The 111,355-nt window shown below is 68.4% G+C and carries 106 protein-coding genes and 2 pseudogenes; 50 read left to right on the top strand and 58 right to left on the bottom strand.

Annotated features, from left to right (window positions below; all coding sequences use genetic code 11):
* Positions 1–195: 195 nt before the first annotated feature.
* The 3 genes and pseudogenes from EGT29_RS00530 to EGT29_RS00520 all read left to right on the top strand — a co-directional run.
* Positions 196–1,452 (top strand): annotated as a pseudogene (locus tag EGT29_RS00530) (malic enzyme-like NAD(P)-binding protein); the annotation flags it as partial.
* A gap of 191 nt (positions 1,453–1,643) precedes the next feature.
* Positions 1,644–2,609, top strand: coding sequence for a D-2-hydroxyacid dehydrogenase (locus tag EGT29_RS00525; protein ID WP_124687191.1), 966 nt, complete (start codon positions 1,644–1,646; stop codon positions 2,607–2,609).
* A gap of 103 nt (positions 2,610–2,712) precedes the next feature.
* Positions 2,713–3,756, top strand: a complete 1,044-nt coding sequence (locus tag EGT29_RS00520) for an Rpn family recombination-promoting nuclease/putative transposase (protein ID WP_124687190.1) — start codon at positions 2,713–2,715, stop codon at positions 3,754–3,756.
* Positions 3,757–3,769: 13 nt separating this feature from the next.
* Here the strand turns inward: EGT29_RS00520 and queC are convergent, their stop codons facing one another.
* The 3 genes from queC to EGT29_RS00510 form a co-directional block, all read right to left on the bottom strand.
* Positions 3,770–4,480: a 7-cyano-7-deazaguanine synthase QueC gene (gene queC / locus EGT29_RS00515; protein WP_124687189.1), complete on the bottom strand. Its 711-nt coding sequence runs from the start codon at positions 4,478–4,480 to the stop codon at positions 3,770–3,772.
* A complete protein-coding gene (locus EGT29_RS28565) occupies positions 4,480–4,641 on the bottom strand; it encodes a DUF6726 family protein (protein WP_192901781.1) in 162 nt (53 codons plus the stop codon). Before EGT29_RS28565 ends, queC begins: the two co-directional genes overlap by 1 nt.
* Positions 4,642–4,739: 98 nt before the next feature.
* Positions 4,740–5,972, bottom strand: coding sequence for an MFS transporter (locus tag EGT29_RS00510; protein WP_124687188.1), 1,233 nt, complete (start codon positions 5,970–5,972; stop codon positions 4,740–4,742).
* Between the two features lie 107 nt (positions 5,973–6,079).
* Between EGT29_RS00510 and EGT29_RS00505 the strand changes: the two genes are divergently transcribed.
* Positions 6,080–6,859, top strand: coding sequence for a helix-turn-helix domain-containing protein (locus EGT29_RS00505; RefSeq protein ID WP_124687187.1), 780 nt, complete (start codon positions 6,080–6,082; stop codon positions 6,857–6,859).
* 13 nt (positions 6,860–6,872) lie between these two features.
* Here EGT29_RS00505 and EGT29_RS00500 read toward each other — a convergent pair whose 3' ends face one another.
* From EGT29_RS00500 to EGT29_RS00490, 3 genes are read right to left on the bottom strand one after another with little or no spacing between them, the layout of a single operon-like run.
* Positions 6,873–7,604 carry an alpha/beta fold hydrolase gene (locus tag EGT29_RS00500; RefSeq protein WP_124687186.1) on the bottom strand — a complete coding sequence of 244 codons (732 nt, stop codon included), beginning with the start codon at positions 7,602–7,604 and terminating at the stop codon, positions 6,873–6,875.
* 2 nt (positions 7,605–7,606) lie between these two features.
* On the bottom strand, positions 7,607–8,587 hold the full coding sequence (locus EGT29_RS00495) for a tripartite tricarboxylate transporter substrate binding protein (protein ID WP_238160250.1): 981 nt from the start codon (positions 8,585–8,587) through the stop codon (positions 7,607–7,609).
* Between the two features lie 48 nt (positions 8,588–8,635).
* Complete coding sequence (locus EGT29_RS00490) at positions 8,636–9,529, bottom strand: MBL fold metallo-hydrolase (RefSeq protein WP_124687185.1); 894 nt, start codon at positions 9,527–9,529, stop codon at positions 8,636–8,638.
* A gap of 102 nt (positions 9,530–9,631) precedes the next feature.
* Between EGT29_RS00490 and EGT29_RS00485 the strand changes: the two genes are divergently transcribed.
* The 4 genes from EGT29_RS00485 to EGT29_RS00470 all read left to right on the top strand — a co-directional run bounded on the left by EGT29_RS00485 (position 9,632) and on the right by EGT29_RS00470 (position 12,932).
* On the top strand, positions 9,632–10,600 hold the full coding sequence (locus EGT29_RS00485) for a LysR substrate-binding domain-containing protein (protein ID WP_124687184.1): 969 nt from the start codon (positions 9,632–9,634) through the stop codon (positions 10,598–10,600).
* Between the two features lie 137 nt (positions 10,601–10,737).
* Positions 10,738–11,547 carry a class III extradiol ring-cleavage dioxygenase gene (locus EGT29_RS00480; RefSeq protein WP_124687183.1) on the top strand — a complete coding sequence of 270 codons (810 nt, stop codon included), beginning with the start codon at positions 10,738–10,740 and terminating at the stop codon, positions 11,545–11,547.
* 88 nt (positions 11,548–11,635) lie between these two features.
* Entirely contained in the window at positions 11,636–12,043 is a 408-nt protein-coding gene (locus EGT29_RS00475) for a DoxX family protein (protein ID WP_124687182.1), read from the top strand.
* A 4-nt stretch (positions 12,044–12,047) separates the two neighbouring features.
* Positions 12,048–12,932 (top strand): LysR family transcriptional regulator, encoded by an 885-nt coding sequence (locus EGT29_RS00470; RefSeq protein WP_124687181.1) that lies wholly within the window; start codon positions 12,048–12,050, stop codon positions 12,930–12,932.
* On the opposite strand, the gene EGT29_RS00465 is transcribed toward EGT29_RS00470, so the two are convergent.
* From EGT29_RS00465 to EGT29_RS00450, 4 genes are read right to left on the bottom strand one after another with little or no spacing between them, the layout of a single operon-like run.
* On the bottom strand, positions 12,929–14,041 hold the full coding sequence (locus EGT29_RS00465) for an alcohol dehydrogenase catalytic domain-containing protein (protein WP_124687180.1): 1,113 nt from the start codon (positions 14,039–14,041) through the stop codon (positions 12,929–12,931). The two genes, EGT29_RS00470 and EGT29_RS00465, sit on opposite strands and share 4 nt — an antisense overlap.
* Positions 14,042–14,058: 17 nt before the next feature.
* Positions 14,059–15,042: a hypothetical protein gene (locus EGT29_RS00460; RefSeq protein WP_124687179.1), complete on the bottom strand. Its 984-nt coding sequence runs from the start codon at positions 15,040–15,042 to the stop codon at positions 14,059–14,061.
* Between the two features lie 28 nt (positions 15,043–15,070).
* Positions 15,071–16,039 carry a TAXI family TRAP transporter solute-binding subunit gene (locus EGT29_RS00455; RefSeq protein WP_124687178.1) on the bottom strand — a complete coding sequence of 323 codons (969 nt, stop codon included), beginning with the start codon at positions 16,037–16,039 and terminating at the stop codon, positions 15,071–15,073.
* Positions 16,040–16,049: 10 nt separating this feature from the next.
* Entirely contained in the window at positions 16,050–17,063 is a 1,014-nt protein-coding gene (locus tag EGT29_RS00450) for a tripartite tricarboxylate transporter substrate binding protein (protein ID WP_124687177.1), read from the bottom strand.
* A 204-nt stretch (positions 17,064–17,267) separates the two neighbouring features.
* On the opposite strand from EGT29_RS00450, the gene EGT29_RS00445 reads away from it, so the two are divergent.
* Entirely contained in the window at positions 17,268–19,103 is a 1,836-nt protein-coding gene (locus EGT29_RS00445; RefSeq protein ID WP_238160249.1) for an ABC transporter ATP-binding protein/permease, read from the top strand.
* Positions 19,104–19,112: 9 nt separating this feature from the next.
* Here the strand turns inward: EGT29_RS00445 and EGT29_RS00440 are convergent, their stop codons facing one another.
* Together EGT29_RS00440 and EGT29_RS00435 are read right to left on the bottom strand one after the other, a co-directional pair.
* Positions 19,113–19,772, bottom strand: coding sequence for a bifunctional 4-hydroxy-2-oxoglutarate aldolase/2-dehydro-3-deoxy-phosphogluconate aldolase (locus EGT29_RS00440; RefSeq protein ID WP_124687176.1), 660 nt, complete (start codon positions 19,770–19,772; stop codon positions 19,113–19,115).
* A gap of 93 nt (positions 19,773–19,865) precedes the next feature.
* Positions 19,866–21,071: an MFS transporter gene (locus tag EGT29_RS00435; protein WP_124687175.1), complete on the bottom strand. Its 1,206-nt coding sequence runs from the start codon at positions 21,069–21,071 to the stop codon at positions 19,866–19,868.
* A 97-nt stretch (positions 21,072–21,168) separates the two neighbouring features.
* On the opposite strand from EGT29_RS00435, the gene EGT29_RS00430 reads away from it, so the two are divergent.
* The gene (locus EGT29_RS00430) at positions 21,169–21,465 is read left to right on the top strand and encodes an acylphosphatase (RefSeq protein ID WP_124687174.1); all 297 of its coding nucleotides are present in this window, start codon (positions 21,169–21,171) and stop codon (positions 21,463–21,465) included.
* On the opposite strand, the gene EGT29_RS00425 is transcribed toward EGT29_RS00430, so the two are convergent.
* The 4 genes from EGT29_RS00425 to EGT29_RS00410 all read right to left on the bottom strand — a co-directional run bounded on the left by EGT29_RS00425 (position 21,466) and on the right by EGT29_RS00410 (position 26,862).
* A complete protein-coding gene (locus EGT29_RS00425; protein WP_124687173.1) occupies positions 21,466–22,938 on the bottom strand; it encodes an aldehyde dehydrogenase family protein in 1,473 nt (490 codons plus the stop codon). It abuts the gene before it with no gap.
* Positions 22,939–22,965: 27 nt separating this feature from the next.
* The gene (locus EGT29_RS00420; RefSeq protein WP_124687172.1) at positions 22,966–24,756 is read right to left on the bottom strand and encodes a thiamine pyrophosphate-binding protein; all 1,791 of its coding nucleotides are present in this window, start codon (positions 24,754–24,756) and stop codon (positions 22,966–22,968) included.
* A gap of 36 nt (positions 24,757–24,792) precedes the next feature.
* A complete protein-coding gene (locus EGT29_RS00415) occupies positions 24,793–25,764 on the bottom strand; it encodes a tripartite tricarboxylate transporter substrate binding protein (protein WP_238160248.1) in 972 nt (323 codons plus the stop codon).
* A gap of 303 nt (positions 25,765–26,067) precedes the next feature.
* Positions 26,068–26,862: an enoyl-CoA hydratase-related protein gene (locus EGT29_RS00410; protein ID WP_124687170.1), complete on the bottom strand. Its 795-nt coding sequence runs from the start codon at positions 26,860–26,862 to the stop codon at positions 26,068–26,070.
* 189 nt (positions 26,863–27,051) lie between these two features.
* On the opposite strand from EGT29_RS00410, the gene EGT29_RS00405 reads away from it, so the two are divergent.
* From EGT29_RS00405 to EGT29_RS00390, 5 genes are all read left to right on the top strand, one after another.
* Entirely contained in the window at positions 27,052–27,885 is an 834-nt protein-coding gene (locus tag EGT29_RS00405) for a DUF3014 domain-containing protein (RefSeq protein ID WP_124687169.1), read from the top strand.
* 263 nt (positions 27,886–28,148) lie between these two features.
* Positions 28,149–28,652, top strand: a complete 504-nt coding sequence (locus EGT29_RS00400; protein ID WP_124687168.1) for a (2Fe-2S)-binding protein — start codon at positions 28,149–28,151, stop codon at positions 28,650–28,652.
* Complete coding sequence (locus EGT29_RS28675) at positions 28,649–30,922, top strand: molybdopterin cofactor-binding domain-containing protein (protein ID WP_238160247.1); 2,274 nt, start codon at positions 28,649–28,651, stop codon at positions 30,920–30,922. The genes EGT29_RS00400 and EGT29_RS28675 overlap by 4 nt, the downstream gene beginning before the upstream one ends.
* Complete coding sequence (locus EGT29_RS28670) at positions 30,922–32,253, top strand: cytochrome c (RefSeq protein WP_238160246.1); 1,332 nt, start codon at positions 30,922–30,924, stop codon at positions 32,251–32,253. Before EGT29_RS28675 ends, EGT29_RS28670 begins: the two co-directional genes overlap by 1 nt.
* A 244-nt stretch (positions 32,254–32,497) precedes the next feature.
* Positions 32,498–32,812 (top strand): DNA-binding protein, encoded by a 315-nt coding sequence (locus EGT29_RS00390; RefSeq protein WP_124687167.1) that lies wholly within the window; start codon positions 32,498–32,500, stop codon positions 32,810–32,812.
* 7 nt (positions 32,813–32,819) lie between these two features.
* Here the strand turns inward: EGT29_RS00390 and EGT29_RS00385 are convergent, their stop codons facing one another.
* The 9 genes from EGT29_RS00385 to EGT29_RS00345 all read right to left on the bottom strand — a co-directional run bounded on the left by EGT29_RS00385 (position 32,820) and on the right by EGT29_RS00345 (position 41,099).
* Positions 32,820–33,911: an aromatic ring-hydroxylating dioxygenase subunit alpha gene (locus EGT29_RS00385; RefSeq protein ID WP_124687166.1), complete on the bottom strand. Its 1,092-nt coding sequence runs from the start codon at positions 33,909–33,911 to the stop codon at positions 32,820–32,822.
* Between the two features lie 198 nt (positions 33,912–34,109).
* A complete protein-coding gene (locus tag EGT29_RS00380) occupies positions 34,110–35,096 on the bottom strand; it encodes a tripartite tricarboxylate transporter substrate binding protein (protein ID WP_161567637.1) in 987 nt (328 codons plus the stop codon).
* A 45-nt stretch (positions 35,097–35,141) separates the two neighbouring features.
* Positions 35,142–35,711: an NADPH-dependent FMN reductase gene (locus tag EGT29_RS00375; protein WP_124687164.1), complete on the bottom strand. Its 570-nt coding sequence runs from the start codon at positions 35,709–35,711 to the stop codon at positions 35,142–35,144.
* Between the two features lie 35 nt (positions 35,712–35,746).
* Positions 35,747–36,268, bottom strand: a complete 522-nt coding sequence (locus EGT29_RS00370; protein WP_124687163.1) for a DinB family protein — start codon at positions 36,266–36,268, stop codon at positions 35,747–35,749.
* A 20-nt stretch (positions 36,269–36,288) separates the two neighbouring features.
* Positions 36,289–37,353 (bottom strand): ABC transporter substrate-binding protein, encoded by a 1,065-nt coding sequence (locus tag EGT29_RS00365; RefSeq protein ID WP_161567636.1) that lies wholly within the window; start codon positions 37,351–37,353, stop codon positions 36,289–36,291.
* 31 nt (positions 37,354–37,384) lie between these two features.
* A complete protein-coding gene (locus tag EGT29_RS00360; protein WP_161567635.1) occupies positions 37,385–37,996 on the bottom strand; it encodes a nuclear transport factor 2 family protein in 612 nt (203 codons plus the stop codon).
* A gap of 10 nt (positions 37,997–38,006) precedes the next feature.
* Positions 38,007–39,212: an FAD-dependent monooxygenase gene (locus EGT29_RS00355; protein ID WP_124687160.1), complete on the bottom strand. Its 1,206-nt coding sequence runs from the start codon at positions 39,210–39,212 to the stop codon at positions 38,007–38,009.
* Entirely contained in the window at positions 39,209–39,418 is a 210-nt protein-coding gene (locus EGT29_RS00350; RefSeq protein ID WP_124687159.1) for a DUF2783 domain-containing protein, read from the bottom strand. Before EGT29_RS00350 ends, EGT29_RS00355 begins: the two co-directional genes overlap by 4 nt.
* Complete coding sequence (locus EGT29_RS00345; RefSeq protein ID WP_124687158.1) at positions 39,408–41,099, bottom strand: FAD-dependent oxidoreductase; 1,692 nt, start codon at positions 41,097–41,099, stop codon at positions 39,408–39,410. The genes EGT29_RS00350 and EGT29_RS00345 overlap by 11 nt, the downstream gene beginning before the upstream one ends.
* Positions 41,100–41,324: 225 nt before the next feature.
* Here EGT29_RS00345 and EGT29_RS00340 point away from each other — a divergent pair, with 225 nt between their 5' ends.
* The 4 genes from EGT29_RS00340 to EGT29_RS00325 all read left to right on the top strand — a co-directional run bounded on the left by EGT29_RS00340 (position 41,325) and on the right by EGT29_RS00325 (position 45,119).
* Positions 41,325–41,840, top strand: coding sequence for a MarR family winged helix-turn-helix transcriptional regulator (locus tag EGT29_RS00340; RefSeq protein WP_124687157.1), 516 nt, complete (start codon positions 41,325–41,327; stop codon positions 41,838–41,840).
* Between the two features lie 110 nt (positions 41,841–41,950).
* Positions 41,951–42,916 (top strand): tripartite tricarboxylate transporter substrate binding protein, encoded by a 966-nt coding sequence (locus tag EGT29_RS00335; RefSeq protein ID WP_124687156.1) that lies wholly within the window; start codon positions 41,951–41,953, stop codon positions 42,914–42,916.
* Positions 42,917–42,918: 2 nt separating this feature from the next.
* Positions 42,919–43,542 (top strand): 2-hydroxychromene-2-carboxylate isomerase, encoded by a 624-nt coding sequence (locus EGT29_RS00330; RefSeq protein ID WP_124687155.1) that lies wholly within the window; start codon positions 42,919–42,921, stop codon positions 43,540–43,542.
* Complete coding sequence (locus EGT29_RS00325; RefSeq protein ID WP_161567634.1) at positions 43,539–45,119, top strand: class I adenylate-forming enzyme family protein; 1,581 nt, start codon at positions 43,539–43,541, stop codon at positions 45,117–45,119. The genes EGT29_RS00330 and EGT29_RS00325 overlap by 4 nt, the downstream gene beginning before the upstream one ends.
* On the opposite strand, the gene EGT29_RS00320 is transcribed toward EGT29_RS00325, so the two are convergent.
* From EGT29_RS00320 to EGT29_RS00295, 6 genes and pseudogenes are all read right to left on the bottom strand, one after another.
* A complete protein-coding gene (locus tag EGT29_RS00320) occupies positions 45,082–46,143 on the bottom strand; it encodes a CaiB/BaiF CoA-transferase family protein (RefSeq protein WP_124687153.1) in 1,062 nt (353 codons plus the stop codon). The genes EGT29_RS00325 and EGT29_RS00320 overlap by 38 nt on opposite strands.
* A gap of 2 nt (positions 46,144–46,145) precedes the next feature.
* Positions 46,146–46,580: a PaaI family thioesterase gene (locus EGT29_RS00315; RefSeq protein ID WP_238160245.1), complete on the bottom strand. Its 435-nt coding sequence runs from the start codon at positions 46,578–46,580 to the stop codon at positions 46,146–46,148.
* Positions 46,577–47,774, bottom strand: a pseudogene (locus EGT29_RS00310) (M20 aminoacylase family protein). Before EGT29_RS00310 ends, EGT29_RS00315 begins: the two are co-directional and overlap by 4 nt.
* An 11-nt stretch (positions 47,775–47,785) precedes the next feature.
* A complete protein-coding gene (locus tag EGT29_RS00305; RefSeq protein WP_161567633.1) occupies positions 47,786–48,655 on the bottom strand; it encodes a VOC family protein in 870 nt (289 codons plus the stop codon).
* A 27-nt stretch (positions 48,656–48,682) separates the two neighbouring features.
* Positions 48,683–50,479 (bottom strand): AMP-binding protein, encoded by a 1,797-nt coding sequence (locus EGT29_RS00300; RefSeq protein WP_124687151.1) that lies wholly within the window; start codon positions 50,477–50,479, stop codon positions 48,683–48,685.
* 10 nt (positions 50,480–50,489) lie between these two features.
* Positions 50,490–51,497: a zinc-binding dehydrogenase gene (locus tag EGT29_RS00295; RefSeq protein ID WP_124687150.1), complete on the bottom strand. Its 1,008-nt coding sequence runs from the start codon at positions 51,495–51,497 to the stop codon at positions 50,490–50,492.
* A gap of 127 nt (positions 51,498–51,624) precedes the next feature.
* On the opposite strand from EGT29_RS00295, the gene EGT29_RS00290 reads away from it, so the two are divergent.
* The 6 genes from EGT29_RS00290 to EGT29_RS00265 are packed head-to-tail and all read left to right on the top strand — an operon-like array spanning position 51,625 to position 56,422.
* Positions 51,625–52,617, top strand: coding sequence for an ABC transporter substrate-binding protein (locus tag EGT29_RS00290; protein WP_124687149.1), 993 nt, complete (start codon positions 51,625–51,627; stop codon positions 52,615–52,617).
* On the top strand, positions 52,614–53,390 hold the full coding sequence (locus tag EGT29_RS00285; RefSeq protein ID WP_124687148.1) for an ABC transporter ATP-binding protein: 777 nt from the start codon (positions 52,614–52,616) through the stop codon (positions 53,388–53,390). Before EGT29_RS00290 ends, EGT29_RS00285 begins: the two co-directional genes overlap by 4 nt.
* Positions 53,391–53,393: 3 nt before the next feature.
* The gene (locus EGT29_RS00280; RefSeq protein WP_124687147.1) at positions 53,394–54,293 is read left to right on the top strand and encodes an ABC transporter permease; all 900 of its coding nucleotides are present in this window, start codon (positions 53,394–53,396) and stop codon (positions 54,291–54,293) included.
* 2 nt (positions 54,294–54,295) lie between these two features.
* A complete protein-coding gene (locus EGT29_RS00275) occupies positions 54,296–55,006 on the top strand; it encodes an aspartate/glutamate racemase family protein (RefSeq protein WP_124687146.1) in 711 nt (236 codons plus the stop codon).
* Between the two features lie 30 nt (positions 55,007–55,036).
* Positions 55,037–55,861 (top strand): IclR family transcriptional regulator, encoded by an 825-nt coding sequence (locus EGT29_RS00270; protein WP_124687145.1) that lies wholly within the window; start codon positions 55,037–55,039, stop codon positions 55,859–55,861.
* A gap of 3 nt (positions 55,862–55,864) precedes the next feature.
* The gene (locus EGT29_RS00265) at positions 55,865–56,422 is read left to right on the top strand and encodes a GNAT family N-acetyltransferase (RefSeq protein WP_124687144.1); all 558 of its coding nucleotides are present in this window, start codon (positions 55,865–55,867) and stop codon (positions 56,420–56,422) included.
* On the opposite strand, the gene EGT29_RS00260 is transcribed toward EGT29_RS00265, so the two are convergent.
* A complete protein-coding gene (locus EGT29_RS00260; protein WP_124687143.1) occupies positions 56,419–56,757 on the bottom strand; it encodes a tRNA-binding protein in 339 nt (112 codons plus the stop codon). The two genes, EGT29_RS00265 and EGT29_RS00260, sit on opposite strands and share 4 nt — an antisense overlap.
* A 68-nt stretch (positions 56,758–56,825) precedes the next feature.
* Between EGT29_RS00260 and EGT29_RS00255 the strand changes: the two genes are divergently transcribed.
* Entirely contained in the window at positions 56,826–57,611 is a 786-nt protein-coding gene (locus tag EGT29_RS00255; protein ID WP_124687142.1) for a class I SAM-dependent methyltransferase, read from the top strand.
* Between the two features lie 14 nt (positions 57,612–57,625).
* Here the strand turns inward: EGT29_RS00255 and EGT29_RS00250 are convergent, their stop codons facing one another.
* The 5 genes from EGT29_RS00250 to EGT29_RS00230 form a co-directional block, all read right to left on the bottom strand.
* Entirely contained in the window at positions 57,626–58,933 is a 1,308-nt protein-coding gene (locus EGT29_RS00250) for an MFS transporter (RefSeq protein WP_124687141.1), read from the bottom strand.
* A 71-nt stretch (positions 58,934–59,004) separates the two neighbouring features.
* Positions 59,005–60,282 carry a M24 family metallopeptidase gene (locus tag EGT29_RS00245; protein WP_161567632.1) on the bottom strand — a complete coding sequence of 426 codons (1,278 nt, stop codon included), beginning with the start codon at positions 60,280–60,282 and terminating at the stop codon, positions 59,005–59,007.
* A gap of 38 nt (positions 60,283–60,320) precedes the next feature.
* Positions 60,321–61,424: an alcohol dehydrogenase catalytic domain-containing protein gene (locus EGT29_RS00240; RefSeq protein WP_124687139.1), complete on the bottom strand. Its 1,104-nt coding sequence runs from the start codon at positions 61,422–61,424 to the stop codon at positions 60,321–60,323.
* A gap of 29 nt (positions 61,425–61,453) precedes the next feature.
* Complete coding sequence (locus tag EGT29_RS00235; protein WP_124687138.1) at positions 61,454–62,434, bottom strand: hypothetical protein; 981 nt, start codon at positions 62,432–62,434, stop codon at positions 61,454–61,456.
* A gap of 255 nt (positions 62,435–62,689) precedes the next feature.
* Positions 62,690–63,940: a LysR family transcriptional regulator gene (locus tag EGT29_RS00230; protein ID WP_124687137.1), complete on the bottom strand. Its 1,251-nt coding sequence runs from the start codon at positions 63,938–63,940 to the stop codon at positions 62,690–62,692.
* A gap of 282 nt (positions 63,941–64,222) precedes the next feature.
* Between EGT29_RS00230 and EGT29_RS00225 the strand changes: the two genes are divergently transcribed.
* Positions 64,223–65,227, top strand: a complete 1,005-nt coding sequence (locus EGT29_RS00225) for a tripartite tricarboxylate transporter substrate binding protein (RefSeq protein WP_161567631.1) — start codon at positions 64,223–64,225, stop codon at positions 65,225–65,227.
* 146 nt (positions 65,228–65,373) lie between these two features.
* Entirely contained in the window at positions 65,374–66,414 is a 1,041-nt protein-coding gene (locus EGT29_RS00220) for a porin (RefSeq protein WP_124687135.1), read from the top strand.
* A gap of 3 nt (positions 66,415–66,417) precedes the next feature.
* Here the strand turns inward: EGT29_RS00220 and EGT29_RS00215 are convergent, their stop codons facing one another.
* From EGT29_RS00215 to EGT29_RS00200, 4 genes are all read right to left on the bottom strand, one after another.
* Entirely contained in the window at positions 66,418–67,413 is a 996-nt protein-coding gene (locus EGT29_RS00215; protein WP_124687134.1) for a tripartite tricarboxylate transporter substrate binding protein, read from the bottom strand.
* Between the two features lie 61 nt (positions 67,414–67,474).
* The gene (locus EGT29_RS00210; protein ID WP_124687133.1) at positions 67,475–68,473 is read right to left on the bottom strand and encodes a 2Fe-2S iron-sulfur cluster-binding protein; all 999 of its coding nucleotides are present in this window, start codon (positions 68,471–68,473) and stop codon (positions 67,475–67,477) included.
* Between the two features lie 11 nt (positions 68,474–68,484).
* Positions 68,485–68,982: an aromatic-ring-hydroxylating dioxygenase subunit beta gene (locus EGT29_RS00205; RefSeq protein WP_161567630.1), complete on the bottom strand. Its 498-nt coding sequence runs from the start codon at positions 68,980–68,982 to the stop codon at positions 68,485–68,487.
* Positions 68,982–70,325 (bottom strand): Rieske 2Fe-2S domain-containing protein, encoded by a 1,344-nt coding sequence (locus EGT29_RS00200; protein WP_124687131.1) that lies wholly within the window; start codon positions 70,323–70,325, stop codon positions 68,982–68,984. The genes EGT29_RS00205 and EGT29_RS00200 overlap by 1 nt, the downstream gene beginning before the upstream one ends.
* A gap of 102 nt (positions 70,326–70,427) precedes the next feature.
* On the opposite strand from EGT29_RS00200, the gene EGT29_RS00195 reads away from it, so the two are divergent.
* Positions 70,428–71,405, top strand: coding sequence for a LysR family transcriptional regulator (locus EGT29_RS00195; protein WP_124687130.1), 978 nt, complete (start codon positions 70,428–70,430; stop codon positions 71,403–71,405).
* On the opposite strand, the gene EGT29_RS00190 is transcribed toward EGT29_RS00195, so the two are convergent.
* The 3 genes from EGT29_RS00190 to EGT29_RS00180 are packed head-to-tail and all read right to left on the bottom strand — an operon-like array spanning position 71,394 to position 75,144.
* Positions 71,394–73,616, bottom strand: coding sequence for a xanthine dehydrogenase family protein molybdopterin-binding subunit (locus tag EGT29_RS00190; protein WP_124687129.1), 2,223 nt, complete (start codon positions 73,614–73,616; stop codon positions 71,394–71,396). The two genes, EGT29_RS00195 and EGT29_RS00190, sit on opposite strands and share 12 nt — an antisense overlap.
* Positions 73,617–73,628: 12 nt before the next feature.
* Entirely contained in the window at positions 73,629–74,630 is a 1,002-nt protein-coding gene (locus tag EGT29_RS00185; RefSeq protein WP_124687128.1) for a xanthine dehydrogenase family protein subunit M, read from the bottom strand.
* A 10-nt stretch (positions 74,631–74,640) separates the two neighbouring features.
* Positions 74,641–75,144, bottom strand: coding sequence for a (2Fe-2S)-binding protein (locus EGT29_RS00180; protein WP_202865575.1), 504 nt, complete (start codon positions 75,142–75,144; stop codon positions 74,641–74,643).
* Positions 75,145–75,342: 198 nt separating this feature from the next.
* On the opposite strand from EGT29_RS00180, the gene EGT29_RS00175 reads away from it, so the two are divergent.
* The 8 genes from EGT29_RS00175 (at position 75,343) to EGT29_RS00140 (ending at position 82,223) form a co-directional block, all read left to right on the top strand.
* On the top strand, positions 75,343–76,314 hold the full coding sequence (locus EGT29_RS00175; protein ID WP_124687126.1) for a dipeptidase: 972 nt from the start codon (positions 75,343–75,345) through the stop codon (positions 76,312–76,314).
* A gap of 16 nt (positions 76,315–76,330) precedes the next feature.
* Positions 76,331–77,095, top strand: coding sequence for an RraA family protein (locus EGT29_RS00170; protein WP_124687125.1), 765 nt, complete (start codon positions 76,331–76,333; stop codon positions 77,093–77,095).
* Entirely contained in the window at positions 77,092–77,457 is a 366-nt protein-coding gene (locus EGT29_RS00165; protein ID WP_124687124.1) for an NIPSNAP family protein, read from the top strand. Before EGT29_RS00170 ends, EGT29_RS00165 begins: the two co-directional genes overlap by 4 nt.
* Positions 77,458–77,501: 44 nt before the next feature.
* Positions 77,502–78,479, top strand: a complete 978-nt coding sequence (locus tag EGT29_RS00160) for a tripartite tricarboxylate transporter substrate binding protein (RefSeq protein ID WP_124687123.1) — start codon at positions 77,502–77,504, stop codon at positions 78,477–78,479.
* Positions 78,480–78,508: 29 nt separating this feature from the next.
* Positions 78,509–79,300 (top strand): IclR family transcriptional regulator, encoded by a 792-nt coding sequence (locus EGT29_RS00155; RefSeq protein ID WP_161567629.1) that lies wholly within the window; start codon positions 78,509–78,511, stop codon positions 79,298–79,300.
* Positions 79,301–79,316: 16 nt separating this feature from the next.
* Positions 79,317–80,060: an IclR family transcriptional regulator gene (locus EGT29_RS00150; RefSeq protein WP_124687121.1), complete on the top strand. Its 744-nt coding sequence runs from the start codon at positions 79,317–79,319 to the stop codon at positions 80,058–80,060.
* A gap of 188 nt (positions 80,061–80,248) precedes the next feature.
* Positions 80,249–81,187, top strand: a complete 939-nt coding sequence (locus EGT29_RS00145) for an ABC transporter substrate-binding protein (protein WP_161567628.1) — start codon at positions 80,249–80,251, stop codon at positions 81,185–81,187.
* Positions 81,188–81,254: 67 nt separating this feature from the next.
* The gene (locus tag EGT29_RS00140; RefSeq protein ID WP_161567627.1) at positions 81,255–82,223 is read left to right on the top strand and encodes a tripartite tricarboxylate transporter substrate binding protein; all 969 of its coding nucleotides are present in this window, start codon (positions 81,255–81,257) and stop codon (positions 82,221–82,223) included.
* 7 nt (positions 82,224–82,230) lie between these two features.
* On the opposite strand, the gene EGT29_RS00135 is transcribed toward EGT29_RS00140, so the two are convergent.
* Both EGT29_RS00135 and EGT29_RS00130 read right to left on the bottom strand, forming a co-directional pair.
* Entirely contained in the window at positions 82,231–82,965 is a 735-nt protein-coding gene (locus EGT29_RS00135; protein WP_124687118.1) for an ABC transporter substrate-binding protein, read from the bottom strand.
* A gap of 60 nt (positions 82,966–83,025) precedes the next feature.
* Positions 83,026–83,910 carry a LysR family transcriptional regulator gene (locus EGT29_RS00130; protein WP_124687117.1) on the bottom strand — a complete coding sequence of 295 codons (885 nt, stop codon included), beginning with the start codon at positions 83,908–83,910 and terminating at the stop codon, positions 83,026–83,028.
* A gap of 111 nt (positions 83,911–84,021) precedes the next feature.
* Here EGT29_RS00130 and EGT29_RS00125 point away from each other — a divergent pair, with 111 nt between their 5' ends.
* Complete coding sequence (locus tag EGT29_RS00125; protein WP_124687116.1) at positions 84,022–85,029, top strand: tripartite tricarboxylate transporter substrate binding protein; 1,008 nt, start codon at positions 84,022–84,024, stop codon at positions 85,027–85,029.
* Positions 85,026–86,618 carry a sulfatase gene (locus EGT29_RS00120; RefSeq protein ID WP_124687115.1) on the top strand — a complete coding sequence of 531 codons (1,593 nt, stop codon included), beginning with the start codon at positions 85,026–85,028 and terminating at the stop codon, positions 86,616–86,618. Before EGT29_RS00125 ends, EGT29_RS00120 begins: the two co-directional genes overlap by 4 nt.
* A 27-nt stretch (positions 86,619–86,645) precedes the next feature.
* Here EGT29_RS00120 and EGT29_RS00115 read toward each other — a convergent pair whose 3' ends face one another.
* A complete protein-coding gene (locus EGT29_RS00115) occupies positions 86,646–87,302 on the bottom strand; it encodes a GntR family transcriptional regulator (protein WP_124687114.1) in 657 nt (218 codons plus the stop codon).
* 328 nt (positions 87,303–87,630) lie between these two features.
* Between EGT29_RS00115 and EGT29_RS00110 the strand changes: the two genes are divergently transcribed.
* The 3 genes from EGT29_RS00110 to EGT29_RS00100 all read left to right on the top strand — a co-directional run bounded on the left by EGT29_RS00110 (position 87,631) and on the right by EGT29_RS00100 (position 90,356).
* The gene (locus tag EGT29_RS00110) at positions 87,631–88,557 is read left to right on the top strand and encodes a fumarylacetoacetate hydrolase family protein (RefSeq protein ID WP_238160244.1); all 927 of its coding nucleotides are present in this window, start codon (positions 87,631–87,633) and stop codon (positions 88,555–88,557) included.
* A 14-nt stretch (positions 88,558–88,571) separates the two neighbouring features.
* Complete coding sequence (locus EGT29_RS00105; protein ID WP_255465716.1) at positions 88,572–89,159, top strand: VOC family protein; 588 nt, start codon at positions 88,572–88,574, stop codon at positions 89,157–89,159.
* 207 nt (positions 89,160–89,366) lie between these two features.
* Positions 89,367–90,356 (top strand): tripartite tricarboxylate transporter substrate binding protein, encoded by a 990-nt coding sequence (locus tag EGT29_RS00100; RefSeq protein WP_124687112.1) that lies wholly within the window; start codon positions 89,367–89,369, stop codon positions 90,354–90,356.
* Between the two features lie 32 nt (positions 90,357–90,388).
* Here the strand turns inward: EGT29_RS00100 and EGT29_RS00095 are convergent, their stop codons facing one another.
* Positions 90,389–91,411 carry a tripartite tricarboxylate transporter substrate binding protein gene (locus EGT29_RS00095; protein WP_124687111.1) on the bottom strand — a complete coding sequence of 341 codons (1,023 nt, stop codon included), beginning with the start codon at positions 91,409–91,411 and terminating at the stop codon, positions 90,389–90,391.
* 96 nt (positions 91,412–91,507) lie between these two features.
* Entirely contained in the window at positions 91,508–92,422 is a 915-nt protein-coding gene (gene gcvA, locus EGT29_RS00090) for a transcriptional regulator GcvA (protein ID WP_124687110.1), read from the bottom strand.
* 154 nt (positions 92,423–92,576) lie between these two features.
* On the opposite strand from gcvA, the gene EGT29_RS00085 reads away from it, so the two are divergent.
* The 5 genes from EGT29_RS00085 to EGT29_RS00065 all read left to right on the top strand — a co-directional run bounded on the left by EGT29_RS00085 (position 92,577) and on the right by EGT29_RS00065 (position 97,749).
* Positions 92,577–93,371 carry a class II aldolase/adducin family protein gene (locus EGT29_RS00085; RefSeq protein WP_124687109.1) on the top strand — a complete coding sequence of 265 codons (795 nt, stop codon included), beginning with the start codon at positions 92,577–92,579 and terminating at the stop codon, positions 93,369–93,371.
* A gap of 10 nt (positions 93,372–93,381) precedes the next feature.
* Positions 93,382–94,599 (top strand): NADP-dependent isocitrate dehydrogenase, encoded by a 1,218-nt coding sequence (locus tag EGT29_RS00080; protein WP_124687108.1) that lies wholly within the window; start codon positions 93,382–93,384, stop codon positions 94,597–94,599.
* 132 nt (positions 94,600–94,731) lie between these two features.
* Complete coding sequence (locus EGT29_RS00075) at positions 94,732–95,517, top strand: enoyl-CoA hydratase/isomerase family protein (RefSeq protein ID WP_161567626.1); 786 nt, start codon at positions 94,732–94,734, stop codon at positions 95,515–95,517.
* A 12-nt stretch (positions 95,518–95,529) separates the two neighbouring features.
* The gene (locus EGT29_RS00070) at positions 95,530–96,729 is read left to right on the top strand and encodes a CaiB/BaiF CoA-transferase family protein (RefSeq protein WP_124687106.1); all 1,200 of its coding nucleotides are present in this window, start codon (positions 95,530–95,532) and stop codon (positions 96,727–96,729) included.
* 51 nt (positions 96,730–96,780) lie between these two features.
* On the top strand, positions 96,781–97,749 hold the full coding sequence (locus EGT29_RS00065) for a tripartite tricarboxylate transporter substrate binding protein (protein ID WP_124687105.1): 969 nt from the start codon (positions 96,781–96,783) through the stop codon (positions 97,747–97,749).
* Positions 97,750–97,783: 34 nt separating this feature from the next.
* Here EGT29_RS00065 and EGT29_RS00060 read toward each other — a convergent pair whose 3' ends face one another.
* Positions 97,784–98,557: an IclR family transcriptional regulator gene (locus EGT29_RS00060; RefSeq protein WP_124687104.1), complete on the bottom strand. Its 774-nt coding sequence runs from the start codon at positions 98,555–98,557 to the stop codon at positions 97,784–97,786.
* Positions 98,558–98,610: 53 nt separating this feature from the next.
* On the opposite strand from EGT29_RS00060, the gene EGT29_RS00055 reads away from it, so the two are divergent.
* Both EGT29_RS00055 and EGT29_RS00050 read left to right on the top strand, forming a co-directional pair.
* On the top strand, positions 98,611–99,540 hold the full coding sequence (locus tag EGT29_RS00055) for a fumarylacetoacetate hydrolase family protein (protein WP_124687103.1): 930 nt from the start codon (positions 98,611–98,613) through the stop codon (positions 99,538–99,540).
* A gap of 31 nt (positions 99,541–99,571) precedes the next feature.
* Positions 99,572–99,847 (top strand): DUF2164 domain-containing protein, encoded by a 276-nt coding sequence (locus EGT29_RS00050; protein WP_124687102.1) that lies wholly within the window; start codon positions 99,572–99,574, stop codon positions 99,845–99,847.
* 10 nt (positions 99,848–99,857) lie between these two features.
* On the opposite strand, the gene EGT29_RS00045 is transcribed toward EGT29_RS00050, so the two are convergent.
* From EGT29_RS00045 to EGT29_RS00035, 3 genes are all read right to left on the bottom strand, one after another.
* Positions 99,858–100,109 carry a hypothetical protein gene (locus EGT29_RS00045; RefSeq protein WP_124687101.1) on the bottom strand — a complete coding sequence of 84 codons (252 nt, stop codon included), beginning with the start codon at positions 100,107–100,109 and terminating at the stop codon, positions 99,858–99,860.
* A 96-nt stretch (positions 100,110–100,205) separates the two neighbouring features.
* Positions 100,206–101,651 carry a sulfatase-like hydrolase/transferase gene (locus tag EGT29_RS00040; RefSeq protein WP_124687100.1) on the bottom strand — a complete coding sequence of 482 codons (1,446 nt, stop codon included), beginning with the start codon at positions 101,649–101,651 and terminating at the stop codon, positions 100,206–100,208.
* A 1-nt stretch (position 101,652) separates the two neighbouring features.
* The gene (locus EGT29_RS00035; protein WP_238160243.1) at positions 101,653–102,645 is read right to left on the bottom strand and encodes a tripartite tricarboxylate transporter substrate binding protein; all 993 of its coding nucleotides are present in this window, start codon (positions 102,643–102,645) and stop codon (positions 101,653–101,655) included.
* Between the two features lie 133 nt (positions 102,646–102,778).
* Here EGT29_RS00035 and EGT29_RS00030 point away from each other — a divergent pair, with 133 nt between their 5' ends.
* Positions 102,779–103,714 (top strand): LysR family transcriptional regulator, encoded by a 936-nt coding sequence (locus EGT29_RS00030; protein WP_124687099.1) that lies wholly within the window; start codon positions 102,779–102,781, stop codon positions 103,712–103,714.
* A gap of 105 nt (positions 103,715–103,819) precedes the next feature.
* On the opposite strand, the gene EGT29_RS00025 is transcribed toward EGT29_RS00030, so the two are convergent.
* The 5 genes from EGT29_RS00025 to dnaA form a co-directional block, all read right to left on the bottom strand.
* Positions 103,820–104,317 (bottom strand): DUF4411 family protein, encoded by a 498-nt coding sequence (locus EGT29_RS00025; RefSeq protein ID WP_124687098.1) that lies wholly within the window; start codon positions 104,315–104,317, stop codon positions 103,820–103,822.
* The gene (locus tag EGT29_RS00020) at positions 104,317–105,438 is read right to left on the bottom strand and encodes an ImmA/IrrE family metallo-endopeptidase (protein ID WP_238160242.1); all 1,122 of its coding nucleotides are present in this window, start codon (positions 105,436–105,438) and stop codon (positions 104,317–104,319) included. Before EGT29_RS00020 ends, EGT29_RS00025 begins: the two co-directional genes overlap by 1 nt.
* Before the next feature lie 280 nt (positions 105,439–105,718).
* A complete protein-coding gene (gyrB, locus tag EGT29_RS00015; RefSeq protein ID WP_124692151.1) occupies positions 105,719–108,169 on the bottom strand; it encodes a DNA topoisomerase (ATP-hydrolyzing) subunit B in 2,451 nt (816 codons plus the stop codon).
* 268 nt (positions 108,170–108,437) lie between these two features.
* A complete protein-coding gene (dnaN, locus tag EGT29_RS00010; RefSeq protein ID WP_087839045.1) occupies positions 108,438–109,544 on the bottom strand; it encodes a DNA polymerase III subunit beta in 1,107 nt (368 codons plus the stop codon).
* Positions 109,545–109,785: 241 nt separating this feature from the next.
* Positions 109,786–111,306, bottom strand: a complete 1,521-nt coding sequence (gene dnaA / locus EGT29_RS00005; RefSeq protein ID WP_124687096.1) for a chromosomal replication initiator protein DnaA — start codon at positions 111,304–111,306, stop codon at positions 109,786–109,788.
* Positions 111,307–111,355: the final 49 nt, after the last annotated feature.

Genomic DNA, 111,355 nt, shown 5'->3' with positions numbered 1-111,355 from the left:
CCCCCCACAAGACCCTGCCGCGCGATGCTGCGTCGCATGATCGTTGCGATGCGCATCGACCCTTGCCACGCCCTGCCCGTGCGGCCGCGAATGCACCGCCCCAGGCGGCCCGGCGGGCCAGGCCAAGCGCCGTGCCGTGCTCAACCGGGCATACAATGTTCGTTCACGTGCCGCTACTGTTCTACATATAAAACAATGGATTCTTCGCTTACCGATCAGGCGCTCGCCTATCATCAGTTCCCCATCGCCGGAAAGATCTCCGTCGTCCCCACCAAGCCCCTCGACAACCAGCACGACCTGTCGCTGGCCTATTCCCCCGGCGTCGCCGCCGCGTGCGAAGCCATCGCCAACGACCAGCAGGCCACGCGCTACTACACGTCGCGCTCGAACCTGGTGGCGGTCATCTCCAACGGCACCGCCGTGCTCGGTCTGGGCAACATCGGCCCGTACGCCGCCAAGCCCGTCATGGAAGGCAAGGCCTGCCTGTTCCAGAAGTTCGCGGGCATCAACGTCTTCGACATCGAACTGGCCGAGACGGACCCCGACAAGCTGGTCGACGCCATCGCGATGATGGAGCCCACGTTCGGCGGCATCAATCTCGAGGACATCAAGGCGCCCGAGTGCTTCTACATTGAGCGCAAACTGACCGAGCGCATGTCGATCCCGGTCTTCCATGACGACCAGCACGGCACGGCCATCGTCGCCTCCGCCGGCATCGTCAACGGCCTGAAGCTGGCCGAGAAGTCCCTGGACCAGGTCAAGCTGGTCTGCTCGGGCGCCGGCGCCGCGGCCATCGCGTGCCTGGACCTGCTGGTGCGCCAGGGGCTGAAGAAGGAAAACATCCTGCTGGTGGACTCCAAGGGCGTGGTCTACGAAGGCCGCGACGCGTCGATGGAATTCAACAAGTCGCGCTATGCCTCCACCAGCGCCGCGCGCACGCTGGCCGACGCGGTCAAGGACGCCGACGTCTTCCTGGGATGCTCCGCCGCCGGATTGCTGACGCCGGAAATGGTCTCGACCATGGCGCTGCGCCCCCTGATCCTGGCGCTGGCCAATCCCGAACCCGAGATCCGTCCGGAAGTGGCCCGCGCCGTCCGCTCGGACTGCCTGATCGCGACGGGACGTTCGGACTACCCGAACCAGGTCAACAACGTCCTTTGCTTTCCCTTCCTGTTCCGCGGCGCGCTGGACGTGGAGGCCATGCGCATCACCGACGAAATGAAGCTCGCCTGCGTGAACGCCATCGCCAATCTCGCGCAGCAGCCCATCCCGCCCGAAGTCGCCAAGGCCTATCCCAACCACAAGCTGGAGTTCGGCCCGGACTACTTCATCCCCACGCCGTTCGACCCCCGCCTGATCAGCGAAGTCGCGTCCGCCGTCGCGCTGGCCGCGATGGATTCGGGCGTCGCGCGCCGTCCCATCGGCGACATCGACGCCTATCGCCAGTCGCTGCTGAAGTAGTCTTCCCACACGCTGGCGCAGGAGCGGAACGGCAATTTGCCTTCCGCCCTGGCGGCGTGCGGATCATCACCTGCTGGATACCCATCCAGGGCACAGCGGATCCGGCTCTGCCGGTCCGCCAGTGCCGCCCCCTTGGGGGCGCGCGAAGCGCGTAGGGGGGATCCATCCATTGAGGGCTTCTCATGTCGTCGTTCACGCACAAGATCGTCTTCCTGGACCGGGCCAGCCTGCAGGCCACCATCCGGCCACCCGCCTTCTCTCACACCTGGGTCGATCACGAGATTTCCTCGCGCGATGAGGTCGTGGCGCGATTGAAGGATGCGTCCATCGCCGTCACCAACAAGGTGCCGCTGCGCCGCGCCGAACTGGACCAGTTGCCGGGGCTGAAGATGATCGCCGTGGCCGCGACCGGCACGGACATCATCGACCTGGCCGCCTGCCAGGAACGCGGCATCGTCGTATCGAACATCCGCAACTACGCCACGGCCTCGCTGCCCGAACACACCTTCGCGCTCATCCTGGCGCTGCGGCGCAACCTGCGCGCCTATGCCGCCGACGTCGAAGCCGGCAAGTGGCAACGGTCGCAGCAGTTCTGTTTCCTCGACTACCCCATACGCGACCTGGCCGGCAGCCGGCTGGGCATCGTCGGCTACGGCGCGCTGGGACGATCGGTAGCCGCGCTGGGCCGCGCCTTCGGCATGGAGATCTGCGTCGCCAGCCGCTCGCCGGTGGACGAGCCGGGCATCGTGAACCTGCCCCTGCCGGAACTGCTGCGCACCGCGGACGTCGTCACGCTGCACCTGCCGCTCAGCGCCGCGACGCGCAACATGATCGGCCGCGCCGAACTGGCTTCCATGAAGCCCACCGCACTGCTCATCAACACCGCCCGCGGCGGGCTGGTGGACGAGGCGGCGCTGGCCGAGGCCCTGCGCGCCGGCACCATCGCCGGCGCCGGCTTCGACGTGGCCGATGGTGAACCGCCCACCGACGCCAATCCGCTGCTGCACGTCGGGCAACCGAATTTCATCCTGACCCCGCACGTGGCCTGGGCCAGCCAGGAAGCCATGCAGACGCTGGCCGACCAGCTGGTGGACAACCTGGAAGCCTTCGTCGCGGGCAAGCCGCGCAACGTGGTCCTGCCGAAGTAGAACTCGCGCATACGCGCAATTCCTCATGGACGATCCGTGGCCATGGATCGTCCATGAGAACGGAACGGGGCTAGGGTAGAGGGGTCTCTGTCAAGGATCTCTCATGCAGCCCACCGTCGGCTTCGTCCCGTCCTCCGCCCCCAGGCCCGCCTTCACGCTGTCGGAGCCGGAGCAGCCGCTTTCGGCAGATTCCTCCCGACGGGCGCCGCCCCCTCTCCTCGACCTGCGCAACGATCTGGTCTTCAAGCTGCTGTTCACGCGCGCGCCGCATCTGCTGGCCGACCTGATCAACGCCGTGCGCCACGACGAGACTCCCATCGTCGTCGAACGCATTCTCAACCCCCAGCTCGATGCCAGCGATCTGGACGGCAAGACCATCGTGCTGGATCTGCACGCGCGCGACGCGACCGGCCAGCTCTACAACATCGAGATGCAGGTGCGGCGCTACGAGCGCTGGCCGGCCCGCAGCGCCTACTACCTGGCCCGCACGCTGTCCGAGCAGATCCAGCGGGGCCAGGACTATGAACTGCTCAAGCCGGCGATCGCCATCCATTTCCTGGCGCACGATCTGTTCGACGATCCCGGGCAGGCGGACTGGCGTTTCGAATTGCGCGACCGGCGCCAGCCCACGATACGACTGGGCAAGGAACTCCAACTGCATATAATCGAACTACCCAAGGCGGAGCGCCTGGGGTGCCTGCCGGCGGCGCTGTCGGCCTGGGTCGCGTGTTTCCAGCACGGATGGGAGGAAGCCAGCATGAAGGACATCACCCACGAACCGGTGCGCGAAGCGGTCGGCAGGCTGAAGGTCCTGACCATGGACGAAGATGCGCGCTGGCGCGCGTATGCCCGCGAGAAGGCGATCGCCGACGATGCGGCGGCGCTGGCCTACGCGACTCGGACAGGGTTGGAACAGGGTCTCACGCGAGGACTTGAACAAGGTCTCGAACAAGGTCTCGAACAAGGACTTGAACAAGGCCGCCGGCAAGGCGAGTCCGCCCTGCTCGAACGCCTCCTGGCCCGCCGCTTCGGCCCCCTGCCCGATGCCACGATCCAGCGCCTGCGCGACGCGTCGAGCCTCGACTTGGAAACCTGGTCCGCCAACCTGCTGGATGCCGCCACCTTGGCCGAGGTCTTCGGCGAATAATCCGCAAGCGGCGCTACACGCTGCCCGGCACCTGCCGCCAGCGCGCATGCCCCGCCGCCCGCAGCTCGCAGGCGGGGCAGGTCCCGCATCCGTAACCCCAGTCGAATCGCTTGCTGCGATCGCCCAGGTAGCAGGTATGGCTGTGCTCGGCCACGACCTCGACCAGCGCGTCGCCGCCCAGGTCCTGGGCCAGTTGCCAGGTCTGAGCCTTGTCCAGCCACATCAGCGGCGTCTCGAAGGTGAAGCGCTGCCCCATGCCCAGCGACACCGCGACCTGCAAGGCCTTGACGGTATCGTCGCGGCAATCGGGATAGCCGGAGAAATCGGTTTCGCACATGCCGCCGACCACGACCTCCAGCCCGCGGCGATAGGCCAGCGCCGCGGCCATGGTCAGGAAGACCAGGTTGCGCCCCGGGACGAAAGTGTTGGGCAGTCCGGCGTCCGTCAGCCTGATCTCGGTGTCGCGCGTAAGCGCGGTATCGCTCAGCGCGCCCAGCACCGACAGGTCGATGGCGTGGTCCTCGCCCAGCCGGGGCGACCAGTCCGGGAAGCGGGCATGGACTTCGCGCAGCACGTTGCGGCGGGCATCGAGTTCCACGCGATGGCGCTGGCCGTAGTCGAAGCCCACGGTCTCGACCCGCGCATAGCGGTCCAGGGCCCAGGCCAGGCAGGTCGTGGAGTCCTGGCCGCCGGAGAACAGGACGAGGGCCTTGCGTGCGTCCATCAATCGATGACCGCCGCGCAGGCGTCGGTGGGCGCCGCGGCAATGTCGCCCACCACGGGAACGATCTTGAGGCCGGCGGAGGCGATGCGGCAAGGCGCGGCCACCACGCCGCAGCCGTTCAGCGCGGTGGCGAAGACGAAGGCAAGCAGAAGACTTTTCATGTAGCCCTGGCAGGAGAATCGTGCGTGTCGCCACCAGGGTAGCACCATCGGATGGCGTGTCATGCACCGGGAGCCCACGGCTCCCGGCAGGCGGCCCGTCAGGCCTTGGCCAGGACCGGCTTGGCGCGTGGCCGGCCCAGGTCCGGCAGGAAGGCGGTCAACAGGCCCAGCAGCGGCAGGAACGAGCACAGGTGGTAGACGTATTCGATGCTGGTCACATCGGCCACCTTGCCCAGCACCGCGGCCCCCAGGCCGCCCATGCCGAACGCGAAGCCGAAGAACAGGCCCGATACGGTACCCACCTTGCCCGGCATCAGCTCCTGCGCGAACACCAGGATCGCGGAGAAGGCCGACGCCAGGATCAGGCCGATGACGAAACTCAGGATGCCGGTCCACGCCAGGTCCACGTAGGGCAGCACCAGCGCGAAGGGCGCCACGCCCAGGATGGAACCCCAGATCACCTTCTTGCGGCCGATGCGGTCGCCGATGGGGCCACCCAGTATCGTGCCCAGCGCGACCGCGATCAGGAAGGCGAACAGGTGCATCTGCGCGGCCTGCACCGAGACGTCAAAGCGGTCCATCAGGTAGAAGGTGTAGTAGCTCGTGAAGCTCGCCATGTAGAAATACTTGGAGAACAGCAACGTCAGCAGGATGGCCATCGAACCCGTGACGGTGCCGCGGCTGAGCGTGGGCGCGGGCGCCGCCGGCCGGGCCTTGCGCGGACCGGACAGGTGCTGCCGCTTGTACCAGGCGCCCACCTGGTAGAGCACGACCATGGCCAGCAGCGCGGCCAGCGCGAACCACGCCAGGCTGTCCTGGCCGCGCGGGATGATGAACCAGGCAGCCAGCAGCGGACCCATGGCGCTGCCGGCATTGCCGCCCACCTGGAAGATGGACTGCGCCAGGCCGTGGCGGCCGCCCGACACCAGGCGCGCGACGCGCGACGACTCGGGATGGAAGATGGACGACCCGGTGCCCAGCAGCGCCGCGGCCACCAGCAGCATGGCGTAGTTGGGCGCGAAGGCCAGCAGCACGATGCCGGCCATGCTGCACGCCATGCCCATGGGCAGCGAATAGGGCTTGGGATTACGGTCGGTGTACAAACCGACCAGCGGCTGCAGCAGCGACGCGGTCAACTGATAGAGCAGCGTGATCAGGCCGATCTGCGTGAACGACAGCGAGAACTCGCTTTTCAGGAGCGGATACACCGCCAGGATCAGCGACTGCAGCATGTCGTTCAGGAAATGCGAGAAGCTGATCGCGCCCAGTATCTTGAAGCCGGTGCGTTCAGCCTGGGCGGGCGGAACTTGGGCAGGGTTGACGCTTTGCATGGGGTCTCTGGATATGCCCGATGGGCTCAGGGTTTTTACGTATTTTCGTAAGCGTACCTGTCCAGATTGCGCCTGTCTTGCGAAAATAAGGCACACGCCTTCTAGAAATGGACAAAAACTCTCCTTTTCCCGACTACCACGACTACGACCGCCGCGAGCGGCCGGTCACGGCCATGGCCAAGGACTTCCCGCCGGACTACCGCACCGGTCCGCACCAGCATCCGTCGGGCCAACTGGTCTACGCGCTGTATGGCGTGGTGGTCGCGCATACCGAGATGGGCCGGTGGGTCGTACCGCCCACCCGGGCCCTGTGGATGCCGCCTTCGGTGCGCCACGAACTGCGCATGGTGGGAGCGGTACGGATGCGCACGGCCTACATCCATGCGGAGGCCTCCCGGCAATTGCCGCCCCATTGCTCGGTCATGGCGATCTCGCCGCTGCTGCGCGAGCTGATCCTGGCGGCGATCGACATCCACGGCCCCTACGACGAGCACACCCGCGACGGCCGGGTGATGCGGCTGCTGCTGGACGAGCTGCGGCAACTGCCCACGCTGCCGCTGCGCCTGCCCCGTCCCGCCGAGCCGCGCCTGCAGGCGGTGTGCGAGGCCATCGTCGCCGCCCCCGACGACAAGACCACCGCCCAGGGCTGGGCGCACCGCCTGGGCGTGGACGCCAAGACCGTGCACCGTCTTTTCGTGCGCGAAACCGGCATGACCTTCGGCCAATGGCGCCAGCAGGCGCGGCTGCTGGCCGCGCTGGAGCGCCTGGCCGAGGGCGCGAAGATCCTGGACGTGGCGCTGGAGCTGGGCTATGCCAGCCCCAGCGCGTTCTCGACCATGTTCAGGCGGCAGTTCGGCGTGGCGCCCAGCGCCTTCTTCGACCAGTAGCCGGCGTCTCCGGTCAGGGCTGGTCCAGGAAATCCGCCACGACGGCGTTGAACCAGTCCTCGCGCTCGAGGTGCGCCGCGTGGCCGCAGCCCGGCAGCACGCACAGGCTGGCGCCCGGAATGGCCTGGCGCAGCGCCAGGCCGGCATCGGGCGGATGCGTATGGTCATGCTCGCCCAGGATGACCAGCACCCGCGCCGTCACGCCGTCCAGCCCGCCGGTGAAATCCGCCCGCTGCATGGCTTCGATCGCGGCGATGCCCGCCAACTCCGACATGCGCGCGCCGTCCTCGGCACAGAGGGCATGATGCGGGTCGTCCTCGCCACGCGCGAACCACGCCGCCGCCACGCGGCGCACGCAGGACGCCACGCCGTCCTCGCGCAGCCGGGCGATGGTGCGCTCGGCCGGCTCGAAGCGGCGGCGCGGATCGATGCGCAGTCCCGCGCCGTACAGCACCGCGCGGCGCACGCGCGCCGGATGCGCGCGCAGCAATTCCTGCACGATGAAGCCGGCCATCGAATGCCCCAGCACGTCGAACCGCGCGAGGCCCTGCGCATCGGCCTGCCGCAGGGCCTCGGCGGCGAAGCCCGCCAGGTCGGAGCAGGGCGGCTCGCCGCCGCGCGCGCCGAACCCCGGCCAGTCGAAGGCCACGCAGCGGCGGTCCGCCAGCGCTGCCATGGTCGGCCGCCAGATGGCCGACGAAGCGCCGAAGCCGTGCAGCAACAGCAAGGGCGTGCCGCGCGCCATCGTCAGTTGTCCAGCATCACGCCGGACTTGCGCACGATATCCTGCCAGCGCCGCGCCTCGCCGCGCAGTTCGGCCTCGAATTCGGCGGGCGAGCCCTTGCCCGGCACGAAGCCGCCCTGGGCGTAGGCCTCGCGCACCTGGGGCATGGCCAGCACCTCGTTCAGCGCCTGCGACAGGGTCGCGATAACCGCCGGATCGGTGCCCTTGGGCGCCGCCAGGCCCCACCAGTTGCTGAGCACGACGTCGGGCATGCCGGCCTCGGACGCGGTGGGCACCTCCTTCAAGCCCGGATAGCGGGTCGGCGAAGCGACGGCCAGCGCGCGCACGCGCCCTTGCGGCATGTACGAGGCGGCGATGCTGTAGCCGCCGATGTAGAGCTGGATCTCGTTGGCCAGCAGGGCCTGCACGCCCAGCGACGACCCGCGGTACGGAATGTGGGTCATGTTCGCGTGCATCGCCTCGCTCAGCATGTAGGCCGACAGATGGGGCGTGGTGCCGGCCCCCGGCGAACCGTAGTTCAGCTTGCCCGCGTGCTGCCTGGCGTACCGCGCGAAGGCGGCGTAGTCCTGCGCCGGCACCGCCGCGCTGATGTAGATGAAGGCGGGCACGTCGGCCAGCTTGCCCACCATCGCCAGGTCCTCCAGCGGATCGAAGCCCAGCTTGCGATACAGGAACTGGTTGATGACGAAGTTGTTGGTCGCCCCCAGCACCAGCGTGTAGCCATCGGGCTTGGCGCGCACCACGTCCTGCACGCCGATGTTGCCGCCCGCCCCGGTACGGTAGTCGATGACCAGGGGCTGGCCCAGCCGCTTCTCCAGCAGCGGCTGCACCTGGCGGATGGCGATGTCGCCCGCTGCTCCGGGTGCGTAGGGCAGCACGAGGCGTATGGGCCGGTCGGGATAGCCGGCTCGTGCGCCGGCGGCAAGGCAACAGAGGAGGCCGGCGGCGAACAGCGCGGCACGGCGGCTAACGGTATCGGTCACGGCATGCCCTCCTGGAAAGATGCGCCGGATGCCGCCGGCGCGGCGGCGCTACAGGTCGATGCGCATCAGGTCGTGCGCCAGGCGCAGCGGACCGTCGTAGTTCTTGCGTATGTCGGCCACGATCTCGTCCATCAGGTGCGGCCCCATCAACTCCACCGGCAGGTGCTTGGCGGCGGCGCGCCGAAGCACCGGGCTGGTGGAATCGAAGTGGCCGAAGTGCGTGGCCACCAGGCTCTTCACGTTGGCCCGGCGGGCGATCTTGCCCAGGTCCGTGGGGCTGGTGTGGGAATAGGTGCCCACCCCGGTCTTGGCACGGTGGGCGATGAAGGACTCGGGGAAGGTGCACTCGTGGATCAGCAGGTCGGCGTCCTGGGCCAGCCGCACCATGGCGTCGCAGGGAGCGGTGTCGCCGCTGAAGGCGATGACCTTGCCCTCGGCCTCGACCCGCACCCCGAAGCATTCGCAGATGTCGCGCGGGATGTGCTCGACCCAGTCCACCGAAATCTTCACCTTGTCGTCCTCGAACACCACGCCCGGCTGGACCTCGCGCACCTCGGGCCGCGCCGCCTCGATGTTCTGCTGGCGCACGGGATAGGCGCTGCGGGCGCGGAAATCGGCCTGGAACGCACCATGCTCGAACAGGTGGTCGACGAAATGCCGCGTACCCTTGGGGCCCAGCACCAAGGGCGCGCCGGTCTTGTTCAGCATCCAGCTGGAGATGACGAAATAGGGGTAGTCGCAGATGTGGTCGTGGTGCAGGTGGGTCAGGAAGACGAATCCCACCTTGGCCGGGTCCACGTTGGCGCGCACCATCTGCCGCGTGGCGCCCTCGCCGCAATCGAACAGGTAGTGCCGGTCTTCGTCCAGCGTCAGCAGGATGGCCGACTGGCCTCGGTCGGGGTCGGGCAAGGCGGCGCCGGTGCCCAGCATCGTGATCTTCATCGGGGTCTCGCGGATAGGGGAAAAACGGGCCCAGTGTAGGCACGCAGTGACTACCAATGCATAAATTCTTAGAATCAAGTGAAAACCAACAGGAATCACACTGTGGACACCGCCTACCGCATCCCTACCGTCCGCCAGATCCGTTCCAGGCTGCGGCTGCGCCACCTGGACCTGCTCGAGGCGCTGCACGCCACCGGCAGCGTGCACAAGGCCGCCGCGCGCCTGGGCATGACCCAGCCCGCCGCCAGCAAGCTGCTGGTGGAACTGGAAGCAGCCTTCGGCGTGCCGCTGTTCGTGCGCTCGCGCCGCGGCATCTCGCCCACGCCCTATGGCGAGACGCTGGTGCAGAAGGCCGGCGTACTGCTGGCGGACCTGGACGGGGCCCGCAACGAGATCGAGGCGCTGACCCGGGGCGCCACCGGCCGGGTGCGCGCCGGCGTGCTGCAGGTGGTGCTGCCGGTGCTGGTGCCGCGCGCGCTGGCGCGCATGCACGAGGCCCACGCAGGCATCACCGTGATGATCCAGGAAGGCACCAACGACCTGCTGCTGGCGGCGCTGGCGCGGGGCGAGCTGGACTGCATCATCGGACGCCTGATGCAGGGCGCCTCGCAGGCCATGTTCCGCACCGAAGTGCTGTACGACGAACCCATCTACGTCGTGGCGCGGGTGGGACATCCGCTCGCGCGCTCGAACCGCGTGACGCCGGCCACGCTGGCCCGGCAATCCTGGATCCTGCCCCCGCCCGATGCGCCGCTGCGCCAGCGCATCGACGCCTATTTCGCCGAACAAGGCCTCACGCTGGGCGTGCCGCTGGCCGAATCCGTCTCGCTGCTGGCCAACGAGGTCCTGCTGCGCAATACCGACGTGCTGGCCGCCATGCCCCGCGGCGTCGCCCGGCACTATGCCCGGCTGGGGATACTGACCATCTTGAACTTCCGGCCGTCGTGGGCCTTGCCTTCGGTGGGGGTCGTGCTACGCTCGGACGTGGCGCCTTCGCCCGCGCTGGAATTCTTCCTGCGGGCGGTCCGGGAAGAAGCCGCCGGAATGCGCCAGCAAGCGGAACAGGAGTAAAGGCTGGGGCCTGAAATCCCCTCGTCCCGCACTGACGATCATCAACAAACAGGAAACAAACCCTTCCGTTCTATACGATTGATTGCCTGACAGCACGCGCCTATATTGCCGACAAAGGCCACGCCACAGGAGCCGCCATGTCCGCCTCGAGCGCCCACCGTCTGCCCACGTTCTTCATCCCCCATGGAGGAGGCCCCTGCTTCTTCATGGACTGGCCCGGCGATCCCCGCATGTGGGACCGCATGGCCGCTTTCCTGAAGGGGCTCGCCGCGTCGGCGGGCCCCCGTCCCAAAGCGGTGCTGGTGATTTCCGGCCACTGGGAAGAGGACGACTTCACCGTCAATGCCAGTCCCAACCCGCCGCTGCTGTTCGACTACTACGGCTTTCCCGAACACACCTACCAGCTGCAATACCCGGCGCCCGGTTCGCCCGCGCTGGCCGGCCGCGTGCGCGAGCTGCTGGGGCAGGCGGGCATCGCTTGCGGCTCGAACACCGAGCGGGGGCTGGACCACGGCGTGTTCGTGCCGTTCAAGCTGATCTTTCCCGATGCCGACGTTCCCGTCGTCCAGCTGTCGATGAAGACGGGCCTGGATCCCGAGGCCCACCTGGCGGCCGGACGCGCGCTCGCGCCGTTGCGCGACGAAGGCGTGCTGATCGTGGGCAGCGGCATGAGCTTCCACAACATGCGGGGCTTCGCGCCGGCGTTCAAGCCGGCCTCGCAGCGCTTCGACGACTGGCTGGCCGACACCGTGGCGCTGCCTCGCGAGGCCCGCGAACAGGCGCTGGCGAACTGGACGTCGGCACCCGACGCGCGCGTCGCGCAGCCCCGGCCCGATCACCTGCTGCCGCTGATGGTGGCGGCGGGCGCGGCCGGCAACGACCCCGGCAGCCGCATCTTCCAGGATGAAGTCATGAACGTAGTCGTCTCCGCCACCCGCTTTGGGTAAGGAAACCCATCCCCCCTACGCCCTACGGGCGCCCTGGATCTGGACACAGTCTTTTTCACCCGCGTGTCACTCTTGAAGGAAATAGCCAATGCAGACCTCCACCAACGACACCCTCGCCATCTGGGCCCCCCGCGCGCAAGCCGTCATGCGCATCGTCATCGCCTACGTGTTCCTGCAGCACGGCACGGCCAAGTTCTTCGACATTCCGTCGCTGGGCATGCAAGGCATCCAGCTGTTCTCGCTGATGGGCCTGGCCGGCGTGCTGGAAATCGGCGGCGGCCTGCTGATGATCCTGGGCCTGTTCACCCGGCCGGTGGCGTTCATCCTGTGCGGCTTCACGGCCGTGGCCTACTTCATGGCGCATGCGCCCAAGGCCTTCCTGAGCCCGCTGCAGAACGGCGGCGAACCGGCGGTGCTGTACTGCTTCGTGTTCCTGTTCTTCGCCGTGGCCGGCGCAGGCGCCTTCAGCATCGACACATCGCGCGGCAAGGCTTGAACGCTTGGACACGCTGGTCAGCATGAAGGTGTTCCGCCTCGTGGTCGAGGCGGGCAGCTTCGCGCGGGCGGCCGGGCAGCTGGGCATCTCGCCGGCCATGGCCAGCAAGCACCTGGCCCACCTGGAACGCAGCCTGGGCGCCCGCCTGCTCAACCGCACCAGCCGGCACGTCAGCCCGACCGAGGCGGGGCAGGTCTATTTCGAGCAGTGCTGCGAAGCGCTGGACCTGCTGGACAACGCCGAGGCCACGCTGCAGGACAGCCATGCCGAGCCGCGCGGCCAGTTGAAGATCACCGCGCCGGTCTGGTGTGCCAACGGCCGCTTCGCCGGCATGCTGGCGTGCTACCGCGAGCGCTACCCGCGCGTGGTCATCGACCTGCGCCTGAGCAACTACAAGGTGGACCTGGCCGAGGAAGGCTTCGACCTGGCCCTGCGCGCCACCGCCGCGCAGAACGCGCCCTCGCTGATCGTGCGACCGCTGTGCGAAGTCCGCTTCGTGCTGGCGGCCTCGCGCGACTACGTCGACCGGCACGGCCCCTTCGAGTCGCCGGCCCAGTTGGCCGACCGGCCGGCCGTCCTGCCCGCCTACATCAAGCGGCCCGAGGAAATCCCGCTGCAGGGGCCCGCGGGGCCGGCGACGCTGCGCGTGCCCGCGGCGCTGAAGACGGACGACTCGTCCCTGGCGCGCCACAGCCTGCTGGCGGGCATCGGTCCCGGCTACCTGCCGGAATGGCTGATCGCCGGCGACCTGGACAGCGGCGCGCTGGTGCGCCTGCTGCCGCAGTACCGGCCGCCTTCCGTGACCCTGTACGCCGCCTATACCAGCCGCAAATTCATGGTGCCCAAGGTGCGGACCTTCATCGACTTTTTCAGCGAGGCCTTCGGCTAGTCGGCCCCCTGCGGGTGCACCACGGCCATCCAGATCGGTTCGCTGCGATCGAGCATGACCTGCAGGGCCCGGTTCACCTCGGCCAGCGGGAAGTGGTGGGTGATCAGCGCATCGGCGTTCAGCCGGCCCGACGCCAGCAGCTCCAGGACGGCGTCGGTGTCCGAGCGCGTGCAGGCCCGGGTGCCGACGATCTTCCAGCACATCTGCATGGCCTCGGCCACCGTCATCGACAGCGGCGTGGCGTTGCCGCCCATGTGCACCAGCGTGCCGCCCAGGGCCAATGCGCGCAGCGCCTGCATCGTGCCCGGGCCGCCGGGGAAATAGTCCAGCACGGCATCGGCGCCTCCCGGCAGCAGCTCGCGCAGCCGGCGGGTCAGGCCCTGACTGCCGGCCCAGTCGGGCGCCAGTTCGTCCAGCGCGACCAGCTCCACCGGCAGGTCGCCCGCCAGCGGCCGCAGCGCCTCCAGGCGTTCGCGCGACCGCGCCACCAGCACCAGGCGCCGCGCGCCGTAGAACCTGGCAAGCAGGATGCTGGCCGTTCCCATGGTGCCGGTGGCGGCGGTAATGACCAGGCGCCCCGGCTCGGGGATGGCCGCGCACTTGAGCGCGCGCACGGCGTTGGCCAGGTCGTGCACCTTGGCGCCGACGTCGAAGTTGACGTTGTCGGGAAGGGGATCGACCAGCCAGTCCGGGGCACGCGCGTACTCGGCCAGCCCGCCGTCGTGATAACGCGCGTAGAGCTCCAGCTTGCCGGTGCCGAACGCGGCGTGCCCGATCATGGCGGTCTCGGCGCACAGTTGCTGGCGGTCGGTGCGGCAATAGACGCAGTCGCCGCAGGACAGCATGGGATGCACCCGCACCCGCCGGCCGACCAGCGAGGCGTCGGCCTCGCGTCCCGCCGCGACGACCACGCCCGCGATCTCGTGGCCGGGCGTGGAAGGCAGGTGCTTGAAGCGGCCGCGTTCGAGCAGCTTCATCATGCCGGGCGCGATGCCGGCGGAGGCGACCTTGATCAGCACGTCGCGCGCGCCAGGCTCGGGCACCGGCACCCGCTCCAGCCGCAATTCGGCCGCGCCCTGGTGGGCCCGCGCGGCAATCATGTCGCTCATGTTCCTGTCCTCGTGTGTCATGTCGGTTTGCCGGCGCGCAGCCCGTCGATGTCCGACGGCGCCATTCTCTCGGCCTGGCGGGCGCCCTGCGCCACCTGCGGAATGGGTTGGGTCGAGACCAGCGACAGGTGCGTGCTGGGCCCCGCATGGATGCTGGCGAACGCCACCGCGCGGGGAATGCGGACGAAGTCGCCGGGCGCCAGGTGCAGCACGCCGCGCTGGGTCACCAGCGTGCGCGTGCCCGAGACCTGGTACTGGATCTCCTCGGCGTTGCGCAGCCGGCGATAGACGTGTCCGGTCGACGCGGCGGCGACCGTGGCCCCGATCATGGCCGTGGGGCCGCGATACAGCCACTCGACGCCCGAACCGATGCGCAAGACCTCCAGCCGCTCCTGCGTGTCGTCGGCATGGGCCAGCAGCAGCCGTTCGTCGATGGGCGACAGCGCCACGTCCTGGCCCGGCCCGGCCACGCCCTCGGTGACGAGTTCGTTCAGGGGCGCCGGCGACCAGCCCGGAAACGGCGGGACCCTGGCCTCGGAACGCCGGTCCACCGTGCCCAGGCGCTCGACCGGCCCGGGCACGTAGAACAAGAGATGGATGTCGCGGCGGCCGTAGTTGTCGTGGGCCACGCCGTCGGGCAATCGCGCGAACTCGCCCGGCGCCACGTCCACGCTGCCCAGTTCGGTCATGATCGTGCGATCGCCGCAGACCTGGAACGAGATCTCGTCCACGCCGCAATTGCGGTGGTAGAACGGCTGGCGGGCGTTCATCGTCTGCCACTCTATCCGCATGGCCGCGCTCTCGTAGACGCCGCGCGGCGGCACGAAAGGCTGGTCCACGTACTCGGCGGAAAAATGCACCGCCTCGACGGGCGGATACGCGCGGGGAGGGCGGCCGCCGCCCGGCAGGGGCTCGGCCAGCAGCAGTTCCTCGCGACGGCGCAACACGCGGGGCGGCGCGTCGAAGGGAAATGCCTCCAGGTGTTCACGGACTTCGGGCACGGCGGTCTCCTTGGCGGGCGGGGCGGGCTCAGCCCAGCAGTCCCGCCTCGCGGTAGTAGCGTTGCGCGCCCGCATGCAGCGCGATGGACGGCCGGGCCATCCTGGCGGGATCGATGGGATAGGACAGCGGACTGCGCTGCGGCGGCAGGTGGCGGTACTGGCGCTCGATGGCCTCGCGCGTCTCCACCAGGCACCAGGTCAGGAGATACGCCACCTCCTCGTCCATGTCGTCGCGCACCAGCACCAGGAAGTCCGAGAAGTCCAGGGCTTGCAGCGGCGTCTCGAGGTTCTTCCAGTAGCCCGCGGGCAGCGGGTTGGCCGGAAAGCCGTGGTCGGCGTGCAACCGGGCCAGGGCGGAAGGCTCCGCGGACAGCGGCACCGCCTGTCCGGATTCCACGATCCGCGCCCACCAGGGCGTCATGATCGCCTCCTGCAGCACGCCATCCACCTCGCCCGCCTCCATGCGCGCCAGGCTGTCGCGGGGATTGGTGTCCTCGACGTAGGACCCACCCCAGGCCGCCAGCGTGGCCTCGTCGATGCCGTGGGCCGCCATGAACAGGCGGCTTACGTGGCCGATGAAATTGGTGCCGTCGTTGCGTGAGGTGGCGATGCGCAGAGCCGGCCGGCGGCCGCGCAACTCCTCGAACGAACGGATACCCAGGTCGGGGCGCAGCGCCAGCACCATGCGGTCGTTCTGCGGCAGCACCGCGAGCGAGCGCAGGTTGGGCGCGGCGCGCCCCTGGAAGATGGACTGGCCCGTCAGCGCCGCCGGCATCAGCATCGCCGGCGTCACCAGACACAGGTCCACCTCGCCTTCCTGCACCAGGTCGATCGCCTCGATGCCGCCGGCGCGTATGCTCCATATGGCCACGCGGCTGCGCGGTCCGGCGCGCTTGCAGAACTCCTCGCACAGCCAGGAGCAGATGCGGTGGAAGTTCGCCTGGCCCCAGTCGCCGACGAAGCGCAGGTGGTACGAGCGGGAAAGTGCGGGTTGCATGAAGGAACTCCTATTCGACCTTGACGTGGGCGTCCTGGATCACCTTCGCCCAGAATGCGTTCTGCTCGCGCACCAGCGCCGCGAAGGCCTGCTGGTTGCTGTCCACCGGCTCGAAGCCGAGTTCCAGCAGGCGGCTGCGAATCTCGGGACGCGCCAGCACCTTGTGCACCGTAGCGGCCATCTTCGCCGTCAGCGCGGCGGGCGTGCCGGCCGGCACCAGCAGGCCGCCGAAGCCGACCACCTCGAAACCGCCGTAGCCCGACTCCTTCATGGTCGGAATGTCGGGACTGATGGGCGAGCGGGCCGATCCGGTGCTGGCGAGCACGCGCAGGGTGCCCGCCTGTACGTGCGGCAGCAGGTCGGAGTAGGACGCGAACACGCTGGAGATGCGGCCCGCCGCCACGTCCATGACTGCCGGCGGCATGCCGGTGTAGGGCACGTGCAGCATGTCGATGCCGGCCTGCTGCATCAGGATGACCGTGTTCAGGTGCGGGGTGGAGCCCTGGCCCGGACTGGAGAACGACAACTGTGACCCGGGCCGGGCCGCGTAGGCGACGAACTCCTTGACGGTCTTGACCGGCAGCCCCGCGTTCACGCCCAGCCACAACTGCGCGGTGAAAAGCTGGGCGACCGGCGCGAAGCTCGCCACCGGGTCGTAGCCGGCCGAACGCAGCAGGTGCGGCGCCTGCACGTAGGGCGTGGTACCCAGCAGCATGGTGCGGCCGTCGGGCGGCGCCTTGGCCACATAGGCGGCGCCGATGACGCCGGAGGCGCCCGCGCGGTTGTCCACGACCACCGGCACGCCCCATTCCTTGGACAGCGGCTCGGCAACCAGCCGCGCGGCGTTGTCGAACGAGCTGCCTGCGCGGCCGGACACCACGATGGTGACGCGGCCGCCATCGAACGGGTCGGCCGCCGCGGGCGCCGCGCCCGCGAACAGTACCGCGCAAGCCAGGACCGGCAGGCAGGCCAGCGCGCGGCTTGCGCGCCGGCGCGCGCGAAGGTTCGAAATGCCTGATTCCATGATTGTCTCCCCTTTTTCCCGGGTGGTTTGTGGTGCGAATACTGTGATCCGGGCGGGCGGCGGTCAACCCTAATTCTCGCCGGCTGAGACGACTGAAGTCGGCCGCCGCCGACGCCGCCATGCCGGCGCGCGCCCCCCGGGGTAAACGAGCCTGGATATCCGAACAGGCGTATCGTTGCCAACATTGCTTCCTGGAAACACGCTTTGAACACACCCGCTCCTGCGCGCCGCCCCGGCGGCGGCCTGGCCACCCTGCGCACCCTGCTTCCCTATCTGTGGCCGGCCCACGCCCCCCGGCTGCGCCTGCGCATCGTGGCCGCCCTGGCGCTGCTGATCGCCGCCAAGGTCGCCAACGTCTACGTCCCCATTTTCTACAAGTCGGCGGTGGACGCCCTGGGCGGCACGGCCGCGGCCGTGCTGGCCATCCCGGTGGGCATGATCCTGGCCTACGGCGGCGCCCGCGTCCTGTCGCTGGTGTTCTCCGAACTGCGCGACGCGGTGTTCGCGCGCGTGGCGCAGAACGCCATCCGCGTCGTCGGCCTGCAGGTGTTCCGCCACCTGCACGGACTGGCGCTGCGCTTTCACCTGGCCCGCCAGACCGGCGGGCTGACGCGCTCCATCGAGCGCGGCACGCGGGCGATCAGCACGCTGCTGTCCTACATGCTGTTCAACGTGCTGCCCACGCTGTTCGAGATCGGGCTGGTCACGGTCATCCTGTGGCACATGTTCGATGCGTGGTTCGCGCTGGCGACCCTGGTCACGGTGGTGCTGTACATCGCCTACACGCTGCTCGTCACGGAATGGCGCACGAAGTTCCGGCGCCAGATGAACGAGACCGACTCCGAAGCCAACACCAAGGCCATCGACAGCCTGCTCAACTACGAGACCGTGAAGTACTTCGGCAACGAGGAACACGAGGCGCGGCGCTACGACCACGCGCTGGGGCGCTACGAGCGCGCGGCGGTCAAGAGCCAGGTCAGCCTGTCGCTGCTGAACATCGGCCAGGCCGCGATCATCTCGGTCGGCCTGACCGTGGTGATGTGGATGGCAGCGCGCGGCATCGTCGCCGGCCGCCTCAGCATCGGCGATTTCGTGCTGGTCAACGCCTACCTGCTCCAGCTCTACCAGCCGCTGAATTTCTTCGGCTTCGTCTATCGCGAGATCAAGCAATCGCTGATCGACATGGACCGCATGTTCGAGCTGCTGTCCGAAGACCGCGAGATCGCCGACGAACCCGGCGCGCCCGACCTGCGCGTGGACGGCGCCACGGTCGAGTTCCGCCACGTGGTGTTCGGCTACGATCCGCGGCGCCTGATCCTGAAGGACGTCAGCTTCACCATCGCGGCGGGCCGGACGGTGGCCGTGGTGGGTTCGTCGGGCGCGGGCAAGTCCACCCTGAGCCGGCTGCTGTTCCGCTTCTACGACGTCAGCGGCGGCGCCATCCTGATCGACGGCCAGGACATCCGCAAGATCAGCCAATCCAGCCTGCGCGCGGCGATCGGCATCGTGCCGCAGGACACCGTGCTGTTCAACGACACCATCTACTACAACATCGCCTACGGGCGCCCGGGCGCGACCCAGGCCGAGATCGAGGAAGCGGCGCGCCTGGCCCACATCCACGACTTCATCCTGGCCATGCCCGACGGCTACCAGACCGTGGTGGGCGAACGCGGACTGAAGCTTTCCGGCGGCGAGAAGCAGCGCGTGGCCATCGCCCGCACCATCCTGAAGCGGCCGGCGGTGCTGGTGTTCGACGAGGCCACCAGCGCGCTGGACACGCATACCGAACGCGAGATCCAGGGCAACCTGCGCGAGGTCAGCCGCGGCCGTACCACGCTGACCATCGCCCACCGCCTGTCCACCATCATCGACGCCGACGAGATCATCGTGCTGGACGGCGGCCGGGTGGTGGAGCGCGGCCGCCACCATCAGTTGCTGACGCTGGACGGCGCCTACGCGGCCATGTGGCGGCGGCAGCAGGAAAGCACCGCGGGCGGCGACGAGCTCAAGCCCTACCAGGCCGCGGAGCAAGCCACCTGAACGCTTCGGTCAGGCGGCCGCGGCGTCCTTGAGCGTGGCCTGGAGCGAGGCCACCAGCGCCTCGGTGTCGCGCGCGGCAAGCCGCCCCTTGTCGAACAGGTTGCTGCCCATGCCCACGATGTCGGCACCCGCGCGGTAGTAGGCCGCCATGTTGTCGCGCGTCACGCCTCCGGTCGGGCAGAACAGCGTATCGGGGAAGACCGCCTTGACCGCCGCCAGGTGGCCCGGGCCGCCGGTATCGGCGGGAAAGATCTTCACCACGTCGGCGCCGGCCGCCTTGGCCGCGATGATCTCGGTGGGGGTGAACGCGCCCAGCATGCTCAAGGCGCCCGCCGCGCCCGCCAGTTCCACCAGCGCCGGCACGACGCCCGGCGCGACCAGGAAATCGGCGCCCGCTTCCAGGGCCGAGCGGGCCTGCTCGGCATCCAGCACGGTACCCACGCCTATCAGCACGTCCGTGTGGCCGGCCCGTTCGGCCTCGGCCCGCAACGACCGCAGGACTTCCAGCACGCCGGGAATGGTCCAGGTCAGCTCGATGCCCCGGCAGCCGGCGCGCAACGCCACCAGGGCGGCGTAAAGGGCGGTGTCGGCGTCCTGGTAGCGCAAGACGGGGATCAGCCGCGCGGCCCGCAGCACGGCCCAGCGCTGCTGGGGGATGGAATCGGCCATGTTCGTCGTCCGGGAAGAGTCCGACCACAGGCTAGCATGGCGCGCGGAGCCCGCCTGTAAGGGGCGGCAACACGCGCTGCTGGCCGGCAGGCCCTAGCGGGTGGACGGCGAGGCGGCCGTGGACGCGCGCGGCCGCATGGCCCAGGCCGCCGCGGCGGCCAGCGCGGCCACCGTGCCGCCGATCGACACGCCATGCCAGCCGGCATGCGCGTAAAGCCAGGCCGATGCCAGCGAACCCAGCGAGCCGCCGATGAAGTAGCTCGTCATGTAGGCCGCCGTCAGGCGGCCGCGCGCCTCGGGGCGGATGCGATAGATGGCGTTCTGGTTGCTGATGTGCGCCGCCTGCGCGCCCAGGTCCATCAGGATCACGCCCACCACCAGCAGCGCCACGGAATACTGGCCAAGCACGATGGGCAGCCACGACACCAGCAGCACCGCCAGGCCGAAGCGCGTGGCCGTCTCGCCCTTGCCACGGTCGGCCAGCCGTCCCACCCGCGCGGCGGCCAGGGCGCCGGCCGCGCCCGCCAGGCCGAACAGCCCGATGGTGAAGGTGGAATAGCCGAACGGCGGCGCGGACAGCAGGAAGGCCAGTGAAGTCCAGAACATGGCGAAACTGGCGAAGGTCAGGGCGCCGAGCAGGGCACGGGTGCGCAGCACCGGCTCCTGGGCGAACAGCGCGGCGATCGATGCGATCAACCGGGGGTACGGCATGCCGGCCGCCTGCGCCGGGTGGTGCGGCAGCGAACGGCGCAGGATGAAGGCCAGCGCCGCCATCAGGACCGCGGCGATCCCGTAGACCAGGCGCCAGTTGCCCAGCGCCGCCACCAGCCCCGCGAAGGTGCGCGCCAGCAGGATGCCCAGCAGCAGGCCGCTCATCAGCGTGCCGACGACCTTGCCGCGTTCGTCGGGTGAAGCCAGCGTGGCGCCGAAGGGCACCAGCACCTGGGCGACCACCGAGAACAGCCCGGCCACGGTGGTGCCGGCCAGCAGGACCGGCAGGTTGCCGGCCAGCGCGCTGGCGCACAGCCCGCCGGCGGCCAGCAGCGTCATCACGAAGATCAGGTTGCGCCGGTCGAGCAGGTCGCCCAGCGGGACCAGCAGGAACAATCCCACCGCATAGCTGACCTGGGCCGCCGTCACGATGGAGCCGGCTTCGGGCACGGACAGGCCGAGGTCGCCGGCGATGACATGCAGCAGGGGCTGGGCGTAATAGTTGGCCGCCACGGTCAGGCCGGTGGCGATGGACATCAGCCAGACAAGGCCGGGACTCAGGGAAGGGGAAGAAGCGGATGCGGTCATGACGACATTATTCCGCACGATGCCTCATCGGATCCAACGCCGGCGGGCACGTTTTCCGCTGGTAGACTCGTTTCCACAACCATTTTCGAACCGACCCATGCAAGAACTCGACAGCACCGCGCCTCTGGAAACCGTACTCGTCCGCGTGACCGGCAGAGTCCAGGGTGTCGGTTTTCGCCTCGCCACGGTCCGGCGCGCCCACCTGGTGGGCGTGGGCGGCTGGGTGCGCAACAACGAAGACGGTTCGGTCGAAGCGCTCGTGCAAGGCACTCCCGACCAGGTCGACCAGATGCTCGAATGGATGCGCCAGGGCCCGCCGCAGGCGCGCGTGGACGATCTCGCGAGCGAACGCCAGTTCATCGACCGGCGGTTCGCGCGCTTCGAACAGCAGTGATCAGCCCAGCTTGATGTTCACGTTCTTGGTATAGGTGAACTCCAGCAGTTCGGCGAAGCATTCCTCGCGGCCGATGCCCGATTGCTTGACGCCGCCGAAGGGCGCGCCCAGGAAGTGCTGGCTGGTGTTGTTGATCCACACGTAGCCCGTCGTCATGCGCCGGGCGGCGCGGTGCGCCGTGTCCAGGTCGCGGGTCCAGATCGATCCCGTCAGCCCGAAGTCCACGTCGTTCACCTGTTCGAACAGCGCATCCTCGTCGCGCCACTTGAACACCGACAGGATGGGGCCGAAGACTTCCTCGCGCGCCAGGCGCATGTGCGGCTGCACGTCGGCGAACACCGTCGGCTCGAAGAAGAACCCTCGCGCCAGCGCCGGATCGGCGGGCCGCTTGCCGCCGCTCACCAGCCGCGCCCCTTCCTCCAGCGCCGAGGCGACGAAACCCTCGACCTTCTGCAATTGCGCCCGGCTGACCAGCGCCCCCATGGTGGTGGCCGGGTCGATGGGAATGCCGGGCTTGTGGCGCTCGGGCAGCAGGCGCGCCACGGCTTCCAGCACGCGGTCGTGGATGGATTCGTGCAGGAAGACGCGGCTGGTGGAACCGCAGCTCTGGCCCGACCAGGTGAAGTTCATGCCGCCGATGATGCCCTGCACCAGCTTGTCCAGATCGGCATCGGGATAGGCGATCAGCGCGTTCTTGCCGCCCAGCTCCAGCAGCACGGGCTTGAGGTCGCGCGCCGCCGTCTCCATGACGGCCTTGCCGGTCGGCACGCCACCGATCAGCGTGACCTTGCGCACCAGCGGATGCCGCGACATGGCGTCCCCGCATTCGCGGCCGCCGCACAGGAAGTTCACCACGCCCGGCGGGAAGATGTCGCCCACCAGCTCGGCCAGCCGGATGATGGACAGCGGCGCCTGGTCGGGCGCCTTGACCACCACCGTGTTGCCCGCGGCCAGCGGCGCGGCGATGCGCAGCGCCGCGAACATCAGCGGATGGTTGTAGGCGACGATGCGCGCGATCACGCCCATGGGTTCGCGCACGGTGTAGTTCAGGTTGCCGTCGCCCATGGGGATCGTCTCGCCCTTGACCTCGGCCGCCAGGCCGGCGAAGTACTCCAGGCCGTCGGCGGCGAAGCCGGCATCGTTCAGCAAGGCGGAGACGGGGTTCCCGTTGTTCAGCGAATCGAGCTGCGCCAGCGGCAGCGCGTGTTCGCGCAGGACCGCGGCGGCGCGGCGCAGGTAGTCGGCCCGCCGCGCCGGCGGCAGGCTGGCCCAGGCCGGAAAGGCGGCCTGCGCGGCGCGCACGGCGGCGTCCACGTCGTCCGCGCCCGCCACCGGGGCCTGGGTGATGGCTTCGTCGTAGGCGGGGTTGATGGTGTCGGCATACAGGCCGGACGCCGGTTCGTGCCAGGCGCCGCCGTAGTACAGGCTGCGCCGGGTGGGAAGGATGCCCGGGGGGATCTCATGAGCACGCATGGAAGACTCTCTTGAAGATGGCAAGGACTAGTGGCTGGAACGGGTCAGGCCCGCGGTCATGGCGGGGTTGTAGCCGGGCTGGACGATGGCATCGACGACCACGATGCCGCCCTGCCTGACCGCCGCGACGGCCTCGGCCAGGACGCGCTCGAGTTCGTCCGCGCGCCGGACCGGTCCGATGCCGGTCAGCCCCTGCGCCCGGGCGATCGCGGCCAGGTCGGGGGCGGGCTCGTCGATGCGCTGGCCGACCCAGCGGTTCTCGACCGGCCGCCCGCGCTGGCGCGCCACGCGCTCCTGGTGGATCTCGTCATTGAAGAACGAATGGTTGTTGCAGACGATCATCAGCATGGGAATGCCGGCATGGGCGGCGGTCCACAGCGCGTTGACGCCCATCATGTAGTCGCCGTCGCCGATCAGCGCCACCGGCAGGCGATCGCCGCCCTTGAGCGCCAACGCCGATCCGATCGCCATGCCGGGACCGGAGCCCACACCGCCGCCGCCGTCGTAGCCGACGAAATCCAGCGGATGCCGGAAATCCCAGAACTCGCCGCTCCAGCTGAGCGGCAGGCGCGTCAGGCACGTCGGCGCATCGCCCAGCACCTTGCGCAGCACGGCGGCCACCGTGGGCACGGTCATGGGCGCGGCCGGGTCCCCGGGTATCGCAGGACCCGGCACCGGCACCTTCGCCGGCGCCGGCTCACGGCGCGGCGTCACGTGTTCGTTCAGCAGCGCGACCGCGGGTTCGGGTTCGGACAGCAGGAACAGATCCACCGGCGGCAGGCCCTGGTGGTCCATGCTCCAGCCGTTGTGGCTGTAGTGGTCCACCGATACCTGGATGACGCGGCTGCCCACCGGATCGGCGCCCCACGCCTGCTTGAGCGTGCCGGCCAGGTCCAGCCAGTCCAGGCTCAGCACCACGTCGGCCTCGCGCAGCACCTTCTGCGCCTCGGGATGCAGGAACATGCCGCTGGGCGCGGCGTGCAGCGGATGGTCGGTGGGAAAGGCGGCGCCCACCTTCAGGTCGGTCAGCACCTGCGCTTGCAGGGTCTGGGCCAGGCGCACGCGCGCGGCCCAGCCTTCCTCGGACCGCGACACCCGCCCGGCCAGGATGACCGGGCGCTTCGCCCGCGACAGCCATTCCGCCGCCTGCCGCGCCAGCTCGTCCGCGGGACGCGCCGGCGGCGGCGGCAGGTAGCGGGCGGGATCGGGCAGGGGGATGTCCTCGTCGCAGCGCGCCTCCTGCACCGCCGCATCCAGGCAGACATAGACCGGGCCGTGCGGCGCCGTGGTCGCGATCTGGCGGGCGCGCAGCAGGGCTTCCAGCGCGGCGGGCACCGACGCGGGCTGGGCATCCCACTTGACGAAGTGGCGCACCAGCGCGCCCTGGTCCTGCGCGGTATGGATCCAGTCTATCCACGGCCGCCGCTTGGCCGCATCCACCGGCCCGGTCGCGCCCAGAATGATCACCGGCGCGCGGTCCACCCAGGCATCGTAGATGGCCATGGATCCGTGCATCAGGCCCACGTTCGCATGCAGCGCCGCGCCCAGCGGCTTGCCGGTCACCTTGGCATAGCCGTGCGCGATGGCGACCGCGTGTTCTTCGTGCAGGACCACGATCATCTGCGGTTGGCGGTTGCCCAGGTGGTTGACCAGGCTGTCGTGCAGGCCGCGATAGCTCGACCCCGGATTCAGGATCAGATAGGGAATGTCCAGCTCGCGCAGCAGGTCGGCGATCCTGTCGCTTCCCCATGCCACGCCGTCGTGTTCCCACGGCTGCGGTTCATCGCGTCGCACCAGCGATTCGGTCGAGGACTTCATGGTGATTCCTGTGTATGAATGAGGCGAAGAAAAGATTCAATCGACGCGGATGTTGGCGCGCTTGATGACCTCGGCCCAGCGCTTGCGGTCGTCGCGCATCATCCGGTCCAGCTCGGCCGGCGTGCTGGTGGCGGCCTGTATGCCCTGCTCGGCCAGCTTGGCCTGCACCGCCGGCATCTTCAGCGCGCGGTTCAGCTCGGTGTTCAGCTTCTGCACGATCTCGGGCGGCGTGCCGGCGGGCGCGATCAGCCCGATCCAGATGTCGCTCGCGAAGTTCGGCACTTTCTCGGCAATGGTCGGCACCTCGGGCAGCGTCTGCAGCCGCTGCGCGCCCGTCACGCCCAGCGCCTTGAGGCGGCCGTTCTGGATATAGGGCAGCGCGGAATTGATGGGGCAGAACATGACGTCCACCGTGCCCGCCAGCACGTCCACCAGGGCCGGGTTCGAGCCCTTGTAGGGAACGTGGGTCATCTGCGTGGAGGTCAGCGACTGGAATATCTCGGCCGACATGTGCTGCGGGCTGCCCGAACCGGCTGACGCATAGGTCAGCTTGCCCGGCTCGGCCTTGGCCATGGCCACCAGTTCGTCGATGGAGCCGGCCTTCGACGAACTGGGCACGACCAGCGTCATCGGCAGCGTGGCCATCAGGCCGATTCCCATCAGATCCTTCTGCACGTCGAAGGGCAGCTTGGGATACAGCGCGGGATTGACCGCCACGGTCTGGTTGGGCGCGATCCCCAGCGTATAGCCATCGGGCCTGGCCTTGGCCACCTGGTCGGTGCCGATGTTGCCGGCGGCGCCCGGCTTGTTCTCCACCACGAAGGGCTGGCCCAGCGTCTTCGACATTTCCTCGCCCAGCACGCGCGCCAGCACGTCGTTCGATCCGCCCGGCGGCAGCGGCACGATGATGCGTATGGGCTTGCTGGGATAGTCCTGGGCGGACGCGGCCATGGCCGCGCAACAACCGATGAGCGCCGCGGCAAATGCCGCGCGATAGGAATGCTTCATCATGTCTCCTCGCTGTGGGTCCGCGTCGCTCGACCCGACAGGCGTCACGCAGCGGGCCGTTTCGTTGGCGGGGCCATGATAGGGACTCGCATCCGGGCGTTCAATCTTGAATATTGAATCAATTCACTCAACCTTGAATACCGATTCAATGTTCGAAAACGAGGCGACGCGCGCGAGCCGACGCGGACGACGGCGGGGGTCGTCACGGGCTGAGACAAAAGAAGAGGGGAAGAAAAGATGACCGGCGCGCCGGCCGGGAAAGAAAGCCGCCGCGACCAGGACCGGCCACGGCGGCAGCCGGGCTCAGCGTCCCTTGAACACCGGCGCGCGCTTCTCGATGAAGGCGCGCATGCCTTCCTTCTGGTCCTGGCTGTCGAACAGCCGCTCGAAGGCGCGGCGCTCGATCGCCAGCCCGGCTTCCAGGCTGGCGTCCGCGCCCAGCCGCACGGCGTCGCGGATGGCGCGCACCGCCAGCGGCGGCATGGCGCAGATCTGGCGCGCGATGGCCAGGGCGCGTTCGAGCGAGGTACTGTCGGGCACGAGTTCGCTGACCATGTTGGAGTGATAGGCCGTCCGGGCCGGGATGCGGTCGCCCGTGAGCGACCACAACAGCGTCTTGTACTTGCCCGCCGCGCGCAGCAGCCGCTGCGTGCCGCCGCCGCCCGGAATGATGCCCACCTTGATCTCGGGCTGGCCGAAGCTCGCGCCCTCGGCCGCGATGATGATGTCGCAGGCCAGCGCCAGCTCGCATCCGCCACCCAGCGCGAAGCCCTCGACCGCCGCGATGACCGGCTTGCCCAGCCCGCGCAGCACGTGGAACACCTGGTCGCCGCCCTGCAGCGCATGGTCCGTGGGCTGCATGGTGGACATCTCGACGATGTCCGAGCCGGCGACGAAATAGCCGCCGGCGCCGGTCAGCACGATGCAGCCGATGGCCGGATCCTGTTCGAACTCGCGCAGGCAGCGCACCAGCGTGGCCTTGACCTCGGCATTCAGGGCGTTCTTCCGCTCGGGACGGTCGATGACGATGACACCGACGTTGTCGTGACGCTCTTGGCGCACCGGCGCCTTGTTCTGTTGGGCTTGACTGTCAGACATGGGGAATCCAGTGGAGTGGGGAAAGGCGATTGCGGGCTGCGATCTTCGAGGATACACAAAAACGGCGGCGTGCCTCCCGTGCCTTTTCCGCACGCGGCGATGCCGATGCGGCAAAAGCCCCGCGTCTGCCTGTGAACCGCCCCGCGCGGCTGGTACAGTGTTTCCGGATCCAACCGACATAGGCACGCCATGAACCGACTGTCTTCCCTCGTCGTGGTGCTGGCCCTGGCAGCCATCGGCACCGGCCTGTATCTGTGGCTGCGGCCGCAGCCCGAGCCGCCGGCGCCCGTCGTGGAGTCTCCCCCGGCGGTCGCGGAAAGCGCCGAACCGCCCGCGCCGCCGCCGCCCGAACCGGAAATCCAGCACCCCATAGAACCGCCCGCCCCCGCCGCCGCCGAGACGGCCGAACCTCCGGCCGCGCCCGACATCACCGTGGCCATGACCGGCCTGCTGGGCCGGGATGCGGTGCTGTCCTTCTTCAACCTGGACCACTTCATCCAGCGCACGGTGGCGACAGTGGACAACCTGGCCCGCCCGCACGCCCCCCCGAGGGTCTGGCCGGTCAACCCCACCCAGGGCCGCTTCACCGTCGACGGCTCGGCGCCCGGCGAACGCATCGCCGCCGCCAACTACCAGCGCTACCGGCCCTTCGTGGCGGCCATCACCGCCGTCAGCACCGAGAAGGCCGCGGCGCTCTACAAGCAGCTCTATCCCCAGTTCCAGAAGGCCTACGAAGACCTGGGCTACCCGCGCGGCTACTTCAACGACCGCCTGGTGGCCGTGATCGACACGCTGCTGGCCACGCCCGATCCGGCCGAGCCCGTGGCCGTGAACCTGCCCGAGGTGAAAGGCCCCAAGGAACTCCAGCGCCCCTGGGTGAGTTACCAGTTCTCCGACCCCGCCCTGGAGACGCTGACGTCGGGCCAGAAGATCCTGCTGCGCATGGGACCGGACAACCGGCGCGCGCTCAAGGCCAAGCTGGCGGATTTCCGGCGCCAGGTCACGCAGTCGATGTCGCGCTGACGGGCCTCCCGGATATCCCCCGCCAACGGATATTCGTCCCCCTTGCCAACATCAGTTACCGGCTGCTCGGTTTGCATTTGCATCACCATTGGTGTAAACCCTAGGTCTTTTCCCAAGGCGCCGCCACGCATGGCGGCCCTTCCGGCGGCAACAAGTCGACACATCTGCGTGTCCTCGCCGCCCCACGGCCCAGCTAGGGTAATGGTGGCACCGCTCTCCAGGCGGAAGCCGGCCGGTTGAACGCCTCCATACAGGAAACGAACATGGCATCGCTAAAACTCCAGGTAAACGGGGCGGAACGCTCCGTCGAAGCCGACAAAGACACCCCGCTGCTCTACATCCTGCGCAACGACCTGGCCTTGAACGGGCCGAAATTCGGCTGCGGGCTGGGCGAGTGCGGCGCCTGTACGGTGCTGATCGACGGCAAGGCCGCGCGCTCCTGCCTGATCCCGGCGGGCAGCGTGGAAAGCCGGCCCATCGTCACACTGGAAGGCCTGGCCAAGGGCGACGTCCTCGATCCCGTGCAGCAGGCGTTCATCGACGAGAACGCGGCGCAATGCGGCTATTGCATCAACGGCATGATCATGGCCGCGCGGGCGCTGCTGGACCGCAATCCGCGCCCCACCGAAAACGAGATCAAGCAGGCGCTGGCCTATAACCTGTGCCGCTGCGGCACCCACATCGAGATCATCAGGGCGGTGCAGCGCGCCGCCGAACTCCAGGGCAAGGCCGCGCCCAGGACCGCCATGGCGGAGGGCGCGCAATGAATACCCCCATGCACGCCCCGCGCCTCTCGCGCCGACAGTTCCTGGCCGCCACCGGCAGCCTGGCCGTCACCTTCACCTTCCCCGCCCTGGTCAAGCGCGGCATGGCCGCGGCCGGTCCGGCCACCGATGCCGGCTCGCAACTGGTGGACAAGAACCTCGTCTCGGCCTACGTGCAGCTGATGGCCGACGGCACCGTCCGCGCCTGCAACGGCCACGTGGACCTGGGCACCGGCATCCGCACCGCGTTCACGCAGATCGTGGCCGAGGAGCTGGACGTCGACATGAGCCAGGTCACCATGGTGCTGGGCGATACCGACGTGACGCCCAACCAGGGGCCCACCATCGCCAGCAACTCCGTGCAGGCCTCCGCCGTCCCCATGCGCAAGGCCGCGGCGCAGATCCGCCAGCATCTGCTGGAAGAAGCGGCGCGCCGCCACGACGTGCCCGTCTCGTCGCTGGTCACCCGCGACGGCCAGGTGCTGCGCGCCAGCGGCGAGCGGCTCGCGTCCTACGGCGAACTGGTCGGCAACGACACGCAATCGGTGCCGCTGGCGGCCGACGTGCAACTCAAGCCGGTCTCGGCCTACACCGTCGTCGGCCGCCCCGTGCCGCGCCTGGACATCCCCGCCAAGGTCACCGGCAAGCTCACCTACGTCCACGACATGCGGGTGCCGGGCATGCTGCACGCGCGCCTCGTGCGCCCGCCCTACCTGGGCCGCGACTCGGGCGGCATGGTGGCCGCCAGCCTGGAGTCGGTGGACGAGTCCTCGGTAGCCAAGGTGAGGTCGCTGGTGAAGATCGTGGTCATCAAGGACTTCGTGGCGGTCGTCGCGCGGCGCGAGGAAGACGCCATCCTGGCCTCGCGCCTGCTCAAGGTGAAATGGAAGGCGCCGCCGGCGCTGGGCTCCATGGCCTCGCTGACCGACGCGCTGGCCTCCCAACCCTCCAAGCAGCGCCCGTTGAGCAAGAAGGGCGATACGGACAAGGCCCTGGCGGCGGCCAGGCATACGGTGAAGGCCACTTATGTGTGGCCCTACCAGATGCACGGCTCCATCGGCCCCTCGTGCGGGCTGGCCGACTGGAAGGACCAGAAGCTGACCGTCTGGAGCGGCAGCCAGAACCCCCACAACCTGCACAGCGACATCGCCAGGATGCTCGACATTCCCGAAGACCGCATCCGCGTGGTGCGGATGGAGGCCTCGGGCTGCTACGGCCGCAACTGCGCCGACGACGCGTCCGCCGACGCCGCGGTACTGGCGCGCGAACTGGGCCAGCCCGTGCGCGTGCAATACATGCGCGAGGAAGAACACGCCTGGGAACCCAAGGGCACGGCCCAGACCATGGACGTGCATGGCGGCGTCGCCGGCCCCGACTCGCTGGCCTATCGCTTCGGCACCCGCTACCCCTCGAACGGCGCGCCGCTGCTGGCCTCGCTGCTGATGGGCAAGGAAAAGGCCGAGGCCACGGTGTTCGAGATGGGCGACCGCACCGCCATCCCGCAATACCGCGCCTCGGACCTCGACATCGTGGCGCTGGACATGGCCCCCATCGTGCGCGCCTCGTGGATGCGCGGCGTGGCCGCGCTGCCCAACGTCTTCGCCCACGAATCCTTCATGGACGAGCTCGCGGCCAAGGAAGGCGCCGATCCGGTCGAGTTCCGCCTGCGTTTCATGGAGGACCCTCGTCCCATCGCGCTGCTCAAGGCCGTGGCCGCGAAGGCCGGCTGGCAGCCGCGCAAGGCGCCGGCCGAACGCCCCACCAAGGGCGTCGTCAAGGGCCGCGGCGTCTCCCAGCACCAGTACGTGCACGGCACCTTCCCCGGCGTGGGCGCCTCGTGGTGCGCCTGGGTGGCCGACGTCGAGGTCGACCTGGATACCGGCAAGGTCCGCGTGACCCGCGTCGTGGCCGGCCAGGACTGCGGCCTGATGATCAATCCCGACGGCGTGCGCCACCAGGTCCAGGGCAACGTCATCCAGACCGTCAGCCGCACGCTCAAGGAAAGCGTGAGCTTCGACCAGAACGGCGTCTCCAGCCTGGAATGGGGCGCCTATCCCATCCTCAAGTTCACCGACCTGCCCGAGGTCGACGTGGTGCTGATGCCCCCCGACGGCAATCCGCCATTGGGATCGGGCGAATCAGCATCCGTTCCCGGGCCCGCCGCCATCGCCAACGCGATCTTCGACGCCACCGGCCTGCGCCTGCGTGAAGCGCCGTTCACCCCTGAACGCGTGCGCGCGGCCCTCGCCGCCGCCAACAAGGAGGCCAAATAATGAGCCGCGCAGCCAAGTGGTCGCTGACCATCGTCATCCTGCTGGTCGTCGTGGCGGCCGGCGTCGCCCTGTTCGCGCATGAACCCGAGATCCCGACCGCGTCGATCGACCCCAAGCAGTTCCCCGAGGAACAAGTCCGGCGCGGCCAGGAAGTCGCCTCCGCCAGCATGTGCGTCGTCTGCCACACCGCCCCGGGCGGGGCGGTCAACGCGGGCGGGTTCCACATGGAGACGCCTTTCGGCGTCATCGTCTCGACCAACATCACGCCCGACGCCGAGACCGGCATAGGCGGATGGTCGTTCGAGGCCTTCGAACGCGCCATGCGGCGCGGCGTCGCCCGCGACGGCACGCACCTCTATCCGGCCTTCCCGTACACCTCGTTCACCAAGATGACCGACGAGGACATGCGGGACCTGTACGCCTACATGATGAGCCAGCCGCCGGTGCGCAACGAACCGCAGGCCACCCGCCTGCCGTTCCCGTTCAACCAGCGCGTGCTGATGGCCGGGTGGAACCTGCTGTTCCTGGATCGCGACCCGGTCGCCAAGGTGGCCTCGGAATCCGAAGCGTGGAACCGCGGCCAGTACCTCGCGGTCGCGCTGGGCCACTGCAGCGCCTGCCACACGCCCCGCAACGCGCTGGGCGCCGAGGAAGGCGGCAAGTCCTACCTGGGCGGCGGCAGCGCCGAAGGCTGGATCGCGCCCGCGCTCAACGCCTCGTCCAAGGCGCCGATCGCATGGACCGAGCAGGCCCTGTTCGACTACCTGCGCTCGGGCTATTCCGACCAGCATGGCGCGGCCGGCGCGTCCATGACGCCGGTGGTGCGCGTGGGCACCTCGCAGATCGCCGAAGCCGACACCCGCGCGCTGGCCACCTACATCGCCAGCCAGATGGCCGGCGCCGCGCAGCAGGGCAAGTCCGGCCCCACGCCGCAGCAGCGCGAGGCGGCGGCGCAAGCCGCGGTGGCCACCACCGGCACGCTGGGCGCCCGCATCTACGCCAACGCCTGCGCGGCCTGCCACCACCCCGGCCCCGGCGGTCCCGACCTGTTCGGCACCCAGCCGCCGCTATGGCTGGCCACTTCGCTGAACCTGGACCAGCCCGACAACGTGATCCGCTACGTCCTGAACGGCACCCAGCACGACGCCGGCAACCCGCGCGGCGGCCACATGCCCGGCTATGCGTATGCGCTGAACGATGCGCAGGTCACGGCCGTGGTGCAGTTCATGCGCGAGTCCTTCACCGGCCAGCCGGCCTGGAGCGGCGTGCAGGACGCGGTGAAACGGATCCGGGGCGAGTATCCGCTGGCGTTGCAGGGCAGGGGGGAATAACGGCGACAGGGCGCCAAGGCGCCCATGCGCAAGCCAGCCAGAAAGGGTGGCCTCGAATCGAGGCCACCCTTTTTTTGAGGGGCAAGGCTGAAAAGCTCCTACTACGTATTTCGTGACGCAGTCATACCAGGGACTATCGGACAAGGAACGTTCATTCCTATCGACTGAAAATTCGTCTATAAACGAAAATATCGCGTATCGGCAGCGGTTGACTGCTGGCAGGACTGGAAACGACGAGGCAACCATGAAAAGCAGGCCCCATGACGACGCAATGGCGGAGCTGTACCGCAGCGACCCGGCGCTGGCATTGGAAGTCATCAACGACATCCTGAAAGATGGCGACCAGGCCGAGCTGCTGATCGTGCTGCGCCAGCTCGCACAGGCGTTCGGAGGCGTGCAGGCCGTGGCCCGCCAGGCACGGCTGAATCCGACGCAGCTCTATCGCACGCTCTCGCCCACGGGCAACCCCGCCTTGAGCAGCGTGACGGCCATACTGAAGGCAATGGGATTGCGGCTGGCGGTACAGCCGCTGCCCTTGGCGGAGCAAACGTCCGCCTGATTACCCTTCAACCCGCCGCGGCGGCCTGCGCCGTTGCCGCTTCGGCGGACGCGGCGATGCGACTGGCCCGTTCGGCGGCTTCCGCGGCCAGCAGGCGGTCCAGCACGACGCGCGACTGCACGCCGCCGGCATCGATGTTGAGCTTCAGGATCTTGCGGCCCGGGTTCTCGGACAGGTTGCGCTGCTGCGCTTCCAGCATGTCGAGGTCCTCGCCGAAGATCTTGCCCTGGCCTTCGCGGATGGTGGCCGTGAGCTGTTCGTCGTTGGGCTTGAAGTTGCGCGCCATGCCCCAGAAGTACCAGATCGAGGTCTCGGTCTCGGGGGTGATGAAGTCGACCACGATGCTGGAGGCCTTGGACTCGGCCGGCGCGTCGTAGCCGCCCTTGCCGGCATGCGCCACGCCCACTTCGATCAGCACGTGGCTGGGGGGTGTGAAGCGGCAGATCTGCCAGCGGTCGCACGGCACGTCGTCGGCCAGGCCGTTGCCGCGCAGCGCGGCGGCCCAGAACGGGGGCGGCTTGATGTTTTCCATGTGGCGGCTGGTCACGACCTCGTCGCCGATGGTCTTGGTGGACGGCGCCGATTCCTCGATCTCGGCCTGGCCGATGCTGCTGGCATGGACGTAGGTCTCATGGGTCAGGTCCATGAGGTTGTCGATCATGAGGCGGTAGTCGCAATGGATGTGGTACAGCCCGCCGCCATAGGCCCAGTCGGGGCTTTCGGCCCATTCCAGGTGATGGATCTTGGCGGGATCGGCCAGTTCGGCGTCGCCCGGCCATACCCAGATGAAGCCGTAGCGTTCCACGGCCGGGTAGCTGCGGATGCTGGGGAAGGCGCGCACGCGCTGCCCGGTCATGCCGGCGCAGGTACCGTCCGGGTTCATGCGCAGGCCGTGGTAGCCGCACACCAGTTCGCCCTTGTCGATGAAACCGAGCGACAGCGGTGCGCCGCGGTGGGGACAGAAGTCTTCCAGCGCGGACACCTTGCCGTCCTGGCCCCGGTAGAAGACCATGCGTTCGCCGCAGATCTGGCGACCGAGCGGCTTTTCGGCGATTTCATCGGGGGTACAGGCGACGTACCAGGTGTTCTTCAGAAACATGGTCTTCCTCCAGGAGCCCGGCCCGTGGCAGCGGCTGGGCGCATGCGAGGAACGGAGCATCATCAAATCTGTATACAGGTTGATTTTGCTCCGGAATCAAAACGATGGAAATAGCGGGAAAACCCTAGGATTTTTGCACTATAACTTCAGTAATGTCCTTCCCTTGTGGAAAATCTGTATACAGGACTGCACAACCCGCTACTGCTCCAGCGTAATGCCTCGCTTGCGGATCACGTCTCCCCAGCGCTTCAGGTCGCTGGCGGTCAAGGCCGCCATCTCGGCCTTTCCGCCCTCCAGCGGTTCGACGCCGATCTCGCGCAGGCGCGTCTGGACGTCGGAGCTCTTCACGATGGCCTGCAGGGCGGCCGACAATTTGTCCACGGTCGCCGCGGGCGTGCCCGCCGGCACGACCACGCCCTGCCAGGCATAGGCCACGATGTCGCCCGCCCCGGCCTCGGCCAGCGTCGGGATGTCCGGCAGCGAGGGCAGGCGGGCCGCCTCGGCCACGCCCAGCGCGCGCAGCTTGCCCGCCTGGACCTGCCGCATGCCGGTGGGCACGCCTATGAAAGAGACGCCGATGTGGCCGCCCAGCAGGTCCTGGGTCAGCGGCGCGGTGCCCTTGTAGGGTACGTGCAGCAGCGGCGCGCCGGTCATTTCCTTGAACAGTTCGCCGGCCAGGTGCTGCGGACTGCCCAGGCCGGGTGAGGCGTAGCCCATGGATCCGGCCGCGGCCTTGGCCAGGCGCACCAGCGACGCGACCGAGTCCGCCGGCACCACCTGCGGATTGACCACCAGCAGCAGAGGAAACTTGCCGTACAGGGCCACGGGCGCGAAGTCGCGCGACGGGTCGTAGGGCAGCTTCTTGTAGAGCAGGGGGTTGAAGACGACCGTGCCGTTGTCGACCGAGAACAGCGTATAGCCGTCCGGAGCGGACTTGGCCGCCGTTTCCGCCGCGACGATGGTGGCCGCGCCGGGGTGGTTCTCGACAATGACGGGCTGCCCCAGCTTCTCGGCCAGCCGGGCCGCCAGGATCCGCACCGCGTTGTCGCTCCCCCCGCCGGCCGGATAGCCGACGATCCACCGCAAGGGCTTGGCCGGGAATCCCTGTGCATGAACGCCGGGGGCGGCCAGGCCCAGCATCGCAATGCCCCCGATCTGCAGCAACCGCTTCATCAATCTGAACATCGCCATTCTCCGGTAGGAACGCTATGTCTGAACGCGGGACGGGCCCTAGGCCCGCCCGCGCCGCACGAACTGCACGAACTTCTCCAGGGCCGCCATCTGCCGGCCCAGGATTTCGCGGGTGGGGGCGTCGGTCAGCGCGCCGGCCGCATCGAACTTGGCCGGCGCCATCCCGATGAAGATCTCGGGCTTGTTCAGCACCAGGGCATCCAGGAAGACCATGATCTTGCGCAGGTCGTACTGCGAGCGCGCGCCGCCCAGCGGCCCCTGGGTGGCGCTGAGGATGGCGACCGGCTTGCCGGCGAAGGGCTGGTCGTCGCCCCGCGAGATCCAGTCGATCGCGTTCTTCAGGACGCCGGACACCGAGAAGTTGTATTCCGGGCTGGCGATCAGCACGGCATCGGCGCCGCGCACGGCCTCCCGAGCCTTCCGGACCGCCGCGGGCATGCCCGCGGCCAGGACGTCGGCGTCGAACATGGGGAAGTCCCGGATGTCGAGCACCGACAATTCCATGCCCGGCGGCATGAGGCTGCCGGCCGCCTCCAGGGCCAGCCGGTTGTAGGAGGCTTTGCGCAGGCTGCCGCACAGGCCCGCGATGCGTAGGGAAGAAGTCGTCATGGGTCAGGACCGCCAATGAATGAAAGAAAAGGGCATCAGGCCATGATGGCCGGGTTGAACTCGAAGAACTCGGGCCCGACCACGTCGCTCTGCCGCAGGTAGATGTCGATGTTGCCCACGTGAAAGGCGCGGTGGGCGTACATGCCCCACAGCAGCCCCATGCCGGACCATTCGCGGCCGACGAAGTGCACCTTCCGGCCGAGGTCCGCGGGCGTATAGCGGCCCAGCGCCTCGAGGTTTTCCTCGTGCAGGGCGAGCGCCGTCGCGCGCAGGTCCCCATCTTCGAAACGGGCCGCTGCGGCGGGATCGCTGGGCAGGGGAATGACGCCGCCCGGCTCGCACACCGGAATGGCGCGCACCCAGTTGCGCTCGGCCAGCACCGTATGGATCAGCAGGCTGCGCACGGTGATGCGCGACACCCGCGTGCCGAAGCGCGTGCTGGCGTTCTCGATCGGGGCCCAGTCCATCTTGCCGGCATCCATGCGCGCCACCCAGTCGTCGGAGTAGCGGACCAGTCGGTCGAACAGGGTCAGGAAGCGGGTGAATTCCTCGGGCATGGCGGTCTCCTTTCTTGTGTTCACAGGGGCACGGCCGCTTCGCCGGCCAGTATTTCCCGGGCGCGCCGCAGCGGGCCGTGGTCGACGAAATCCTCGAAGGCGATCGGCGCGGCCAGGAAACCGTGCCGCAGCAAGTGGTCGTGCTGCACCCGCAGCGCCTCCACCCACTCGGGCCGCAGGTCGACCTCGAGCTGGCGATGCACGTCTTGCGGAAAGGCCGCGTCCACGAGTTCCTCGGGCAGGCCGGTATCGGCGGCGATGATGCGCTTGGCCTCGCGTTCGTTGGCCGCCGCCCAGGCTGCCGCGCGCAGGACCGCGGCCAGGCAGCGCGCCACCAGTTCCGGCTGCTCGGCCAGCAGGTCCTCGCTCACGGTCAGGGCCAGCGGCGCATCGTTGTTCACGCGGCCGGCCAGGTCGGGACTGGAGGCTGCATCGGCAATGGCGACCGCACCGGTGAATCCCATGACCACGGCGGCGATCGCGCCCTGGCTGTACAGCGCGTCCACCTCGCCCCGGACCAGGGCGAAGGCTTCCTCGCGCTGGTGGCCCAGCATGCAATGCGCGCCCCAGAGAGTGGCCGTCTGGGCGGTGGAGGCCGTCGCCCCATCCATGAACGTCCGGTTGGTCGAGACCGGGGTCATTGCCACGTCGTCCATGGTCATGCCCTCGAGCGCCAGCGCGAGCTCGGTGCCGCGCAGCGACGAGGCCTTCCAGAAATCGATGGAATCGCCCGCGCGTATCGGCAGCGAGACCTTCCTGCCGGCCAGTTCCCGCACCGACGCGATGCCGCTGTCCGGCATGACCAGCATGGGCTTGATGCTGTCGTTCCACGACAGGCCGATCAGCTTGACCCGGCCCCCGCGCGAGCGGGTCACCAGCGGCGGACCGTTGCCGCCGTGGCGAAAGGAGTTGGGCTGGGAATGATGGAAATGCGACTGCCTGACCTGATTGTCGGTGCTCGATGCGAGCGACCGCGCCACGATGCCGTCGCGCGCCAGCTCGGCATCGAGCAAGCCCCGCTCGACGGCGACGCCGAACGCCGTCGGCACCGGGCAGCGGGTGTACCAGAGAGTGGAAGGATTCATCGTGCGGGACTCACCGTTCAATAAAGAATGTTCACTGGCCATCGCGCCGCTCCAGCCATGCCCAGGCGTCGCGCCGCAATTGCCGCTCGGCCTCGCTGCCGCCTACCACCGTGGAGGCGGGCACGTCGCGGCCCTTCCTGCGTTGCCGCAGGCGCATGAAGGCCAGCCCGGCATCCGGGGCGGCCAGGTCGACCTCGCGCAGCCACGCCGGCGCCTCGCCCTGCGCCGGATCGAGGCGATCCTTGTCGAAGATCGCGGTCCAGTGCAGGATGCCCCACCTGCCATTGCGCCGTTCCACCTGGTCGAGGAAACGGCAGCAGCCCGTGTAGTCGAACAGTTGCCCGTCGATGTATTCGCGGATCAGGATGGCCATGTCGGATTCCAGCAGGGCCCGGTCGCCGCGCGGGTCCACGCGGCAGTTCCCGACCCAGTGCTTGCCGTGTTCGCCGGGCTTGCGCGCCGCGTCGCTGGCCGCCAGCAGCGGCACCAGGTCAGCGACCTTGCCGTTGAACCACGAGATGCTGGCCGTCGCCTCCGGATGGAAGCAGCCGGCCATGCCGGCGAAATCGCCTTGGTCGCGATGGAAGGCCCATCGCTGCCGCAGGCTTCGTATGGCGAGGTCGTCGGCGGCGGAAGAAGACATGGCGGCGCTCCTAGGCGAAAGGCTGTTCGATGGCGTCGTAGCCATAGACCCAGTCGTAGCGGTCCTCGACGCGGTGCGGCTCCCACTCGCGCTGGATGTGGTTGCGCGCGCTGCCGGCCTCGGCCAGCACGGGCGCGTGGACGCGCGTGATCTGGGCCGCCGACTCGTTCACGATCCTCGTGGTCCGCTCGACCCGCATGCGCTCGTACGAAGCCAGCGCGGCGGGGATGTCGCCAGGCGTGCGCCGCAGGCAGCGGCCCAGCACCATGGCGTCTTCCAGCGCCATGTTGGCGCCCTGGGCCATGAACGGCAGCGTGCTGTGGCAGGCGTCGCCCAGCAGGGCCACGTGCCCCCGCACCCACACGGGCAGGGTGTCGCGCACGATCAGGGCCCACTTGTAGGGCACCTCGATGCGTTCGATCATGGCGATCACGTCCTCGTGCCAACCCTGGAAATCCCCCAGGCATTCTTCGATCGTGCCGCGCGCGTTCCACGATTCGACCGTCCAATCCGCCCGGTCCACCATGCCGATGAAGTTCAGCATCCGCCCCTTGCGGATCGGATAGGTCAGCACGTGCGCGGTCGGGCCCAGCCACGACACGCCGCCCGTGCGGTTGATCGACGCCGGCAGGCGGTCCGCCTCGATCAGGCCGCGCCAGGCCATGCAGCCGGTGAAGCGCGGCCGGTCGGCGCCGAACAGCGACTGGCGCACCTTGGAGTGGACGCCATCGGCGCCGATCAGCGCGTCGGCGCGGACAGTCCGGCCCGAGGCCAGGCGCATCTCGGCGCCACCGTCCGCCGTCTCCAGCGAGGCGAAGGCGGCGTTCAGGTGGATGGCGTCGCGCTTTTCCTTGCGCACGGCGTCCAGCAGCAGCGCATGCAGGTCCGCGCGGTGGAACGTCAGGTAAGGCGCGCCGTATTTCGACACCGACGCGGCACCCAGTTCCAGGTAGCGGTTGGCATCCGCGGTGTTCCAGACGCGGATCTCCTTGCCCTGGGTCTGGGTGCCCAGCTCAAGCATGGCGTCGCCCAGCCCCCAGGCCTGGAGCAGCCGCGTACCGTTGGGACTGATCTGCACGCCGGCGCCCACCTCGCCCAGCTCGGCCGCTTGCTCGTAGATGTCCACGTCGAAGCCCTGCTTGAGCAGGGCCAGCCCGGCGGCCAGGCCGCCTATACCGGCGCCGGCGATGGCGATGCGTTTGTCGGGCGCGCTCATGCCTGCTCCCCGTGGCGCAGGTCGCGCAACGCGACCTCGATGACCTGCGCCAGCCTGCCGGGGTCGGGCAGCATGGACGACAGCGCCAGGGCGACCTTGGCCAGGAAGACCGCCTCCTTGTCCGGCCCGGCCTCGTTCAACGCGACGGCCAGTGCCTCCCAATTACGTTCCAGCAGCCCCGCGGGCAATGTCTGTTCAACCAGCATGAATGGACTCCTCTTTACCCTGCACCGCGCGCGTCAGGCACGGCAACACCGTTTCGGGTTCCCAGGCGCGCCACCGCGCCATCACATGGCCGTCGGGCCGGACGAGATAGGCCGTACCCGGCTTCGCGTCGAACGCCCCGGCGGCCTCGTCATCGTCGACCGCCACGGCATCGAGGCCGAACGGCAGGTCCATCGAGGTCCGCAGCGCGTCCAGGCGCCGCGACTTGCCGGCCAGCCCGTCGTCGCCGAATGCCAGCAGCGTGAAATCCTTGCCCAGCCGGTCGTGCAGGAAGACCGGCCCGCCAGCCGATGCGCCGCACGGCAGGTTCGGGCACACGGCCCCCGGCGCGGGGCCGCGGCTGAACGACCCGTCATCGGGTAGGCGCAGCGCCGAACCGGTCATGCGCAGTTCCGTCACCTGGCGCGGATTGATCAGTTCGCGCACGAAGGGCTCGCTTACCGCCAGCGACAGCACCGCTTCCTGCATGATGGCGTGCCCGCGCGTGGGCGGTGTCATGAAGCACGTGCTTTTTTCCGCCAGCGCCATGTTCTGCCTGGCCGCGTCCACGCGTTCGATCGAATAGGTGTCGAGCAACGCGGACGAGGCCTGGCCGGCGGCCACGCAGGCCAGCTTCCAGCCCAGGTTGTGGGCGTCGTCCACACCGCCGTTCATGCCGCGCGCGCCGAAGATGGGCACGAGGTGGGCGGCGTCGCCGGCGAACAGCACGCGGCCTTCGCGGTAGTCGTCCAGCGTCAGGCTGTGCGCGCGGTACGGGCTGATCCAGTCGATCTGCCAGTCGGCCGTCTCGCCTATCGAGGCCAGGAACTCGGTCACCCGCTCGCGCACCCGCTGGGGCTGGATCTCCTGTTCCAGGTCCTCGTCGGGCAGCAACTGGTAGTCGATGCGCCAGATGTCGAAAGGCTGCTTGTGCATGATGATGGTCGCCCCGGGAAACGCCGGCGGATCGAACCAGACGCGCCGGCCGGGCGGCTCCTTGCTGCGCATCTGGATGTCGACGATCAGGTAGCGGCCTTCGTACACGCTGCCTTGCAACTCCTTGCCCAGCGAGCGGCGCACCGCGCTGCGGCCGCCGTCGCAGGCCACCAGCCACCGCGCATGCAGCGCGTAGGACCCGGCCGGCGTATGGACCCGGGCGATCACCCGTTCGCCATCCTGCTCGACCTGCTCCACGCGCGACGACCAGCGCAGGGACACGTTGGGATAGGCGCTCAGCGCCTCGTACAGGTACTGCTCGACGTGGCATTGCGCCAGCGACACCATGGGGGGATGCTTGAGCCGCGGATCCTGCTGCACCTGGAAATCCAGCACCAGCTTGTCCCGGTAATAGCTGCGGCCACCCTTCCACGACACGCCGGTCTCGACGAAACGGGTGCCCGCGCCGATGCGCTCGAAGATCTCCAGGCTGCGCCGCGCGGTACCCACCGCCCGGCTGCCCCGGTTGACGGTGTCGTCTTCCTCCAGCACCACCACCTCGATGCCGCGCCGGGCAAGCTCCAGCGCCACCGTCAGGCCGACCGGCCCGGCGCCGGCGACGACGACCTGATGCACCGGCGCGTCCCCGCGCATTTCCGCAGGCGGCTCGAAAGGATGATGCACATAGTCGAAATACAGGGAGTCATACCGTGCGCCGCTGCCCGATATGCCTTCGGTCAATGCCATGCCTGGACACTCCAGTAAGAAGAACCGATATGCGGCCCATGCGCCGCAATTAGTTTCTTACGAAACCAATTTCCCGTAGTATTGGTTTCCTGTGAAACCAAGTCAAGCTATTTTCGAGGGTCCGGCGACTAGGCAAAACCCGGATGCCCGCGCGGCCCGAGCCTGCGTCCGCCGCGGCAAGAGGACTAGAATTCGCCCTTTGGCATCAGAACCTGTTTCGTCCCCATGGCCACCAAGCGATCGACGCCCGCTTCCTCCCGCCCGGCAGGCGAACACCCGTCCCTGCAACTCGACGCCTTCCTGCCCTACCGGCTGAACATGCTGTCCAGCGTGGTAGCCGACCGGTTCGCGCGCAGCTATGCGGCCTATTCCGAACGCTTCGGCATCGACGGTCCGCGCTGGCGCGTGATTTCCTTCCTGGGCGAGCGGCGCGGCACGGAAGAGGAACACGGCGCGATGACCGCGCGCGATATCTGCGCCAAGACCCGCATGACCAAGGTCATGGTCTCGCGCGCGATCACCGATCTCGAAGCGGCGGGACTGATCCGCCGGCGGCCCAACGAGAACGACCGGCGCGAAGCCTTCCTGGACCTGACCGATGACGGCGAGGAAGTCTACTGGGCCATCGTGCCGGTGGCCCTGGAATTCCAGGAAGACCTGCTGGCGGACCTGTCGGCGCAGGAGCGCGCGACGCTGTTCCGCGTCGTCGACAAGCTGCAGGGCCGGGCGTTGAAGATGTAGCGGGCCGAGCTAGGGTTCCCCCTCGTTACGCACATTGTAAGGAAGCCTTATATTGTTCCTGCCAGTGATCGGCCAGCCGAGCAGAAGCGGCCAATGACTCAGGAGACACCATGCCTTGCAAACGCCTGCCGGCGGGGGCCGTCGTGCTCGCCGTATTCATGCACGCTCCCGCCTTCGCCAACGACTACCCGACGCGGCCGGTACGCCTCGTGGTGGGCTATACCGCCGGGGGAGGCAGCGACATCCTGGCTCGCGTGCTGGCCCAGAAGATGTCCGAAGGGCTGGGGGTGCAAGTGGTGGTCGAAAACCGCCCGGGCGCGGCCTCGATGATCGCGACCGAGTACGTGGCCCGCGCGGCGCCCGACGGCTACACCATCCTGCTGGGCGCCAGTGGTGCGCTCGCGATCAATCCCGCGCTGTACAAGGAAGTGAAGTACGACGCCGCCAAGGATTTCTCGCCGATTTCGCTGGTCGCGTCGCTGCCGGTCCTCATGGCCGTCAACAAGAGCGGGCCCGCCCAGAGCCTGCCCGAGCTGCTGGCCTATGCGAAGGCGCACCCCGAAAAGGCCAATTATTCGTCCGCGGCCGCGCCGTTTCGCTTGATCGGCGAACAGCTCAACCTGCAGGCGGGTTCCCGGCTCCAGGAAATTCTTTACAAGGGCAGCACCGACGCGGTCAATGCCGCCATCGCCAACGACGTGCTGGCAACCATTTCCGACTCGATTTCCATCGGCGCCGGCTTGAAGACAGGCAAGCTCAAGGCCATAGCGATCACCTCGCGCGCCGAGCATCCTTCGTTTCCAGGCGTGCCGACCTTTACCAGCCTGGGACTCAAGGGCCTTGACGTGCAGCTGTGGCAAGGATTGCTGGCCCCCGCCGGCACGCCGCCGGCCATCGTCGAGCGTCTGCAGCGGGAAGTACATCGCGTGGTCGCGCTACCGGAAGTGCGGCAACGGTATGCCGCCATGGGGCTGGACCCGGAAACCAGCACGGCCGCGGAATTCTCGCGCCTGATCTCCAGCGAGCTGACGCGCTGGAGCAGCATCGTGAAGGCGGCCGGCATCGAGAAGCTGTAGGCATGGACCAGCCTTCTCCCATCGCCTTCTATTTCGATCCGATCTCTCCCTACGGCTACCTGGCTTCGACCCGGATCGAGACGCTGGCGGCGCGCCATGGCAGACAGGTGGACTGGCGGCCGGTGCTCCTGAGCGTCACGGTACTGCAGGTGATGGGATTGAAGCCGGTTCCGGCCACACCGCTCAAGGCCGATTACTCCCGGCTGGACAAGCACCGCATGGCGCGCCTGCTGGGCGTGCCGATATGCGAGCTGCGCCATCCGGACGTATCTCCCATCCGCGCGCTGCGCGCCTTCCTCTGGCTGAAGCGGCACGATTCCGCGCGGGCCGCGCGCTTTGCCCGAGCCATCTGCGCCAGGCTGTGGGCCAAGGGGGAAGACATCTCCACCACCGAGGCGGTCCTGGAGGAAGCGGCATTGCTGGGGGTGGATACCGGGGCGCTGGGCCAAGGCATGGAATCGCCCGGCATCAAGGCCGCGCTCAAGGAAGAGGTGGACCACGCCGTCGCCCAGGGGGTGTTCGGCGTGCCCTTCTTCATCGTCGACGGCCAACCCCTCTGGGGGGTGGACCGCCTATGGATGCTCGAACACTGGCTCGAGCACGGTTCGTGGGATCCCCCGCCATGACTCACCAGGACGCACTGCTTCAATTCACCGGCCACGATCTGGCCGCGTTGCTCCGCAGGAAGGCGGCCGAGCGGCCCGGGCACCCGTTCCTGACCTGGGCGCCGGAGCCTGGCGTATCGCGCACCTGGACCTACGCCGAATTCGCCGGACAGGTCGCCTCGCTGGCGGGCGGCCTCGGCAGGCGCGGCGTGCGCGCCGGCGACCGCGTCCTGATGCATCTGGAGAACTGTCCGGAATTCCTGCTGACGTATTTCGCCTGCGCGCATCTGGGCGCCGTCTGTGTTCCCACCAATGCCATGGCCGCCGGACCGGAGCTGGCCTATTTCGCCGAACTGACCGAGGCCTGCGGAGCTGTCACGCATCCGAAATTCGCGGAAAAGATCCGCGGCCATTGCCCCGGCTTGAAATGGCTGGCGATCACCGACGACGATGCCGGACAGCCCGCCGACGCCGCCACCGCGCCACGGCCCGACGAGCGCCATGCCGCGCTGCTGGCCGCGCCCGCGCCGCAACGCCCGCCCGACGCGTCCGCGCCGCTGTCCGTGCTGTTCACGAGCGGCACGACCTCGCGCCCCAAGGGCGTGGCATGGACGCATGCCAATACCCTGTGGGCCGGCAGGCTTGGCGCCATGCAGCAAGGCCTGCGTGGCGACGACGTCTTTCAGGTCTTCCTGCCGCTGTTCCACGTGGTCGGCCTGTCGTGGTCGGTCTTTCCCGCGCTCTGGGCCGGCGCCAGCATCGTCCTGCAGCCCCGCTTCTCGGCCAGCCGCTATTGGCCGGTCGCGCTCGAGCATCGCAGCACCGTGGGGTCTCACGTCATCTTCAGCGCCAACGTGCTGGCGGGTATGCCCGTTCCCCGCGGCCACGCCTTCCGGCAATGGTGCAATGCGCTGTGGCTGCCCGAGCACGAGGCCCATTTCGGCATGAGGATGATGGGAGCCTGGGGCATGACCGAAATGGTCGCGCAAGGCATCGTCACCGATCCGTGGTCGCCCCCGCGGGCGGGCGCCATCGGACGCCCATCCGCCGGCTACGGCGTGCGCATCGTCGATGACCGGGGCCGCGACTGCCTGCCCGGCGAACGCGGCAATCTTCTGGTCCGGGGCATACGGGGGGTCACTCTTTTCGCCGAGTACTTCGGTAATGCCCAAGCAACGCGGGATGCCTTCGACGATGACGGTTACTTCAGGACGGGCGACAACGTGCTGCTGCATGAAGACGGCTCGATCCAGTTCGGCGACCGCGCCAAGGACTTGCTCAAGGTCGGCGGCGAAGGCGTCTCGGCGGCCGAGATAGAACGGGTCATCCGGACGGTGGCCCGGGTGAGCGAAGTGGCCGTGGTCGGCCGGCCCGACGCCGTCTACGGCGAAGTTCCCATCGCCTTCGTGCGGCTGCCGGCGGATGGCGGCGTCACGGGGCTGGCCGACGCCATCATCGCGGCATGCCGGCGGGAACTGGCGAAGTACAAGGTGCCGCGCGAGGTCGTATTCGTCCAGGATTTCCCCCGCATCGGCGTAGGCAAGATATCGAAGGCCGGCCTCAGGGAGCTGGCGGCATCGGGCGCGGCGGCGAGCTGACCGATGCCGGTACGCGAACGCGCGCCGCATGGTATGGATGAGCCATGGCCTCTTCCATGCGCAGCACCGGCGTGATGCAGCAGTCGCAGGGCTCCAGCAGCGCCGCCCAGGCATCCATGTCGCGGCTCAGGAATATCCGCTCCAGCTCGCCCCGCACGCGCAGCGAGTCCGCGCCGCCCGGCGCCATGCCCTGGCTCCAGTGGCAGGCAGCCAGGTCCGGCCGCCGCAAGGCCTCGCACAGCGCCGTCCAGAACTTGAACTCCAGCGCGCCCACGGCCAGATGACGGCCGTCCGCGCAGCGGTAGACGCCGTAGCAGGGTGCCCCGCCGGTCAGCAGGCCGTGGCCCGGCGCTTCGGCGCGACCATCTGCGCGCACCTCGGCCTGGGCCAGCACGTGCTGGGCGAACGGCGCGTCGGCCAGGGCCACGTCCACGTGGCGGCCCCGCCCCGTGCGGCCGGCCTCGATCAACGCGGCCAACAGCGCCGTGGCGGCGGCTTGCGCACCCAGGGCGTCCGCCACCGGCAATCCGGGCAGCACTGGCATCCCGTCCCGCCCGGCGTTCTGGTGCAGCGCGCCGGACAGGGCCAGATAGTTGATGTCATGGCCCGCCCGCCGCGCCCAGGGACCGGACTGTCCATAGCCGCTGATGGAGCAAAGCACCAGGCGCGGGTTGGCCGCGTGCAGCGTCTCCCAGCCCAGACCCCGTTTCGCCATCGTGCCGGGCCGGAACCCTTCGACCAGCGCATCCGCGTTCCGCGCCATCGCCAGCAGGGCGTCGCGCCCCTGCGCGGCCTTCAGGTCCAGCGTCGCGAAGCGTTTGCCGTGGTGGATCGCCAGGAAGACCTCGGACACCGGGCCGCGGCCCGGGCCCATGCGGCGGGCGGGATCGCCCGCGGGTTCCTCGACCTTGGTCACTTCCGCGCCCAGGTCGGCCAGTTGCTGCGTGGCGAGCGGACCGGGCAGGAAACGCGTCAGGTCGAGGATGCGCAGGCCGGCCAGCGGCCCCGCCGCGTGCGCGTCCATGCTCAGGCCGCCGGCATGCCGAAGCAGCCCCGGCCCACGGCGGCCAGTCGTCCCTGGTCGTCGAACACGTCGACGTCGACCACGCCCACCGTCTTGCCCGCGCGCCGGACCCGAGCCTTGCCGGTCAACCCCGTGCCGGCCGACGGCCGCAGATAGTCGACGCGGAAGTTGATGGTGGGAACGGGCTGCTTCGTGCCCATGATGAGCGCGAAGCAGCCTACGGTGTCGATCAGCGAGGCGATGGCGCCGCCGTGGAACTGGCTGCCGCCCGCGCCGCGCTCCAGTTCGCGGCGCATGGGCATGGTCATGGACAGCGTGCCGGCCGCGACGTCGGCCTGGTCGCAGCGCAGGCCCAGGAAGCCGATGAAGGGCGACGCGTCCAGCCATTTCTGGATGTCGCCGGTGGTCATGGCGGAAGGAGAAGAAGCGTCGTTCATGATGAAGATCCTTGTTCCAGGCCGGCCCGCGGCAGCGCCGTCCGGACCAGCGACACCCAGTACGCGCTGCCCAGCGGCAGGATCGCGTCGTTGAAGTCGTAGTGGGGGTTGTGCACCATGCAGCCGCCTTCCCGGCCTTCTCCGTTGCCTATCCAGACATAGGCGCCGGGCCGGGCCTGCAGCATGAAGGCGAAATCCTCGGCCGCCATCAGGGCCTGTGCCTGGGTCAACACCCGGGAAGACCCCACCAGGGCCACCGCCGCGTCGCGGGCCAGAGCGGCTTCGGCTTCGGTATTGATCGTGGGCGGATAGCGGCGGTCGTAGCGCAGCTCGATCTCCACTCCGTGCGTATGCGCCACGCCCTCGCAGATGCGGCGGATGTCCGCCTCGACCGCGTCGCGCACCTCGTCCTTGAATACGCGCACCGTGCCCGACAACCGGGCCGAGGGCGGAATGACGTTGTGGGTCTCGCCCGCGTGGAAGGTGGTGATCGACACCACGGCCGAGTCGAGCGGGCTCACCCGCCGGCTGACGATGCCCTGCAAGGCGCAGACCAGCGCCGACCCCGCCAGCACCGGATCGTTGGCCGCATGGGGGAAGGCCGCGTGGCCGCCCTGGCCGCGCACCTCGATGTCGAGCAGGTCGAACGAGGCCATCATCGGCCCCGGCATGACGCCGAAGGTGCCGGCCGGCATGCCGGGAATGTTGTGCATGCCGTAGACCGCATCCATGGGAAAGCGCTGGAACAGGCCTTCCTCGACCATCAGGCGGCCTCCGCCTTCGCCTTCCTCGGCGGGCTGGAAGATGAAGTGGACCGTCCCGTCGAAATCGGGGTGCGCCGCCAGGTAGCGCGCGGCGCCGAGCAGCATCGCGGTGTGGCCGTCGTGGCCGCAGCCGTGCATCTTGCCGGGCACGGTGGGACCGGTGGGCGAAGGTATTGGCCTCGGTCATGGGCAGCGCGTCCATGTCGGCGCGCAGGCCGATGGCGCGCGTGCCGCGGCCGGCTCGCAGCACACCCACCACGCCGGTACGCGCGATGCCGCGATGCGTCTCGATGCCCAGCGACTCCAGCGTGTCGGCCACCAGAGCGGCGCTGCGCACTTCCTCGAACGCGGTCTCGGGGTGCGCATGAAGATCGTGGCGGATGCGGACCAGTTCGTCGCGATAGGCCTGGATTTCCTCGAGCGGATTCATGGCGGCTTCCCTCATGGCGTCCGTTCGACGAATTCGATCACGTTGCCGCACGCCGAACGCGGATCGACCACGATACCGCCAACCCGCGCATGCGGCACGCCGTTGGCGTCCAGCAGCGCGGCCAGGCGATCGCGGTCGCGTACGGCGATGCGCATGCCGGCGTAGGCCACGCCATCGCCCGCGGCCGGCGCCGGACAGCCGAAGCGCGCCTCGAAGGCGGCCGGCTCGTACAGCACCAGCTCGGTCCTGCCGGGCGACACGGCGTGGCCGCCGTCGGCGCTCCGCACCGCCGCGACGCCGAACAGGCGCTCGAAGTAGGCCGCCGCGGACCGCGCGTCGCTGGCCACCCCGATGGCGGCCAGCAGCGATTCCGCCGTATTGGGATGCTCCAGCCAGTCCTCGCGCAGGTAGAGCTCGACGTTGTGGTACTGGCAGACGTTGAACTTCAGCGGCGCGGGAATGGGCAGGAGCACGTCGAACTCGGGCCAGACCGAGCCTTCTCCTGGAATCGCCCACTCGCGCCGTACGTGCGAAGGGGCGGCGAACGGATAGCCCGCGTCCACCAGCATGCGATGCGCGGCCTGCGCATCGCCCGTCATCATCACCATGGACTTGATGCCCGGCGCGCCCGACAGGACCTCGCGCATGGGAGCGGGCAGCAGCGAGGCATCGGCCACACCCATCAGTTCGATGAAGTTGGCGGCGCCCGGCGTGCGCGGACGCATGGGAACCAGCCGGTTGGCGATGCCCATGGATGCGATGTTCGACACCGGCGTCAGCCGGAACCCCAGCCGCTCGTAGGCCGTGCCCGCGGCATCCAGGTCGGCCACGTAGGTCATCAGGTGATCCAGCTCTTCGATGCCGTGGCTGCTCGTGTTCATCGGTTTCGGTTCCATGTCTGATTCGGGTTACAGGGCCAGCACTTCGTGCTGGTAGGGAAACTGCGCCAGCAGCCGGCGCGCGCCCTCCACGTGGATGGACGGCACGCGCGCGCGCACGAAGGTGCCGTAGCGGGGATGGGGCGCGACCTCCAGGCCCACCCGCTGGCCGCTGCCCACCAGTTCGCGCAGCAGGGCCTCGAAGCTGCGGTGCGCGGCATCCAGGCGCAGCAGGGTCTTGTTGACCTTGCCCACGCCGGTCAGAGGCAGGGCGTCCAGCACGATGACGTCCTTGGGCACGGCAGCGCGCTCGGTGATCGAACGGGTCGCCAGCGCCAGCAATTCGGTGGGCAGCGCCAGGTGGCCGGGCTTGAGCTGCACGTAGGCCACGGGCAGCTCGCCGGCGTAGGCGTCGGGCCGGCCCACCGCCGCCGCCAGCGCCACGGCCGGATGGGCGTAGAGCGCGGTCTCGATCACCGCCGGATCGATGCCGTGGCCGCCGCGCTTGATCAGGTCCTTGGCGCGGCCGGTGATCCACACATGGCCGTCGGCATCGACCCGCCCCAGGTCGCCGGTGTCCAGCCAGCCGTCGCGGAAGAACGGCTGGCGCCCGGGCGCCACGCCGCGATAGCCGGCGAACACACTGGGGCCGCTGATGGCCAGCACGCCGATCTCGTCCACGCCGCAGTCGCCGGTCTCGCGGCCCTGCGCATCCACCCGCACGGCCTTGACGCGGCAGTACGGCAGCGCCACGCCGACCGATCCCGCGCGGCGGGGGCCGTGCAGGGGCATGGAGGTCACGGCCAGGCAGGCTTCGGTCAGGCCCCACGGTTCGGTCAACGGCACCCGCAGGCGATCCACCAGCGCGTTGCCGATGGACACCGGCAGCGCCGCCGCGCCATTGACCAGCAGGCGCAGCGCGGGCACCCGCGCCTTGGACGGCATGCTTTGCGCCAGCTGGCCCATGACCGTGGGCGGAGCGATGAGCACCGTCGCCTGCTCGCGCTCGGCCAGGGCCCAGGTATCGGCCACCGTGCCCGGCCCCCGGTAGCCCAGTTCGCCGGCGATGACGATCGAGGCGCCATTGACCAGCGGAAACAGCGCGCTGGCCAGCAGCCCGCCAACGTGAAACATGGGCATGGCGGCGTACACGCGGTCGGACTCGGCGTAGCCGTAGCCATAGCTGGAGAACAGGGCGCAGACGGCGAAGTTGTCGCCCGTCAGCGGCACCAGCTTGGGCAGGCCGGTGGTACCGCCCGTGTGAAACAGCGCCACCTGCTCGGCGCCGCGCTCGCGCAGCGGACAAGGCGCCGGCGGCGGCGCCAGCAGGTCGGCCCGGCGCAGCAGCCTGGGGGGCGATTGGCAAGCCGCGAGTATGGCCTCCAGCTTGGCTTCGATCACCTCGCCATCGGCCACCAGCACGCGGGCGGCCATGGCATCGAGCAGCGTGGCGATCTCGCCGGCTTCGAGATAGAGATTGATCGGCGCCACCACGCCCACCGCCTGCGCGCCCAGCACCACGGCCACGGTCTGCGGGCCGTTGGGTAGCAGCGCGGCAACGGTGTCGCCGGCGCCGATGCCCGCGGCCGCCAGGTTGGCCGCCACCCGCAGCACGGCCTCGTGCAGGCGCTCGAAGGTCCAGTCCTCGGGCGCGTCGCCCAGCAGCCCCCGGGGCAGATGGCGGATGGCAAGCGCCCGCGGGCGCCGCCGGGCCGCCAGCGCGAACAGATGCGGCAGATCGCGCGCCGGCAACCGCCCGGAAGGCGGCACGGCGGCGAACCGGGCCGCATCGGCCGCGCTGGCGAATACCGTGTCGGACGGAATCATGGCGCCCCCGTCACGGCGTCACGACGATCTTGCCGAAGAATTCGCGCCGCTCGAACGCGCCGTAGGCATCGATGGCCCGCGACAGGGGCACGATCCGGTCGATGACCGGCTTGAGCCGGCCGTCGGCCACCATCGCCACCAATTGCTCCTGGTCTTCCAGGGTCCAGCCGGTGGAGCCGATGATGCTCATTTCCGACGTGAACAGATAGGGAATGTCGGTCACGGCCTTGTAGCCGCCGGTACCGCCGCAGCACAGCAGGCGGCCGAAGCGCTTGACGCAGCGCATGGACGGCAGCCACGTGTCGCCCGCCGTGAAGTTCACGACCACGTCCACGCCGCCACCGCGCAACAGCGAACCGGTCTTCTCCCGGATGACCTGATCGAACGACGCCTGGGTATAGTCGATCGTCTCGTCCGCGCCCATTTCCTCCAGCCGGCGGCACTTGTCCGCATCGCCCGCGGCGGCGATCACGCGCAGGCCGGCGATCTTGGCAAGCAGCACGCAGGCGTTGCCCACGCCGCCCGACGCGCCCAGGATCAGGATGGTCTCGCCAGCCTGGATGCGCCCGCGGCCATGCAGCATCCGGTGGGCCGTGCCATAGGCGCACGGCAGGCAGGCCGCGTCCTCGTAGGACACGTTGTCGGGCAGGCGCATCAACTGGCTGGCGCGCACCACGCAGTACTCGGCCATGGCACCGTTGCGGTTCTCGCCCAGCATGTCGAAGGTGCCCGCGGTCCAGTCGACCTGGTGCGGGATGGGCAGCACGCGGTCGCCCACTTTCCACCCTGTCACGCCTTCGCCAAGTTCGGCGATGTCCCCCGCGCAGTCGGAACCGTTGATGCCCGGCAACTGCACCTTGATGCCCGGCATGCCGCGGCGCGAGAACAGATCGGCATGGTTGAAGCTGGTCGCCCGGACCCGGATCTTGACCCAGCCAGCCGGCACGGCGGGCTCGGGCACGTCGCCGTGGCGCAGCACGGACAGATCGCCATGTTCATTGAAGTAAACGGCTTTCAAGGCAGCTCCTTTGTGCGGAAGACAGTCATGAGCAAAGAGGGAAAAGCACCATTGCCGCGTTTTTTCGTTTTGTATAGTATCCAACATGTTGTTCATAGTGCAATGACTCAAACTTTGGAGCCGAGCCATGCGAACGCTGTCCAAGTTGGTTTTCACTGCGGTACTGGCGGCATGCGCGTCCGTGCCCGCCCAAGCCCAGAACAAGAAGGTCGCCATCGCCGGATGGGGGCCGCATCCCACGCTCGACGCCACCATCGCCGGCTTCAGGAAAGGATTGGCGGCGGAAGGGTTCAAGCCGGGCGAGAACCTGGCGCTGGACGAGACCAACGTCAATTTCGACCGGTCGCTCATCCCGCAGATGCTCAACAAGCTGGCCAGCGGCAATCCGGACCTCATGGTGACCATCGCCACGCCCGTCTCGCTCACGGCCATACAGCAGCTGCGCACGCGCAGCTTTCCCATCGTGTTCACGCCCATCGCCGACCCGGTCCATGCCGGCCTGGTCGGCGGCTGGAAAAGCGGGGAACGGCTGCTGACCGGATCGTCGGTGGCGCTGGACTACGACGCGGTGCTGACCTTCTTCAAGGCCGTCATCCCGGGCCTGAAGCGCCTGGGCGTGCTGTACGACACGGGCGACGACAGCTCGACCGCCGCGCTGGACGGGCTGGCCCCCGTCGCCGGCAGACACGGCATCGCATTGGTCAAGATAGGCGTGGACAGCCCATCCGAGTTGCCGCAACGCGTGCAGTCGGCGCGGGGCCGGGTGGATGCCCTCTACCCGGTGGCTTCCGGGCGCATCCAGCAAGGGGCGGCCACCATCGCCGCCACGGCCGAGCGGGCGCAGCTGCCGGTCGTCACCACCATTCCCGAGATGGTCCGCCAGAACCAGGCGGCCGCGGCCCTGGCCGTGTCCTTCGAACAGTCGGGCGAAGCCGCCGGCCGCATCGCCGGCCGCATTCTGAAGGGCGAAAACGCCCAGGCCATCCCGGCATGGCGTCCCGCCCCGGAAGATCACCATCCGCTGTTCAGCGCGGCCCGGCTGAAGGCGCTGAACCTGTCCGTGCCGGCGGCCTACAAGGACTGCAACTGCGTCGTCGGCCAACCGGGTAGCGCGCCGTGATCCGCATCGCCCGCCTGTGCAAGACGTTCAACGCCAACACGCCCGACGCCAAGACCGCCACCCGTGACCTCGACCTGTCGGTGGCCGACGGTGAGTTCGTCGCGGTCATTGGCGGCAACGGCGCCGGCAAGAGCACCCTGCTCAACCTCGTGGCCGGCGCGCTGCTGCCCGATTCGGGCACGATCGAGATCGCCGGCAAGGACGTCACGCGCAGCCCGGAACACCGCCGCTCGCGCTGCGTGGCGCGCGTTTTCCAGGACCCGATGACAGGCACCGCGCCCATGCTGAGCGTGGAAGAAAACCTGGTGCTGGCCGAAATGCGGGCGCGCGGGCGCGGGTGGCGGCAGGCGCTCACAGGCCGCCGCCGCGACCGCTACCGCGAGGCGCTGGCGGGGCTCGGCCTGGGGCTGGAGGATCGCCTGGGCGCCCGCGCCGGCCTGCTCTCCGGCGGGCAGCGCCAGGCGCTGGCCCTGGTCATGGCGACGCTCGAGGCCCCCCAGGTACTGCTGCTGGACGAACACACGGCCGCGCTCGACCCGCGGACCTCCGCCGCCGTCATGGAAGCCACGCGCCACCTGGTGGCGGCGCTCCGGCTGACCACGCTGATGGTCACGCACAACATGGAACACGCGCTGCAGTACGGCAGCCGCATCGTCATGATGGCCGACGGCGCGGTACGGGCCGACCTGTCCGCCGCCGACAAGCAAGGCCTGAGCGTGGCCGACCTGGTGGAACGTTTTCATATCGCGGACGACCGCATGATGCTGAGCTGACCCATGATGGCCCTACTCGAAAGCTTCTGGTTCCTGATACCCGTCACCCTCGTGCAAAGCCTGATCTATTCGACGGTCGCGGTGGGCATCATGATCCCGTTCCGCATCCTGTCGCTGCCCGACCTGACCTGCGAAGGCAGCCTGCCGCTGGGCGGCTGCCTGGCCGCGGCGCTGGTGATCGCCGGGCTCGACCCGTTCGCCTCGACCCTGCTGGCGGTGGCGGCCGGCGCGGCGGCGGGCGCCGCCACCGCGTGGCTGCACCTGCGCTTTCGCATCCACTCGCTGCTGGCGGGCATCCTGGTATTCACCATGCTCTGGAGCGTGAACCTGCGGGTGCTGGGCAAGCCCAACGCCTCGCTGCCATCGGGCCACAACGTGTTCGACGCGGTCTCGGCAACCATCCTGCTGTCCAACGGCTGGCAGGTGGCGGTCTTCGGCGCGCTGGCGATGTCGGGCGTACTGGCGCTGGTGTGGCTGTTCCGCACCGAGATCGGCCTGTCCATGCGCTGCGTGGGCGCCAACGACAGGCTCGCGCCGGCCCTGTCCATCCGGTCGGCCAGCTATATCGTCGGCGGCTTTGCGCTGGCCAACGCCATCGTTGCCGGGGGCGGCGCGCTGCTGGCGCAGCAGCAGGGCTATGCCGATGTCACCATGGGCCTGGGCATCCTGATCAACGGCCTGGCCTCGCTGATCGTGGGCGAGGCGCTGGTCGGGCGCCATACCGTCGCCCGCCAGGTCTGCGCGCCGGTCGTCGGCTCCATCGTCTACTACCAGCTGGTATCGCTGGGCCTGGCCAGCGGACTGCATCCGTCCGACCTCAAGTTCCTGACCGGCCTGTTCGTCATCGCCACGCTGGCGCTACCCGGCCTGCGCACGCGCGCCGGCCCCATCGGAGGACTGTGACCATGCCACAGACACAGCTGATCGGCCTCATAGGCGGCATGAGCTGGGAATCGTCGGCCCTGTACTACCGGCTGCTCAACGAAGCCATGCAGCGCCGTGCCGGCGGCCACCACAACGCCGAAAGCGTCCTCGTCACGCTGGACTTCGAACCGCTGCTGCAGGCGGGCGCCGCGGGCCGCTGGGCCGACGTCGGCGGCGCGCTGGTCCAGGCCGGCCAACGACTGGCGCGGGCCGGCGCCGGCTTCTTCCTGCTGACGGCCAACACCGCCCATCGTTTCGCCGACGAGGTCGAACGCGGCGCCGGCCTGCCCCTGCTGCACATCGGCACCCCGACGGCCACGGCCCTACAGGCCGCCGGCGTGCGCCGGGCCGGCCTGATCGGCACGCGCCACGTCACCCAGTCGCCCTTCTATGCGGACTGGTACCGCGACCATCACGGCATCGAACTGGTCCCGCCGCCTCCCGAGGACTGCGCGGCCATCGACGCCATCATCGTCGACGAACTGACGCGCGGCCGCATCGACCCGGATTCGCGCCAGCGCCTGCTGGCCGTCATTGATAGAATGCGGCTCGCCGGCCTGCAGGCGGTCGTCGTAGGATGTACCGAACTGCCGCTGCTGCTGGACGGCGCGGCGCCGTCGCTCGCCTGCTACGACACCACCCGGCTGCATGCCGAAGCTGCGGTCGAGCGGGCCCTGGGCGGACCATCATGATTGCGTCCATTACCTGACAGGTTGCCCCGCATGCCCGCATCGAAACAGCCCAAGAGTGCCGCGGCGCCCGCCGTGCGCGAAAAGAAAGGCATCCAGTCCGTCGAAGTGGGCGTGCGGGTCATCGACGCACTGGCGGCCGCCACCGGCTCGCTGCCGCTGCGCGACATCGGCAGGGACGCCGGCATCTCGGCCAGCCAGGCGCACCGCTACCTGACCAGCTTCGCCAAGTCGGGGCTGGTGGTGCAGGACCCGGCCACCGGCCACTACGGCCTGGGGCCGCAGGCGCTGCGCTGGGGCGTGTCGGCCATGACCAAGACCGACGTCTTCACGCTGGCCTCGCAGGCCCTGGACCGCATCTGTACGCGCTTCGACCTGACGGGCCTGCTGTGCGTGTGGGGCGAATCGGGGCCGACCTGCATACGGCTCAAGCGCAGCACTTTCCTGATCGGCACCGACCTCGGCCTGGGATCGGTGTTCCCGGTTCTGACCTCGGCCTCGGGCATCGCCTTCATGGCCCACCTCCCGCCGGCCATCACCAAACCCTTCATCCAGAAGGAAGTCGCGCGCGCCAAGGCGCGGGGCGAACGCATGGCCGCCGCCGACCTGGACCAGACGAGGCAGGCCGTGCGCGCACGCGGCTATGCCGAGAACCACGGCCACTACGTCAACAACCTGTCGGCCCTGGCCGCGCCCATCCTCGACTACCAGGGCGCGCTGTCCACCGTCATCACGCTGATCTTCCGCGAACCGCCCGGCCAGGCGATCGTGCCCAGCGCCGCCGAGATCGCCGCGGCGCTGGTCGAGGAAACCCAGGACGTATCGCGCTCCATCGGCTGGAAACCCGCGGCGGAGTAGGCCATGCCCATTCCCGCGCTTTCCACGCCGCGCCTGCTGCTGCCTCCCCTGACGCTGGCCGATGCCCCGGCCATCCAACATGCCTTCGCGCGCTGGGAAATCGTGCGCTTCCTGGCCGACCGCGTTCCCTGGCCCTATCCCGAAGACGGCGCGTTCGTGTTTCTGCGCGATGCGGCGCTGCCGGCCATGGCGCAGGGCCGCGAGTGGCACTGGAGCCTGCGGCCCAGGCAGGAGCCCGACCGCCTGATCGGCGTGATCAGCCTGATGGACGGCCCGGACAACAACCGCGGCTTCTGGATCGCGCCGGAATGGCAAGGCCGGGGACTGATGACGGAAGCCGCCGTGGCGGCCACCGCCTACTGGTTCGAAGTGCTGGACAAGCGCCTGCTGCGAGTGCCCAAGGCCGCGGCCAATATCGCTTCGAGCCGGATCTCCGCGCGCGGCGGCATGCGCGTGGTGGCCACCGAGGAGCGCGGCTACGTGTCGGGCAGGCTGCCCAGCGAGATCTGGGAGATCACGCGCGAGGAATGGCTCGCGCGACGCGGCCATACGACAGGCTAGAGCAGACGCGTACCCGGCGGCACGTCCTTGTCCGGCACGCACAGGGCGACGTGGCCGTTCTCGTCGTGAAAGCCCGTCACCAGGCACTCCGACATCAACGGTCCGATCTGCTTGCGGGGGAAATTCACCACCGCCACCACCAGCCGGCCCACCAGTTCCTCCGGCCGGTAATGATGCGTGATCTGCGCGCTGGACTTGCGCACACCCAGCTCCTCGCCAAAATCCACGTGCAGCACGTAGGCCGGCTTGCGCGCCTGGGCGAACACCTCGGCGCTGACGACGCGGCCCACGCGCAGCTCGACCTTCATGAAGTCGTCCCAGTTGATTTCCTGCATGCGGCCTCCTTGCCCGGCAAACGCGCATGGTAAAACAGATCGCCCCCGCGCTTTCACGGAGAGAACACATGGACAGCACGACCTCCATCCATCACTCGGCCGCCGACGGCTACACCAAAGGGGCCGACACCTATGTCCGCGGGCGTCCCGACTATCCGCCGGAAATCGCGTGGTGGCTGCGCGACACGCTGGGCCTGCATGCCGGCGCCACCGTGCTGGACCTGGGCGCGGGCACCGGCAAGTTCACGCCCCGCCTGCTTGCCACCGGCGCCAGCGTGATCGCCGTGGAACCGGTGGCCGCCATGCTGGACAAGCTGGCCGCGGCCCATCCCGGGGTCCGGCCGCTGGTCGGCACGGCCGACGCCATCCCGCTGCCCGATGCCAGCGTCGACGTGGTCGTGTGCGCGCAGGCCTTCCACTGGTTCGCCACGGCCGAAGCCCTGGACGAGATCCATCGCGTGCTCAAGCCCGGTGGCCGGCTGGGGCTGGTCTGGAACATGCGCGACGCAAACGTCCCCTGGGTGGCCGCGATCGACCGCATCGTCAACGAATTCGAGGGCGACGCGCCGCGCTACTACACCGGCGCCTGGCGCCAGGCCTTTCCCCACCCGGGCTTCGGGCCCATGGACGAGCGGCACTACGCCAACGGCCACACCGGATCCCCGGAAGACGTCATCCTGAACCGGGTGCGCTCCACCAGCTTCATCTCGGCGCTGCCGCCAGAACAGCGAGCCGGCGTGGACCAGCGGCTACAGGCCTTGATCCAGGCCGAGCCCGAACTGCGCGGCCACGCCGCCGTGACGCTGCCCTACGACACCGCCGCGTATTGCCTGGCAAGAACGGACCCCGCGTAGGACACCATGAACACCTAGGCCTGGCCCGGATCCGGCGCCCGCGCGTCACGCATCGCCCGCATTTCCCGTTTCAGCGACAGCGCCAGTATCGCGGCCGCGCCCAGGCAGCCGGCCAACGCGGCCATGCCCAGCGAGAAGCTGCCGGTGCGCTCCTTGATCCATCCCATCAGGTAGGGGCCGGCGAAGCCGCCCAGATTGCCGACCGAGTTGATCAACGCGATGCCGCCCGCCGCGGCCGTGCCTTGCAGGAACAGCGGCGGCATGGCCCAGAACGGCCCCAGGCAGGCATAGATGCCGACCGAGGCCAGGCCCAGGCAGCACAGCGCGATCCACGGCGTGCCGAAGTAAAGGCTGGCGAGCAGCCCGGCGACGCTGACCAGGGCCGCGGCCGCGACGTGGCCTGCGCGTTCGCCGCTGCGGTCGCTGCGGCGTCCCCAGGCCAGCATGGCCACCGCGCTGACGGCATAGGGCGCGGCCACGATGAAGCCGACCGCGGCATTCGAGTATCCCATCGCCTTGGCGATCTGCGGCAGCCACAGGCCGATGCCGTACAGCCCGATGACGATGCCGAAATACACGCCGCACAGCACCAGCACGCGCCGGTCCACCAGGGCCGGCCACATGGCGTGGTGGCTGCGGCCGGTAGCGGCCAGCCGGTCACGCGCCAGGTCGGCCTCGACGATTCCGCATTCTTCCGGCGACAGCCATTTCGCATTGGCCGGACGGTCGGGCAGCGCGAACAGGACCACGATGCCGAGCACGCACGAGGGCAGGCCCTCCAGGATGAACAGCCATTGCCAGCCCTTGAGCCCCATCAGGTCGTCCATGCCGACCAGCAGGCCGGAGATGGGCGAACCGATCGCGCTGGCCAGCGGCACCGCCGCCATGAACAGGGCGATGAATTTCGCGCGGTGCCGGGCCGGGAACCAGTAGGTCAGGTAGAGCAGCATGCCGGGCAGGAATCCCGCCTCGGCGACCCCGAGCAGGAAGCGCAGCGTAAGAAAGCTCGCGGTGCCCGACACGAAGGCCATGGCCGCCGAGATCAGGCCCCAGGTGACCATGATGCGCGCGATCCACAGGCGCGCGCCGACCTTTTCCAGGATGACGTTGCTGGGGACCTCGAACAGGAAGTAGCCGATGAAGAAGATGCCGGCGCCCCAGCCGAAGATGGTGGGCGTGAAACCCAGGTCCTGGTTCATGGTCAGCGCGGCGAAGCTGATGTTCACCCGGTCCAGGAAGGCCATCAGGTAGAGCAGCATCATCAGGGGGATGATGCGCGCGCTGATCTTGCGGTAGGGATCGATCGGCGTCCTGTTCTCCATGCCCGCTCCGGTGGGATGCCTTTTTGGCCGCGCCCATCGTAGCGCATTCCCCCGCAGCGTGGCGGGCCCCGCTATGCCCCGCCCAGCACCGTGACGTCGGTGGGCCAGTCGGTGAACGGCCCGGGTTCCGAGACCTGCACGCCGTGGGGCATCCTGCCCATGCGTCGCGCGCCGCCTGGGGCGACGCGCACCGTGTCGCCCCAGGCGAACTGGAACACGCCGTCGGCGGTCGAGATCGCGGGCTTGCAGATATAGACGCCGTCCTCGGGGAACACCGCTTCCATGGCGCGCTCGGTCGCGCCGTAGAAGGGGTCGCCGCCAAGCTTGGTCAGCACCAGCGGCCGGTCGTCGCCCAGCCCCCGTCCGTGCAGGATGAGCGCAGCCTTCAGCCCGGCCAGGGGGCCGCTGCGCGGCGCGATGCGCCGCGTGATGTCCACCGTCGCGGCAATGACCTCGCGCACGGTGGCGCCGGCGCGCAGCACGCTCAGCAGTTCGGCGTACATGTCGCCATGGATGGCCGACAGGTCGCGGATGACGGGCGGGCAGCGGTTCACCGCCACCACGGGCAGGCGCTGGGCGCGGTAGCCGATGACCGAGGCCTCGATCTCACCCAGGATCAGGTCCCCCCCGCGCAGCGGCCGGGCGGTGGGCCGCGTGAGCGTGCGGCCGGGATTATCGCCGCTGACCCAGTTGAAATGCACCGACAGCTCCGAGCCCCGGCGAAACATGGCGTGCATGGTCTCGGCCCAGACGACGTAGTCGGGCACGCCGGGCTGGGCCGCGATCAATTGCGCCTCGAGCGCGCGCTCGACCAGGTCGATGGAACATTGCAGGACGTCGATCTCCTCCTGGCTCTTGATCTCGCGCACGTCCTGCATCAGCTCGCCCACCTCGACGAAGCTCGCGTTCGGCACCGCGCGGGCCAGGGCCTCGTAGGTGCCGTGCATGATGGTGCCCTCGGGGGTACGGGTCCCGCCGACCAGCCCGCTGATGCCGATGCGCTGCCCGTCCAGACCCAGTTCCCGCAGCCGCTCGCCCATGGCGGCGCCGAACTGCCGGTTGACGGTGCGCACGTCCGCCACCCAGTCCTGCACCAGCGGCCCCCACCGTTCCTGCGCCGAGGTGGCGACGACGGTGACCTCGCCTTCCAGAGGAAAGACCACGCCTATGGACGTGTCGGCTCCGCCCCCGCAGTGGGACAGGTAGCGGGCATCGGCCTGCCAGTCGGTGGAATTGCCCGGATTGGGCGGCGCGATGATGGCGGCAAGACCTTCCTCGGCCATGCGCCGGCGCACGGCCTTCCATCGGCGGTCGCGTTCGGCCAGGGAAAAGCGGCGGTAGGGATGCATCGTCGGCGTATCGGTCATGGCGGGCGAAGGAAAAGCGGTTACACGGCATCCGGATGCACGATGGCCATCCAGATCGGTTCCTTGCGGCTGCCGGTGGCCTCCATGGCCTCGGCCAGCCGCGACAGCGGAAAGCGGTGGGTGATGAGATCGTCGGCGGCGGCCTGGCCCGAGGCCAGCAGGTCCAGCACCAGGTCCGTGTCCTCTTTCGTGCAGGAACGGGTGCCGACGAAGCGCCAGCAGTGATGCATCATGTCCCGGATCGAGAAGGGCAGCATGGACGTGTTGCCGCCCATGTGAACCAGCGCGCCGCCCGTGCCCAGCGCCGCCATGGCTTGCGCGGTGCCCGGCCCCGACGGGAAGAAATCCAGCACCGCGTCGGCCCCTTGGGGTAGCAGTTCGCCCAGGCGCCGCGTCAGGCCCTCGTCGTCCTCCCAGCCCGGCAGGTCTTCCAGGGCCACCGTCCGCACGGGCAGGCCGCCGGCCAGCGGGCGCAGGGCCTCCAGGCGCGAGCCGGAACGTCCGACCAGCACCAGCTCGCGCGCGCCGAAAAAACGGGCGAACTTGATCGAGGCCGTGCCCATGGTGCCGGTGGCGGCGGTGATGACCAGCCGGCCGGAGGCCGGCATGCCGGTCTGCCGCAGCGCGCGCACGGCATTGCCCAGGTCGTGCAGCTTGGCGCCCACGTCGAAGCTGACGTTGTCCGGCAGCGGATCGACGTGGGTGGCGGGCACGCGCACGTATTCGGCCAGGCCGCCGTCGTGATAGCGCTCGTACAGCGGCATGGGGCCGGTGCCGAAGGCCGCGTGGCCGATCATCGCGGTGGACGGGCACATGGGCTCGCGCCCGCTCAGGCAGTATTCGCAGCGTCCGCAGGTCAGGCTGGGCGAGACGCGCACGCGCCGGCCAACCAGGGCCGGATCGACGCCGTTGCCGGCCTCGGCCACCACGCCGGCGATTTCATGGCCGAGCGTGGTCGGCAGGTGGCGAAAGCGCCCCTTGGCCAGCAGCTTGGTGATGCCCGGCGCGATGCCCGCGCTGGCCACCCGCACCAGCACCTCGCCCGCTTCCGGCTCGGGCACGTCCACCGTTTCCAGCTTGAGTTCGCCCGATGCATGGGCGCGGGCGGCGATCATCTGCTTCATGTTCCGTATCCTGTCATTCGTCTCTGGGCTCAGCGCGCGCGCAGCCGCTCCACCGCGGCGGCATCGCGCCTGTCCCCCTGCCTGGTGCCCTGGGCCGACTGCGGGATCTCGTGGCGGGATGCCAGCATCAGGTATTCGCCGGGTTCGTGGTGAATGCTGGTGAAGGCCACGCCCTGCGGGATGCGCACGAAGTCGCCCGGCTCGATCTCCAGGCAGCCGCGCTGCGTGACCAGCGTACGGTGCCCGCTCACCTGGTATTGCACTTCGTCGGCGTTCAGGTGGCGCTGGTAGACGCGGCCGTCGCTGGCCGGGCGGCGCGTGCGGCCGATCCAGACGTGGGTCGAGCGGTAGATCCAGCAGGCCCCTGCTCCCTCGTCACCGGGGTCGAGCACGGCCAGCCGGCGCGGGTCGTTCAGCGCATGATCCAGCAGCAGGCGTTCGTCCGCCGGCGCCAGCACCAGGTACTGCCCCGGGCCGGCCAGGTCCCTGGACACCATCTCGTTGACCACCGCGGGCTGCCACTCGGGAAACGGCGTCTGGCGATGTTCCGAGGTCCGGCGCGCGGGCAGCAGTTCGGCCGCCGGGTCCGACACGTACAGCAGCAGATGGATGTCCTGTCGACCATAGTTGTCGTGCGCCACGCCGTTGGGTAGCCGCACGAACTCGCCCGGCACCAGGTCGACCGAACCCAGCTCCGTCATCAGCAGGCGCTGGCCGTCCACCTGATAGGAAATCTCGTCGGCGCCGGTGTTGCGGTGATAGAAACGCTGCCGCCCATGCGTCATGGAGTGGCGTTCGATGCGCAGGTAGGGGCTTTCGTAGACGTTGCGCTGGGGGCCCTTCTGATCGGAGTAGCGCGGCGCGTAGTGGATGGCCTCGATGGGCGGCGGCTCGGGCGCCTTCACCGTGGACGGCACGGGGTCGTCCAGCAGCAGCGCCTCGCGCCGCGTCAGCACCACGGGCGGGGTGTCGAACGGAAAGATGTCGAGATGTTCCTGGACGATGCTCATGCTTGGTCTCGCGTGATCGGATGGGGATGGCCGTGGCGGCCTCCGGTGCGCGCATCATGGCCGCAAGCAAGGAGAAAGACAAGACGACGATAATTTTTTTCGGCTGGCTGGAAACGCCGTATCAGCGGGGGATCCTGATGGTGGAAAACCCCGTTTCTCCAGGGGCCGGGCCGCGCCGGCCGAAGGGGTGCGATGGTGCCATGCCGATAAATAAAATAGATGCCATGGCAGGCCAGATTGATCGGCCCGCCCGGCTCACGCCGCCGAGGCGGCCATCCCGGCGACGACGTCCCGTATCGCCTCGATCAGCGTCCGCGCCGCCGGAGACGGCTCGCCGGTGGCGCGCAGGGTCAGGCCGATGTCCCGCTCCGTGCCGGGCAGCGCGATGTCCAGCACCGCCAGGCTGCCGGTCTGGCACTCGTAGTGCAGTTGCTGGGCCGGCAGGATCGCCAGCATGTCGGTGCGCAGCAGCAGCCCCCGGATCATGGCGAGGTCGGCCGTCTCCACCGCCGGCTCGGGCGTGCGCACGCGCGCCCGAGCGAAGACGTCGTCCAGGATGGTCCGGGCGGGCGTGTGGGCGCGGGGCAGTATCCATTGCTGCCGGCCCAGCCGGGCCAGGGTCAGGCCACGGCTGCCCGCCAGCGGATGGTCGCTGCGCGCCAGCACCACCATGGCCTCGGACATCAGCATTTCACCGCGCAAGCCGCTGGCCATGTCGGCCGCCCGCAGGCCGCCGAAGATGAAATCGACATCGCCGGCGCGCAGGTCCGCGGCCAGGATCTCGTAGGCGCTTTCGTCGGTCACGACGCGCACGCCGGGGTGGGAACGGCTGACCCGGGCCACGGCCTCGGGCAGGATGCGGGTGCGCGCGAAGGGCAGCCCGCCGACCACCACCTGGCCGCGTATGCTGCCCTTCACCGCGGCGATGTCGTCGGGAATGTGGCGCAGCTCGTTCAGCGCCCGGCGCACCTGGAGCACGAACTGTTCCCCCGCCTCGGTCGGCTGCAGGCCGCTGGTCGTGCGATCGAACAGCGGGAAGCCCGCCCCGCTTTCCAGGATGCGTATGGCCGCGCTGACCGCTGGCTGGCTGATGCCCAGGGCATGCGCGGCCGTGGGCATGTGGCGATGCCGGGCCAGCGCCACCAGCAGTTGCAGGCGGCGCGTGTTGAGCAGGTAGCTCGGCACCGTCGGTGCCACGGCCGTGCGGGCGCGCGGTTGCCCTGCCGCGCACCACGACGCCAGGTCCTCCAGTTCGCCGAACACCCGCGCGTTGCGGTCGAGCACCGCCCGGCCGACCGCGGTGGGAACCATGCCCGTGGCGCGCCGCTCCAGCAGGGGTTCGCCCAGCGCCTGCTCGATCTCGCGTATGGATCGGGTAACCGCCGACTGGGCACGGAACAGGGCCGCCGCCGCGCGCGTGGCGCTGCCGTGCTGGGCCACCGCGCCCAGCACCCGCAAATGGGCCAGGCTGGGCAGGGAAGCGAGACGCTTGGGAGGAGTCGGCACGATGCGGATCCGGAAAAAGTTCCAGGGTGGGGCACGGCGCGCGGCGCCGGCATACAAGCTTGTTCAAATGCCATCTTATTTTTTTATCGGCATTATGGCAGCCGCAGGGACCGATCTCCCTCCTGGCGTCTCGCCGCGCGGTGTTTTCCGGCGTCCCGGGGGCTCCGCAAGCCGATCGGATTGCCTTATGCCTGGCGCTCGATCTGTCTCAAAATGCGAGAACGCGCTTTGACGGCGCGGCGGCCGGTTGCGGACCATGGCCGCCAGGATCGAGGAGACGACATGAAACCCACTCACAACATTCCCGCCGCGGCGGCGCGCCACGGGCTTCGCGCCCTGCACGCGCTGGCGCTGGCCACCCCCCTGGCGTGCGCCGTGGCCCAGCCCGCGGGCTTCCCGAACGGCCAGGTCAGGATCGTCGTGCCGGGCCCGGCCGGCAGTTCCATGGACCAGTCGGCGCGCACCCTGTCCGACCCCCTGAGCAAGGCCTGGGGCGTACCCGTCGTGGTGGAGAACCGGCCCGGCGCCGGCACCACCATAGGCAGCGACGCCGTCGCGCGCGCCGCTCCGGACGGCCACACGCTGCTGTTCACCTCGACCGCGTTCGTGCAGGCGCCCTCGCTCTACCGCAACCTGACCTACGACCCCATCAACAGCTTCGTGCCCGTGGCCCAGGCTGCCGACGCGCCGCTGTGGCTGGCCGTGAACGCCGGCATCCCGGCCCGGACCGTGCGCGAATTCATCGCCCTGGCCAAGGCGGCGCCCGGCAAGTACACCTACGCCTCGCCCGGCGCGGGCACCACGCCCCATCTGCTGGGCGGCCTGCTGGCCAAGGAAGGCGGCGCCGACATGCTGCACGTGCCCTACAAGGGCACCCCGCCCGCCGTCATGGACGTGGTGGGCGGCCGCGTCTCGGCCGTCTTCGCCAGCTATTCCACGTTGGCCCCGCAGGTCGAGGCCGGCAAGCTGCGCGTGCTGGCCAGCACCGGTCCCACGCGTTCCGCGCTGACGCCCACCGTGCCGACCATGAAGGAGGCGGGCTTCTCGAACTTCGGCCTCGTGGGTTTCGAGGGCCTGCTGGCCCCGGCGGGAACGCCGGCGCCGGTCGTCCAGGCCATCGCCCGCGCGGTGGCGCAAGTCGGTGCGACGCCGGAAGTCAAGGCCAAGTACGCCTCGGTCGGCCTCGTACCGGTGGAAAGCTCGCCCGAGGCCTTTTCGCAACTGGTCCGCGACCAGCTCCAGGCCTGGAAGGCCATCATCGCCAACGCCGGCCTGCAGCCCGAATAACCGGCCTCCACCTTACGCACGACCGCGTCGCGCGCCGTCCCGGCGGACGGCGCCGGCCCGCTGCGCGTCCGCGCAGCCCGGGCCGGTCCCCGCGCGCCCATGCTTCCCCCAAACGAGCCAGCCACGACTGGCAACGGAGACACCCGATGAAGACATTCAAGCCCCTGCTGGCCCTGGCGGCCGCCGCCCTGGCGCCCGGCCTGGCCCACGCCCAGGGCAACGTCACCCTGTATGGCATCGTCGATGCCTCGATCGAGTACATCAAGTCCGGCGACAACAAGGCCACGCGGCTCCAGTCCGGCGGTCTGACCCAGTCGCGCTGGGGCCTGCGCGGCACCGAGGACCTCGGCAACGGCAACCGGGCGCTGTTCGTGCTGGAGGGCCGCTTCAACGTCGACGACGGCACCCAGGTGGGTGGCCAGTTTTTCGGCGGCCGGTCGGTGGTGGGCCTGTCCGGCCGGTGGGGCACGCTGACGGCGGGCCGCGAGTACAGCCCCATCTACGACCTGAAGATCCGCTCGAACGCCTTCAACGTCGCGCCGTACAGCACCTCCCAGGTGCTGATGGCCGCCGGCGTCTCGCGCACCGACAACGCCGTCCGCTACGACAGCCCGGTCTGGAAAGGCTTGCGCGCGGGCCTGTTCTACAGCCTGGGAGCGGAAAGCACGACCCAGGGCAAGATGGGCCGCCATGCCGGCGCGGCCGGCCAGTACCAGCGGGGCCCGCTGTACCTGGGCCTGGCCTGGAACCGCGTCGACGTGCTGAACGCCGGCGTGCACGCCACCAACGAATGGATGGCCGGCGGCAGCTACGACCTGGGGCGCGCCAAGCTCTACCTGAGCTACTGGCAGTTCCGCACCGACAACGGCGCGGCGCCCGATGCGCGGGTCGGCCTGTGGACGCTGGGCGCCAGCTTCAACGTCACGTCCAGCGGCCGCCTGCTGGGCAGCCTGGGCCTGCTCGATGCATCGCGGCCGGCCGCCGCCTCGGGCAACGACGCGCGCCAGATCACGCTGGGCTACGAATACGACCTGTCCAAGCGGACGACGCTGTATGCCCAGTATTCGCACGTCGCCAACAAGGCGGCCGCCAACTACCAGCTGAGCCGCTTCGCCAACAGCGGCGTCGGCACCGGCAGCGTCTCGGACCCGACCGCCTTCCAGGTCGGCATGCGGCACTCGTTCTAGGCGCTAGCGCGTGATGCCCTTGCTTTCGATCAGCGCGCCCAGCATGTCGTAGTCCTTCCGGAGGTTCTTCTTGAACTCCTCGGGCGTGGTCATGTAGGGATCGGCCGACAGTTCCTTCAGCCGCGCGCGCACGTCGGGCGCCTCGGCCGCCTTCGCGAAGGCCTGATGGATGCGGGCCACCAGCGCCGGCGGCGTGCCCGCCGGCACGAACAGGCCGGTCCACTGGTGCGGATTGAACGTGGGATAGCCCGCCTCGGCGAAGGTGGGCACGTCCGGCAGCGCGTCCATGCGCTTGTCGCTGGTGACCGCCAGCGCCCGCACCTTCCCGCCCAGCGCCTGGGGCACCGCCAGGGTGGCCGAGATCAGCAGCGCCTGCACGTGCCCGCCCACCAGATCGGTCATGGCGGGGCTGCCGCCCTTGTACGGCGCATGCACCATGTCCATCCGGGTCATGTCCTTGAACACCTCGAAGAACAGATGGTTGCTGGTGCCCGCCCCGGGGCTCGCGTAGGAATACTTGCCCGGCGCGGCGGCGGCGAACGAGACCAGTTCCTTGACGGACTTCACCGGCAGCGAAGGATTGACCAGCATGACCAGCGGAATGCGCACCAGTTGGCTGACCGGCTGGAGGTCCCGGAACATGTCGTAGGACAGCCCCTTGTAGAGATGCGGATTGGCCGGCACGCCGTCGGCGGTCATCAGCAGCGTGTAGCCGTCCGGCTCAGCCCGCGCCACGGCGCCTTCGGCCACGGTCCCGCCGGCCGCGGGACGGTTCTCGATGATGACCGGCTGGCCGAAGATCTCGGCCAGGCGCGGCTGGAAGGCCCGGGCGATGATGTCGGTCAGCCCGCCGGGCGCGAAGGCCACGACGACGCGGATGGGCTTGGCGGGCCAGGCTTCCTCTTTCGCGCCGACGGCGGCGTGAGCGGACAGCAGGCTGCCGGCCACGAGCAGACAGGCGGCGCGCCGGGTACGGACGGACGGAATGGACTTGGGCATGCTTGTCTCCAGTAGGTATGGCACTGCGTGACACTGCGGTCACTTGCGATCCGGCCCGCGTTCAGGCCGAGGGAAGAAACTTCTCGGCCCGGACCCGGTGGCGGTCCACGCCCCGCGCCGCCAGCCAGCCGGCGCAGGACTCGATCATGGGCGGCGGGCCGCACAGATAGACATCGGGCGCATCCCGCAGCATGTCCTCGCGCAGCAGCTGCGTGACGTGGCCGGCGGCGCCGGTCCATCCTTCGCTGGAGACCGCGATGCGCTCGATCTCGACAGGCAGGACGGCTGCCAGCTCGGCCAGTTGCTCGTGGGCGAAGAACTCCGCCGCCGCGTTGGCCCCGACCAGCAGCCGGATCGGCGGCGCGGCCCGGGGCGCGCGCGCCAGGTGGCCCAGCATGGACAGGAAAGGCGCCAGCCCCGTCCCTCCGGCGATCAGCAGCAGCGGCCGGCCATTCTCGCGCAGGTAGAAATGACCGGACGGCGGCGTCAGCGCCAAGGTGTCGCCCACCGTGGCGCGCTGGGCGAGGTAGGTGCTCATGGCGCCGTCCGGCACCAGCTTGTGGAAGAACTCCAGCAGCTTGCTTCCCGGCAGGTTGGCGAACGAATAGGCCCGCGACACGCCGGCGCCGGGCACCGACAGGTTGGCGTACTGGCCCGGCAGGAAGTCCAGCGGCGCGGCCGTCTCCAGCCGCGTCCGCACGACCGTGGACGAGACGCGCTCGACCGCCGCCAGCCGCGCCTCGATGGACGCCGGCGCCTGTCCGGCCTGGAAGCTGGAAGGATAGGGCAGTTCCACCACGCAGGACGAGCGCGGCCGCATCTTGCACAGCAGCGTCTGCCCCTGGTCGCGTTCCTCGCGCGACAAGGCCTCGTCGCTGTAGTCGTCCAGCTCAAACTCGCCCGCCGTGCACCAGGCCTTGCATTCGCCGCACGCGCCCTCCAGGCAGTCGTGGGCCAGTTGCACCGAGGCGCGATAGGCGGCCTGGTAGACCACCTCGCCGGACCGGGCAGGAAAGCGGACCGTCCTGCCGTCCTCGAAGATCGCGGTGATGTCATGCATGGCGCGGCCACCTAGATATGATAGACATCGACCGTGCCTTCGATCTTCTCGTCGATCATCACGATGCGCTTGCGGGCGATCTTCAGGCCGCCGTCCGTGCGCCGCAGCGTGTAGTCGTAGCGCCCGCCCCGCGTGGCCTGGCCGCGCGGTCCCACGCAATGCACCAGCCAGGACGCACTGACCTCGACCTCGTCGCCGGACTGCCCGGTGACCAGGATGTTGGTCGTCTGGTGCGCGGTGCGGTCCAACGGCAGCGACGCGAACGAGTCGCGGCTGCGGATGCGGAACACGCGCTCCTCCAGCCCCAGCCGGGAATCCATGTGCATCAGGCAAAGCTGCGTGCGCGGGTCGGTGGTCAGGGCGTCCTCCGACAGCCAGGCGGGCACGAAATACTCGACGTCCGGCGCGAACAGATCCAGCCAGGCGTCCCAGTTCTTCTCATCCAAGTAGATGGCCTCGCGGGCCAGCAAGGTGGATACCTGCACGTGCAGGTCGGTATCGACGACCATCAGCCCCGCTCCTCGTTCATCACCCGCAGCCAGTGGCGGTAGTAGCCCTGGTAGAAGACCTCGTGGTCCCAGTTGTCGGAAGCCGCGACCGCCTCGCAGCCTATGTCCATCAGCGGCCGGCATTGCGCCCCGGGCTGCATGGCCTTCTCCCCCCGGCCGTAGTCGTTCCACCGGCTGAGCCGGGCTTCGCCGCCGACGGCGGTGTCCTCCAGCGCGGCGATGTCGTCCGAGGTGGCCATGCCCGTGGGCAGGTAGAAATCCACGAACTTGCGCAGCCGCGACGCCCGGGCCTCGGGGCTTTCGCCGCGCGGCGCGATGCACTGGATGCGGACTTCGGTGCGGTCGGCCGACAGCGGACGCAGGATGCGGATCTGCGTCGAGGGCTGGTCGAACAGCAGCATGTTGGGGAACAGGTAGAGATTGCGGCCCATGCCGACCATCCAGTCCACCTTGCGTTCGTCGAACTCGCCCAGCAGGCGCTCGCGGGCCTCGTACAGCGGCGCGGCCTCCGGCGTCGAGCGCCGGGCCCAGATGCCGATGTGCCCGTTGCCGAAATCCGCGGTGCCCGATTCGACCCTGCCCACGATGCGGCCGGCCTCGGTCTTCTGCGTGCCGGCGCCGCCGCGCGCTTCCTCGCGCATGGTCATCGTGGCGGCGAAGACGCGGTGGACGGTGCTGACGTGGTAGCCATCGACGCCGTTCTCGCCGCCCATCTTCCAGTTGCCGCGGATGATGTAGGTGGAATCGCCCTCGACCACTTCCAGCCCCTCGGGCGACTGGTCCACCATCAGGTCTATCCAGACCCGCGTCGGTCCCAGGTGATCCGCCAGTTCGCCCACCTCGGCGCGCAGGCTGCCGAACACGAAGCCCCGATAGCTTTCCACCCAGGGCACCACCTTCAGGCCGAAGCCGTCGCGCAGGCTCTCGTCGTCCGCGTAGGCGCCGGTCTCCTGGTTCTTGATCTTGATGCAGCGCCCCGTCTCGGCATAGGTCCAGCCGTGGAACCGGCAGGTGAAGCTCCGGGCCGACCCCTTGCGCAGCGGCGCGACCACCGTGCCGCGGTGCGCACAGGCATTGGCGAAGGCGCCGATGCTGCCGTCCTTGCGGCGGTTCACCACCACGGGCTGGCGCCCCATGTAGCGCGTCACGTAGTCGCCGTGCCGGGGCAGCTCGCTCTCGTGGCACAGGTAGACCCAGCCGCTTTCGAAGATGCGGGCCATCTCGGCGTCGAACAGCGCCGGATCCCGGTAGATCCCGCGATCGACCAGGAACCTGCCGCCGTTCGCCTCGTCCAGCACGTACCCGGAGAAGCCGGGCCCGCTGGCGGATATCGATGTCGTCATCGTCTCGCTCCACTCGATGTGGAGCGAATCTTAGGTTTGGGGGTGATATATGTAAAATGAAATGATTGAATCTCACTCATTCTTTGGAAGAATGACAAAGGCATGGACAAGCCGCTGTCGCGCAAGCTGGACCTGAACCTGCTGGATCTGTTCGACGCCATCTACCGCACGCGCAACCTCACGGCGGCGGGCAAGGCGCTGGGGCTGAGCCAGCCCGCGATGAGCCACGCGCTGGCCCGCCTGCGCGACATGTACGGCGATCCGCTGTTCGTGCGGCTGGCCAAGGGCGTCGAGCCCACGCCCTTCGCCGACGAACTGGTGGGCCCCGTGTCCCAGGCCTTGCAGATCCTGGCCCAGACGCTGGAGAAGGGCTCGTTCGTGCCGGCGACCGCGCGCCGCGTGTTCCGCCTGGCGATGACCGACATCGGCGAGCACACCTTCCTGCCCCGACTGATCCGCCATCTCCAGCACCATGCGCCGCAGCTGTGCGTGGAGACCATCGCCACCAGCGCGAGCCCGGAAGAACTGGCCCAGGAACTGTCGAAAGGCACCATCGACCTCGCGCTGGGCGCCATCAACCCTGACATCGCCGGCGTGCGCAGCCGGATCCTGTTCTCGGACGTCTATGCCTGCGTGGCGCGGCCGTCCACCGTGCCGCGCGGCACGCTCAGCCTGCCCGAATTCAAGCGGGCGCGCCATGTGGTGCCGAACGTGGCGGGCACCAACCACTCGACGCTGATCGAGCGCATGCTGGTCGCCAACGGCATGAGCGAACAGGTGGTGGCGCGGGTGACGCACTTCCTGGCCATCGCCGAACTGGTGGCCGATACCGACGTCGTCGCCATCATGCCGCGCAACCTCGCGCTGTCGGTGGCGCGGCGCTGGGGCCTGTGCCACTTCGCGCCGCCGGTGCAGATGCCGGGCTACGACGTGATGGTGTACTGGCACAAGCGCCACGACCAGGAGCCGGGCAACACCTGGCTGCGGGAGGCGATCGTGGAACTGTTCCGGGGCGGGCCGCAACCGGCCGGCACCGCGGACGGAGCCACGGCTGGAAAGCGCCGCCGGTCAGCCCGCTGACCGCGCCTCCAGCAGCGCCTCGATCTTCACCGGCAGGTCCCGCACGCGCACGCCCGTGGCATGGTGGACGGCCGAGGTAATGGCCGCCGCCACGCCCGCCAGTCCGATCTCGCCGATGCCGCGAGCACCCAGTTCGTTCAGCACGGTATCCGGATGCTCGACGAAGTGCACGTCGATGTCCGGCGCGTCGGCATGGGTGGCGACCATGTAGTCCGCCAGGTTGCTATTGATGGGCGCGCCCTGGCGCGGATCGTAGGAGGTTTCCTCCAGCAGCGCCATGCCCAGCCCCATCACGACGGCCCCCTCGATCTGGTTGCGGCCGGTGCGCGGATTGATGATGCGCCCGGCATCGATCACCGTCACGACGCGGGTCACGCGCAGCCGGGCGATGGCCGGCTCCCAGGTCACCTCGACGAAATGCGCGCCGAAGGAATGCATGGAATGGCGCCTGGCCTGGGGATCGGCGTCGCTGCCCTGGGATTGTCCGTGGCCCTCGACCTGCCCGATACCCGCCGCGCGCAGCACGTCCTGGAAAGAAACCCCGGACGACGGCGGCCGGCCTTCGCCATGCAGGCGGCCATCGGTCAACCGCAGGTCTTCGGCCGCCAGGTTCGCCAGTTGCGGGATGCCGGCGCGCGCGGCGCAGGCGGCCAGTTGGCGGACCGCCTCGCGGGCGGCGGCCAGGACCGCGGGCACCAGCGAACCGGTGGCCATCGAGCCCCCCGACGTGGGTCCCGGAGGCAGCGAGGTATCTCCCAGCGCCACCTCGATGCGGTCCGGCGGCAGGCCCAGCACCGAGCCCGCCATCTGCGCCATCACGGTATAGGTGCCGGTGCCGATGTCCTGCGTGGCGCTGGCCACCCGCGCGGTGCCGTCGGCCCGCAGCGTCACGCTGGCCTGCGCTTTCAGCCTGACCGCCATCCACGAACAGGCCGCCATGCCCCAGCCCAGGACCAGGCCGTCGCGCCGCATGGACCCCACGCGCGGATCGCGCCGCGCCCAGCCGAAGCGCTCCGCGCCTTGCAGCAGGCACTCGCGCAGGTGGCGCGACGAGAACGGCAGGCCGGCCGCCTCGTCCCGTTCGGGTTCGTTGCGCAGCCGCAGTTCGACCGGATCCATGCCCAGCTCGATGGCCAGCTCGTCCATGGCCGATTCGATCGCGTACAGGCCGGGCACGGCGCCGGGCCCGCGCATGGACGTGGTCGGCGCGATGTTGCGCCGCGCCGACCCATAGGCCGCGCGCAGGTTGGGCGTGCTGTACAGGAAACCGGTCGCCTCGCCGCAGTTTTCCTTGTGGTATTCGTCCATCGCCACGTGGAACAGGTAGTCGTGCCGCAACGACGTCAGCCGGCCGTCCCGGGTGGCGGACAGGCGCACGCGCTGGCTCGTGTTGGAGCGATGCCCGACGTTGTGGAACATCATGCGGCGGCTCAGCACCAGCTTGACCGGCCGGCCCAGGTCGCGCGCCGCGGCGGCGGCCAGCAGCGAATGCCCCCAGGGCCACAGCTTGCTGCCGAAGCCCGAGCCCACGTGCTCGGTAACGATGCGGACGCGGTCGTCCGGCACGTCCAGCATCCGCACCATCGCCGCCTTGTGGTTCACGATGCCCTGCGTGCTTTCGTACAGCGTGTAGCCGCGGCCGTCGTGCACGGCCACGGTGGCGTGCATCTCCAGGGGATTGTTGGTCTCGGGGGGCGTGGTGTAGGTATGGTCGATGCGGATCGCGGCGCGGTCGAACTCGGCGGCCGCATCGCCCCGCTCGGTGTCCACGCGCGGCTCGTCGTCGGCCGCGAGATCCATGGACACGTCGGGCGTCTGCGCCTCGTACTCCACGGCCACCGCCGCCGCCGCGGCCATCGCCTGCTCCAGCGTGTCGGCTACCACCAGCGCCACGTACTGGCCGTAGTAGCGGATCTCGTCGTCCTCCATGGGCGGGCGGTACTCGTCCAGCTTGGCCGTGCTCTCTTCCACGCGCGGAAAGCGGCCGATGTTCTCGCGGGTATAGACCTTGCGCACGCCCGGCATGCCGCGGGCGACGCCGGCCTCGATGTCCACGATGCGTCCCTTGCCCACGGTGGCGCATACGGGCACGGCGTGCAGCATGTCCGGGAAGCCGTGGTCCGCCGCGTAGCGTGCGCGGCCCGTCACCTTCAACGGTCCTTCCACCCGGATGTGGCCGGCGCCTATGGGGGATTCGGTGTGCTGGGTCATCGTTGCTCTCCGTCAGCCCGCGGCCGTGGCGGTATTCAGGGCATGGACCAGGCAGCGCCGCGCCAGCTCGACCTTGAAGGCGTTCTGGCTGTGCGGCCGCGCCTCGCGCAGCAGTTCCCGCGCCGCCGCATCGAACACCGCCGCCGAAGGCGCCCCGCCCGCCAGCAGGACGTCCGCCGGCGCCGAACGCCAGGGCCGCGTGCCTATGCCGCCCATGGCGACGCGCGCGGTCTTGATGCTGCCGTTGGCCATGGTGACGACCACCGCGGCCGAGGCCAGGGCGAATTCATAGGATGCGCGGTCCCGCAGCTTCAGGTAGTGGGAACGGGTGCCGGCGGGCAGGGGCGGCAGCGTCACGTGCGTGATCAGCTCGCCTGGCTCCAGCACCGTCTCGCGCTGCGGCGTGTCGCCCGGCAGCACGAAAAAATCGTCGATACCCACCGTGCGGGCGCCCTCGGGCCCCTGGATGTCGATCGTGGCGCCCAGCGCCATCAGCGCGACGTTCATGTCCGAAGGGTTGCTGGCGATACAGGCTTCGCTGGTCCCCAGCACCGCCAGGTTGCGGTGGTAGCCGCCGATGGCCGGGCAGCCCGAGCCCGGCTCGCGCTTGTTGCAGGGCATCGCCACGTCGCGGAAATACACGCAGCGGGTCCGCTGCAACAGGTTGCCGCCGGTCGTCGCCATGTTGCGCAACTGCGCCGAAGCCCCGGACAGCAGCGCTTGCGACAGCACCGGATAGCGCTCGCGGATCAACGGATCCTGCGCCAGGTCCGAATTGCGTACCATCGCGCCGATGCGCACGCCGTGCTCGGGCGTGGCCTCGATGCGGTCCAGCGGCAGATGGCTGATGTCGATCACCATGGCCGGCCGTTCGACGTCCAGCTTCATCAGGTCGATCAGCGTCGTGCCGCCCGCCAGGAACCGGACCGTCGAGCCCTGGCGGTCCTCGGCATAGGCCGCGGCGCCCACCGCCTGGGCCACGTCTTCGGCCCGCCGCAACTGGAATATTTCCATGGCCGCCCCGCTACGCGATGCCGCGGCGCGCCTGCCGCACGGCCGCCAGGATGTTCTGGTAGGCGCCGCAACGGCACAGGTTGCCGCTCATGGCTTCCCGGATGTCGGCGTCCGTCTCGCCGCAGGGCTCGGACAGCAGCGCCGCCGCCGACATGATCTGGCCGGCCGTGCAATAGCCGCACTGATAGGCATCCTGCTCCAGGAAGGCCGCCTGCACCGGGTGCAGTTGGCCGTCCCGGGCCAGCCCTTCCACCGTGGTCACCTCCCGGCCATCCAGCGTGGCCGCCAGCACCAGGCAGGCGTTGACGCGCCGGCCGTCCAGGTGGACGGTACAGGCGCCGCACTGCCCGTGGTCGCAGCCCTTCTTGGTCCCGGCCAGGGCCAGGTGTTCGCGCAGGCAATCGAGCAGGGTGGTGCGGGGGTCCAGGCGCAGTTCGTGGCGCGCGCCGTTGACGGTCAGGCCCACTTTCGTCGACAGGAACATGGCGGGCTGCGAGGCGGGGGTAGGGCACATGGCGATCTCCGGAAGACTCGAAGCCGCAGCAACTGTCGTTCCCGCTCCGGCCCGGCCGGGAGCGGGCGATTGCGCCGTTTCGTCCATTTGGTCCACATACCGGACCATCAATCTCGACATGGGGATCAGCCGAACAGAAAATCCTGCTCTCGCCGGTCCATATTACGGACCAGCAAATCACTAGGAAAGCCATCGAGCATGATCAAGGTATTCGACTTGCTGAACGGCGCGCGCATGACCGCCGCCTACGCCGAAGCCAGCCTGGCCCACGGCGTGGAAGCCGTCCACATCACGCTGAACAATTTTCGCGGCATCAATCCCATTCCCGACCTGCGCCATTCGCTGAATCAGTTGGCGGACTACCGCGCGCACCTCGCCACCCTGTCGGACCTGGTCCAGGTGGTCGAGGACGGCGACGGCTTCGAGCGCGCCAGGCAGGCAGGCAAGCTGGGCATCGTGCTGGGCTACCAGAACGTGCCGGGCGTGGAGCGCGACCTGAAACTGATGGAGCTCTTCCACGCGCTGGGCGTGCGCGTGATCCAGGTCGCGCACAACATCCGCAACCTGTATGGCGACGGCTGCGCCGAGCCGGCCGACGCCGGCCTGTCCTCGCTGGGACGCGAGCTGGTGGCCGTGCTGAACGACCTGGGCATCGTCATCGACCTGTCGCACGTGGGCGACCGCAGCGGCCTGGACGTACTGGCCATCTCGCGCCATCCGGTGGCGGTGACGCACGCCAATGCCTACGCCCTGTGCCCCAACGCCCGCAACAAGAGCGACGCCCTGCTGGACGCGCTCAAGGCCAACGGCGGCGTGCTGGGCATCACCTACCTGCCGCCGCTGGTGCGCATGCCGGGCGAGACGCCGGGCGTGCAGGACGTGGTGGCGCACATCCGCTATGCCATCGACCGCATCGGCGTGGCGCACGTGGGCATAGGCTCGGACTTCATCACCGACCAGCCGGCCGAACGCTACCAGGAATTCATGCGCAAGCCCGAGGTCTACGGAACCTGGCCGTGGCGCTATCCCATCGACGACCTGCAGGCCCAGCAGGACATGCTGGCCGGCCTGGCGGACATCGGCCTGGCGCGCCGCGACATCGACGCCATCGCCCGCGACAACTTCCTGCGCCTCTTTCGCATCGTGATGGCGGGCACGCCCGCCGCCTGACCTCCAAGGACATCCCATGACCAGCAAGACTCCCCTGGGCAAGCTGCCCGCCGCCGTCTTCGGCGACCTCGACATCCCCCGCTATCCGCAGGCCGTCATCGACGCCTTCCTGGCGCTGGAGGACCTGACCGGCACCGTGTCCGACGCCATGGACGAGCTGGGCCTGTGCGGCGTGGTGCCGGGCTGCGACCTGCCGCCCACCCTGCCCGGGCGGCGCATGGCCGGCCCGGCGCTGACCCTGCGCAACGTCGAGCAGCGCGACGACGCCTACAAGGGCGCCAAGGACCGCATCTCCAAGATGGCCGAGATCGAGGCCCACAACCTGGCCGAGCCGGGCGACGTGCTCGTCATCGAAGGCGTCGTGGGCGTCTCCAACATGGGCGGACTGTCGGCCGCCATCGCCAAGCGCCAGGGCGAGGCGGGCGCCGTCATCGACGGCGCCATCCGCGACGTGGAACAGTCGCGCTCGCAGGACTTCCCGATCTGGTCTCGCGGCGTCAGCTCCATCACCGGCAAGTGGCGCCTGGAAACCGTCGCCATCAACGGCATCGTGCACATACGCGGCGTGCAGGTGCGGCCCGGCGACCTGGTGGTGGCCGACGAAGGCGCGATCTGCTTCATCCCGCGCGAAGCCGTCGAGACGGTGCTCAAGCGCGCCCAGGAAATCGGCGAAGGCGAGGCCCGCCGCTACCGCGACATCCAGGACGGCATGCCCATTCCCGAACTGGCCAGGCGCACCCACGTCTACAAGTTCAGCCAGGACCAGCGGGAGGCGACATGATCATCGAACAGCGCCTCTATACCTACCACCCGGGCAACCTCGACGCCTTCGTCGCGCTCTACAGGAAGGAAGGCATGGCCGCCCAGATGCGCCACCTGCCCGCGCTGCTGGGCTACTACGTGAGCGAGATCGGCGCCCTGAACCAGACCGTCACGCAGTGGGGCTACCGCAGCCTGCAACAGCGCATGGACTGCCGCGAGGCGCTGTTCGCCGATCCGGACTGGAAGGCGTTCCTGGTCCAGGCCAGGCCGCTGATGCTGGCGCAGGAGTGCCGCATCCTCAAGCCGGCGCCCTTCTTCCGCGAACGCCTGGCCCACCTCATCGACGACGCGCGCGGCCTCGACCTGTCCGGCCAACCCTGACGCGCCACGACACGGGCCGCGACAGGCCCGCAACGGAGACACTCATGTACAAATCCCTCATCCACTGGACGGCCGCCTTCGCGCTGGCCGCCACCGCCACCCTGCCAGCCCGCGCGGCCGATTTCCCCACCCGCCCCGTGCGGCTGCTGGTGCCGTTCTCGCCGGGCGGCGGCATCGACCAGCTGGCCCGCATCGCCGCGGTGAAAATGGCCGAAGACCTCAAGCAGCAGGTCGTCGTGGAAAACATGGCCGGCGCCGGCGGCGCCATCGCCGCCAAGACCGTGGCCAACGCGGCGCCCGACGGCTACACCCTGATCTTCAATTCCTCGTCCGCCGTCGCCACCGGCCTGCTGGGCAAGGAGCGGTTGGGCTTCGACCCGGTCAAGGACTTCGCGCCCGTATCCCTGGTCGCCCAGTTCCCCCTGGTCATGGTGGTCAATCCCAAGGTGCCGGCCAGGAACATGAAGGAGTTCGTCGAACTGCTCAAGAAGAATCCCGACAAGTACAACTACGGGTCTTCCGGCAACGGCACCGCCATCCACCTGGCCTCGGAACTGTTCAAGACCCTGGCCGGCGTCAACATGCAGCACGTGCCCTACAAGGGCACGGCGGCCGCCATGCAGGACCTGCTGGGCGGACGCATCCACATGATGCTGGACGGCGTGCCGCCGCAGATCGGCAACATCCATGAAGGGCGGGTGCGGGCACTGGGCGTGACCACCACCGAACGCTCGCCCATGCTGCCCGACGTGCCCACCGTGGCCGAAGCCGTGCCCGGCTACGCATTCCCGTTCTGGGTCGCGATCTACGCGCCGGCCGGCACGCCCAAGCCCGTCCTGGACCGCCTGGCAGCAGCCGTCTCGGCCGCCGCGAAAGACCCGCAATCGCGCCAGCGATTCAAGGACGCGGGGTCCGAGGCCGTCGGCTCCACGCCCGCGGAACTGGCCGCGTTCTGGAAACAGCAGATCGATCTGTACAGCGGCATCGTCAGCAAGACCGGCATCAAGCTAGACGGCGAGTGACGGCCATCCTGCGTGCTACGATGCGCGCCATGAACCGTCCCGACACCAGCGGCGCGCAGACCGTGGACCGGGCCGTCGCGGTGCTGCGGCTCCTGGCGTCGGCCGGCGAATCCGGCCTGCGCCTGATCGACCTCCAGCATGCCTCCGGCCTGTCCAAGCCCACCGTCCACCGGCTGCTGACCTCGCTGCTGCAGCATGGCCTGGTCGAACAGGACGAAGACACCCGGCGCTACCGCCTGGGCATGGAAATGGCGGTGCTGGGCTGGTCCGTCTCCAGCGGCCGCGCCGACCTGCGCCAGCTGTGCGGACCCGACATGCAGGCGCTGGCCGACGAAACCGGCGACACTGCCTTCCTGGCGGTGCGCTCGGGCTACGACACCGTCTGCATCGAACGCAAGATGGGCCCCTATCCCATCAAGGCCTTCACCGTCGACGTCGGCACGCGCCGACCGCTGGGCGTGGGGGCGGGCGGCATCATCATGATCGCGGCCCTGCCCGAGGACGAAGCGGAACTGGTGTTCGAATCGATACGCGAACCGCTGCGGGCCTATCCCAACGTGTCCGAACCGTCGCTGCGCGCCGCCGTCGCGCGGGCGCGCGAGGACGGCTATGCGCTAAGCGACGGCCTGGTCATGACCGGCGTGCGCGGCCTGGCGGTGCGGGTGTCGGATGCGCACGGCGCGCCCATGGCGGCGCTGAGCCTGAGCGCGGTGGAAGACCGGATACGGCCCGAGCGGGTGCCGGCGCTGGTCAAGGCGCTGGAGGAAAGAAGAAAGCGGATCGAGCGCAGCCTGGCGGGGCCTGGGCGGCGCCTGCGGTAGCCCAGGAGACCTTCCCATGATCGACAAGACCCTTTCGAAGGGCCTGAAATTGCTCGAGGCCCTGGCGGACAGCGATACGCCGCGCGGGGTCACCAACATCGCCAGCGAACTCGAACTGTCCAAGAGCAACGCGCACCGTCTGTTGCAGACGCTGGCCGCGCTCGGCTATGTCGATTCCGTCGAAGGCAAGTATTTCGCCACGCCCAAGATCTGGAGCCTGGGCGAAAAGATCGTGGGACGGCTGGCGGTGCGCACCGTGGCCTTGCCGGAAATGGAAAGCCTCGCGCTCGAGACGCGTGAAACGGTGCATCTGTCGATACTCGACAAGACCGAGGTCATCTACCTCGAGAAGATCGACAGCCCGCAGCCCATCCGGGCGTACACCGAGGTCGGCGGCCGGGCGCCCGCCAGCGCCGTCGCGACGGGCAAGGCGATGCTGGCCTACCAGGACGACGACATCATCGCCGCCGCAGCCGCGGCGCTCGCTCCCCACACGCGGCTGTCCCTGGCCGACGACGCGGCCCTGCGCAAGGAACTCGCCGGCGTGCGCAAGCTCGGCTATGCGGTCAATCGCGGCGAATGGCGGGAACGGATAGGCGGACTGGCCGCACCCGTCTTCAACCGCCACGGCAAGGCCGTTGCGGCCATCGGCATTTCAGGCCCGACCGACCGCCTCACGCCCAAGCTGATGCGCGACCATGCGCAGCGGGTGTGCGAAGCCGCCCGCCGGGTCTCGGAAAAACTCGGCTCTTCCGCCTGACCCTGTTCCCCTTCGCTTCCGCCTGACCGCCTCGCGTCCCCATGGGGACGCCGAGGCCGTCGCACGTCGTCCGCGCACGCATCTCCCGATTGACGGCCTTGCGCGCCGATGCTTATCATAGGTTCATATTTCGATACGCTGTTCTCTATTTCAGAACAAACGCGGCAACGCATGGAAGGGAGACATTCATGCAAGAGGCACACAAGGGGCCGGGCAGACCGTACCGGGTCGGCCTGATTCACGTCGTCGCGAAAGGCGACCCGGTCATCGACACGCAAGACATCGTCGATTTCAAGCGGGGCATGGAGACCATCGGCTATCGGGAAGACGTCGACGTGGTCTACCAGGAGCTGTACGGCAACCGCGATCCCGACCTCGTCCAGGCCCATGCCGACGCCCTCGTGGCCTGGCCCGCGGACGTGATCGTCTCTTTCCTGACCAACGCCAACATCGCCCTCAAGCAAGCTACGCGGGAAGTCAGGATTCCCGTCGTCTGCTGGGCCACCAACCACATCGAGGCGGGGCTGGCAGAAAGCTACAGGCGGCCAGGCATGAACTTCACCGGTTTCTCCTACATCCCCTACAACAACTGGGCCAAGGTCAGGCTGCTGAAGATGGCGGTTCCGGGCCTGACCCGCATCGGCCATCTGTACAACCCGACCTATTCGCCCGCGCCCGCCGTGATGCGCGAGTTCGCCGAGGCCGCGCGCACCATGGGCTGCGAGATGCCGATCTATGAAACGCTGCGGATCGAGGACTTCGAGCCGAGCATCCGCGCCATGAAGCGGGACGGCTGCCAGGCCGTCCTGGTGGGGCCCCATGCCTTGTTCAACATGAACGGCGACGTGCTGGGCAAGCTCTTCCTGGACGCGCGGCTGCCCGCCGTGGGCAACCAGTTGTCCATCACCCGCGCGGGCGGCCTGGCGACCATCAGTCCGGGCAAGAAGAAGGGTTGGCCGATGATGGCCCAGGTCGTCGACCAGATCCTGCACGGGGCGGATCCCGCGGAAATCCCCATCGACCGCAGCATGCGCGGCCCGACCACGCTCAACCTGAAGAATGCCGGCCTGCTCGGACTCCAGCTTCCCTCGTCCTTGATCGACGAGGCGGACGTGTTGATCGAGTGAGCATCCGTTCCGGGCATCGACGTGACAGACAGCCAACACATCCACTGAGGTCGGTCGTATGGACAGCATGAAATTCCTCGCATTCGCCGGTTTGCTCGCGGGCACGATGGCCACCACTCCCGGCGCCGCGGCCGACGCATCGAACTACCCCGAGCGGCCGATACGCGTGGTCGTCAACTACGCGCCGGGCGGCAGCAGCGATTCCCTGGCGCGCGCGGCACTGGCCGATCTGGAGCCCATCCTGGGGCAAGGCGTCATCGTCGACAACCGCCCGGGCGCCAACGGCAACATCGGCACGGGTTTCGTCGCCAAGTCCCCGCCCGACGGCTATACCCTGGGCGTCAGCGGACTGTCGGGCGTCACCAATTCCTTCCTTTACCGCAACCAGAGCTACGACTTCTTCAAGGACCTCGTTCCCGTCGCCATGATCGCCCGCAACCCGGGCGTGCTCATCGTCAACAAGTCCCTGCCGATACGCACGGCCCAGGAACTGGTGCAATACGCCAAGGCGCGCCCGGGCAAGCTGAACTTCGCCTCCGGCGGGCGCGGATCCAGCCTGCACCTGAACGGCGAGATCTTCAAGAGCGCCGCCGGCGTGGACATCGTCCACGTTCCCTATCGCGGAGAAGCGCCGGCCTTGAACGACCTGGTGGGTGGACAGGTGCAGATGATGTTCGCGGTGCTGGCCTCGGCCAAACCCTTCATCGACCAGGGACTGGTCCGGGCGCTGGCTGTGACCAGCCCGGAACGCACGGACCTGATGCCCAGCCTGCCCACCTTGCGCGAATCGGGCATCGGCTTCGGGCTGTACTCGTGGGCGGCGATCTTCGCGCCCGCCAGCACGCCCAGGCCCATCCTGGAGAAACTGAACGTGTCGATCAGAAAGGCCATCGCCCAGCCCAAGACCACCGAACGGCTACGGGAAATGGGGGCCGAGACCGTGGACATGGACCTCGCGCAGATCAAGGCCTACACCGACCAGGAACAGCGGTTCTGGTCGGACGTGTTCTCCAGACTGCACGTACAGATGGACTAGGGCCTGTTCAGCCTTCGGCGCGGGGCACCGCCGCGCCGGTGATCCCATGGCGCGCCAGCGCCTCCTGGACGAACCCCGACGCCTTCATTTCCTCGACGAAGGCGCGCAGGTAGTCGGCCGCGGCCTCGCCGCGCGACTTGGGCACGCCCATGGCCTGCCGGATCAGCATGAAGTGGCCAGGCAACAGATGCACGCCGCCCAGCCGCGCGGCGTCGGCCTCGAGCTGCTGGCGCACGCCCGCCGCCACGTCGGCCCCGCTTTCCAGGAACACGTCGACCACGGCCGGCGACGTGGCCGCCCGCTCGATGCTGGCCTGCTGCAGGCTGCGGCTCAGGTAGAGATCGTAGGCGCTGCCCTTGCCGACCGTGACCCGCACGCCCGGCCGGTCCACGTCGGCATGGGCGGCGATGGGCGAACCGTCGCGCACCAGGTAGGCCCCCTCGATCACCACGTAGGCATCGGTGAACGAGATGAGCTCGCCGCGCTTGGGATCGATGGCGAAAAAGCCGATGTCGGCCTGTTCGGCGGCCACGGCCTCGACCGACTCGCCCGCCGACGGAAAAACCACCAGTTCCAGTTCCACGCCCAGCCGCCTGGCCAGTTCCCGCGCCAGGTCCACCGACACCCCGCGCGCGCCGTGCGGGCCGTCGCGGCTGGCCAGTATGGGATTGCCGACATTGATGGAAGCGCGCAGGACCTGCTTGGGCGTGAAGGCGGCGCGGAGGGCTTCGGTCGGTTGCATGGGCGGGCTCGGGGGCGATGTCAGGCCAGTGGAAAGAGTACACGAAACAGGCGGCGTGCCTCATCCGGTCTCGGCCAGTTCGCGTATCGCCGCCTCGAGCCGCCGGACGGGGTCCTCGACGGGCCCGGGATAGCGATACAGGCAGACGTCGTACTGCGGCAGCCCTTCGACGATCATCAGGCGTTGCAGCGGCGCACCGCCGAAGCTGTCGGCGATCTTCTGCATGGGAATGATGCCCATCAGGTCGCTTTGCGAAACGACCGTCATCAGGGTCAGGTAATCCGGGCACTGCGCGACGATGCGTGGCCCGGTCAGCTTGCGGACCCGGAACGCTTCCTCGGCCATGCCGCCGGGCGAACGGTCCTTGCCCACCACCACCCAGCCCACGTCGCGCAGTTCCATCAGCGACCCTGCCTGGGCCAGCGGATGGCCCTTGCGCGAGAAAATGGCCGGCTCGTTCCTGAACAAGGGCACTTCGAGCAGATGCGGATAAGCCGCGCTGCGGGGCCGCGGGCATATCGCCAGGTCCAGGTCGCCCGCCTCCAGGGACAGCAGCAGCTCCTGCGACGACCCGTTGAAAATGCGCAGGGGCGCCGCTTCGCCCTGTGCGGCCCAGCCGGATACCAGGCGGGGGCCATAGGCAAGGGCCGCGCCGGCCGAGATGCCCAGCCGGACGCCACGCGCAGGCAGCGGTTGCTCCTGGGCCTCCCGAAGATGGCGAAGGGTGATGTCGAACCGGCTCGATTGGGCCGCCAGGGTATGCGCCGCCGGCGTCGGCAACGCGCGGCCGCCGACACGCGTCATCAAGGGCATGCCCAGCTCCCGCTCCAGGGCCTGGAGCGCCTGGCTGATGGCGGGCTGCGTCACGCCCGCCTCGCGCGCGGCGGCCGACAACCCGCCTTTTTCCACCACCAGCCGGAGGAAATCGAGATGCCGTGTGTTCATAAGGATTGCTTATGGAGAGAAGCGGGCGTGCATTGCATTCGAGGGGCCCGCTTCACAAACTTGTGACCGGGGCGGCGCATTGCCGCCGGATCGGAATTGGAGACGAATCGAATGCTATCTACTTTGGCAAGACGCCCGCGCCGCGGGGCCAAGGGCCCGGTGCTGGCCTGCCTGCTGCTGGGCCCGTGGCTGGCGTTGACGCCACCCGGCGCCCAGGCGTTCCCGGACAAGCCCATGCGCATCATTATTCCATACACCCCCGGCGGCCCGGTCGACCTGACCGTGCGCCTCATCCAGCCGCAACTCGAAGCGGCCTTCGGCAAGCCCCTGGTCGTGGAGTACAAGTCGGGAGCCGGCGGCGCGATAGGCGTGCAGAGCGCCGCGGCGGCCAAGCCTGACGGCTACACGCTGGTCGTGGCCGCCACCAACAACATCGTCATCGATCCCTTCCTGAAGAAGGGCCAGACCTTCGACCCCCTGCGCGAACTCCAGCCGCTGATCAAGGTGGCGGAGATTCCAGCCGTGCTGTTCACCAACCGGCAGCAGGACGCGAAGAACTGGGAGGCCTTGCGCGCCGGCGCGGCCAGGACCGAAAGGGTGCTGAACTTCGGTTCGCCCGGCGTCGGCACCACGCCCCATCTGTCCAGCATCCTGCTGGCGAAAGCCACCGGCCTGCCCATCACGCACATCGCCTATCGCGGCGCGCAGCCCGCGGTGCAGGCGCTGTTGGCCGACGAGGTCCAGTTGTTCATGGGTGCCGCCGGCCTGCTTGCGGGACAGGTCCAGAGCGGCCAGGTCGTTCCCCTGGCCGTCTCGGCCCGCGAACGGCTGGCCGTGATGCCGGACGTGCCGACCGTCAGGGAGGCCGGCATACCCGACGTGCTCGCCAACAACTGGCTGCTGCTCGCCGCGCCCAAGGGCTTGCCACGCGACGTCGCCGAACGCATCGAGCAGGTCTTCGGCCAAGTGCTTCGCTCGCAGGAAAGCCGTTCGCGCTACGCGGCGCAAGGCATGGTGCCATCGGGCAGGACAGGCGCGGCGCTGCTGGCCGACCTGCGGGCCGAGGCCGGGAAGTGGCGGACCCTGATCCGCAGCGAAGGGCTGGAGGAGGGCCAATGACACCGCGTCCCAACTTCCTGGTGTTCATCACCGACCAGCATCGCGCCGACCACCTGGGCTGCTATGGCAACCCCATCGTCAGGACGCCGCACATCGATGCGCTGGCCGCGCAGGGCACGCGCTTCGACCGCTTCTACGTGGCCAGTCCGGTCTGCATGGCCAACCGGGCCACCTTGATGACGGGCCGCATGCCGTCCCTGCATGGCGTCCGGCACAATGGCATCGCGCTGTCGCGCGATGCGACGACCTTCGTCGACCTGCTGCGCGCGGGCGGCTACCGCACCGCGCTGATCGGCAAGTCCCACCTGCAGAACATGGGCCACGATGGACCGGGCCGCAAACGCTGGGCGGCGGGGCGGGGCGATCTGGATCCTCCGGCCGCCCTGCGCGATGCCAGCATCCGCTCCCGGGCGGGGGCCGCCTACGACAACGAGTGGACCCCTTATTGGGAAGAAAACCCGGGGCACACGGTCTCCCTGCCCTTCTATGGCTTCGACCACGTGCGCCTGTGCACTTTCCACGGCGACCAGGTCGGCGCCGACTACGCGCGTTGGCTGGAAGCCCGCCATCCGGATTCGGACCGCTTGCGCGGCAGGGAGCACGCCATCCCCGACGGCCGCTACGGCGCGCCGCAGGCATGGCGCACGCGCGTGCCGGAATCGCTCTATCCGACGTCGTACATCGCGGACGAAGCCGCCGGCTTCCTGTCCGGCCTGGATCAGGGCAGTGGCGACGCCCCCTTCTTTCTCGCCTGCTCCTTCCCCGATCCGCACCATCCCTATACGCCGCCCGGGAAATACTGGGACATGTACGATCCGGATCGCATCGTGCTGCCCGCCTCCTTCTGGAATCGCGATTCGACTCCGCTGGTTTCGTCGGTGCACCGCGACACCGCCCAGGGCCGGTACAGCCGCGAAGGCTACATACCGTTCGGCGTCACCGAACGCGAAGCGCGGGAGATCATCGCGCTGACCTACGGCATGATCTCGATGATCGACGATGCGGTCGGCCGCATCATGGCCGCGCTGCGGGAAAGCGGGCAGGACCGGAACACGGTCGTCCTCTTCACCAGCGACCATGGCGACTGGATGGGCGATCACGGCCTGATGCTCAAGGGCCCCCTGCATTACCAGGGCCTGATCCGGGTGCCTTTCATCTGGCGCGATCCCGCCGCCGACCGGCCGCCGCATGCCGTCGATCAGGGCATGGCCGGCACCGTGGATATCGGCCGCACCGTGCTGGGCCGCGCCGGCATCAATCCCTACAACGGCATGCAAGGCATCGATCTGCTGGCTCCATCGAGACCCGCCGGGCGAACCATGGTGGTCGAGAGCGAACAGGTCATGCACAAGTTCGACCAGGGCCGTTCATTCAGAGTAAGGAGCCTGCTGGACCCGCGCTATCGCCTGTCGGTATCGGACATCGACGAGATCGGCGAACTCTACGATCTGGACGAGGATCCGGCGGAAACGACCAATCTCTGGACGTCCGCGCCGCATCAGGCAGTGAAGGCGCGCCTGCTCGAACGGCTTTGCCGCGAGCAGATCCGGCTGGGGGACGACGCGCCGTTGCCTACCGCCCTGGCCTGAGGCGTCCGTTCCGTCCGGGAAGGGCGGTCAGCCGTGTGCCCCGGCGCGCTGCTCCTCGATCTGCTCCATCACATGGAGCGTCAGCCGGGTGGTGTGGCTGCGCATGGCCAGGTAGGCCTGCTCGGGCTGCCCGGCCAGCACCGCTTCCACGATTTTCTCGTGTTCGCGGTGGGAAGTCTCGAAGCGGCGCTCGACGCCGCTTTGCGCGGCGCGGACCGGCGCCAGCCGGTCACGCAGGTTTTCCACCTGCGCCACCAGGGTCTGGTTCTGCGTGCCCTGGCAGATGAGCTGGTGGAAGCGCGCGTTGAGCTTGAGATAGGCGTCGGCATCGCCGCGCTCGGACACCTGCTGGGTTTCCTCGTGCAGCAGTTCGAGCTGGCGGCGCTGCATCGCGCTCATGCGCTGGGTGGCGATGCGGCAGCACAGCGACTCCAGTTCGCACAGCGCCTCCAGCATGTCGGCAAGCTGCTCGGCGCTGACGTTGGCCACCACGCCGCCCCGGCGCGGCACCAGTTCGATCAGGCCACGGGCGTTGAGCAGGCGCAGCGCCTCGCGGATGGGGGTACGCGATACCTGGAAACGCTCCGCCAGCGAGGGCTCCTCGAGCTTTTCGCCCGGGGCCAGGGTACCCGCGATGATCTCGTCAGCCAGCGACTGGCTGATCCGAGCGGCAATGGTGGTCACGAAAGCATCCTTCTATATGGGCCATCGAATGCCCGCGGATTATACGCGGCACCCATCCCGGCATGAACACGAACGGCATGCGGATATGCTCGTGCCCCATCATTGAACACATTCACGCGAATCTGCATACAAATCGAGGGGCACCTCGGCCCCCTTGGCCAGAGTTCTTCAGGACATCTTCCTGGCACACACATGCCATAAAAATTATCGTAAACCAGTTGACGTGTATACACGATACACTTAAAGTATTCCAAAACAGGGGGTGGAAATGGCGGCCACGCCGGCTCGCTTCCCCTGGATTCAACATGGACAGCAACGAGGAGATCCCGTGAACTGGCACGGTCTGGCGACTTATCAGCGCAATGGCAGCAAGCATCCTGGCCTGGTGGTCAACGACACCCTGTACGACCTGGCGCAATTGGCGAAGGCCTGCGACGTGGACCCGGCCCGCGTGGCGCAGGACATCGGCGCGGTGATCGCGGATTGGGCCGGCAGCGGCCCGCTGATCGCCACCATGGCCGATCGCGCCGCCCAGCTTGCCGCCAGCGGCCGGCTCGCCGCGGTGGAAGGCGCCACCTATGCGGTCCCCTACCAGCCCCGCCGCATCTTCGCGACGGCTTCCAATTTCTACGAACACGCCGACGAGATGGGCACCAAGCTGGCGGCGCGCAGCGAAAGCCAGCCCTACATCTTCATGAAGGCCGAGACCAGCGTCGTCGCCACCGGCGAAAACGTCCAGATGCCACCCGAGACCAGCCGGCTCGATTGGGAAGTGGAGCTGGGCGTGGTCATCGGCAAGACCTGCCGCCACGTGTCGGTCGACGACGCGCTGTCGGCCATCGCCGCCTATACCGTCTTCAACGACATCAGCGCGCGCGACCTCAACCGCCGCACCGACTATCCCTTCACCCACGACTGGTTCCGCGGCAAGAGCTTCGACACCTTCGGCCCCATGGGTCCCTGGCTGGTGCCGGCGGGCTGCATCGGCAACCCCCAGCAGTTGCGCATGTCGCTGGCGGTCAACGGCGAAACCATGCAGGACGGCAGCACCTCGGAAATGATCTTCTCGGTGGCCGAGCAGATCGCCTACCTGTCGCGCATCCTGACCCTGCATCCCGGCGACCTCATCGCCACCGGCACGCCCGATGGCGTGGGCATGGGGCGCGGCATGTACCTGAAGGCGGGGGACAAGATGGTGGCGCACATCGAGAACATCGGCACGATCGAGAACACCGTCGTGCAGGAAAGCCGATAGGCAAGGAGGCAGACGTGACATCCACCGACCAGCAACCGGTCGCCCCCATCCGTACGCGCAAGCTCGGGCACCTGGTCCTGATGGTGCGCGACCTGGAAGCCTCCACGCGTTTCTATACCGAGGTCATGGGGCTGCGCGTGTCCGACCGCATCGGCGACCAGATGGTCTTCCTGCGGGCGGGCGAAGACCACCACGACCTGGCCCTGTCGCGCATCCCCGACAACTCGCCCGACCGCGACGAGCTGCCGCGCTATACGCGCCCCGGCCTCGAGCACTTCTCGTACTACGTGGAATCGGTCGAGGAAATGCGCCGCGCCGTGGACGTGGCGCGTCGGCTGGGCGTGACCATCGAACGCGGTATCGGCCAACACGGCCCCGGGGCGAACTGGTTCCTGGTGTTCAAGGATCCGGACGGCAACAACGTCGAGATCTATACCGACATGGACCAGATCCCGGTAGACGCCGACCACCAGCCGCAAACCTGGGAACGCAACCTGGAATCGTTCGACCGGCATCGCCTCGCCCACTTCGTCGTCCAGCCGCCCGCCGCGGTACTGGCGGCCAAGGACGGCAAGAAAGAAGAAGCAGGAAAAAAAGACTGAGCACGGGCGCCGGCATCGAAGGCGCCCGCCAGCCCAGCACATGTGAATCCGGCACGGAAGGGGACTCTTTCCATCGGCATGACCGCGGCGCCTGCGCGCACGCGGGAGGCCCTTTTCGCGCCCGTTTTTCCGGCCGCCGGTCGCGCTCGCATCGAACGGCGGCCTGCTCCACCGACGACAATGACAACCGATGAAGGAGACAACCTCATGAAACCCCTCCAGCAATGGCTGCGCCGCATTCCCGTGGGCCTGGCGGCGGCCGCGATCGCCGCGGGGCCCGCCGCCGCCCTGGCCGCCGACGCCTGGCCCAGCCGGCCGGTCACCATCGTGGTGCCGTTCGCTCCGGGCGGCAACACCGACATGATGGCCCGCATGATGGCCGAGCGCATGGGCAAGGTCTTCGGCAAGCCCTTCATCGTGGACAACAAGGGCGGCGCGGCGGGCACCATCGCCGCCGAGCAGGTCGCGCGTGCCCAGCCCGACGGCTACACGCTATTCATGGCGACCATGACGCAGATCGTCACGGCGCCCATGACCAACAAGATCCGCTACGACCCGATCCGCGACCTCGCCCCCATCGTCAACGTGGGCGGCAACCCCTTCGTGCTGGCGGTCAATCCCCAGCGCAACTTCCGCACCGTGACCGACCTCGTCAACTATGCCAAGGCCAACCCCGGCAAGCTGAACGTGGGCCACGGCGGCAACGGCACCCTCACCCATCTGTCGGCGCTGCTGTTCCTGAGCCGCGTCGGCGTCACGGCCACCACCGTTCCCTACCGTGGCGGCGCGCCGGCCCTGGCCGACGTGCTGGCCGGACAGATCGACATGTACAGCGCCAGCGTCTCGGAAGTCATGTCCTACGCCAAGACGCCCGAGAAGCTCACGCTGCTGGCGGTTTCCAGCGACAAGCGCCTGCCGCAGCTGCCTTCGGTGCCCACCATCGCGGAAACCTACCCGGGCCACGAGGTCGACACCTGGAACGGACTGATGGGCCCGGCCGGCATGCCGGCGGACGTGGTCGCCAAGCTGGCCGAGGAAGGCCGCAAGATGATCAACGAACCGGCCTTCCGCGCGCAGCTCGAGAACGCCGGCATCACGCCGCTGGGTGAAATGCCCGACGTGTTCGCCGCCCGCATCAAGGCCGAGACGGCCAAGTGGAAGCCGGTGATCCAGGCGGCGGGCATCGAACCGCAATAAGCCGTGCTGGAGACGGTCAGCGCTGGGCCTCGCTACTCGGGCGTGATTCCCGCCTGCTTAACCAGCGCCGACCACTTCCGCAATTCCTTGCCCTGGTAGGCGGCCAGCTCCTGCGGCGTGGAGCTGCGCGGATCCACGTTCAGTTCGCGCATCTTGCTCCGCACCGCGGGCAGCGCCAGGAACCTGGCCAGGCTCTTGTTCAGGCGATCGACCACGGGCTGGGGCGTGCCCGCCGGAGCGAAGATGGCGAACCAGTTCTGGATCTCGTAGCCGGGCAGTCCCGCTTCCGACATCGTCGGCACATCGGGCATCTGCTCGCTGCGCTGATCGCTGGTGATGGCCAGGGCCCGCAGCGACCCCTGGTTCACCAGCGGCACCGCCGCGACGATACCCGAGAAGTACATTTCCACCTGCCCCGCCAGCAGGTCGTTCAAGGCGGGGCCTCCTCCCTTGTAGGGCACGTGCACGATGTCGACCGCCGCCATGGTCTTGAACAGTTCCGCGGCAAGATGGGTCGGCGTGCCGACGCCCGCGGAAGCAAAGTTGAGCTTGCCCGGCGCGGCCTTGGCCCGGGCGATCAAATCCCCGACGTCGCGAAATGGCTGGCGCGCGCCCACGACCAACAGGGAAGGCGACGTGCCGACCATGCCGACCGGCGCGAAATCCGCCACGGCATCGTAGGGCAGCCTGGAATACAGACTGGGCGCGATTCCCAGCGACGCGGTGCCGCCCAGCAACAGCGTGTAGCCATCCGGCGCCGCCTTGGCCACCATGTCCGCGCCTATGGTGCCGCCCGCGCCGCCCTTGTTCTCGATGACGATGGGCTGGCCCAGGTCCTTGCCCACCTCGGTTGCCAGCAGCCGGCCCAGCACGTCATTCGGTCCGCCCGGAGGAAACGGGATCATCATGCGGATGGGACGGTCCGGATAGGGAGCCGCGACGGCCGCGGCGCAGGCACAGCCCATGATCGAAGCCGCCAGCAGGCGGCCGGCGCGCAGGCGCAGCCGATGGCGGGACGGCGGGAAAGCAGACGTGATCCTGGCGGAATACGGCATGAGGTCTCCTTGAACGCCGGCGGCCCCTGCTTGGGAGACCGTCGAATTGCCGCTGATCGTAGAAGGGGCCCGCCACCGCGCACAAACCAGTATTTCTCACTCGGCCTTGAACTTTTCTAACGACTGGGCGGCGCCGCAGGCCACGAGCCATTCGCGGAAGGCGCGGATCTTCGCGTCGTCGGCACGCGCCTGCGGACAGACCAGGTGATAGCCGCGCGGGCGGCGCAGCACGAAGGGATGCGGCGCCACCAGCACGCCTTGTTCGAGGTCCCTGGCCACGTAGCGAAGCTGGCCCAGCGCGACGCCCAGCCCTTGTATGGCGCATTGGTAGATCACGCTCAGGTCTTCGTAGTAGACATCGCCGGCCGAGACCTTTCTTGCCGCGCCCGCCGCGGCGATCCAGTCGGGCCAGTGCTGCGGCCGCCGGTTCGAATGCAGCAGCGGCAGCTTGAGCAAGGCCGCGGTGCTGGCTTGGGCGGGCAGGGTAGCCGCCAGTGCCGGCGCCATGACGGGCGTCAGCGCATCGCTGAACAACAGATCGCCGCGCAGCCCCTCCCATGGCCCGTCGCCGTACAGGATGCCGACGTCCACGGTGTCGCGGCGGAAATCGACCGCGTCCACGCTGGCTGCCAGACGGATCTTGATCGTCGGATGAGCATGCTGGAAGGCGGGCAGCAGCGGAATCAGCCAGCGCAGGAAAAAGGTCGTATGCCCTCTTACCGTCAAGACCTGCGCCGAGCCCGAGGCCACCAGTTCCTGCGTGGCGCGCACGATCTGTCCGAACGCGACGCTGAGCCCCTTCGCGTAGACCTCGCCGCCGCGCGTCAGCCGGGGCGGCCGCTCGGTGCGGTCGAACAGCGCGAATCCCAGCCAGGTCTCCAGCGCCTTGATCTGGTGGCTGACGGCGCCCGGCGTGATGTGCAGTTCGGCGGCCGCCTCGGTGAAGCTCAGGTGGCGCGCCGCGCTCTCGAACACACGCAGCGGATTCAAGGGAGGAAGCTGAGGGTTCATGGCCACGCTCCAGCATTAGTTTTTCTAAAAACTGGATGAAGTATTTTGGATGGCGGCAGGCGGGATGGCCGCCTTAAGATGATCCGGCCGGCTGCCGCGGACGCGTCGCGGCAGACTACATCATCCGTCTGTGCGGCGGAAGCAGGAGCATTGCGTGAACCCAGACTACTCCACCGATTTCCCATCGATCAAAGACACGGTCGACGCCGCCGAATGGCACACCCGCACGGACCTGGCCGCGTGCTACCGGTTGATGGACCGGTACGGCATGACGGACATGATCTACAACCACATCACCGCGCAGATCCCGGGCAAGCACGAGCGCCTGCTGATCAATCTCTACGGGCTGCTGTACAAGGAGATCACCGCGTCCAGCCTCGTGGAGATCGACTACGGCGGCCACGTCCATCGCAGTCCGGCCACCGCGTACGGCATCAACCGGTCCGGCTACGTGATCCACGGCTGCATCCATCGGGCGCGGCCCGACGTGCACTGCATCATCCATACCCATACCCGCGCGGGCATGGCGGTGTCCGCCATGGACTGCGGCCTGCTGCCCATCACCCAGACGGCTTCGCGCTTCCACGGGCACATCGCCGAACACGCGTTCGAGGGTCCGGCCGTCGACCTGGCGGAACAGGCGCGCCTGATCGCCGATCTCGGCCCGCACAACGCCATGATCCTGCGCAACCACGGCCTGCTGGTCTGTGCGCCGTCGATCGCGCAGGCGTTCAACCTCATGTACCAGCTCGAGATGGCCTGCCGTGCCCAGGTCGACGCCATGGCGGGCGGCATCGGGCAGATCCGCATTCCGTCGGAAGAGGTCCTGGCGCGCTCCGCGCATCTCTACCAGCCCGGCACGCGCCGGCCCTACGGCGAACTGGAATGGCATGCGATGCTGCGCTGGCTGGACGCCGAACCCGGGGGCTTCCCGCGCCACGACCGCTGAGCCAGACCGCATGCGCAAGATCACCTTTCGTCATCCCATCGTCGAGATCGATGGCGATGAAATGACCCGCGTCATCTGGGCCTGGATCAAGGAAGCGCTGATCCTGCCTCACGTCGATGGCGAACTGCAGTACTTCGATCTCGGCCTGCGCAATCGCGACGCGACGCGCGACCAGGTGACGCTGGACGCCGCGCACGCCACGCTGCGCCACGGCGTGGCGGTCAAGTGCGCGACGATCACGCACGACGCGGCACGCATGCGCGAATTCGGCTCGCCCGCCATGCTGCCCAGTCCCAACGCCACCCTGCGCAACATCCTGAACGGCACGGTATTGCGCGAGCCCATCTGCTGCGCCAACATTCCCCGCCTCGTGCCGCACTGGGACCAGCCCATCGTCATCGCCCGCCACGCCTACGGCGACCACTCCAGCGCCAGCCAGCTCGAACTGCCGGGGCCCGGCACGCTCAGCATGCGCTTCACGCCCGACGACGGCGGACCCGCGCTGGAGCGCGAAGTCTGCCGCACCGACGGACCGGGCATCGCCATGGCCATGCACAACCTCGACGCCTCGATCGCCGGCTTCGCGCGCGCCGTGTTCCGCTACGGGCTCCAGCGGCGCTACCCCGTCTACCTGTCGACCAAGCACACCATCATCAAAACCTACGATGGGCGCTTCTCCGCCCTGTTCCAGGAGATCTTCGAAAGCGAGTTCGCATCGGCCTATCGCGCGGCCGGCCTGGCCTACGAGCATCGATTGATCGACGACATGGTGGCCAGCGCGCTCCGGTGGCGGGGCGGCTACATCTGGGCGTGCAAGAACTATGACGGCGACGTGCAATCGGACGCCGTCGCCCAGGGCTACGGGTCCCTCGGCCTCATGGCATCGGTGCTGATCACGCCCGACGGGCGGGCCTTCGAGGCGGAGGCCGCCCATGGCACGGTCACGCGCCACTATCGCGAGCACCAGGCCGGCCGGGCAACCTCGACCAATCCCATCGCCTCCATCTACGCCTGGGCGCGCGGGCTGCGGCAGCGCGCGGAACTGGACGGCACGCCCGATCTGGCCGCCTTCGCCGCCGCGCTGGAACGATCCTGCACCGCGACCGTGGAGGCGGGCTTCATGACCCGGGACCTGGCGGCCCTCGTGCACCCGGACCAGCCCTGGCTGAACACGCGCCCCTTTCTCGAACGCGTCGCGGCCACGCTGCACCAGGAGCTTGCCGCCTGAGGCTCCCGTTACACCCCCTTGTTTTTCACATACGTGAAATCGCTTTCACATGGGTGAAAGCAGCGTCTACCCCGTGTTTCCCGTCGAGATAATCCGCCGCATTCGATGCATGCGGCCACGACAGGAGACACCATGCCCCAGCACATCAGGATAGACAGACCAGGCCCCATCTGGCGGGTCGTCATCGACCGCCCCGACGCCAAGAACGCCCACGATCTCCAGACCTTCCAGGAACTGGTCGCTGCCTTCGACGAGGTCGAGGCCGACCCGGCTTGCCGCTGCGCCATCCTGACCGGCGCCGGCGACATCTTCAGCGCCGGCCAGGACCTGCGCTTCACCGCCCAGGCCGATCCCCAGGCCATCGACGCCTACGGCCGCTGGAACGTGGCCGCCCGGCAGCGCATCCAGCGCAACGCCAAGCCCGTGGTGGCGGCGGTGAACGGTCCGGCCATCGGCGGCGGCGCCTACCTGGCCACGTCCTGCGACCTGGTGGTCGCCGTCGACACCGCCTTCTTCCAGATGCGCGAGATCCAGGCCGGCAACCATAGCGGCGGCGCCTTCCTGTTCACCATCGGCCGCGCCCGCTCGCTGGAGCTGTCGCTGCTGGGCGGACGCCTGCCCGCGCCGCAGGCGCTGGAATGGGGCCTGATCAACCGCTGCGTGCCGGCGGCGGACTTCGATGCCACCGTGGACGAACTGGCGACCGCGCTGGCCGAGCTGCCGCCGCTGGCCATCCGCTACACCAAGAGCGCGACCAACCTGCTGCTGGACATGGCCGGTTTCAGCAACCACATGGAGGCCGGCGCGCCGATGCAGCGCTACCTGGGCCTGACGCCCGACGGCCGCGAGGCCAAGCGCGCCTTCAACGAACGCCGCAAGCCGGTCTTCACCGGGCAATTCCCCCGCGTCGCCGAGTAGGAGAACCCGACCGTGCCTCAACCCTTGCAAGGCTACCGGGTCGTCGACTTCACGCACGTGCTGTCGGGGCCCATCGCCACCAACTTCCTGCGCCTGCTCGGTGCCGAGGTCATCAAGATCGAATCGGCCGCCGGCGACACCATGCGCAACTACGGCGGCATCCAGTATGCCGACGGCATGGGACCGTCGTTCGCGTCGGTCAACTCGGGCAAGAAATCCGTCGTGCTCGATCTCAAGCGCGACGCCGACGTGGCGGTCGCGCGCGAGCTGATCGCCGGCGCCGACGTCGTGACCGAGAATTTCCGGCCCGGCGTCATGGACCGCCTGGGCCTGGGCTACGAGGCCTGCAAGGCCCTCAACCCGCGCATCGTCTTCTGCTCGATCTCGGGCTACGGCCAGCGCGGCGAGCTCCGCCACCAGCCCGCGATCGACCAGATCATCCAGAGCACCTCGGGCATGATGAGCCTGAGCGGCGAACCGGGCACCCCGCCGATCCGCATCGGCTATCCGGCGGTCGACACCTATTCGGGCCTGCTGGCCGCCTTCGCCATCGTCTCGGCCCTGCTGCAGCGCGGCCGCGACGGCCAGGCGCAGCAGGTGGACGTGGCCATGTACGACGCCGCGCTGGTGCTGATGATCTCGATGGCCGGCCCGCACCTGCTGACCGGCAAGCGGCCCGCCAAGCAGGGCAACCGCGGCTACAGCATGTCGCCCACCGCCGACACCTTCCCCACCGCGGCCGGGCACCTGACGCTGGGCGCGGTCCGCCAGGACCAGTTCGAGCGGCTGTGCCGCGTGATCGAACGCGAGGACCTGATCGCCGATCCGCGCTTCCAGGACCGCGGCACGCGGGTCGCCCATGGCGAGGCCTTGCAGCATGAGGTCCGCCAGGCGCTGGCCGGCCGCGGCGCCGCCGAGTGGGCGGCCCTGCTCAACGCGGCCGGCGTGCCGGCCGGCGAAGTGCGCGAACTGCCCGAGGCGCTGGCGCAGCCGCACCTGGACGACCGGCAATTGCTGCTGTCCATCCCGGCCGGCGCCCAGGCGCTGCGCGTGCTGAACGCGGGCTTTTGCTACGAACACGACGGCCCGGGCCTGAACGCGCCGCCGCCGGCACTGGGCCAGCACACGGCGGAGATCCTGGCCGGCCTGGGCCGCACGCCCGAACAGATCGCCGCCTTCCTGCACCGCGAGGATGCCCAGGCGAGATCCTGACGCCATCCGGGGCGAACCCGGGTACGACAATAATCCCAAGGAGACCCACCCATGAAGATCATGCATCTTGCCGGCGCCCTGTGCGCACTGGTCCTTTCGGCCTCGGCCGCGCAGGCGCGCGACGCCGCCTATCCCACCCAGCCGATCCGCCTGATCGTGCCCTTCGCGCCCGGCAGCACCAGCGACAACTCCGGCCGCATCGTCGCGCAGCAGCTCGCCACCCGGCTCGGCCAGGCGGTGACCGTGGACAACATGCCCGGCGCCGACGGCCGCATCGGCATCATGGCGGCCAAGAACGCGCCGGCCGACGGCTACACCCTGGTACTGGGCAGCTGGACCAACCTGTCGGTCAACCCCATTCTCGTCAAGGACCTGCCCTACGATCCGCTCAAGGACTTCAAGCCCATCTCGGGCGTCACCCGCAGCATGCTGGGCATCGCCGTGCCGGCCAACTCGCCGTACAAGACACTGGCCGACCTCGTCGCCGCGGCCAAGGCGCAACCCGAGAAGCTGAACTTCGGCAATTTCGCCTGGGGCTACCGCCTGGCCACCGAATGGTTCTCCAGCATCGCCGGCATCCGCTTCACGCCCATCTCGTACAAGTCGACCAGCCAGATGAACACCGACCTGATCGGCGGGCAGATCGACGTGGCGATGGACGGCGTGGCCTCGCTGGCGCCTTCGGCCAAGGCCGCCAAGCTGCGCATCCTCGCGGTCACCGGCGAAAAACGCCACGTCGAGTTCCCGGACGTGCCCACCATCCGCGAAAGCGGCTATCCCGACTACGCCATCTATGGCTGGTCGGCGTTGATGGCGCGCACGGAAGTCAGCGACGCGATCACGCGGCGCCTGGCCGACACCATGAAGGAGGTGCTTGATTCCAGGCCGGTGCAGGAGTTCGCGGAAAAGGGCGGCTCCGAACTGCTCAAGCGCGATCCCGAGCAGATGCGCGCCTTCAACGTGAAGGAAATCGCGACGCTGCGCACGGTTGCCGACAAAGCCGGGCTGGTCGCGCAATGAAAACGGCCGGACCGGTGCGGCACGCGCGCTCTGCTCAGTGTCCGAACTTGTCCGGCAAGGCCTCCATATGCTTGCGATGAAGCTCCACCACCCGCTGCAGCGCCTTCAGGAAATCGAGCTTCTTGGCGCGCAGCGCCACGAGGCTCGCGCCTATGCCCAGGGCCATTGGCGGCTGGTGGGCCGGCGCGGCCAGCAACGTCGTGATGATGCCGGCCCCCGGCGTCGATACGCCTTCGCTGTAGGCATAGCCGCTTTCGCGGTACTGCTGGATGCGCTTGCCCAGTTCCGCCATCGACACCCGGTGCTCCGGCGGTTCGTGCGCGTTGATCTGGTTGACCAGCGCCCACAGCTCGGAAGGCGGCTTGAGCGACAGCAGCACGGTGCCCATGGCCGACCGCAGCAGCGGCCGCAGCGTGCCCGGCGCCACGTCGCGCCGGTGCAGGGCATCCGGGCCGCGCACCACGTGGATGTACTGCACGTGGTGGCCGCTCTGTATGCCCAGCGTGGGCGTGCCGCCGGTTTCCTCGCGCATCTGGTACATCAGGCGGGCGATCGTACCGTCGGCCATCAGCGCATCGTTGACCCAGATGCCCAGCAGCGCCGCCTTCACCGTCGGCACGAAGGTCCGCTCGCTGGACGAGTGATCGAGATAGCCCATCTCGCTCAGCGTGCGCAGCAGGGCCAGGGTGCTCGAGGCCGGATAGTCCAGCGCCGCCGCGATCTCGCTCAGTGTCGCGGGCGCCTTGCGCCGCGCGAAGAATTCCAGAATCTCTATGGCCCGTTGGGCCGACTTGACCTTGGGCGCCATGTCCTTGCCTCCATCGTTGCGCCTACCCGCATTCTTTCAGCCAGGAACGAACCATGAAACTCGCCACCATTGAACTCGGCGGCCGCCCGCTGCCCGCACTCTTCCTGGACGACGGCCGCATCTGCGACCTCCAGGCCTTCGCCCAGGCCGCCCCGCGCGCCACGCTGCCCTTCCCGTGGCCCGAGACCGGCCGCCTGACCATGATCGACCTGGCCGCCGGCGGCGCCGCCACCTGGGCCTGGTGCCGCGACATCGCCGCCGTCGCCGACGCCCACCCGGTTTCGCCCGGCAGCTACCGCCTGCTGGCGCCCATTCCGCGTCCGCCCAAGAACATCTTCTGCCTGGGCCGCAATTATAGGGAGCACATCCAGGAAGATAACGCCTCGCGCAATCTCGATACCGACGTGCCCGAGCATCCGCAGTTCTTCACCAAGCCCTGGACCGCCATCGTCCCGCACGAAGGCGCCGTCCGCTACGACCAGCGCGTCACCCGCCGCCTGGACTACGAGGTCGAACTCGCCGTCGTGATCGGCCAGGGCGGCCGCGACATCGCCGAAGCCGACGCCCCCGGCCACATCTTCGGCTATACCATCCTCAACGACATCAGCGCCCGCGACCTGCAGAAGCGCCACGACCAGTGGTTCAAGGGCAAGGCCATCGACGGCAGCTGCCCCTTCGGCCCCTGGATCGTCTCGCCCGAGGCCGTCGGCGATCCCCACGCGCTGCGCATCTCGCTCAAGGTCAACGGCGAGCAGCGCCAGGACGCCAGCACCGGTGCGATGATCTTCTCCATCCCGCGCAGCATCGCGTCGCTGTCCTCGGGGCTGACGCTGGAACCGGGCGACGTGATCGCCACCGGTACGCCCTCGGGCGTCGGCTATGCGATGAACCCGCGCCAGTGGCTCAAGGACGGCGACGTGATCGAATGCGAGATCGAGAAGATCGGGAAGTTGGTGAACCGGGTGGAGGAGGTGATAAATTGAACGGCCCGGCATCCCTCGCCAGAAAGCCGACATGACCATCGAACTCGACAAGCAAGTCCGGACCACTGCCATCGCCTCGATCCAGCGCTACTTCGACCAGAACATGGAGGAGCCCATCGGCAACGTCGCCGCCGGCGGGCTGCTCGCCTTCTTCGTCGAAGAGATCGGGCCCGCGATCTACAACCAGGCGGTCGCGGACGTGCAGGAGCGGTTGCAGGTACGCCTGTCGGAGATCGACCTCGAGGTCCACGAGGAAGAGTTCGCCTACTGGCGCAAGTACGACCAGGCGGGCAAGGGGCGCCGCTAGCGCTCGCGCCTTACCCGCGGCGCGCCCACCACCACAGCCCCCAGGCCGCCAGCGCCGGGATGCCGAACAGCGCCACGTGGATGGGCAGTTCTTCGGCCAGGGTATAGCCGTGGGACAAGCCGGTACGCAGGTTCCAGGCCGATACGCCCAGCCAGGCCAGCGTAAAGAGGCTCGCGGTCCGGGTGCGATGCGGCAAGGGGGCCAGGCGCAGCAGCGCGATGGCCAGGATCAGTCCGACGGCGATGAGGATCAGGGTGCGCATGGGGGCCTCGATTGGGGTAACGCCAGCATAAGGCAAGCCAGGCGCCGGATAAACCCCGCCTTGCTGGATGGACTGTCCGGAAGGGCGACCCTGTCTTCAGGCGAACTTCGCGTCCACGCCCGGCGCCGGCGTGGCACCGAATCCTCCGCGCCGCACCACCGCTTCGCGGCCGCCGTGGGCTTCGATCAACGCATGCTGGTCGGCCTTGGCGATGCGATCCTGCGCCTCGGGATCGACGATCCGCCGCAGCGCCGCGGTCAGTTCGTCCACCACATGCGCATGCCGCCCGCCCGGGACGAGATCGATCCGCTCCTCGGGATCCGCGACCAGGTCGAACAACTGGGGTGCCATGTCCACGTAATGGATCAGCTTCCACCGGTCCTGCCGCAGCATGTAGGCGCCGGTGGCCGCGCCCGCCGCATGGTATTCCGAGAACACCGGGCGCGCCGGATCGTCCGGCGCCCGCGCCAGGTCGACCAGGGACCGGCCCGGCAGGTCGGCGGGCGCCTCCACGCCCATCCAGGCCAGCAGCGTGGCGCCCACGTCCACCAGCGACACGTGCGTGCCGACGATGTTGCGCGTCGAGCGGCCCGGCGCCCGCAGCAGCATGGGCACCCGCGCCGCTTCCTCGTACAGCGTGGACTTGCCCCACAGGGCCCGCGCGCCCATGTTGTCGCCATGGTCGCTGGTGTAGATGACCAGCGCCTCGTCGGCCAGCCCCGATTCCTCGATGGCCTGGCAGATCTGCGCGAAGTGCCAGTCCATGAACGAGCACAGCCCGCCGTAGCTCAGCAGGGCGCGGCGCCGCAGCTCGTCGTCGAAGAAGCTGTCGTGCGGAAAGCAGGTCCGCAGCGCGGCGATCCAGGGATGGTCCACCCGGTCGGCCGCCCGCGAAAGCTTGGGCAGCGGGATGTCGTCCAGCCGGTAGGCCGAGGCGAACGCTTCCGGGGCGATCAGCGGGAAATGGGGCGCCACGAACGAAGCGAACAGGACCCAGCCGTCATCCCGCGCATGCTCGCGTATCCATTTCGTCGATGCCTGCGCGATGGCCCGGTCATAGCGGGTATAGCTGCTTTCGCCGATGCCGATCTCCTCGGCCAGCGCGCGCGTCTTGTGCCGCACCGGCAGCGGATCGCGCACCGCGCCCAGCAGGTCCCCCACGCCGTTCACCACGTGCATGGGCAGGATCTGGCGGGTGAAGCCGGTGTCGTCGGTCTCGTTGCGAAAGTGCAGTTTGCCGATGGACGTCACGTCCACGCCGGCATCGCGCAATCTGTGGGTCCAGCCCGGCTGCTGGCCGGTGTAGGGCAGGGCGTTGTCCCAGTTGCGCGTCTCGTGGGTGTAGCGGCCCGTGGTGAACGAGGCGCGCGCGGGGATGCAGATGGGGGAATTGGTATAGGCCGACGCGAACCGGGTGTTGGCGGCCGCGAAGCGGTCCAGGTGCGGCGTGCGGATCCACGGATGGCCCGCGCACGACAGCGCGGCCCCCGAATGTTCGTCGGACATGACGACGATGGCGATACGGCGGGATCCCTGCTTCATCTCATGTCTCCTGCAACCCGCGTTCCTTGACGATCGTGCGCCACCGGGTCAGGTCGGCGACGACGTAGGCGGAGAAATCCTGCTGCGACATGGGCATGACGCGTATGCCCTCGCCGGCGAGCTTGTCCGCGGTTTCCTTGCGGCCCAGCACCTGGGCCACGGCGGCCGACAGGTCCCGCACCACGGCCGGCGGCAGATGAGCCGGTCCCATGATGCCCACCCACTGCACGGCCTCGAAATGGGGAATGCCGATTTCCTTCAGCGTGCGCACCTCGGGCAAGAGCGGATGGCGGTCCGGTCCGGTCACCGCCAGCGCGCGCAGCTTGCCCGCGCGGATGTAGGGCAGCACGCCCGCCAGGCCCGGCATCGCATATTGCACCTGGCCCGCCACCATGTCGTTGATGCCCGGCGCGATGCCGCGATAGGGCACGTGCAGGACGGACGTGTTCGTGGCCAGTTTCAGCCCCTCGAACACCAGATGGGTGATCGTGCCCACGCCGGCCGAGGCATAGCTCGCCTTGCCCGGGTGCGCCCGCACCTCGGCCAGGAAATCCTCGAAGCTGGCGGGTCCCGAGGGCTGGGCGACCAGCACGTTGGGCGCGCCGCCTATCATCGCGATGTGCGTGAAATCGCGGATCGGGTCATAGGGCACCTTGCGCAGCGCCGGCAGCGTGCCGTGAGTGCTGACGTAGCCGATCATCAAGTTGTAGCCGTCGGGCTCGGCCCGCGCCGTGGCCTGGCTGGCGATCTGCCCGCCCGCCCCGCCCTGGTTCTCGACCACCCACGGCTGCTTCATGCCCCGCGACAACTGGTCCGCCACGACGCGCGCGATCATGTCCGTGCCGCCGCCCGCGCTGACCGGCACCAGCAGGCGCACCGGACGCGAGGGATAGGACTGCGCCAGCGCGCAGGCCGGCACCAGCCCGGCCACCGCGGCGGATCGGGCGGCCATGGCCAGGACGCGGCGCCGGCCCGGATCGGTATGTTGAGTCATCTCCTCCTCCCTCCGCGGCCTGACATGCCTCGGGTTGCCGGGCAGTCTACTCAGCGCGTCAAGGGCGCGGAAGTACAATTCCTTTAGAACTTTTCTCAAAAAAATAGATAGCGGCCGGGCCTGGAGACGCTGCGTGGCACTCAATCTCGATCATCTGCGCGCGTTCCTGGTGGTGGTGGAAGAAGGCAGCATCAATCGCGCGGCCGCCCGCCTGCTGCGCGCGCAGCCCGCCGTGGGCCGGCAGATCCGGCTGCTGGAGGAATCGCTGGGCACGCCGCTGCTGGAACGCTCGTCCAGCGGCGTGCAGCCCACCAACGCGGGCGAACAGCTCATCGCCCATGCGCGGCGCATCTTCCGCGACGTGGCCGAGGCCGAAGCCGCCATGGCGCGCGTCGCCACGGAACCGGCCGGCGACCTGATCGTGGCCATTCCGACATCACTGGCCGACCAGCTCGGCCCCGTCCTGTTCGGCGCCATGCGCGACCGCCACCCGCGGGTGCGGTTGACGCTATTGGAAGGGGACAGCCATGCCATCACCAAATGGATGGCGGGCAACGAGGCCGACATAGGCGTGCTGCCCGAAGGCAGCTCGGACACCAGCCTGCATGCGGTCGAGTGCGGAAAGCAAGTGTTCTGCTTCTGCGGTCCTGCGGACGCGTTCCCGGTGCTGCCGGCGTCCATGCCGCTGGGGGATGCCTTGTCCTATCCGCTGGCCCTGTCCATCCCGCCGAACCGGCTGCGGCGGCTGGTCGACAGCGCCGCGGCCAGCCTGGGCCGCGAGGTGCGCCCCGTGCTGAACGCCAGTTCCAGCCCCTTGATTACCGCGCTGATGCGGCAGGGCGAGCTTTATACGATCCGGCCCCGCATCGGGCCGGCGCCGGCCGTGGTGGACGGCATCGCCTTCATCCCCATTGCGGAACCGGCCATCCAGCGCGGCATCAGCATCGTATGGAGCACCGCGCGGCCCTTGAGCCCGGCGGGAGAGGCGGCGCGCGCCACGCTGGAGGAATTGCTGCGCGGCATGGACGGCGCGCGGGCGCCGGGTTTCGGCTCAGCCCCGATGGCATGAAGGGTGAGAACCGGAGGTACTACAGATGAGAACATCAGTCACGATTGATGGACTTTCCGGTGGAACACCGCATATCTCTCTTAGATTTTTGTCCGGTGCCTAGCCTCAAGTTGGCGTTGGACCCAAGACGAACCGAGCCTGCTCCCTGCGCAACATTTGGTAGGGAGACATGAAGTCCACCCCTAGTCCAATGCATACATTAGGAATCTTGATTTTCTTGGCGGATGCTGACGCCACTTCGTGCGTCACCAGCGTATGAGGGCCGGTCAACGCAGCTGCAACCAACCAGAAGTCCGCTACCTGCATAAAGGTATTCACAGCCGCAGGCTCATACCCTTGTTGGACTACCCATGCGCTTACGTGCTGGGCGGCAGTGAGCACAGCAGCGTCTGGGGCCGTGAAGAATCCGTCCTCCCTACCCAGGGCCCACTCGGCCAATTCGTCCCCGCCACCAGTCAGTTCATCACCCACTTGGCGAATGCTGCGGAGCCGTCCGGCATCATATGTTTGGTCAAGCCAAGACCAAAATGCGGGGCAAAAGTCGAACCCGTACTGTAGATTCTTGGCCTGAATGAAGACGTTGGCATCCAGCAGGTAGGCCATCAGGTCGGAAATCCCAGTATTCGACCTAACTCGTTGAACGTGCCCGACTTTGCGATGCCAAGCATGCGAAATGCATCCCGGTACAAAGTTCGCCCTTCAAGAGTGCTTGCGACCAAGGACTGAGCAAATCGCTTGCTAACGCGAGCGACAGTGGTTCGATAGAAATCGCCTCCTCCTGCATTGCGCGCAGCCAAATTCTTCAAACGAGCCTCTTCATCCCGATAAGCCCCCCAGAACGCTGCTCTATCGAGATACCCCACGTCCAACATTCGTCGCAAGAGCACCAAGGTGCTGACCTTGAAATGTCGTGCCAGACGCTTCAATGCTGCATCCAGCACTTCATCGGCGCGAAGCGCATGAAGGAAACCCGCCTGAGGAACGAGCAGTTCGGCCGCCACCTGGTTGCACCACACCTCCACAGCATAGTCAGAAACTTCCGACATCCGAACATCCGACAAAGCCGACTGCCCCAGCCACAAATGCGCAAGCTCGTGCGCCAACGTAAACATCTGGGCAGCCTTGCTATCCGCCCCGTTGATGAACACCAAGGGTGCCAGCTTATCCGCAAGGGCAAAACCTCTGAACTCACGGGGGTCCAGCTGCCGGGTGTTGTTGTTCATCACCACCCCACTGACCATCACCATCACGCCCGCTTGCTCCGCCTGCGCAATGAACAGGCGCAATGCCTCAGCCCACGTCGGACATTCAGAACGAGCCTCCACGCTGAACCCGAGCACCTCGCGGATTCGTTGCGCCACTTCCATCGGCGGCGTCTCCATCGTCACGCTAGCGACGAAGGGTAGTGGTTCCTCGCCGTTAACCAGAGCTTCGTCCCGATACCAAGTTTGTCGTGTTTGACAGGTGAAAATCACATCCAGTAGATCGGCAGTCAGGCGTGGCGAATCTCGACCCATTGTCCGAAAATCGGGAATCGGCAAGTCCTCTCGCGGAGGCTCGGGAAGGAAGAAATACCCCAACGGCGCGTGCGTAGCCTGCGCGAACTGTTCGAGTTGGCGCAAAGTGGGCTGGATAGCGCCGGACTCCCACTCCATAAGACGAGGAAAACGCGTCAGCAACACAGCCTCATCCATCTGGGCGCGCTGGCGAGCCCAGATGAACATGATTGGTTGTATGGAGACGCGAGTCATGGTTGGAGTTTATATCGCAGCAATGTTTCGCACATCAACTGGCTGGTCACTGCGGGAGCAATATGGGTGCTACGGCGCTCGCATCGGAAAACATGCCGTCCATGTCGGCCGTGGGTTGTAGATGGTACGCACCACGGCCTCGCCAGCGCTGAAAAGGAGTTTTCTGAAAACGAAACACAAAAACGAACGACCACCAGAGGTGGCCGTTGAATTGTCTTACTGGACGGTCGATGCGCCGCAAGGCAGCCCTGACTCAGACGTCAATATTCCCCGCCATCAGCGCATGTGTCTCGATGAACGCGCGGCGCGGCTCGACGTGGTCGCCCATCAGCGTCGTGAAGATCTCGTCCGCCGAAATCGCGTCCTCGATCTGCACCCGCAGCAGGCGGCGCACGGTGGGATCCATGGTGGTCTCCCACAGCTGTCCGGGGTTCATCTCGCCCAGGCCCTTGTAGCGCTGCTTGGACAGCGAGCGCTCGGCTTCGGCGCGCATCCATTGCATGGCTTCGCGGAAGTCGGCCACCGGCAGTTCCTTGCGCTTGTCGCCTTCGCCGCGCTCGATCTTCGCGCCCGGGCCGATCAGGCCCTGGAAGGTCTGGGCGGCGTTGCGCAGCACGCTGTAGTCCGGGCCTTCGACGAAATGCGGGTCGATCACGCTGACGCGGATGTTGCCGTGGTGGTTGCGATGGATCTCCAGCTTGGACTGCTGGGTTTCCTCGTCTACGGAAACCTTGACCTGCACCACGCCGGGCATGGACGGGTCTTCCAGCTCGGCCTGCAGGCGCTGGCGCGACAGCTCGGCCTGGTCCACGGAAGACAGGTCCGCCTCGAAGCCGCGCACGATGGCCGACAGCGTGGCAAGGTCCACGAAGCGCGACAGGCGCTCGATCACGGTATCGGCCAGGTTGTACTGGCGCGCCAGTTCCTTCAACGCGTCGCCGGTGATGGGCTGGGCGTCGGCCGACGGGATCAGGCGGGCATCCTTGAGCGACAGCTCCAGCATGAAGGCGGCTTCTTCGGCGTCGTCCTTCAGGTAGCGTTCGTCGCGGCCGACCTTGACCTTGTACAGCGGCGGCTGGGCGATGTAGACGTAACCGTGCTCGATCAGCTGCGGCATCTGGCGGTAGAACAGCGTCAGCAGCAGCGTGCGGATGTGCGCGCCGTCCACGTCCGCGTCGGTCATGATGATGATGCGGTGGTAGCGCAGCTTGTCGATGTTGAAGTCGGGACCGATGCTGGTGCCCAGCGCGGTGATCAGCGTGGTGATCTGCTCGCTGCTGATCAGCTTGTCGAAACGTGCCTTCTCGACGTTCAGCACCTTGCCGCGCAGCGGCAGGATGGCCTGGAACTTGCGGTCGCGGCCCTGCTTGGCCGAGCCGCCGGCGGAGTCGCCCTCGACAATGTAGATCTCGGACTTGGACGGATCCTTTTCCTGGCAGTCGGCCAGCTTGCCGGGCAGCCCCGCGCCTTCCAGCACGCCCTTGCGGCGCGTCATCTCGCGCGCCTTGCGCGCGGCCTCGCGGGCGCGGGCGGCCTCGACGATCTTGCCGCACAGGGCCTTGGCGTCGATGGGGTTCTCGAGCAGCCAGCTTTCCAGGCTGCGCGCCACGGCGTCCTCGACCGAGGGGCGCACTTCGCTGGAGACCAGCTTGTCCTTGGTCTGGCTGCTGAACTTGGGCTCGGGCACCTTCACCGACAGCACGCAGGTCAGGCCCTCGCGCATGTCGTCGCCGGTGGTCTCGACCTTGGCCTTCTTGGCCAGTTCGTTTTCGTCGATGTACTTGTTGATGATGCGGGTCATCGCCGCGCGCAGGCCGGTCAGGTGCGTGCCGCCGTCGCGCTGCGGGATGTTGTTGGTGAAGCACAGCACGCTTTCGGTGTAGCTGTCGTTCCACTGCATGGCCACTTCCACGCCCACTGGCACACCCCCGGCCGACGACTCGGTGGCCACCGCGAAAACGTTGGGATGCAGCACGGTCTTGGCGCGGTTGATGTACTCGACGAAGCCCTTGACGCCGCCGCTGAAGGCGAAGTCCTCTTCCTTGCCCTGGCGCTCGTCCACCAGCTTGATGCGCACGCCGTTGTTCAGGAACGAGAGCTCGCGCAGCCGCTTGGACAGGATCTCGTAGTGGTATTCGATGTTGGCGAAGATCTGCGAGTCCGCCAGGTACTGCACCCGGGTGCCACGCTTGTCGGTCTTGCCGCTGACCTTCAGCGGCTCGACGCGTTCGCCGCGGCGGAACTCCATCTGGTGCAGCTCGCCGTTGCGCCGGATGCTGAGACGGAGCCATTCGGACAGCGCGTTCACGCAGGACACGCCCACGCCGTGCAGGCCGCCCGAGACCTTGTACGAGTTCTGGTCGAACTTGCCGCCCGCGTGCAGCTCGGTCATGACGATTTCCGCGGCGCTGCGCTGGAATTCGTCGTCCTTGTGCACGGCGGTCGGAATGCCCCGGCCGTTGTCGGACACCGAGATGGAGTTGTCGGCATGGATCGTGACGATGATCTCGTCGCAATAGCCGGCCAGCGCTTCGTCGATGGCGTTGTCCACGACCTCGAACACCATGTGGTGCAGGCCTGTCCCATCGGACGTATCGCCGATGTACATGCCCGGCCGCTTGCGCACGGCCTCCAGCCCCTTCAGCATCTTGATGGAGTCGGCGCCGTAGCTGTCCGACGAACCGGACGCCGGGCTCGCGGCCATCGCATTGCCAGCAAGAGTGCTATCGATCTCGCCCGTATCGGGCGCGGTATTCTGTTCGGTCATGAGTATGCAACCATCCACACTGCGCGGGCACGACTTCCGCCCTGCAGGAAAAAACTAAAAAAGAACAATCCACCCCATCCGGGGCAACGCCGGCACCGGCGCAACAAACCAAGCCCCTTCCCCCCAGACCCGGGATGCGGTGGATCCGGCTCCGCCGGTCCACCCGCATCGCCCCTGGGGGCGCGCGTAAGCGCGTAGGGGGGGCCTATATCCGCATAGGCATCACGACATACTTGAAGTCCGTGTCGTCGGGCAAGGTGATCAGCGCCGAGGAGTTGGCGTCGCCCACGCTCCACTGCACCGTCTCGGCCTTCAGGTTGCCCAGCACGTCCAGCAGGTAGCTGACGTTGAAACCGATGTCCAGGGGCTCGAAGCCGAAGTCGATCTCGAGTTCTTCCTGGGCTTCTTCCTGTTCCGCGTTGCTGGCGGAAATCTTCAGCACATGATCGGCCATCTGCATCCGTACGCCCTTGAACTTGTCGGTGGTCAGGATGGCGGCGCGCTGCAGGCTGCGCTGCAGGGCTTCGCGGGCGATCGGGAAATGCTTGGTGTAGCCGTTCGGGATCACGCGCTGGTAGTCGGGGAATTTGCCCTCGACCAGCTTGGAGATCAGCTCGACGTCGCCGAAGCGGAAACGGATCTGGTTGGCCGCCACCGAGATCTCGATGGGCTCCTCGCTGTCGTCCAGCAGGCGCAGCAGTTCCAGCACCGTCTTGCGCGGCACGATCACTTCCTGCTTGGGCGCATCGGCATCGATGGCAACCGCGCAATAGGCCAGGCGGTGGCCGTCGGTGGCGACGCAGCGCACGTTGTTGCCGTCCAGGACCAACAGCATGCCGTTCAGGTAGTAGCGGATGTCCTGCTGCGCCATCGCGAAGTGCACCATGTTCATCAGGTGCTTGAACGACTTCTGCGTCATGGTCAGCGAGGCGTTCCACGAGGCCGGCTGGGCCACGGTGGGAAATTCCTCGGCCGCCAGGGTCTGCAGCGCGAAGCGGCTCTTGCCGGACTGGACCGACAGCTTCTTGTTGGCCAGCGAAAGGGACACGTCGCCGGTATCGGGAAGGGCGCGCAGGATGTCGAGCAGCTTGCGGGCTGCCACCGTGGTGGACTCAGACGCATCACCCACGCCGAAATCGGCATGGGTGGTGATCTGAACCTCGATGTCGGTGGACACGAACGACACGCGGCTGCCTTCCTTGCGCAACAGGATGTTGGCCAGGATGGGCAGGGTGTGCCGCCGTTCCACGATGCCTGAAACGGTCGCGAGCGGCTTCAGCAATGCATCGCGTGAGGCTTTGACCAATTGCATATCCAATCCTTCTTTGGGTTGGTAGTTAATAGGACCCTGTGAACAACTGGAATTTCTTCAAAAAACTATTATAAATCAAGAACTTGTCCAGTTTTTAGCGAGTGGGGAACTGGCCTGGAGGATAGCGCACAACCATGAACAACTTTCGATCGAAAAAAGCGGCGTCGGGTTGTCCAGACATGCTCCACGGTTTTTCCACAGTCAAACTCACAGGGTCCCGGATAGGGTTCGTCGCGGTTCGTCATCCTTTCAGGGTTTGCTCGAGCACGTGCAGCGAATGGTTCAACTCCGCCTGCTTGGCCCGGGATTCCGATATCTTGCGTACCGCGTGCAGCACCGTGGTGTGGTCGCGGCCCCCGAACAGTTCGCCGATCTCCGGCAAGCTTTTCTGGGTGAGTTCCTTCGCCAGGTACATGGCGATCTGCCGCGGCAGGGCGATGTTGGCGGGCCGCCGCTTGGAATACATGTCGGCGACCTTGATCTTGTAGAAGTCCGCCACCGTCTTCTGGATGTTCTCGACGGTGATCTGGCCGTTGGACACGGACAGCAGGTCCTTCAGGGCGTCCTTGCAGACGTCTACGGTAATGGCGCGGCCGTGGAACTTGGCGTAGGCCAGGACCTTGCGCAGCGCGCCTTCCAGCTCGCGCACGTTGCTGCGCAGATGCTTGGCGATGAAGAAGGCCACTTCCTCGGGCAGGTGCACGCCCTCGGTTTCCGCCTTCTTCAGCAGGATCGCGACCCGCATTTCCAGCTCGGGCGGCTCGATGGCGCAGGTCAGGCCCGAATCGAAGCGCGAGATGAGCCGGTCGTCGATGCCGGACAATTCCTTCGGATAGGTGTCGCTGGTGATGATGATCTGCTTGCGCAGCGCCACCAGGGCCTCGAAGGCGTAGAAGAATTCTTCCTGCGTGCGGTTCTTGCCCGAGAAGAACTGGATGTCGTCGATCAGCAGCAGGTCCAGCGAATGGTAGTAGCGCTTGAAATCGTCGAAGGCCTTGCGCTGGTAGGACTTGACCACGTCGGACACGAACTGCTCGGCATGGATGTAGCGGACCCGCGCGGCGGCGTTCTCGGCCATCATGGAATTGCCGATGGCATGGATGAGGTGGGTCTTGCCCAGCCCCACGCCGCCATACAGGAACAGCGGGTTGTACGAGGTGCCGGGGTTTTCGGCCACCTGCAGCGCGGCGGCGCGGGCCAGCTGGTTGGCCTTGCCGGTAACGAAGTTCTCGAAGGTGAGCTCGACGTTCAGGCGCGACCGTTCGTAGATGCCCGTGGCTTCGCTGGCCTCGGCCTTGGCCGGCGCGGCGCGCTGCGCGGGACGGGGCGATTCGACCGCCCGCTGGGCCGCCCGGGCGGCGGCGGAATTGACCGCGGCGACCGGGTCGCCGGGAAAACCCAGCGGAACCTGGGAAGCCGGACGCGGCGCGGCATGGCCGTTGCCGGCGTGGCCGTTCCCGTTGGCGGCCATGGGGGCGGGGCTGGGCGCCGGCGGGCGCAGCGGGGCCACCATGCGGGGGGCATCCAGTTCGAACTTGACTTGCACGGGACGCTGGAACCACTGCGCCGCCAGAGATTCGATACGGCCGGAAAAATTGCTGCGCACCCAGTCGAGCTTGAAACGATTGGGCGCCGCGACCCGCAGCACCGCCTCGGCTTCATCGAAGGCGAGCGGGACAAGGGGACGTATCCAGGCGCTGTACTGCTGAGGAGTGAGTTCCTGCTCTAGCGTCTGGGCGCAGGTTTGCCAAAAATCTTCCATGAATCTCGCTAATAGGACCGGTGCGCCCACGCAGGACAGGGGGCGCGAA

This window comes from Pigmentiphaga sp. H8 (assembly GCF_003854895.1).
Taxonomy (GTDB): domain Bacteria; phylum Pseudomonadota; class Gammaproteobacteria; order Burkholderiales; family Burkholderiaceae_B; genus Pigmentiphaga.
The sequence above is the reverse complement of the archived record's forward strand: the minus strand, read 5'-3'. Positions and strand labels throughout refer to the sequence as shown.

Excerpts from the sequence above, each read along its gene's own strand:
- EGT29_RS00400 (WP_124687168.1), top strand. The coding sequence starts at position 28,149 with ATGGCATCGCTAAAACTCCAGGTAAACGGGGCGGAACGCTCCGTCGAA.
- EGT29_RS00075 (WP_161567626.1), top strand. The coding sequence starts at position 94,732 with ATGCCCCAGCACATCAGGATAGACAGACCAGGCCCCATCTGGCGGGTC.
- EGT29_RS00060 (WP_124687104.1), bottom strand. The coding sequence starts at position 98,557 with ATGGCGCCCAAGGTCAAGTCGGCCCAACGGGCCATAGAGATTCTGGAA.
- EGT29_RS00120 (WP_124687115.1), top strand. The coding sequence starts at position 85,026 with ATGACACCGCGTCCCAACTTCCTGGTGTTCATCACCGACCAGCATCGC.
- EGT29_RS28675 (WP_238160247.1), top strand. The coding sequence starts at position 28,649 with ATGAATACCCCCATGCACGCCCCGCGCCTCTCGCGCCGACAGTTCCTG.
- EGT29_RS00440 (WP_124687176.1), bottom strand. The coding sequence starts at position 19,772 with ATGGCCGATTCCATCCCCCAGCAGCGCTGGGCCGTGCTGCGGGCCGCG.
- EGT29_RS00040 (WP_124687100.1), bottom strand. The coding sequence starts at position 101,651 with ATGAAGCAGGGATCCCGCCGTATCGCCATCGTCGTCATGTCCGACGAA.
- dnaN (WP_087839045.1), bottom strand. The coding sequence starts at position 109,544 with ATGCAATTGGTCAAAGCCTCACGCGATGCATTGCTGAAGCCGCTCGCG.
- gyrB (WP_124692151.1), bottom strand. The coding sequence starts at position 108,169 with ATGGCCGCGAGCCCGGCGTCCGGTTCGTCGGACAGCTACGGCGCCGAC.
- EGT29_RS00270 (WP_124687145.1), top strand. The coding sequence starts at position 55,037 with ATGCCCGCATCGAAACAGCCCAAGAGTGCCGCGGCGCCCGCCGTGCGC.
- EGT29_RS00260 (WP_124687143.1), bottom strand. The coding sequence starts at position 56,757 with ATGCAGGAAATCAACTGGGACGACTTCATGAAGGTCGAGCTGCGCGTG.
- EGT29_RS00240 (WP_124687139.1), bottom strand. The coding sequence starts at position 61,424 with ATGAAGCAGATGATCGCCGCCCGCGCCCATGCATCGGGCGAACTCAAG.
- EGT29_RS00335 (WP_124687156.1), top strand. The coding sequence starts at position 41,951 with ATGCCTTGCAAACGCCTGCCGGCGGGGGCCGTCGTGCTCGCCGTATTC.
- EGT29_RS00405 (WP_124687169.1), top strand. The coding sequence starts at position 27,052 with ATGAACCGACTGTCTTCCCTCGTCGTGGTGCTGGCCCTGGCAGCCATC.
- EGT29_RS00130 (WP_124687117.1), bottom strand. The coding sequence starts at position 83,910 with ATGAACACACGGCATCTCGATTTCCTCCGGCTGGTGGTGGAAAAAGGC.
- EGT29_RS00330 (WP_124687155.1), top strand. The coding sequence starts at position 42,919 with ATGGACCAGCCTTCTCCCATCGCCTTCTATTTCGATCCGATCTCTCCC.
- EGT29_RS00300 (WP_124687151.1), bottom strand. The coding sequence starts at position 50,479 with ATGATTCCGTCCGACACGGTATTCGCCAGCGCGGCCGATGCGGCCCGG.
- EGT29_RS00165 (WP_124687124.1), top strand. The coding sequence starts at position 77,092 with ATGATCATCGAACAGCGCCTCTATACCTACCACCCGGGCAACCTCGAC.
- EGT29_RS00145 (WP_161567628.1), top strand. The coding sequence starts at position 80,249 with ATGCAAGAGGCACACAAGGGGCCGGGCAGACCGTACCGGGTCGGCCTG.
- EGT29_RS00095 (WP_124687111.1), bottom strand. The coding sequence starts at position 91,411 with ATGCCGTATTCCGCCAGGATCACGTCTGCTTTCCCGCCGTCCCGCCAT.
- EGT29_RS00055 (WP_124687103.1), top strand. The coding sequence starts at position 98,611 with ATGAAACTCGCCACCATTGAACTCGGCGGCCGCCCGCTGCCCGCACTC.
- EGT29_RS00140 (WP_161567627.1), top strand. The coding sequence starts at position 81,255 with ATGAAATTCCTCGCATTCGCCGGTTTGCTCGCGGGCACGATGGCCACC.
- EGT29_RS00370 (WP_124687163.1), bottom strand. The coding sequence starts at position 36,268 with ATGCCCGAGGAATTCACCCGCTTCCTGACCCTGTTCGACCGACTGGTC.
- EGT29_RS00365 (WP_161567636.1), bottom strand. The coding sequence starts at position 37,353 with ATGAATCCTTCCACTCTCTGGTACACCCGCTGCCCGGTGCCGACGGCG.
- EGT29_RS00525 (WP_124687191.1), top strand. The coding sequence starts at position 1,644 with ATGTCGTCGTTCACGCACAAGATCGTCTTCCTGGACCGGGCCAGCCTG.
- EGT29_RS00035 (WP_238160243.1), bottom strand. The coding sequence starts at position 102,645 with ATGACTCAACATACCGATCCGGGCCGGCGCCGCGTCCTGGCCATGGCC.
- EGT29_RS00175 (WP_124687126.1), top strand. The coding sequence starts at position 75,343 with ATGATCAAGGTATTCGACTTGCTGAACGGCGCGCGCATGACCGCCGCC.
- EGT29_RS00320 (WP_124687153.1), bottom strand. The coding sequence starts at position 46,143 with ATGGACGCGCACGCGGCGGGGCCGCTGGCCGGCCTGCGCATCCTCGAC.
- queC (WP_124687189.1), bottom strand. The coding sequence starts at position 4,480 with ATGGACGCACGCAAGGCCCTCGTCCTGTTCTCCGGCGGCCAGGACTCC.
- EGT29_RS00430 (WP_124687174.1), top strand. The coding sequence starts at position 21,169 with ATGCAAGAACTCGACAGCACCGCGCCTCTGGAAACCGTACTCGTCCGC.
- EGT29_RS00050 (WP_124687102.1), top strand. The coding sequence starts at position 99,572 with ATGACCATCGAACTCGACAAGCAAGTCCGGACCACTGCCATCGCCTCG.
- EGT29_RS00505 (WP_124687187.1), top strand. The coding sequence starts at position 6,080 with ATGGACAAAAACTCTCCTTTTCCCGACTACCACGACTACGACCGCCGC.
- EGT29_RS00350 (WP_124687159.1), bottom strand. The coding sequence starts at position 39,418 with ATGCTGGTTGAACAGACATTGCCCGCGGGGCTGCTGGAACGTAATTGG.
- EGT29_RS00390 (WP_124687167.1), top strand. The coding sequence starts at position 32,498 with ATGAAAAGCAGGCCCCATGACGACGCAATGGCGGAGCTGTACCGCAGC.
- EGT29_RS00275 (WP_124687146.1), top strand. The coding sequence starts at position 54,296 with ATGCCACAGACACAGCTGATCGGCCTCATAGGCGGCATGAGCTGGGAA.
- EGT29_RS00315 (WP_238160245.1), bottom strand. The coding sequence starts at position 46,580 with ATGAACGACGCTTCTTCTCCTTCCGCCATGACCACCGGCGACATCCAG.
- EGT29_RS00385 (WP_124687166.1), bottom strand. The coding sequence starts at position 33,911 with ATGTTTCTGAAGAACACCTGGTACGTCGCCTGTACCCCCGATGAAATC.
- EGT29_RS00170 (WP_124687125.1), top strand. The coding sequence starts at position 76,331 with ATGACCAGCAAGACTCCCCTGGGCAAGCTGCCCGCCGCCGTCTTCGGC.
- EGT29_RS00490 (WP_124687185.1), bottom strand. The coding sequence starts at position 9,529 with ATGAAGATCACGATGCTGGGCACCGGCGCCGCCTTGCCCGACCCCGAC.
- EGT29_RS00425 (WP_124687173.1), bottom strand. The coding sequence starts at position 22,938 with ATGCGTGCTCATGAGATCCCCCCGGGCATCCTTCCCACCCGGCGCAGC.
- EGT29_RS00305 (WP_161567633.1), bottom strand. The coding sequence starts at position 48,655 with ATGAACACGAGCAGCCACGGCATCGAAGAGCTGGATCACCTGATGACC.
- EGT29_RS00195 (WP_124687130.1), top strand. The coding sequence starts at position 70,428 with ATGGACAAGCCGCTGTCGCGCAAGCTGGACCTGAACCTGCTGGATCTG.
- EGT29_RS00455 (WP_124687178.1), bottom strand. The coding sequence starts at position 16,039 with ATGCAACCCGCACTTTCCCGCTCGTACCACCTGCGCTTCGTCGGCGAC.
- EGT29_RS00520 (WP_124687190.1), top strand. The coding sequence starts at position 2,713 with ATGCAGCCCACCGTCGGCTTCGTCCCGTCCTCCGCCCCCAGGCCCGCC.
- EGT29_RS00255 (WP_124687142.1), top strand. The coding sequence starts at position 56,826 with ATGGACAGCACGACCTCCATCCATCACTCGGCCGCCGACGGCTACACC.
- EGT29_RS00210 (WP_124687133.1), bottom strand. The coding sequence starts at position 68,473 with ATGCATGACATCACCGCGATCTTCGAGGACGGCAGGACGGTCCGCTTT.
- EGT29_RS00155 (WP_161567629.1), top strand. The coding sequence starts at position 78,509 with ATGAACCGTCCCGACACCAGCGGCGCGCAGACCGTGGACCGGGCCGTC.
- EGT29_RS28565 (WP_192901781.1), bottom strand. The coding sequence starts at position 4,641 with ATGAAAAGTCTTCTGCTTGCCTTCGTCTTCGCCACCGCGCTGAACGGC.
- EGT29_RS00500 (WP_124687186.1), bottom strand. The coding sequence starts at position 7,604 with ATGGCGCGCGGCACGCCCTTGCTGTTGCTGCACGGCTTCGGCGCTTCG.
- EGT29_RS00480 (WP_124687183.1), top strand. The coding sequence starts at position 10,738 with ATGTCCGCCTCGAGCGCCCACCGTCTGCCCACGTTCTTCATCCCCCAT.
- EGT29_RS00235 (WP_124687138.1), bottom strand. The coding sequence starts at position 62,434 with ATGAGCATCGTCCAGGAACATCTCGACATCTTTCCGTTCGACACCCCG.
- EGT29_RS00360 (WP_161567635.1), bottom strand. The coding sequence starts at position 37,996 with ATGTCTTCTTCCGCCGCCGACGACCTCGCCATACGAAGCCTGCGGCAG.
- gcvA (WP_124687110.1), bottom strand. The coding sequence starts at position 92,422 with ATGAACCCTCAGCTTCCTCCCTTGAATCCGCTGCGTGTGTTCGAGAGC.
- EGT29_RS00135 (WP_124687118.1), bottom strand. The coding sequence starts at position 82,965 with ATGCAACCGACCGAAGCCCTCCGCGCCGCCTTCACGCCCAAGCAGGTC.
- EGT29_RS00375 (WP_124687164.1), bottom strand. The coding sequence starts at position 35,711 with ATGACGACTTCTTCCCTACGCATCGCGGGCCTGTGCGGCAGCCTGCGC.
- EGT29_RS00265 (WP_124687144.1), top strand. The coding sequence starts at position 55,865 with ATGCCCATTCCCGCGCTTTCCACGCCGCGCCTGCTGCTGCCTCCCCTG.
- EGT29_RS00100 (WP_124687112.1), top strand. The coding sequence starts at position 89,367 with ATGAAACCCCTCCAGCAATGGCTGCGCCGCATTCCCGTGGGCCTGGCG.
- EGT29_RS00355 (WP_124687160.1), bottom strand. The coding sequence starts at position 39,212 with ATGAGCGCGCCCGACAAACGCATCGCCATCGCCGGCGCCGGTATAGGC.
- EGT29_RS00190 (WP_124687129.1), bottom strand. The coding sequence starts at position 73,616 with ATGACCCAGCACACCGAATCCCCCATAGGCGCCGGCCACATCCGGGTG.
- EGT29_RS00205 (WP_161567630.1), bottom strand. The coding sequence starts at position 68,982 with ATGGTCGTCGATACCGACCTGCACGTGCAGGTATCCACCTTGCTGGCC.
- EGT29_RS00065 (WP_124687105.1), top strand. The coding sequence starts at position 96,781 with ATGAAGATCATGCATCTTGCCGGCGCCCTGTGCGCACTGGTCCTTTCG.
- EGT29_RS00510 (WP_124687188.1), bottom strand. The coding sequence starts at position 5,972 with ATGCAAAGCGTCAACCCTGCCCAAGTTCCGCCCGCCCAGGCTGAACGC.
- EGT29_RS00185 (WP_124687128.1), bottom strand. The coding sequence starts at position 74,630 with ATGGAAATATTCCAGTTGCGGCGGGCCGAAGACGTGGCCCAGGCGGTG.
- EGT29_RS00125 (WP_124687116.1), top strand. The coding sequence starts at position 84,022 with ATGCTATCTACTTTGGCAAGACGCCCGCGCCGCGGGGCCAAGGGCCCG.
- EGT29_RS00415 (WP_238160248.1), bottom strand. The coding sequence starts at position 25,764 with ATGAAGCATTCCTATCGCGCGGCATTTGCCGCGGCGCTCATCGGTTGT.
- EGT29_RS00025 (WP_124687098.1), bottom strand. The coding sequence starts at position 104,317 with ATGGCCTACCTGCTGGATGCCAACGTCTTCATTCAGGCCAAGAATCTA.
- EGT29_RS00435 (WP_124687175.1), bottom strand. The coding sequence starts at position 21,071 with ATGACCGCATCCGCTTCTTCCCCTTCCCTGAGTCCCGGCCTTGTCTGG.
- EGT29_RS00215 (WP_124687134.1), bottom strand. The coding sequence starts at position 67,413 with ATGCCCAAGTCCATTCCGTCCGTCCGTACCCGGCGCGCCGCCTGTCTG.
- EGT29_RS00450 (WP_124687177.1), bottom strand. The coding sequence starts at position 17,063 with ATGGAATCAGGCATTTCGAACCTTCGCGCGCGCCGGCGCGCAAGCCGC.
- EGT29_RS00325 (WP_161567634.1), top strand. The coding sequence starts at position 43,539 with ATGACTCACCAGGACGCACTGCTTCAATTCACCGGCCACGATCTGGCC.
- dnaA (WP_124687096.1), bottom strand. The coding sequence starts at position 111,306 with ATGGAAGATTTTTGGCAAACCTGCGCCCAGACGCTAGAGCAGGAACTC.
- EGT29_RS00245 (WP_161567632.1), bottom strand. The coding sequence starts at position 60,282 with ATGCATCCCTACCGCCGCTTTTCCCTGGCCGAACGCGACCGCCGATGG.
- EGT29_RS00225 (WP_161567631.1), top strand. The coding sequence starts at position 64,223 with ATGAAACCCACTCACAACATTCCCGCCGCGGCGGCGCGCCACGGGCTT.
- EGT29_RS00280 (WP_124687147.1), top strand. The coding sequence starts at position 53,394 with ATGATGGCCCTACTCGAAAGCTTCTGGTTCCTGATACCCGTCACCCTC.
- EGT29_RS00420 (WP_124687172.1), bottom strand. The coding sequence starts at position 24,756 with ATGAAGTCCTCGACCGAATCGCTGGTGCGACGCGATGAACCGCAGCCG.
- EGT29_RS00345 (WP_124687158.1), bottom strand. The coding sequence starts at position 41,099 with ATGGCATTGACCGAAGGCATATCGGGCAGCGGCGCACGGTATGACTCC.
- EGT29_RS00220 (WP_124687135.1), top strand. The coding sequence starts at position 65,374 with ATGAAGACATTCAAGCCCCTGCTGGCCCTGGCGGCCGCCGCCCTGGCG.
- EGT29_RS00020 (WP_238160242.1), bottom strand. The coding sequence starts at position 105,438 with ATGTTCATCTGGGCTCGCCAGCGCGCCCAGATGGATGAGGCTGTGTTG.
- EGT29_RS00410 (WP_124687170.1), bottom strand. The coding sequence starts at position 26,862 with ATGTCTGACAGTCAAGCCCAACAGAACAAGGCGCCGGTGCGCCAAGAG.
- EGT29_RS00475 (WP_124687182.1), top strand. The coding sequence starts at position 11,636 with ATGCAGACCTCCACCAACGACACCCTCGCCATCTGGGCCCCCCGCGCG.
- EGT29_RS00045 (WP_124687101.1), bottom strand. The coding sequence starts at position 100,109 with ATGCGCACCCTGATCCTCATCGCCGTCGGACTGATCCTGGCCATCGCG.
- EGT29_RS00465 (WP_124687180.1), bottom strand. The coding sequence starts at position 14,041 with ATGAGCGACATGATTGCCGCGCGGGCCCACCAGGGCGCGGCCGAATTG.
- EGT29_RS00200 (WP_124687131.1), bottom strand. The coding sequence starts at position 70,325 with ATGACGACATCGATATCCGCCAGCGGGCCCGGCTTCTCCGGGTACGTG.
- EGT29_RS28670 (WP_238160246.1), top strand. The coding sequence starts at position 30,922 with ATGAGCCGCGCAGCCAAGTGGTCGCTGACCATCGTCATCCTGCTGGTC.
- EGT29_RS00290 (WP_124687149.1), top strand. The coding sequence starts at position 51,625 with ATGCGAACGCTGTCCAAGTTGGTTTTCACTGCGGTACTGGCGGCATGC.
- EGT29_RS00340 (WP_124687157.1), top strand. The coding sequence starts at position 41,325 with ATGGCCACCAAGCGATCGACGCCCGCTTCCTCCCGCCCGGCAGGCGAA.
- EGT29_RS00250 (WP_124687141.1), bottom strand. The coding sequence starts at position 58,933 with ATGGAGAACAGGACGCCGATCGATCCCTACCGCAAGATCAGCGCGCGC.
- EGT29_RS00080 (WP_124687108.1), top strand. The coding sequence starts at position 93,382 with ATGCGCAAGATCACCTTTCGTCATCCCATCGTCGAGATCGATGGCGAT.
- EGT29_RS00180 (WP_202865575.1), bottom strand. The coding sequence starts at position 75,144 with ATGTGCCCTACCCCCGCCTCGCAGCCCGCCATGTTCCTGTCGACGAAA.
- EGT29_RS00160 (WP_124687123.1), top strand. The coding sequence starts at position 77,502 with ATGTACAAATCCCTCATCCACTGGACGGCCGCCTTCGCGCTGGCCGCC.
- EGT29_RS00150 (WP_124687121.1), top strand. The coding sequence starts at position 79,317 with ATGATCGACAAGACCCTTTCGAAGGGCCTGAAATTGCTCGAGGCCCTG.
- EGT29_RS00380 (WP_161567637.1), bottom strand. The coding sequence starts at position 35,096 with ATGTTCAGATTGATGAAGCGGTTGCTGCAGATCGGGGGCATTGCGATG.